We start from the raw sequence: 110,621 nt of genomic DNA, 5'->3' as shown, positions 1-110,621 counted from the left end.
TACGGCGTCGCGTTCGGGGTGGTCGCGGCCGTGCAGTCCGCGCTCGCAGTCGCGCTCAGCGTCGGCTTCCTGGGCCTCGACGTGCAGGGCCCGGTCTGGCTGCTCACCGTCGTCGCCGTCGTCGACGCGGTGCTCGGCTCCGCGCTCGGGCTGTTCGTGAGTGCGTTCGCCCAGACCGAGTTCCAGGCGGTCCAGTTCATGCCGGCGCTGGTGATCCCGCAGATCCTGCTCTGCGGGCTGTTCATCCCCCGCGACCAGCTGCCCGCCACCCTGGAGGCGGTCAGCAACGTGCTGCCGCTCAGCTACGCGGTCGACGCGATGCAGACCCTCACCAGCACCACCGCCACCGCGGACGTCTGGCAGGACCTCGCGGTGGTGGCGGGGTTCGCCCTGGCCGGCCTCGCGCTGGGGGCGGCCACGCTGCGCCGGCGTACCCCCTGAAATCGGAGGTTCGGACCCTCCCGTCGTAGCCTGAGGGACATGTCGCTCCTCCGTCAGCCGCTCCTCCTCCTGGCCCGCAGCGCCGCGGTCAAGAAGGCGGTCAGCACCATGCCGGTCTCGGCCGGGATCGTCCGCAGCTACGTCCCCGGCGAGACCACCGCCACCGCCGTCGACGCCACCGCCGACCTGGTCGACGACGGGCTCCGGGTCACCCTGGACTTCCTCGGTGAGGACACCCTGGACGCCGAGCAGGCGGAGGCCACGGTGGCGGCGTACGTCGACCTCCTCGAGCAGCTCGCCGTCCGCGGGCTGACCCGGAGCGCCGAGGTGTCGGTCAAGCTCAGCGCCGTCGGGCAGGCCCTTCCCGACAACGGTCACAAGATCGCGCTCGAGAACGCCCGCACCATCTGTCGCGCAGCCCGCAACGCCGGCACGACGGTGACGCTGGACATGGAGGACCACACCACCACCGACTCGACGCTGGCGATCCTGCACGAGCTGCGCAAGGACTTCCCCGAGACCGGCGCGGTGCTGCAGGCGGCGCTGCGGAGGACCGAGGCCGACTGCCGCGCGCTGGCCCACGAGGGCTCACGGGTCCGGCTGTGCAAGGGTGCGTACCTCGAGCCCGAGCACGCCGCGTTCGTCGACAAGCTCGAGATCGACCGGTCCTACGTGCGCTGCCTCAAGGTGCTGCTCGCCGGCGAGGGCTACCCGATGATCGCCACCCACGACCCGCGGATGGTCCGGATCGCCTCGTCGCTGGCCAGCCGCTACGGCCGCACCCCGGGGACCTACGAGTTCCAGATGCTCTACGGCATCCGCCCCGAGGAGCAGCGGCGCCTGGCGAAGGACGGCGAGACCGTCCGGGTCTACGTCCCCTACGGCCTCGAGTGGTACGGCTACCTGATGAGAAGGCTCGCCGAGCGCCCGCAGAACCTGACATTCTTCCTGAGGTCCCTGATCTCCAAGAAGTAGGTACGACATGGCGCAGACCGCGATCCTCGGAGCCGGCGTGATGGGGGAGACCCTGCTGTCCGGGCTGGTCCGCGCCGGCCGCCGCGTCGACCACCTCCTGGTCGGCGAGAAGCGGGCCGACCGCGCCCGCGAGCTCGAGGAGCGGTACGGCGTCGCGGTGGTCGGCAACGCCGAGGCGGCCCGCAAGGCGGACACCCTCGCGCTCGTGGTCAAGCCGCAGGACATGGCGGACCTGCTCGACGAGATCGCCGGCGAGCTGCGCCCCGGCCAGCTCGTCGTCTCGCTCGCCGCCGGGATCACGACGGCGTTCATCGAGTCCCGGGTGCCCGAGGGCGTCGCTGTCGTCCGGGTCATGCCGAACACGCCGGCCCTGGTCGACGAGGGCATGGCCGCGGTCTCGCCCGGCTCGCACTGCTCCGAGGAGCACCTCGCCGAGGCCGAGTCGCTGATGGCCTCGGTCGGGCGGGTCGTCCGGATCCCCGAGCGCCAGCAGGACGCGGTCACCGCGATCTCCGGCTCCGGCCCGGCCTACATCTTCTTCGTCGTGGAGTCGATGATCGAGGCCGGCGTCCACCTCGGCCTGCCGCGCGCGACCGCGACGGAGCTCGTCGTCCAGACCGTGGTGGGCTCCGCGAAGATGCTCCGCGAGACCGGCACCCACCCCGTCGTGCTGCGCGAGCAGGTCACCTCGCCCGGCGGGACCACGGCCGCCGCGCTGCGCGAGCTCGAGGTGCACAAGGTCCGCGCGGCGTTCCTCGCCGCCATGGAGGCCGCCCGCGACCGCTCGCGGTCGCTCGCCGACGGCAGCTGACGGCGACACGCCGGCGGGTTTCTCCGGCTGACCGGAGAAACCCGACCGACACGCCGCGCTGCCCCGGCGTGTCCGTCGGGTTCCACCCGACAAGGTCGGCAAGTGCGTGGTCTGTCGGGCATCGCGCGGGCGCGTGCCCGCAGCGCGGCGACACGCCGGCGGGTTTCTCCGGCTGACCGGAGAAACCCGACCGACACGCCGCGCTGCCCCGGCGTGTCCGTCGGGTTCCACCCGACAAGTCCGACCAGCGCGTGGTCTGTCGGGCATCGCGAGGCGTGTCCCCGCGGCGCGGCGCCTGGCTACGGCCGGCCGCCGGCCGCCGGCCGTGAGCGGGCACGCCGAGACCGGGTGAGCAGCCAGTGCGCGACGAGCACGTTCGTGATCGCCGCGGCGGTCAGCATGAACACCCCGATGGCGTCCGTGGTGATCTGGAACCACGAGGCGAGGTCCCCGCTGGACGACGACTCACAGGCCCCGGCCGCGTTGCACGACCCGCTCCCGCTGCTCGCGTCGGGGTTCGCGCCGGGCACCAGTGCCAGGAGGCCGTACGCCGCGTAGAAGGCGACCAGGCCCGCGAGGCCGGAGGGGAGCGCGAGTGCTGTCGCGGACAGGATCGCCACCGTGGAGTCGCCGGCGAAACCGGCACCCGCGAGCCCGGCCACCGCCCCGACGTACGCCATCGCGACGAGGCGGCCGATCATGACCGCAGGTCCCTGACCAGCCCGAGGACGTCGTCGACCAGCCCGCGAGCGACGGGCAGCCGGGCGAGCTTCACGAGCCGGTCCACGATAGGCACCAGGCTGGCGACCAGCCGCCGGCTGCGCTCCTGGCGCGGGCTGTCGTCGTACACCCAGAACAGCACCACGCCCATCTGCAGCAGCCACAGGAGCTCGGGCAGCTCGGCGCGGAGGTCCGCGGACGCCTTGACGTTCGAGCCGGTCACCAGCGTGCGGAAGACCCCGATGGAGGCGTCCCGGGCCGGGGCGGACTCGGGGCTGAACGGCGACAGGGGGCTGTGCGGGTCCGCGGCGTTGCGGAAGAACTCACCGGCGAACTCGTGGTGCGGCTCGGCGACGTCCAGCCACGCGTCCAGCACGCCGCGCAGCCGCTGGTCGAACCGGCTGTCCCGCCCGAGGACCCGCTCCGCCACCGCCTCGTGCTCGACCTGGAGCTGGTCGTAGAACGCCTGGATCAGGTGCTCCTTGGAGCCGAAGTAGTAATAGGCGTTCCCGAGGGAGACCCCGGCCTCGGTCGCGATCGCGCGCATCGTCGTCCGCCCGTAGCCGTCGCGGCTGAACAGCCGCATCGCAGCGTCCACGATGGTCTGCCTGGTCTGCTCAGCCTTGGGGGAGCGGGCGGCAGGGTCCGGCACAGTCATCAGCGTAGTCACCCCCCGACGTGCCCCTGGAGCCCAACAGGTGACGGAGCCCGGCGGCGCCGTACGTCGCGGCGCGGGCCGTCGGCAGCAGCCGCGGGCTGGACAGCCGCTCGGCCAGCCCGCGGTAGGACCGGGTCGCCCACAGGCACATCACCCACGCCCGGTCGTGGACCCACATCGCACCGTCCCCGCCGATCACGGTGACCTCCTCGAGGGTGCGCGCGTGGTCGAGGTCCGGGAACCGGCGCTGCGCCTCGAGCGAGCCGGCCGCGACCACGTCGAGCGGGACCAGCATCGGCTGCCCGGCCAGCCACCCCGCGAATCCCCGGCACAGCGGGCAGTCCGGGTCGGTGAGCACCGTCAGGCGCTCGACGGCCCCCGCGGTCATGCGGGGTACGCCGGCTGCGTCGGCGGGAGGAAGCCCTGCGGCGGGAGCGGCGCGGTCCGGGTCCGCTCCAGGCGGCTCCGGCGGCGGATCGCGTTGAACGCGTAGACGTTGACGAAGTGCAGGACGCCGAGCGTCAGCGTGACGACCCCGACCTTCACGCTGAGGGTGTCGAACATGCCGCGCAGGTCGGCGACCGGCTCGCTGATCCGCAGGAAGAGCATCACGAAGCCCAGGTTCAGCAGGTAGAAGCCGACGACGAGCAGCCGGTTCACGGCGTGCGCGAGCCGCTCGTCCCCGGCGAACACGTCCTCCAGGAAGACCCGGCCGTTGCGCGACAGGGTGCTGGCGACCCAGATGGTGAGGGGGACGGTGATGAGCAGGTAGACGACGTAGGTGCCGACGGTCCAGGTCACGGTGCTCTCGCTTTCTTGAACGTGTTCAAAACTTCCGATGGAGCGACCGTACGCCCGTTTTTGAACATGTTCAAGATCAGAGTCCGAGTGCGGTCTGGGCCGCGGCGACCACCGGCGCCGTCACCTCCCGGCAGCGGGCCGCGCCGGCGGCGAACACCGACGCCACGTGGCCCGGGTCCGCGGCGAGCTCGGCGTACCGCTTCTGCACCGGCTCGAGCTCCGCGACCACCGCGTCGGTCACCGCCCGCTTGAGGGCGCCGTACGTCGTGATCCCGTCGGCCGAGCCCCCGCACGCGGCCAGGATGTCCAGCAGGTTGGTGACGCCGGGCTTGGTCTCCCGCTCGGCCCGGACCGCATCGGGCCCCGTATCGGAGTCGGTCACGGCCCGGGCGACCTTGCGGCGTACGACGTCGGGCGGGTCGAGCAGGTACACCGAACCGGCCGCGTCGGCGGACTTCGACATCTTGCGGGTCGGGTGCAGCAGGTCCATGACCCGGGCGGTGCCGTCCGTGGCGGTGACGACCTCGGGGACCGTGAACACCTCGCCGTACCGGCGGTTGAAGCGCAGTGCGAGGTCCCGGGTGAGCTCGACGTGCTGGTTCTGGTCGGCGCCCACGGGGACCTGGGCCGGCCGGTACAGGAGGATGTCGGCCGCCATCAGCGCCGGGTAGGTGAACAGCGAGACGCGCGTCGAGTCGACACCTCGGCCCTTCTCCTTGAACTGGATCATCCGGTTCAGCTCACCGGTCGTGGCGACGCACTCGAGCAGGTAGGCCAGCTGCGCGTGCGCGGGCACGTGGCTCTGCCGGAACAGCGTCGCCCGGTCCAGCCCGGTGGCGAGGAACAGCGCGGCCGTCTCGTCGGCGTACGCGCGCAGCAGCCGCGGATCGTGCTCGGTCGTCATCGCGTGCAGGTCGGAGACGCCGTAGAAGGCGTCCTCCTGGCGTCGCGACATGGGACGGAGGGCCCCGAGGTAGCTGCCGAGCGTGAGCCGCCCGGACGGGGTGAGGAGGGAGAGGGTGCGGGTCATGGTGAGCTCCTGTGAGAGCCCACGGGTCGGCGCCGGACACGACAACGGCCGCCCGTGGGCGGCCGGTGGGTGACGTGGGTGCGCGTCGAGAGGTGGTCCGCCCTCAGGCGGGCCACCACAACATGGGACGCGTCAGCACGCCCCCAGAGTACCGGTACCGTCGCCGGCATGCCTCCGGCGTCGACGATGTGTCCCGGGCCCGCGGTGGTGGTCTTCGACCAGAGCCTCACCGAGTACGACTTCGGTGCGTCCCACCCGATGTCACCGGTGCGCGTGGACCTCACCATGCGGCTCGCCGAGAGCCTCGGCGTGGTCGGGGCGGCCGGTGCCCGGCTGGTGCGCGTCCCGGCGCCGGTCGCGACCGAGGACCAGATCGCGCGGGTGCACGACGTCGCGCTGATCGAGGCGGTGATGAAGGCCGAGTACGACGAGGCCCGCGGTCTCGGGACCGACGACAACCCGGTCTTCCCGGGGATGCACCGCGCGGCGGCGCACATCGTCGGCGCCAGCGTGGAGGCGTTCCGCCGGGTCTGGTCGCGCGAGTCCCTGCACGCGGTGAACATCGCCGGTGGCCTGCACCACGCGATGCGCGGCCGGGCCAGCGGGTTCTGCATCTACAACGACGTCGCCGTCGGCATCCAGCAGCTCCTCGGCCAGGGCGCCGAACGGGTCGCGTACGTCGACGTCGACGTGCACCACGGCGACGGGGTGGAGCGGATCTTCTGGAACGACCCACGGGTCCTGACGATCTCGCTGCACGAGACCGGGCAGATCCTGTTCCCCGGCACCGGGTTCCCGAACGACCTGGGTGGGCCGGACGCCCTCGGGACGGCGGTGAACGTCGCGCTCCCGCCGGGCACCGGCGACGGCGGCTGGCTGCGCGCCTTCCACGCGGTCGTGCCGGACCTGCTCCGCGAGTTCCGTCCCGACGTGCTGGTCACCCAGCACGGCTGTGACTCCCACGTCGAGGACCCGCTCGCGCACCTGAGCCTGACCGTGGACGGCCAGCGCGCGGCGTACCTCGCCCTCCACGATCTCGCCCACGAGGTCTGCGAGGGGCGCTGGGTGGCGACGGGAGGGGGCGGCTACGCCCTGGTCGAGGTGGTGCCGCGCGCCTGGACCCACCTGCTCGCGATCGTGGGCGGCAGCCCGCTCGACCCGCTCACCGACACCCCCGACGTGTGGCGGGACCACGTGCGCACGGCCCTGGGCCGGGTCGCGCCGTACCGGATGACCGACGGGCGGACCCCGGCCTACCGGGACTGGCGTGAGGGGTACGACCCCGAGGCCTGGCTGGACCGGGCCATCCACGCGACCCGGATGGCGGCGTTCCCGCTGCACGGACTGGACCCGCTGCCCTAGACATCTGCAGGCCGGATGCAAGCGGACACGCCGCGTCCCGCGGGCTACTTTGGTGAACCCCTTCCCCACGAGTCACATCAGGCTCTATTCTCACGCTTGCGTGACGCGTGCACTCACCGGTGGGGAAGCCGGTGGCGCGTCAGACAGAAAGTATCGGTGCACGATGGCTACCAACTCCGGGGACATCTCCGACTCGAAGTTCCTCACCGTTGCCGAGGTGGCCGCGATGATGCGGGTCTCCAAGATGACCGTGTACCGCCTGGTCCACAACGGCGAGCTCCCGGCCGTGCGGGTCGGCCGGTCGTTCCGCGTCCTCGAGAAGGACGTCGACGAGTACCTGCGCAAGAGCTTCTACAGCGCCGGCTGACGGGCCGATTCTGCCGCGGGCGACCACGCCGGATAGGCTTGGCCGGTCCCGCGGGCCGACCGGGGACCGCAATAGTGCGTTGAAAGGTTTCCCTGTGGGTTCTGTCATCAAGAAGCGGCGCAAGCGCATGGCCAAGAAGAAGCATCGCAAGCTGCTGAAGAAGACGCGCGTCCAGCGTCGCAAGCTCGGCAAGTAGGCACGCGCACGCCGCATGGGCAGCGCCGGCAGGGTCGTCCTGGTCACCGGGGTCTCGCGCGACCTCGGCCGCCGATTCGCGCGTGCGGTGGCTGCCGAGCCCGGCGTCGCCCGGGTGATCGGCGTGGACGCGGTGCCGCCTCGCGGCGACATCGGTGACGTCTCCTTCGTGCGTGCGGACATCCGCAACCCGGTCATCGCCAAGGTGATCGTCAAGGAGGACGTCGACACCGTCGTCCACATGAGCGTCATCGCCACCCCCGGCTCCGCCGGCGGGCGGAACACGATGAAGGAGCTCAACGTCATCGGGACGATGCAGCTGCTGGCCGCCTGCCAGAAGGCGCCGGGGCTGCGCTCCCTGGTGGTCAAGTCGTCCACCACCATCTACGGCGCGAGCAGCCGCGACCCGGCCATGTTCACCGAGGCCATGGAGCCGCGCCGCGCGCCGCGGGCCGGGTACGCCAAGGACCTCGCCGAGGTCGAGGGGTACGTCCGTGGGTTCGCCCGCCGCCGCCCGGACGTCCGCGTGACGACGATCCGCGCCGCCAACGTCATCGGACCCCACGTCGTCAGCCCGCTGACGGCATACCTCCGCCTGCCGGTCGTCCCGACCGTGCTCGGCTTCGACCCCCGCTTCCAGCTGCTGCACGAGCAGGACCTCGTCGACGTGCTGCGGCACGCGGCGACCACGGAGGCCGCCGGCACCTTCAACGTCGCGGGTGACGGTGTCCTCACGCTCTCGCAGGTCCTGCGCCGTCTGGGGCGGGCCTCGGTCGCGCTGCCGTCGTTCGCCGTCGGCGGGGTCGGCTCCGCGCTCCGCTCCGCCCGGGTCACCGACCTCTCGCCGGAGCTGCTCGCGCTGATCACCTACGGCCGCGGCGTCGACACGACCCGGATGCGGCGCGAGCTCGGCTTCGAGCCGGCGTTCTCCACCGCGGCCGCCGTCGCCGACTTCGCCGAGCCCCTCACGCCCACCGGCGGCCGGGCCGAGCGGGTGCTCGCCCGGGTCGCCGCCGGCCTGCCCGAGCCCGACGGAGGAGTCGTCCATGGGTGACGCCGAGATCATCCCGATCGGGACCCGCGGCCGACCCGGCCGCGGCACCGGCAGCACGCAGCCGTCCTCGGCCGCCCGCGGCCTGTCGGCCAAGCCGCCGGCCACCAAGGCCCCGGCGAAGAAGGCTGCGGTGAAGAAGGCCGCGGCGAAGAAGGCGCCGGCGAAGAAGGCTCCGCCGCCGAAGAGGACGGCCGCCCAGCCGGACCCGGTGGCCGAGCGCGCGCCCGTCACGGCCGTCGATCGCGTGCCCGCAGGTGGCATCCCCGTCTCGGACTGGCAGACCGCCCTGCGCGGGGCGGCGACCGAGGTGTTCGGCGATCAGTGGGAGCCGCAGCTGGCCCGGTTCCTCGCGTTCCTGCGCCGCCGTCTGACCGGCGCCTTCGAGGTCGACGAGTACGGCTTCGACCCGGAGGTCACCGAGCGCTTCCTGATGGCGACGCTGCGGCCGATCGCGGAGAAGTGGTTCCGGGTCGAGGTCCGCGGGGTGGAGAACATCCCCACCGAGGGCGGGGCGCTGGTCGTCTCCAACCACTCCGGGACGATCCCGGTCGACGGGCTGATGACGATGGTCTCGATCCACGACGCCACCGGCCGGTTCCTGCGCCCGCTCGGCGCCGACCTGGTGTTCCGGCTGCCGTTCGTCAGCACCATGGCACGACGCAGCGGCGCGACGCTGGCCTGCAACGAGGACGCCGAGCGGATGCTGCGCGGCGGCGAGCTGGTCGGCGTGTGGCCGGAGGGGTTCAAGGGCATCGGCAAGCCGTACTCCCAGCGCTACAAGCTCCAGCGCTTCGGCCGGGGCGGCTTCGTGTCGGCCGCCCTCCGCGCCGGCGTGCCGATCGTGCCGCTCTCCGTGGTGGGCGCCGAGGAGATCTACCCACTGGTCGGGAACGTCCCGTCGCTGGCCCGCCTCCTCGGGCTGCCGTACATCCCGATCACGCCGTTCTTCCCGCTGCTCGGCCCGCTGGGCCTGGTGCCGCTGCCGTCCAAGTGGCTGCTGGAGTTCGGCGAGCCGATCCGCACCGACGAGTTCGACCAGGGCGCGGCCGACGACCCGATGCTGGTCTTCAACGTGACCGACCAGGTGCGGGAGACGATCCAGCAGACGTTGTACTCCCTCCTGATGCAGCGGGAGTCCGTGTTCCGCTGACCGGTGCCCGGACGGGCTACGGCGAGGGGGTCTGCCCGGTCAGCCCGCCGACGGCACCCTCGAGGATGCCGGTGACGCCGTCCACGACGTCGTCCACCGACGGCAGCGACGAGCCGCCGCTCGACGGGGTGCCGTGCGAGTTGCCGCCGCCGCTGAGGCTGTCGGTGATCGCCTGGATCGGGTCCGAGCCGGAGCCGTCGCCCGAGCCCTGACCGGGGTCGGAGACGCTGCCGGGCCCGAGGTCGCCGGGTTGGACGTGGGGCAGGTTCGGGCGGCCGCCGTCGCCGTGCCGGTGCTGCTTGCCGCCGGTGCCGGAGCCCGGCGCGCCGGTGTCGCGCGGCGCGAGGGGCACGAAGACGTTCTCCTGTGCCGCGGTGAGGAGCGGCGGGATCGACGCGATCGGCGTACCCCCGCAGTCCGGGCAGCGCTGGCCCGCTTCCGAGTCGATGGCCTCCATGGCCCGGGCCGCGCGGATCAGCTCGTCGCGGGCGTCGGCCGGGATGAGCGGCTCGAGCGCCTCGAGCTGGTCGAGGCTGGAGGAGGCGAAGTCGCGCAGCTGCGCGATCGAGGCCGCGTCGCCGGTGTGCGCGTAGTCGGCGAGCAGCAGGTCGGAGGCCTGCGTCGCCTGGTCGGTGAAGGTGTTGAGCGTGTCGGCGATGCGCAGGTCGTCGCCGAGGTTGTCCTGGTGCGTCAGCGCGTCGACCTCCGTGAGGCGGTCGGAGGCGTTCCCGAGCATCGTGGCGCCCTTGCCGCCCTCGCCGACGGACAGGCCGGTGTGGGCACTCTCGATGACGCGCTTGATCGGGTAGAGGGAGTCGCCGGGCAGCGCGCCCTGCGACGCGACCGCGACCCCGGTGGTGACACCGACGACCGCGATGCCGCCGATCACGGCGGCGAGCCGCCGCTCGCGGGTCGGGCGGCGGTCGGGGAGCCGGAGCCTGGAGGTGTCCGCGGGGACGAGGGCCGTGGCGGCCTCCGCCATCAGCTGCATCCGCAGGTCGGCGACGAACTCGGGCCGCGCGGTCACCTGGGGGACGGTCCGGAGGGCGCCGACCAGCTCGAGGAGATCGGCGTCCCGGGTCGCCGGTTCACCAGCCGAGGGGGCCTCGACCAGGTCGTGGAACGCGTCGGCGCGACGTTGCGCCGTGAAGCCCCATGTCATGTCGAACCCAACGACGCGCGGGGCGGCGAGGTTACGCGGCGGGGATCCGCTACGTAAACGATTTCGTGGAGCCGCGTCATCAGTCCCGGATCCCTTCCGGCATCAGCTTCGCGAGGTTGCGCACCCCGCGCAGCTGGAGCTGCTTGACGGCGCCGTCGGAGCGGCCGAGGACCTCGGCCGTCTCGGCGATGCTCATGCCCTGGAGGAACCTCATCACCAGGCAGTCGCGCTGCTCGGGCGGCAGCTCGGTGAGGGCCTTGAGGAGGATCTCGTTGGTGAGACCGGCGAGCACCGACGACTCGGGCCCCTCGGTGGCGTCGTCGTGCAGCGCCATGTCCTCGGTCGTCAGCTCGAGGCGGGTCCGGCCGGCCTTGAAGTGGTCGGTGGCGAGGTTCCTGGCGATCGTCATCAGCCAGGCCCCGAAGTCCTTGCCCTGCCACCGGAAGTTGTTCATGCTCCGCAGCGCGCGGAAGAACGTCTCCGAGGTGAGGTCCTCGGCCAGCGTGCTGGAGCGGGTCCGGTAGAAGAGGAACCGGTAGACGGAGGCCTGATAGTGGTCGTAGAGCATGCCGAACGCGTCTGCGTCGCCCTTGCGGGCCAGCTCGACCAGCGCGATCAGCCGGGTCCGCTCGGCGGCGTCCTCCTCCGAGGAGGCGGCCAGGTCGGCGTCGTCGTACCCACCGCCGCCACCGGTGCCGGCCCCGGCGCGGTCGCTCGCGATTGCCTCGGTGAGGAGCATCCCGGGCGCGCCGACCAGCGCGGGGCGCCCGCTCAGCAGCGCCTGGGCGACGAGCCGGCGCAGGGCGTCCAGCCCGTGCACGACGTCGCTGTCCTCCGACGACATGGATCGATCCTCCCAGAAAGCTTCCCCCGAAGCCTTCCCCATCGTAAACGCGAGTTACGGTTCTGGGAACCGTCTCGCGTGCCGGGATGGTTACGGACGATCAGTGACGCTTGCTCCTGAGTGCGACGCCCGCCGCGACCGCACCCGAGACCGCGCCGGCGACGGCTCCGACGACGAGTCCACCGCGCACCGCCTTGCGCCCGGTCCGGTAGTCGTGGATCCGCCAGCCCTGCTCGCGGGCGTGCGCGCGCAGCCTGGCGTCCGGGTTGATCGCGCAGGGGTCGCCGACCAGGGACAGCATCGGCAGGTCGTTGGCCGAGTCGGAGTACGCCGAGCAGCGGCGCAGGTCGAGTCCCTCGCGCTCGGCCAGCGCGCGCACCGCCTCGGCCTTGGCCGGGCCGTGCAGCAGGTCCCCGACCAGCCGGCCCGTGTAGACGCCGTCCTGGTGCTCGGCGACCGTGCCCATCGCCCCGGTGAGCCCGAGCCGGCGCGCGATGATCTGGGCGATCTCGATCGGCGCCGCGGTGACCAGCCAGACCCGCTGGCCCTCGTCGAGGTGCATCTGCGCGAGGGCGCGGGTGCCCGGCCAGATCCGGTCGGCCATCGCCTCCTCGAAGATCTCCTCACCCAGCTCCTGGAGCTCGGTGACGGTGTGCCCGGCGATGAATCCGAGCGCGGAGGCGCGGGCGTCGGCGACGTGCTCGGGGTCCTCGACCCCGACGACGCGGAAGTAGGCCTGCTTCCAGGCCGCGCCGAGGATCTCGCGGGTCGTGAAGAACTTCCGCCGGTGCAGGCCGCGGGCGAGGTGGAAGATGCTGGCGCCCTGCATCACGGTGTTGTCGACGTCGAAGAACGCGGCCGCATCGGGATCGGTCGGCGGCGTGAGCGCGGACTCGACCTCCGCGGCGGCCGCGGCGGCCTCGCCCGCGAGCACGGAGCGGAGCTGGAGGTTGCGTGGCCTCGCGCGCTTCTCGGACACAGTCGGAGCCTAGTGCTCGGCGGCGGTGGGCACGGACGCTGTGGAAGGATCGGCCCATGTCCGGAGTGCGCGACGTCGCGGAGCTGGTCGCCACCGCTGCCGCCGAGCAGCCCGACCACCTCGCGGTGGTGGAGTCCGGCGGCCGGTCGCTGACCTGGGGCGGCCTCGAGGACGAGGTCGGGCGGATCGCCACCGGCCTCGGCGCCGCTGGGGTCGTAGGCGGGCAACGGGTGATGATCGCCTCCGGCAACCGCCTCGAGTTCGTCGCGACCTACCTCGGCGTGCTGCGGGCGCAGGCGGTCGCGGTGCCGGTCAACCCCAGGTCCACGGTCGGCGAGCTGGCGCGGATGCTCGAGGACTCGGGCTCGCGCGTGGTGGTCGCCGACGAGGCCTCCGCCGGCACCGTGCGCGAGGCCGTCGCGACGCTCGAGCCGGCGCCCCGCGTGGTGGTCATCGGCGAGCCGTCGTACGACGAGCTGCGGGCCGCCCCGGCGCGCCCGGTACCGCCGCTCCAGGACCCCGAGAAGCTCGCCGCCCTCCTGTACACCAGCGGTACCTCGGGTCGCCCGCGCGCCGCGATGCTCACCCACCGGGCGCTGCTCGCGAACCTCCAGCAGGTCGCCGAGGTCGACCCGCCGATGATGCACGGCGACGACGTGGTGCTCGGGGTGCTCCCGCTGTTCCACGTCTACGGCCTGAACGCCGTGCTCGGCGGCGTGCTGTGCCACCGGGCGAAGCTGGTGCTCGTGGAGCGCTTCGACCCGCACGAGACGCTCGGCCTCATCGACGACGAGGCGTGCAGCGTCGTACCCCTCGCCCCGCCGGTGTTCGCGTACTGGGAGGACGAGCCCGACCTGGCCGAGCACCTCGGGCCGGTGCGGCTGATCCTGTCGGGCTCGGCTCCGCTGGCGGCCGAGGTCGTCGAGCGGTTCACCGCGCGCACCAGGATCCCGGTCCACCAGGGCTACGGGCTCACCGAGGCCGCGCCGGTCGTCACCAGCACGCTGTGCAGCGCCCGGCCCAAGGTCGGCTCGGTCGGGGCGGCGCTGCCGGGGGTGGAGCTGCGCCTGGTCGACGAGACCGGCCGGCCGCCCGAGGGCGAGGACCCCGGCGAGATCCAGGTCCGCGGCGCGAACCTGTTCAGCGGCTACTGGCCCGACGGCGACTCCGGCCCGGACGACCAGGGCTGGTGGTCGACCGGCGATGTCGGCTTCCTCGACGAGGACGGCGACCTGTTCCTGGTCGACCGGCTCAAGGAGCTGGTGATCGTCAGCGGCTTCAACGTCTACCCGACCGAGGTCGAGGACGTGGTCGAGGAGGTCCCCGGAGTGCTCGACGTCGCGGTGATCGGCGTCGAGGACCCGCACACCGGCGAGGCCGTGGTCGCCTACGTCCGCGCGCCCGGCAGCGACCCCGACGCGATCGTCGCGGCGGTGCGGGAGCACTGCGCGGTCCGGCTGGCCCGGTTCAAGCGGCCCTCCCGGATCGAGGTCGTCGACGAGCTGCCGAAGACCGTCACCGGGAAGGTGCAGAAGGGCCGGCTGCGCGGGATCGAGCGACGGCGCAGCGTCGGGCTCCTCGAGTGACCCGATGACCGCGCGCGTCACGCTGTACTCACGCCCGGGCTGCCACCTCTGCGACGACGCCCGGGAGGTGGTCGCGCGGGTCTGCGCCGAGCTCGGCGAGGAGTACGACGAGGTGTCGATCGACGACGACCCGGACCTGGCCGAGAGGTACGGCGAGGAGATCCCGGTGACGTTCGTGGACGGCCGCCAGCACGACTTCTGGCGGGTCGACGAGCAGCGGCTCCGAACGGCTCTGCGCGCCTAGTCCGACCCCGCGGGAGTGGCTCATGTCACATGTGCTAAGCCCAACGCCCGCAGGGTGCCGTCCCGGTTTGTTCTCCCGTTCACAAACTCCTACAGTGAAGGCGCCGCCGGGTGCGCAGCGGGCCTCGAAATGAGCGTCGTTCGCCATGCCCGACGACGGCCCAGTCACCTGGTGATGGAAAGAGCTGCAGTGACCGCACGGACCTCCCCCGAGAGTGCCCGGGACATCCCCGAGGCGACGGTCGCGCGACTGCCCGTCTACCTCCGGGCCCTCACCACGCTCTCCGAGCAGGGCACCGGCACCTGCTCGAGCGAGGAGCTCGCGGGCGCGGCCGGGGTGAACAGCGCGAAGCTGCGCAAGGACCTCTCCTACCTCGGCAGCTACGGCACGCGCGGGGTCGGGTACGACGTCGACTACCTGCGCTACCAGATCGCCCGTGAGATCGGGGTCACCCAGGACTGGCCGGTCGTCATCGTCGGCATCGGCAACCTCGGCCAGGCGCTCGCGAACTACTCCGGCTTCCGCAGCCGCGGCTTCCGCGTGGTCGCGCTGCTCGACGCCGACCCTGCCCGCCGCGACGAGGTCGTCGCCGGGATCGAGGTTCGCCCCTTCGACGACCTGGAGGGGATCGTCCGCGAGCACTCCGTCGCGATCGGCGTGATCGCCACGCCGGCGCTGTCGGCGCAGGACGTCGCCGACCGGATGGTCGCCTGCGGCATCACCAGCATCCTGAACTTCGCGCCGTTCCCGCTGAACGTGCCCGACCAGGTCGACGTGCGCAAGGTCGACCTCTCGATCGAGCTGCAGATCCTGGCCTACCACGAGCAGCGCAAGACCGGTCAGGGGGCGCCCGCGTGAGCGTTCTCGTGGTGGGGATGTCCCACAAGTCCGCGCCCGTCTCGCTGCTGGAGCGGGTCGCGCTCGACGGTGACGGCGTGCACAAGCTCATCGACGACGTCGCCGCCTGCGAGCACGTCACCGAGGCGACCGTCATCGCGACCTGCAACCGGCTCGAGATCTACGCCGAGGTGGACCGCTTCCACGGCTCCGTCGAGGAGGTGTCGCGGCTGCTCGTCGAGCGCGCCGGCGAGTCCACCGAGGCGATGCTGCCGTACCTCTACGTGCACTACGACGACGGCGCGGTCTCGCACCTGTTCCAGGTCGTCGCCGGCCTCGAGTCGATGGCCGTCGGCGAAGGGCAGATCCTCGGCCAGACCCGCGACGCGCTGAGCTCGGGCCAGGAGATCGGCACCGTCGGCCCGGCCCTGAACCTGCTGTTCCAGCAGGCGCTCCGGGTCGGCAAGCGGGCCCGCGCCGAGACCGACATCGACCGCGCCGCACCCTCGCTGGTGAGCGCCGCCCTGGACCGCACCCACGCCGCCGTCGGTGGCCTCTCCGGCAAGCGGGTGCTGGTGCTCGGTGCCGGTGCGATGGCGGGACTCGCGACCGCCACCGTCGCCCGCCGCGGCGCGGGCAGCGTCACCGTCGCCAACCGCACCACCGGCAACGCCGACCGGCTCGCGGCCGAGTACGGCGCCCGCGCGGCCGCCCTCGCCGACCTCGAGGCCGAGCTCGCGCTCGCCGACGTCCTGGTCTCCTGCACCGGCTCGACCGGACTCGTCGTCAGCCGCGAGGTCGTCGCCGCGGCGACCGCCGATGGCCGCGAGCTCGCGATCATCGACCTGGCGCTCCCGCACGACGTCGACCCGACGGTCGCCGAGCTGCCCGGCGTCACGCTGATCAACCTGGCCGAGCTCGCGGAGGAGCTGCGCGACTCCGACGCCGGCCGCGAGGTCCTCGAGGTGCGCCGGATCGTCGCCCAGGAGGTCTCCGCGTTCCTCGGCGCCCGCCGCCAGGCGAGCGTCACGCCGACCGTCGTCGCGCTCCGCTCGATGGCGACCTCGGTCGTCGACGCCGAGATGGAGCGGCTCGCCGGCCGGCTCCCCGACCTCGACGACGCCACCCGCGCGGAGGTGCTGCACACCGTGCGCCGGGTCGCCGACAAGCTGCTCCACCAGCCGACGGTCCGGGTCAAGGAGCTCGCGAACGAGACCGGCGCCGTGTCGTACGCCGCCGCCCTGGCCGAGCTGTTCGCGCTCGACCCCGAGGCCGTGGACGCCGTGACCCGGGCGGAGGGTCTCTCATGACCCGGACGATCCGGATCGGCACCCGGGCCTCGGCCCTCGCGACGACCCAGTCCCGGCTGGTCGCCGACCAGCTGTCGCAGCGTCTCGGCCGCGAGGTCGAGCTCGTCGACATCAGCACCGAGGGCGACCGGACCCAGGCCGCCGGCACCCCGCTCGCGGGCACGGCGTCGACGGGCGTGTTCGTCTCCGCGCTGCGCGACGCCCTCCTGGACGGCCGCGTGGATGTCGCCGTGCACTCGCTCAAGGACCTGCCGACCTATGCCGCCGAGGGGATCGCCCTGGTCGCCGTACCCGCCCGTGAGGACCCGCGCGACGTCGTCGCGGCCCGCGACGGGCTGACGCTCGGCGAGCTGCCGGTCGGCAGCAGGGTCGGCACCGGCTCCCCGCGCCGGGTCGCGCAGCTGCACGCCCTCGGCCTCGGTTTGGACGTGGTCGGCGTTCGTGGGAACGTCGACACCCGGATCGGCAAGGTCCGCTCCGGTGAGTACGACGCCGTCGTGCTCGCGCGAGCGGGTCTGGCCCGGCTCGGCCGCCTCGACGAGGCGACCGAGGTGCTCGACCCGTTGCAGATGCTGCCCGCTCCCGGGCAGGGGGCGCTGGCGGTCGAGTGCCGGGCGGACGACGAGCTGGGTGACCAGATCGCCGCCGTCCTCGACGATCCGCACGCCCGGGCGGCGGTCACGGCCGAGCGCGCGGTCCTCGCCACCCTCGAGGGCGGGTGCTCCGCGCCGATCGGGGCCCTGGCGGAGGTCGTCGAGGGCGACGACGGCGAAGAGCTCTGGGTGCGGGCGGTTGCGCTCTCACCCGACGGGGCGCTCTCGGTGCGGATGTCCGCGACGGGGAAGCCCAACGACGCACACGGCGTCGGAACCCGGTTGGCGGACGAGATGCTCGCCGACGGGGCAGCAGGACTGACATCACCCGCAGCAGACAAGAGGCAGGACGCATGACGCGAGGCAAGACCACCACCACCGGCACGGGGTCCACCCGCGGCTGGGTGTCGTTCGTCGGCAGCGGTCCGGGCGACCCGGGCCTGCTGACGGTGCGCGCCGTGGACCTGTTGCAGCAGGCCGACGTCGTGATCACCGAGGTGCCCGAGCACACCGAGCTGGTCCGGGTCCTGCGGGGCGCGACCGAGGACGGGCCGGAGCTCGTCGACGGCGGCTTCGGGGAGGACGGGCAGCCGCTCACCCACGCCGCTCGGGCGAAGGTCGTCGTGCGGCAGGCGAAGCGCGGGCTGCGCGTCGTCCGCCTGATGTCCGGCGACCCGTTCCTGTACGCGTCCGGCCCCGAGGAGGCGCAGGCCTGCGTGAAGGCGGGCATCGCGTTCGAGGTCGTCCCCGGCGTCTCGTCGGTCACCGCGGTCCCGGCGTACGCCGGCGTCCCGCTGACCACGAAGGACCACCGCGAGGTCGCCGTCGTGACGTGCGGTGACAAGGTCGACTGGGCGCAGTACGCCGACAAGCGCACGCTCGTGCTGCTCTCGGCGGTCGGCCAGATCGGCGACATCGCCAGGGCGCTGGTCGCCGCGGGCCGCTCACCGCAGACGCCCGTGGCCATGACCCGCGTCGGCACCACCACCGAGCAGTCGACGGTCACCTCCACCCTGGAGCGGATCGCCGCGGACGCCCGGAACGCCCGGATGTCCCCGCCGGCGGTCACCGTCGTCGGTGACGTGGTCGACCTGCGCGAGTCCCTGTCCTGGTTCGAGACCAAGCCGCTGTTCGGCTGGCGTGTCCTGGTGCCCCGCACCAAGGAGCAGGCCGGTTCGGTCTCGCAGCGGCTCCGCGGCTACGGCGCCGTGCCCGACGAGGTGCCGACCATCTCGGTCGAGCCGCCGCGCAACCCGCAGCAGATGGACAAGGCCGTGCGCGGCCTGGTCGAGGGCCGCTACGAGTGGATCGCGTTCACCTCGGTCAACGCGGTCCGCGCGGTCCGCGAGAAGTTCGAGGAGTACGGCCTCGACGCGCGCGCCTTCTCGGGCCTGAAGATCGCCGCGGTCGGCGACAAGACCGCGCAGGCGATCGCCGCATGGGGCCTGCGCGCCGACCTGGTGCCGTCCGGTGAGCAGTCCGCGGCCGGCCTCCTCGAGGACTGGCCCGAGTACGACGAGCTGCTCGACCCGATCAACCGGGTCTTCCTGCCGCGCGCCGACATCGCCACCGAGAACCTCGTCGCCGGCCTCATCGACCTCGGCTGGGAGTGCGACGACGTGACGGCGTACCGGACGGTCCGGGCCGCACCGCCGCCGGCGCCGACCCGCGACGCGATCAAGACCGGGAAGTTCGACGCGGTCGTGTTCACCTCGTCCTCCACGGTGCGCAACCTGGTCGGCATCGCCGGCAAGCCGCACCCGTCGACGGTGATCGCCGTGATCGGGCCCGCGACCGCGAAGACCGCCGAGGAGCACGGCCTGCGGGTCGACGTGCTGGCCGCCAGGCCGGACGTCGACGAGCTGGTCGACGCGCTCGCCGACTTCGGTGCCGCCCGCCGGATCGCGATGGTCGAGGCCGGCCAGCCGGTCACCCGCCCGTCCGACCGCAAGCCGTCGGCGCGCCGGAAGGCCAGCACCTCCCGATGAGCCACCTCGGTCCCGTCGTCCGGCCGCGGCGCCTGCGGACCACCGCGGCGCTGCGCCGGATGGTGGCCGAGACCTCCCTCGAGGCGCGGCAGCTGATCCTGCCCGTCTTCGTGCGCGAGGACATCTCCGAGCCGCAGCCGATCTCGTCGATGCCGGGCGTCGTGCAGCACACCCGCTCGTCCCTGCTCGCAGCGGTGTCGGAGGCGGCGTCGCTGGGGCTCGGCGGTGTGATGCTGTTCGGCATCCCGGCCTCGAAGGACGCGACCGGGTCGGGTGCGCTCGACCCGGCCGGGATCCTCAACGTCGCGATCGCCGACGTCGTCGCCGAGGTCGGCGACGCGATCACGGTGATGAGCGACCTGTGTCTCGACGAGTTCACCGACCACGGCCACTGCGGCGTCCTCACCCCCGACGGCCGGGTCGACAACGACCGCACCCTGGAGCTGTACGCCGAGATGGCGCTCGCCCATGCAGCCGCCGGCGTCGACATGGTCGGGCCGAGCGGGATGATGGACGGCCAGGTCGGCGCGATCCGCGAGGCCCTCGACGGTGCCGGGCACACGGACATCTCGATCCTGGCGTACTCCGCGAAGTACGCCTCCGCCTTCTTCGGCCCGTTCCGCGAGGCGGTCGGGTCCTCGCTCGAGGGCGACCGGCGGACCTACCAGCAGGACTCCGCGAACGCCGTGGAAGGCGTCCGGGAGGCGCTCCTCGACGTCGACGAGGGTGCGGACATCGTCATGGTGAAGCCCGCCCTCGCCTACCTCGACGTGATCCGCCGGGTGCGCGACGCGGTCGACGTCCCGGTCGCGGCGTACAACGTCTCCGGCGAGTACGCCATGCTCGAGGCGGCCGCGGCGAACGGGTGGATCGACCGCGAGCCGGCCATCCTCGAGACGCTGCTCTCGATCCGGCGGGCCGGCGCGGACGTCGTGCTCACCTACTGGGCCGCCGAGGCCGCCCGGTTGCTCGCGCGCTGACGCTCGTTGGTTCGTCGCGGCGGAGTGGGTTAGGCCGCGCTGCGGGCTTGTTTCGTTGGTCGAGTAGCCGTCGCGGGGAACGAGCGGCGGCGTATCGAGACCTCTCTTGCGGCATCAGCGGGTCTCGATACGCTCGCTGGCGCTCGCTACTCGACCACCGAGGGGTTGGCAGGGCCTCGTTGGCGCTCGCTACTCGACCACCGAGCGGTTGGCCGGGCCTCGTTGGCGCTCGCTACTCGACCACCGAGCGGTTGGCCGGGCCTCGTTGGCGCTCGCTACTCGACCACCGAGCGGTTGGCCGGGCCTCGTTGGCGCTCGCTACTCGACCACCGAGCGGTTGGCAGGGCCTCGTTGGCGCTCGCTACTCGACCACCGGTTTCGCCGGGGCGGTCAGTTGTGCGTGTAGTCGTACACGCACTGGTCGAACGGGTCGTCGTCGCGCAGGATGTTGTCGACGAACCCGTCGAGCGTGCACTGGACGACGGCCTGGGCGTGGGTGAGCAGGTCGTCCACCGGCGGGATCGAGGTCGAGGGCAGCGGCGGGACGCTCGGGGTGGGCACCTGGACGCCACCGCCACCGGTGCCGCCCGTGCCGCCGCCGGTGCCCGGTGCGGCGGGCGTGGTCGGCTGCTCGCTCGGCTGCTCGGCCGGGGTGCTGCTCGGGCCGGACCCGCCGTTCTGCTGGCCGTGCGCGTGGCTGGTGTGGTGGTGCTTCTTCGGGCCGTGCGCGGCCGGCTGGTGCTCGGCCGGGACCAGGTAGCCCGCGGAGGTGGTGCCGTTGGGGACCGACGTGAACTCGCCCTGCAGGTAGGCGTTAGTGATCGAGAGGACCAGGTCGACGTACGACGTCGAGTGGTTGTAGCGGTAGACCGCGGAGTGCTGCCCGGCCGCGCTCGACAGGTCGTCGTCGCCGGAGCACAGGTAGACCGCCGTGGCGAGCGCCGCGTCGTCGATGTCCTGCGGGTTGCGCTGGCCGTCGCCGTCGGCGTCCACGCCGACCACGGACCAGGTCGAGGGGATGAACTGCATCGGTCCGATCGCGCGGTCGAACTTCGCGTCGTCGTCGTACTGCCCGGCGTCGGTGTCGGCGATCCGGGTGGTGCCGTCGGTGCCGTCGAGCGCGGGGCCGTAGATGCCCGGCTGGGCGACGCCGTCCGCGTCGAGGCTGTTGCCGTTGGTCCGGCCGTGGTCGGACTCGACCCGGCCGATCGCCGCGATCAGCTGCCAGGAGAGGTGGCAGCTCTTGTCCGCGGAGTTGATGACGGTCTCGGCGCGCTGGTACGCCGCCAGCGCTGCGGCCGGGATGCCCGAGGTCGATGCCGTCGCGACGACGGTGCCGGGGTCGCCGTGCACGCCGGGTGCCACGCCGCCGGAGGTGGAGACGCTCGCGGGTGCCTTGATCGCCTGGGTCGGGACGGTCGAGCCGTCCGGCAGGCGGAGCTCGGGCTGGGTGTCGGCGCTCGCGGTGCTCGCACCCACACCGGCGATGCTCGCCGTCCAGGCGGCTGACAGCACGGCCAGCGGCACCAGGGCCATGGCCTTCTGGCCGCGACCGAATCGCGCATTCGACATCGTTGCTCTCCCTGTTCCCACGACGAACGCATGTCCCTCGGCACGCGCTGCCCGATCCAACGAACGTGTTACCCACCGGTTACGGTTCGGTGCGCGTCGATGTCTCGGGCCCTCGTTCACGGGACGACCATTCCCGCAGGTCATGACGGTGAAACTCGTTCTCCTCCGGTCTGGACGTGGTCCCGGCCACGTTCGACGAGCGCGGGCGGCACCCTCGGGTCGGGCCGGTTGGGCCGCTCGGGGACAATGACCCGGTGACCGCTCCGTCGTCCGCAGGGCCCGCCCGCTCCGCCGCGCTGTTCGAGCGCGCCCGCGCGGTCACGCCCGGAGGGGTGAACTCACCGGTCCGCGCCTTCAACGCGGTCGGCGGCACACCCCGGTTCATCCGCTCCGCTCAGGGCGCCTGGCTGACCGACGTGGACGGCAACGAGTACGTCGACCTGATCTGCTCGTGGGGTCCGATGCTGCTGGGCCACGCGCACCCGGAGGTGCAGTCCGCGGTGCTGGAGGCGGTCCGGCGCGGGACGTCGTACGGCACGCCCACGGAGCCCGAGGTCGAGCTCGCCGAGGAGATCGTGTCCCGAGCGCCCGTCGAGCGGGTCCGGTTCGTGTCCAGCGGCACCGAGGCGACCATGTCGGCGATCCGTCTCGCGCGCGGCTTCACCGGCCGCGACGTGGTCGTGAAGTTCGCCGGCTGCTACCACGGGCACGTGGACTCGCTGCTCGCCGCCGCCGGCTCCGGGGTCGCCACCTTCGCGCTCCCCGGGACGCCCGGTGTCCCGGAGTCCTCCACCGCGCTGACGCTGGTGCTGCCCTACAACGACCGGTCGGCGGTCGAGAAGGCCTTCGCCGAGCACGGCGACCGGATCGCGTGCCTGATCACCGAGGCCGCGCCCGGCAACATGGGCGTGGTCCCTCCCGAGCCCGGCTTCAATCAGTTCCTGGCGGAGACCTGCCGCGCGCACGGCGCGCTGTTCGTCAGTGACGAGGTGATGACCGGGTTCCGCGCCTCGCGCCTGGGCCAGTGGGGTCTGGACGGCGCCGTCGAGGGCTGGCGGCCCGACCTGGTGACCTTCGGCAAGGTGATGGGCGGCGGCTTCCCGGCCGCGGCGTTCGGCGGCCGCGCCGACGTGATGTCGCGGCTGGCGCCTGACGGCCCCGTCTACCAGGCCGGCACCCTGTCCGGGAACCCGATCGCCACCACCGCCGGCCTCGCCACGCTGCGCCTCGCGACCGACGAGGTGTACGCCCACATCGGCTCCGTCGCCGACACCGTGAAGACGGCGGCGTCGGACGAGCTGACCAGGGCCGGGGTCCCGCACGTCGTCCAGGCCACCGGCACCATGTTCTCGGTGTTCCTGGCCGACGGCGCCGTCCGCGACTTCGACGACGCGTCGCGGACCGACCAGGCGGCGTACGCCGCGTTCTTCCACGCGATGCTCGACCGCGGTGTCTACCTGCCGCCGTCGGCGTACGAGGCGTGGTTCCTGTCCTCCGCGCACGACGACCGCGCCGTGCAGACCGTCCTCGATGCCCTGCCCCACGCCGCGCGCGCCGCGGCCGAAGCCCAGGAGACCCCGGGAGCCCAGCAGTGAGCCAGACGCCCGACACCATCGTCCACCTGCTGCGCCACGGCGAGGTGCACAACCCCGACGGCGTCCTCTACGGCCGTCGCGACGGCTTCCACCTCTCCGACCTCGGCCGCCAGATGGCTGAGAAGGTCGCGGACTCGATCAAGGACCGGGACATCACCCACCTGCGGGTCTCGCCGCTCGAGCGGGCCCAGGAGACCGCACAGCCGTTGGCGACCGCCCGCGGGCTGGACATGGTCACCGACGACCGGGTCATCGAGTCGACCAACATCTTCGAGGGCAAGCGGTTCGCCGGTGGCGAGAACGCGCTGCGCGACCCGCGCACCTGGCGACACCTCTGGAACCCGGTCAAGCCGTCCTGGGGTGAGCCGTACAAGCAGGTGGTGAAGCGGATGATGGCCGCGGTGCACGACGCCCGCGAGGCCGCCGCCGGTCACGAGGCCGTGATCGTGTCGCACCAGCTGCCGATCTGGATCACGCGGTTGCACGTGGAGCACCGGTCGTTCCTCCACGACCCGCGCAAGCGCCAGTGCACCCTCTGCTCGCTGACCTCGTTCCACTTCGTCGGGGACCGGCTGACCCAGGTCAGCTACTCCGAGCCCGCCGGCGACCTGATCCCGGTGAAGGATAAGAAGGCGCCGTTCTCGGCCGGCAACGCGCCCGAGGAGAAGAGGCCCTGATCTTGCGCTCCCTCCCGGCAGCCGTCCTCGGCTGCCTGCTCCTCGCCGTCGGGGCCACCGGGTGCTCGTCGCTCTCCGGCTCCGGGGACAAGGGCTTCTACACCGGGCCCGGCGACGTGAACGTCGTCGAGGCCGGGAGCCGTGGCGACCCCGTCGACCTCCAGGGCGAGGATCTCGACGGCAAGCCGATCGACCTCGCCGACTACCGCGGTGAGCCCGTCGTCGTCGTGGTGTGGGGCTCGTGGTGCGGGCCGTGCCGCGGTGAGGCGCCGGACGTGGTGGCCGCCGCGAACCAGGTGGGCGACCGGGCGCAGTTCGTCGGCATCAACCTGCGCGACGCCTCCACCTCCACCGGTCAGGCGTTCGTGCGGCGCTTCGACGTGCCGTACCCGTCGGTGTTCTCGCCCGACGGCAAGGCGATGCTGCAGTTCCGCGGCACGCTGAGCCCGAACTCCATCCCGTCGTTCGTCGTCCTCGACGACGAGGGCCGGGTCGCCGCCAGCATCCTCGGGGCGCTGCCGTCGACGCGGACCCTGGTCGACCTCGTGGACGACACCGCGAGCGAGTCCACGGACGCCGTCGATGGGTGAGTGGTTCCACGACCAGGCCGCCTCCGGGTCGCTCGTCCTCGCCGTCCCGGTCGCGCTGGTCGCCGGCCTGGTCTCGTTCTTCTCCCCGTGCGTGATCCCGCTGCTGCCCGGCTACCTCTCGTACGCCACCGGGCTGTCCGGCGCCGACCTGGCGAACGGCGTGGCCGGCTCGCGGCGTGGCCGGATGTTCCTGGGGTCCCTGCTGTTCGTGCTCGGCTTCACGGTCGTCTTCGTGATCCTCGGTACGGCGTCCGGCGCGCTCGGCGCCTGGCTGGTGACCTGGAGCCGCCAGCTCGCCGTCACCCTGGGCATCCTGATGATCGTGCTCGGCCTGGCCTTCGGCGGCTGGCTGCCGTTCCTGAACCGCGAGTGGCGCGTGCACACCGTCCCGGCGGTCGGGCTCGCGGCCGCGCCCGTCCTGGGCTTCCTGTTCGGGCTCGGCTGGACGCCGTGCATCGGACCGACCCTGGCCGCGATCAGCACCCTCGCGATCAGCGAGGGCACCGCCGCGCGCGGCGCGTTCCTCTCGGCGGTCTATGCGCTCGGGCTCGGCCTGCCGTTCATCGCTGCCGGCCTGGCCTACGAGAAGGCGCTCTCCGCGATCGGCTGGGTCCGCCGGCACCAGGTGTGGGTGATGCGGGCCGGCGGGCTGATGCTGGTCGCGGTCGGCATCCTGCTGATCACGGGCTGGTGGGCCGAGGCGGTGAGCTGGGTGCAGGTCAGGCTCGTGCAGGACTCGGGGACGGTCGTATGAGCGCCCCGCCGCAGACGTCGCTGAGCACCCGTCCGCCGGAGGACGACCGCCGCCCCGGCGAGCTGGGCGTGCGCGAGCTGCTGCGTTGGACCTGGCGACAGGTCACGTCGATGCGGACGGCGCTGATCCTGCTGCTGCTGCTGGCGCTCGCCGCGATCCCGGGCTCGATCATCCCGCAGGAGGGCGTCGACTCCCTCAAGACCTCGAACTGGCAGTCGGCCCACCCGCAGCTGACGCCGGTCTACGAGCGGCTCGGGCTGTTCTCCGTCTACGACTCGCCCTGGTTCTCGGCGATCTACATCCTGCTGATGCTCTCGCTGGTCGGCTGCATCGTGCCGCGCACGTTCCACTACTGGCGCGGGCTGCGGGCGAAGCCGCCGGCGGCACCGCGCAACCTGACGCGGCTGCCGGAGCACGCGACGTACGTGACCTCCGAGCCGCCGGACGAGCTCCTCGAGCGGGCCCGGCGCGCGCTGAGGAAGCGCCGGTACCGCCTGACCCTCGACGGCGACGCGGTCTCCGCCGAGCGTGGCTACCTCCGGGAGGCCGGGAACCTGGTCTTCCACCTGTCCGTGCTGGTGGTGCTGGTCGGCTTCGCGCTCGGCAGCCTGTTCGGCTACAAGGGTGGCGTGATCCTGCTGGTCGGAGACCAGTACGGCTTCTCCAACAACCTCACCCAGTACGACGACTTCGACCCCGGCAGCCTCTTCCGCGCCGAGGACATGGAGCCGTTCTCGTTCAAGATCGACGACTTCGACGTCGACTGGCTGACGACCGGCCCGCGGGCGGGCATGGCCCGCGGCTTCAAGTCGCACCTGACCTACCAGGAGTCACCCGACGCGCCGGAGAAGACCTACGACCTCCAGGTGAACCACCCGCTGAGCATCGGGAACACCGAGGTGTTCCTCATCGGGCACGGGTACGCGCCGGTCATCACCATCACCGACGCCGACGGTCACCGCTCCGGGGGCCCCGCGGTCTTCCTGCCCGTGAACGAGAGCTTCCAGTCGATCGGCGTGGTGAAGGCTCCGGACGCCGAGCCCACCCAGATCGGGCTGGAGGGCGAGTTCTACCCGACCGTGGCGTTCTCCAAGCAGACCGGCAGCTACTTCTCGCTGCTCGGCAAGCCGCTGGACCCGATGATCTCGATGCTCGTCTACACCGGCGACCTGGGCATGGACACGGGGCAGCCGCAGTCGGTGTACGCGCTCGACAAGTCGCACACCACGATGCTGACCAAGAAGAACGGCGCGCCGTACCGCGTCGACCTGCGGCCGGGCCAGTCCGTCAAGCTGCCGAACGGCCTCGGCACCGTCTCCTTCCAGGGGCTGAAGGAGTGGAACAAGATCCAGATCAGCCAGACGCCCGGCAAGTGGATCGCCCTGAGCGGCGTCGTGCTGGCCCTGCTCGGGCTGCTCGGCTCGCTGTTCATCCGGCCGCGAAGGGTCTGGGTTCGCGCCCGGCGCGAGGGTGACGGCACACTGGTCGAGGTGGCCGCGCTCGACCGGTCCGGCGGCGGCGACATGGCCGCGGTCGTGGACGAGGTCGTGGCTGTGCTCCAGGACCATCGAGAGGGCAACCGAGAGGACGAGTCGTGACCGACGCCGCATGGGAGAGTCTCAGCAACCAGGCCGTGGCGGCCTGCGGGCTGGTGTACTTCCTGGCCCTGCTCGCGCACCTCGTGGAGTGGGCCTCGTTGCGCAACGTGCCGGTGACCGCGGCCGCGGCGAACGCCTCGTCCGGCGGGGTCGCCGTGGCGACCGGCCCCGGTGAGTCGGTCGCGGACGAGTCGGCCGCCCGGCGTACCGCACTCTTCGGGCGGCTCGGATTCCTGCTCACCTGCCTCGCGGTCGCGATCCACTTCGTCGGCCTGGTGGCGCGCGGCATGGCCGCGGACCCGAACCGGGTGCCCTGGGGCAACATGTACGAGTTCACGCTGACCGGCACCTTCGTGGTCGCGTTCCTGTACGTCGCGCTCCGCGGCCGCCTCAAGCTCGCCTGGATGGCGCCGATCGTGCTGGCGTTCGTGCTGACCGTGCTGATGGTGGCGGTGACCTGGCTCTACGCGCCGGTCGCGCCGCTGACCGAGGCGCTGTCGTCGTACTGGCTGGTCATCCACGTCGTGTCGGCGATCATCGCCACCGGTGCGTTCACCCTCGGCGGCATCACCTCGGCGCTGTACCTGGTGAAGGCGCGCGGGCTCAGCAGACAGGGGCAGCGGACGACCGGCTACGTCGCCCGGCTCCCGAAGCCCGAGGTCCTCGACCGGGTGTCCTACCGGCTGCACGCCTTCGGGTTCCCGGTGTGGACGTTCGCCGTGCTGATCACCGGCCCGATCTGGGCGCACCAGGCCTGGTCGTCGTACTGGAACTGGGACCCGAAGGAGGTGTGGGCCTTCATCACCTGGGTCGTCTACGCGGCGTACCTGCACGCCCGCACCACTGCGGGCTGGAAGGGCCGCAACGCCGCGATCCTGGCGCTCGTGGGCGTGGCCACGCTGTGGTTCAACTTCATCGGGATCAACTACTTCTCGACCACGTCGCAGCACTCGTACGCCGGCGGCGCGCCTGCGCTGGTGACGGCTGAGCGTCCGACGGTGCCGTCCGGCGGGAACGGCGGCTAGGCCTCGGGATCCTCGGGGTGCCGGCGCTTCCGGTCCAGGTCGCGCAGGAAGTCCGGGTCGTCGTCCGGACCGACCACGCGGGGCGGCCGCTGCGTCGGTCGCGGGCGGCGCGGGGTCGGCAGGTCGCCGCGGCGCTGGATCGCCCGCGTCGCCAGGTAGACGGCGACCGCGATCAGGATCACGACCAGCAGGAACTTCAGCACACCCCCAGAGTAGGCACCCCGTGGTCACGCCTACCCTGAATCCGTGAAGGAGTTCTGGATCTACACCGCCCTGCGCCTGGTGCTGTTCGCCGCGTCCTTCGGGATCGTCGTCGGACTGTGGTTCGTGTTCACCGACTCGGTGCCGATCCTGTGGGCCCTCGTGATCGCGCTCGTCGTCAGCGGCGTGGGCTCCTACGTCGTGCTCAACCGGCAGCGCGAGGCGCTGGCGCGGCGGGTGCAGGTCCGCGCGGAGGCGATGACCGCGAAGATCGAGGAGATGAAGGCCAAGGAGGACGCCGAGGACGACACCTCGGCCCCGCCCTCGGCCTCGTCCTAGTCCTTGCGCCGGTCGAGCTGGCGGCGTACCCGCGCCTGGTCCTGCCCGAGCACCTTCGCGAGCAGCGGGACGCGGAACCGGTAGGCGAGCACGCCCACCACCACGACCAGCAGGATGATCCACAGCATGCGGTGAGCCTACGTCGCCGCTGGCTGGTGGCCGGTCGGGCGCCGCCTCCGCTTTACATGGGGTCAGCGGCCGACGACCAGGCCGACGGCGACGAGGACCGCCCAGACGAGCTCGGCGAGGCCGGTGGACTGGAGGACGGGGATCAGGCCGGGCCCGACGGCTCCGGAGACGACGGTGCGGGCGGCGGGCGCGGCCAGCACCAGGAAGCCGATGCCGATCAGCACCCACCACGACGTGGCCAGGGCGACCAGCAGGACCGCGAGCGCGGCGACCGCGACCAGCGCGACGTACAGCAGCCGGGTCCGCCGGTCCCCCAGCAGTACGGCGAGGGTGCGCTTGCCGGCGAGCGTGTCGGTGGGGATGTCGCGCAGGTTGTTCGCGACCAGGATCGCGCAGGCGAGCGACCCGACGCCGATCGCGGCCCCCAGCGCCGCCCACTCCCACGTCTCGGTCTGGACGTACGTCGTGCCGATCACGGCGACCAGCCCGAAGAAGACGAACACCATCACCTCGCCCAGCCCGAGGTAGCCGTACGGGCGCGAGCCGCCGGTGTAGAACCAGGCGGCGAGCGCCGAGACCAGGCCGACGAGCACCAGCCACCAGGCCGTCGTCGCGGCCAGCGCGAGCCCGGCCACGCCGGCGACGCCGAACGCCAGGAAGGCCGCGCGCTTCACCGCGCCCGCGGACGCCGCACCGGACCCGACCAGCCGCATCGGGCCGACCCGGTCGGCGTCGGTGCCGCGGATGCCGTCGGAGTAGTCGTTCGCGTAGTTGACCGCGACCTGGAGCGCCAGCGCGACCACGAGCGCGAGCAGCGCCTTCCACCAGATGAAGGAGTCCTCGTACGCCGCGACGCCGGTGCCGGCGACCACGGGCGAGACGGCGGCCGGGAGGGTGCGCGGCCGGGCGCCGGCCAGCCACTGTGCGGGAGTTGCCACGAGGGGAGATTCAAGCAGTCACGGGTCGTCGGGCGCGCGCCAGGTACCGCTCGGCCGCCCGCGAGGTGGGTCCCATGGCGATGACGGCGAGCACGACGATCCCGGCGATGGTCACCCAGCCGGCCGCGCCCCAGGACAGCGCGAGGAAGGTGTACGCCGCGGGTGCCCAGACGTTGCCGAGCGTGTCGCCGAGCTGGGCGACGCCCTGGTACTCCCCGCGCCGGTCCGGGTCGGACAGCTCGGCGAGGAAGCCCCACCGGCCTGCGGACTGGAACAGCTCCGCGCCGGTGACGGTGACGTGGCCGAGCCAGACCAGCAGGATCGTGGTCCACCCGAGGGTGTCGTGGGTGACCAGGACGATGCAGCACGACAGCACGAAGAACGCCGCGCTGATCCGGGCCGCGCGCAGCGACGTGCGCACCGAGTTCACGCCGCGGGCGGCCGGGACCTGGAGCAGCACCGCCATCACCGTGTTGGTGCCGAAGAGCCATGCCAGCAGCACCCGCGGGGCGTCGGTCTCCTGCACGAGCCACAGCGGGATCACGATGTTGAGGAGCACCTGGTTGGTGCTCAGCACCCCGTCGAAGACGTTCAGCAGCAGGAAGCCGCGGTTCCGCAGGGCGCTCCCGCCGAGCGCCTTCTCGGCCGGCAGCTCGTCGACCTTGTCGTGGGTCGCGTCCGGGAGCCGGGTGATGAAGAGCGCGTTCACGAACAGGATCGCCGACGTCAGCCACGGCACGACGCGGACGACGTCGTTGTTGTCGAACGCCAGCGCGATGCCGCCGATCGCCGCCCCGACGGTGAACCCGATGTTGAGCGCCGCCCGCATGAACGCCATCGACCGGACCCGCTCCTCGCGGGGGAACACGTCGATCGTGTACGCGCCCCGGCCGGACCAGCCGGCGTTCGCCACGAGCTGGAGCACCACCACCATCGCGACGTACGCCGGGAAGCTTTCGATGAACGGCCACACCAGGTAGAGCGCGGCGCTCAGGAACGCGCCCGCCGCCCACTGCCGCTTGGGGCCGACCCGGTCCGCGAGCCTGCCGAGGGGGACGGCGAACGAGAACGCGAACACGCCCGCGACCGTCAGGCCGACACCGACCTGGGCGGCGGTCAGGCCGACCACCTGGGTGAAGAACACCGCCGAGCCGGTCATGAACGCGCCCTCGCCGGTCGCGAACATCACCGACTGCAGCGACAACCGTCGCGCCAGCGGGGTCGGCGGCAGGAACCGGTCGAGGCGGGAGGGCACGGAGGGATCCCATCACGCGCCACTAGGGTCGGTCGCGTGAATTCCGTGGTCCGCGAGCTCGACGCCTGGCTGGCCGCCGACGACCCCGACCCGTGGGTCGTCGAGACCTCGGGCTCGACCGGGACGCCGAAGCGGGTCCTGCTGTCCAGGCCCGCGGTCCTCGCGTCCGTGCGCGCCTCGGCGCGCCGGGTCGGCGGCTCGGGCCGCTGGCTGCTCGCGCTGCCGCCGACGTACGTCGCCGGGCTCCAGGTCGTGTGCCGCTCCCTGGTCGCCGGTCACGAGCCGGTGGTGCTCGAGGACGACTTCGGGGCCGCGACCGAGGCCCTCGGCGAGGTGGACCGCTTCGTCTCGCTGGTGCCGACGCAGCTGCACCGGCTGCTCGACACCGACGCGGACGCGCTGCGGACGTTCCACACCGTGCTGCTCGGCGGCGGCCCGATCGACGCCGCGCTTCGGCGCCGCGCGGCCGACGCCGGCGTGCGGATCGTCGGGACCTACGGCTCGGCGGAGACCGCCGGCGGCTGCGTCTACGACGGGCTGCCCCTCGACGGCGTCGGCGTCGCGATCGGGGACGACGGCCGGGTGCGGATCGGGGGGCCGGTGCTCTTCGACGGGTACGACGCCGACCCGGCGCGCACCGCCGAGGTACTCGTGGACGGCTGGTTCCTCACGTCCGACGCCGGTCGGCTCGACGAGGACGGCCGGCTCCAGGTGCTCGGGCGCCTCGACGACATGGTCGTGAGCGGCGGGGTGAACGTGCCCGCGGCCGCGGTCGCGGCCCGGCTGCGCGAGCACCCGGACGTCCGGGCGGCCGAGGTGCTCGGCGTACCCGACGAGGAGTGGGGCAACCGGGTCGTCGCGTTCGTCGTCGGCGAGCTGAGCGCAGCGGCGGCGCGCGCCTGGGTGGCGGAGACGCACCCGCGCTCCTGGGCGCCGCGGCAGCTGGTCCGGCTCGACGCGATCCCGCTGCTCGACAACGGCAAGTCCGACCGGCTACGGCTCCGGGGCCTCGCGTGAACGTCTTCAGCCTTCCGATGCGGACCCGCTTCCGCGGCATCACCGTGCGTGAGGGCGTGCTGCTCCGGGGCGCCGCCGGCTGGGGCGAGTGGAGCCCGTTCCTGGAGTACGACGCGGTCGTCGCCGAGCCGTGGCTGCGCTGCGCCGAGGAGGCGGCCGCGGGCGACTGGCCGGCGCCCGTGCGGTCCCGCGTGCCCGTCAACGTCACCGTGCCCGCGGTCGGGGCCGAGCACGCGCGCCGGATCGTCGCCGACGGGGGCTGCCGCACCGCCAAGGTCAAAGTCGCCGAGCCGGGCCAGTCGCTGGCCGACGACCAGGCGCGGCTGGAGGCGGTGCGTGACGCCCTCGGCCCCGACGGGCGGGTGCGGATCGACGCCAACGGCGGCTGGGACGTGGACACCGCGGTCGCGGCGATCCGGCTACTGGACCGCGCGGCCGGTGGTCTGGAGTACGTCGAGCAGCCCTGCGCGAGCGTCGAGGAGCTCGCCGCCGTACGACGCGCGGTCGACGTGCCGGTCGCGGCCGACGAGTCGATCCGCCGGGCCGCCGATCCCTACCGCGTCCGCGAGCTCGACGCGGCGGACGTCGCCGTGCTCAAGGTGCAGCCGCTGGGCGGCGTGCGCGCGTGCCTGCGGATCGCCGAGGACATCGGGCTGCCGGTCGTCGTGTCGTCGGCACTGGAGACCAGCGTCGGGATCGCCGCCGGCGTGGCGCTGGCGGCGGCCCTGCCCGAGCTGCCCTACGCGTGCGGGCTCGCGACCGTGCAGCTGCTCGAGCGCGACGTCGTCACGGACCCGCTGCTGCCGGTCGACGGTGAGCTGCCCGTGCGGGTGCCGATCGTCGACGAGGCGCGGCCGGCGGCGGCGCCCGACCGGGTCGCGCACTGGGAGGCCCGGCTCGCCGAGGTCCGCGCGGTGCGGCAGGATCGACGCCCGTGACCTCCACCGAGCTCGCACGGTCCGTGATCGCCCGTCTCGTCGAGGCGGGCGTGACCGAGATCGTGGTCGCGCCCGGGTCGCGGAACGCGCCGCTCTCGTTCGCGGCCTACGACGCTGCCGCCGCCGGGCTGGTGCGGCTGCACACCCGGATCGACGAGCGCACGGCGGGGTTCCTCGGCCTCGGGCTGTCTCGCAACCACCGTCGCGCGGCGGTGGTCTGCACCTCCGGCACCGGTGTCGCGAACCTGCACCCCGCCGTCCTCGAGGCCGCCCATTCGGGCGTGGACGTGGTCGTCGTGACGGCGGACCGGCCGGCCCGGCTTCGCGGCACCAGCGCCAACCAGACGACCGACCAGGTCGGCATCTTCGGCCCGCTCGTGGCGACCCAGGACGCGACCGGCGACTACGACCTGCTCGTCGCGGGCCCCGTGCACCTGAACGTGCCGCTCGAGGAGCCGCTGGTGCCGGCGGACCGGTGGGTGCCCGAGGTGACGCCGGGCCCGCCCGTGCAGCGCGCCCGTCCGATGATCCACCTGACGATCCCGACCGGCCCGCGCACGGTGGTCGTGGCCGGCGACGACGCCGGCCCGCCCGCGCGGGGCCTCGCCGAGAGCGCCGGCTGGCCGCTGCTCGCCGAGCCCTCGAGCGGATCACGCACCGGCGACAACGCGATCCGCACCTACCGGCTGCTGCTCGGCTCGGACCTCGGCGACCGGATCGAGCGGGTGGTGGTCTGCGGCCACCCGACGCTGTCTCGCCCGGTCAGCCGGCTGCTCGCGCGCCCGGAGGTCCGGGTGGTCGACACCCCGGCGTACGGCGTATGGACCGATCGACCGTTCCCGGTCGACGAGCGACTGGTCGTGGTGCCAGCGGTCGCCGAGCCGGACGACCCCTCCTGGCTCGCGGAGTGGCGCGCGGCGGACCGCGACGTGGCCCGGCAGCTCGACGCGTTGCTCGCCGCCGAGCCCGAGCTGATGCCGCACGAGGTCGCCGGCGCGGTCGCCCGGCACCTGCCCGAGGGCGGCCTGCTCGTCGTCGGGGCGTCGAGTCCGATCCGCGACCTCGACCTGATGGTGCCCCGCTACGACGTCGGCCGGCGGCGCAAGGTGCTCGCCAACCGCGGCCTGTCCGGCATCGACGGCACCGTGTCGACGGCCATCGGCGCCGCGCTCGCGCGGCCCTCGAGCACCCGCGCGCTGGCGCTGATGGGCGACGTGACCTTCCTGCACGACGCCAACGGCCTGGTGATCGGGCCCGGCGAGCCGGTCCCCGACCTGACGATCGTGGTCGTCAACGACGACGGCGGCTCGATCTTCACGATGCTGGAGCAGGGGGCGGGGGAGTACGCCGAGCAGTACGAGCGGCTCTTCGGCACCCCGCACGGCGTCGACCTCGCGAGCCTCTGTGCCGCGACCCGCACCCCGCACCTGCGGGTCACCAGCCTGCCGGAGCTCGAGCAGGCGCTCGCCAGCCCGAACGGCGGGATCGAGGTGGTCGAGGTCGCCGTACGACGCGACAACCGCCGCGAGCTCGACGCGCGGATCCGGGCCCTGCGTCCACAGTCCTGATCCCGCGGGCGCCAGCGGGGCGACCCAAGACCTGGGCGGCACAGCCCGTCTGACCGCTGATCGGGAAGGATGGGTGCGTGGACGTCGCCCTCTTCCTGGTCGCGCTCGCCGTCGGCGTGCTGGCGGGGGTCGTGGTCGCGCGCTGGCTCGGCGTGCCCGCGCCCCTCCTGCTCGTGGTCGCCGGCGCCGGCGCGTCGTTCCTGCCGTTCGTGCCGCAGGTGCACCTCGAGTCCGAGGTGGTGCTCCTCGGACTGCTCCCGCCGCTGCTCTACTCGGCCGCCGTCAGCTCCTCGCTCGTGGACTTCAACGCCCACCGGCGGGCGATCCTGACCCTGTCGGTGGGTGCGGTGCTCGTCACGACCGCCGGCGTCGGCTGGATCGTGCACATGATGGTGCCGGACGTCTCGTGGGCCATCGCCTTCGCCCTCGGCGCTGTCGTCGCCCCGCCCGACGCCGTCGCCGCGACGGCCATCGGTCGCAACATCGGCCTGCCGCGGCGGATCGTCACGATCCTCGAGGGCGAGTCGCTGTTCAACGACGCCACGGCGCTGGTCTCCCTGCGGACGGCGATCGCGGCCGCCGGGGTCGGCGTCGAGCTGTGGCGGGTCGGCGTCGACTTCCTCGTCGCCTCGGTCGGTGGCGTGCTGCTCGGCATCGCCGTCTTCATGCTCGTCGCCAAGCTGCGGCGGCGGATCACCGACCCGGTGCTCGACGTCGGCCTCTCGTTCGTGATCCCGTTCGCCTGCTTCCTGGCGGCCGAGGAGCTGCACTCCTCGGGAGTGGTGGCCGTCGTGGTCGCCGGCCTGCTGCTCGGCCACAAGGCGCCGATCCTCCAGACGGCGCAGTCGCGGATCGCCGAGCGGATCAACTGGCGCACGATCGCCTTCCTGCTGGAGAACGCGGTGTTCGGCCTGATCGGCCTGCAGGCGCAGTGGATCTTCCAGGACCTCGCGGACAGCTCGCTGTCCGCCGTCCGCATCGTCGCCGTGTGCGCCGCCACGCTCGCGGCGTGCATCGTGCTCCGCCTGGTCTGCGTCCTCGCCTCGCGGTGGACGCTGGTCCGTCCCGGGCCGGATCCGCTGACGGGGCAGCGACAGCCGCTGGGCCAGACCTTCCTGGTCGGCTGGGCAGGCATGCGCGGCGTCGTCACCCTCGCGGCGGCGTTCCTGATCCCGAAGGACACCGAGCACCGCGAGGTGCTGCTCGTCGCCGCCTTCACCGTCGTGGCCGGGACGCTGCTGATCCAGGGCCTGTCGCTGCCGTGGTTCGCGCGCCGGCTGCACGTGCCATCGCCGGATCCCCTCGACGACGCACTCGCCCGCGCGACCCTGCTGCAGCAGGCGTCCAAGGCCGCGCTCGACGAGCTCGAGCAGATCGAGCAGGAGGACCAGGCGGGCGTGTACGACCTGATCCGCCAGCGGCTCGACCAGCGCAACTTCGCCGCCTGGGAGCGGCTGGCCACGACGGCCGACCAGGAGTCGCCGGCCGCCACGTACTACCGGGTCCGCACCCAGCTGATCGACGCCGAACGGCGCCGGATCCTCGACATCCGCAAGTCCGGCACCGTGCCGTCCGAGGTGATCGCCGACGTGCTGGCGAGCCTCGACGTGGAGGAGTCGATGCTCGACAGCGCCGAGCAGGAGCGCGACGACACCGCCCAGTACGCGCGCCGCCGCTGGGCGGTCGGCGAGGCCTGCGCGGACCTCGAGCACTACCCGACCGTGGCCGCAGAGCCCGCCACCTTCTGCCAGGCCTGCATCGACGAGGGCACGTACTGGGTGGCCCTGCGCCGGTGCCTCGAGTGCGGCAACGTCGCCTGCTGCGACTCCTCGCCGCGGCAGCACGCGACCCGGCACTTCCACGACTCGCAGCACCCGGTCATGCAGTCGGGCGAGCCCGTCGAGGACTGGCGGTGGTGCTACGTGCACCACCTGACGGCCTAGCGACCGCGCACCATCCTGATCTCCGACGCGTCCAGCCCGCCATAGTGCTCGCGGGCCCCGTCGGGCTCGAAGCCGTTGCGCCGGTAGAAGCCCTGGGCGCGCGCGTTGGCCTCCAGGACCCACAGCGAGCAGGGCTCGTCCGGGCGTACGGCGTCCCAGAGCAGCTGCCCGAGGCCGGTGCCCCAGTACGCGGCGCGGGTGTAGATCGCGTAGAGCTCCGTGGGCGTGGCCGCGTCCTCGTCACGGGTCGGGCCGACGACCGAGAAGCCGATCAGGTCGCCGCCCGCCTCGGCGAGCACCCGGGGCGGGCCGTCGACCAGGTGCCGGGTCCACGCCGCGACCCAGCGGGCGGTGTCGGCCAGCCGCTCCTCGAGCAGCGCGGCGTCGACGTACGGCCCGTAGGCCTCGCGCCAGCAGGCCGCGTGCATGGTCGCGCCCGCGACCGCATCGGCCGGCACGGCGGTCCTGAGCCTGAGGTCGGACAAGGGATCGGTCACGCGAGCATCGTAGAAAGGGCGGGCTACCGTGAGGCGCATGCGGATCACGAAGTTCGGCCACGCCTGCGTCCGGGTCGAGCACGACGGCACGACCGTGGTCCTCGACCCGGGAGTGTTCACCGATCCGTCGGCCGTCGACGGCGCCGATGCCGTGCTGATCACCCACGAGCACGCCGACCACTACCTGCCCGACCACCTGCTCGCCGCGGGGGCGCCGGTGTTCACGATCGAGGCGGTCGCGGCGAAGATCCGGGAGGAGGCCCCGGCCGTCGCCGAGCGGCTCACGGTCGTGGCCCCCGGCTCGACGTTCGACGTCGGGGTCCCGGTGCGCGCGGTGGGCGAGCTGCACGCCGTGATCCACCCGGAGTTCCCGCGGATCACCAACAGCGGCTACGTCCTGACGCTCGGGGACGCGAAGGTCTACCACCCCGGTGACGCGCTCACCGAGCCCGGCGAGGCGGTCGACGTGCTCCTGGTGCCGTCGTCGGCGCCGTGGCTGAAGGCGTCCGAGGCGGTGGAGTTCGCGCGCGCCGTCAAGGCACCCCGGAACCTCGCCATCCACGACCGCATCTACACCGAGGCCGCACACGGCATCCTCGAGCAGCACATGAACGCGTTCCTGCCGAACGAAGGGCTGGAGTACGTGCGCCGCGCCGACGGCGAGGACCTGTAGGCCGCGCCAGCCGGACACTAGTCCGCGGTGAGCGCGTCCCTGACCGGCACGAACTTCGCCTGTGCCTCGGCCAGCTCGGCCTCGGGGTCGGACGACGCCACGATGCCGCAGCCCGCGAACAGCCGCACGGTCGAGCCGGAGACGCGTGCCGAGCGGAGCGCGATGCCCCACTCACCGTCGCCGGCGGCGTCCATCCAGCCGACCGGCCCGGCGTACCGGTCCCGGTCCATGCCCTCGATCCGGGCGATCAGGTCGGTGGCGACCGCGGTCGGGGTGCCGCCCACGGCGGCGGAAGGATGCAGCGCCGCCGCGAGCTGGAGGGACGAGACGGTGGCCGCGTCGTGCACCACTCCCGCGACGTCGGTCGCGAGGTGCATGACGTTCGGCAGGTGCAGGACGAACGGCGCCTCGGGCACGTTCATCGAGGAGCAGTGCGGCTCGAGCGCGTCGGCGACCGAGCGCACGGCGTACTCGTGCTCCTCGAGGTCCTTGGACGAGCGGGCCAGGGTGGCGGCGAGCGCCAGGTCGCGCTCGTCGTCCCCGGTACGCCGGATGGTGCCGGCCAGCACCCGCGAGGTGACCAGGCCGCGCTCGCGGCGCACCAGCATCTCGGGCGTCGCGCCGAACATGCCGTCGACGTGGAACGTCCAGCACATCGGGTAGACCTCGGCCAGCCGTCCCAGCGGCCAGCGAACGTCGATCGGCTCGTCGGCGGTGGCGACCAGGTCCCGGGCCAGGACGACCTTCTCGAGGTCTCCGCGCCCGATCCGCGCGACGGCGTCGGCGACCACCGACATCCACTGCTCGCCGTTGAGGGCTCCGTCGGCGAAGCTCACGCCCGACGGCGCCGCCGGCGGCTCGGTCGCCACGAGCTCCGGCGCCGGCTCGTCCACGGTGGTCAGCCAGGCGACGTCGCCCCGGCGGCCGACGACCACGCGGGGCACGACCAGCACCGAGTCGCCCGGCTCGTCTGCGAACGCGAACGTCCCGAACGACACCAGCCCGGACCCGGGCTCGTTGACGTCGTCGCGCACGACGGCACGGGCGGTCAGCTCGCTCCACCACTTGCCGGCGTCCGCGAACCGGGTGTCCCCGTGCGTGCGCACCTCGGCGGCCACGCCCCAGCCCACGAGGCCGTCGCCACGCCGCAACCAGGTCACCGGACGGTCGGCCGGGACCAGGTCGAGGAGTCGCGTGGCCTCCTCGAGGTCGAGGCGGACGGTGCGGACGGTCATCGTCACGCAGCCGAGAGTACTCACGGACCCGGCCTCGGACCCCGTCGGGCGTGCGGGTAGCGTCGCAGGACGTGAGCGCCAGCACTTCGAACAGCCGCACGTCCACCTGGGTCGGCATCGCCGTCGGCCTCGTCCTCCTCGGCCTGGTGGCGGCGTTCGCGATCGGCCTGCCCAAGGCGTCCGGTGCGGACGAGCCCGAGGCCGCGCCCGCGATCGACATCGTGCTGCCCGCGACGCTCCCGGGCGGCTACGCCGCCGCCGACGACCCCGACTCCTTCGCCGACGGCCAGCTCGCCCAGCAGGCCGACCAGATCGCGCAGCAGCAGGCGGCCAGCACCAAGTACGGCAACGAGGTCCTGCCCGCCGTGCTCGGGACCCCTGCCGCGACGCGCAGCTACGTCGTCGACGGCACCAAGGCCGTGTTCATCCAGGTCTTCCAGGCCCGGGGTGGCGCCTTCGCGCCGACCGTGCTCACCGATCCGGCGACGACCAACGGCGCCGGCGGCACCACGATGGACAACGTCGGGGACGGCGTCTGCATCCTCACCTACGGCCAGAGCCAGGACGGTTCGACGGGGGACCCGTCCGCCGTGCAGTGCCAGGTCTCCCACGGCGAGCTCACCGCCCAGATCCAGTCGTCGACGGTGCCGGCCGAGGATCTGGTCAAGGTCGCCGACGCGCTGCTCGACGACCTGCAGGACACCGGTCAGGACCAGTAGACGACCACGGCGTCGCCGACGCGCACCTGGCCGAAGAGCTTCGCCAGCCCGTCGTAGTCGCGCACGTTGACGCAGCCGTGCGACGCCCCGGCGTACCCGACGGTGGCGAAGTCCGACGAGTAGTGGACCGCCTGGCCCCCGGAGAAGAACATCGAGAGCGGCATCGACGAGCCGTACAGGTGCGACACGTGGTCGGCGTCCTTGAGGTACACGTGGAAGACGCCCTCGCGCGTCGGCGTCGTGGACGCACCGAACCGCACGTCGAGCGTCTGCAGCACCGTGCCGTCGACGACCCAGCGCAGGGTGCTGCTGGTCTTGTCGACGCACAGCACCCGGCCGGTGCGGCAGCGCGGGTCCAGTGCGCCGGGCTGGTTCGCTCGGTTGTGCAGCTCCGCCACGGTCGGCTCCGAGGTCATCGCGAGCAGCCGGTCGAGAGTGCGCCGGTCGACGTCGCCGGTGACGGGGATCTGCCGCTTGCCCTGGAACCCGCGCACGGCTTCGGTCGTCACGTCGCCGTACACGCCGGTGACGTCGGCGGCGAACCAGTAGATCTGCTTCAGCCGGGCCTGGAGCTCGCGGACCCGGGGGCCCTCGTCGCCGGGACCGAGCAGCGGTACGCCGGCCGTGGCGCTCGGCCGCGGCGTCTCGACGCTGACCGGCGCGGTGGTCGGGGCGGCAGTCGGCGGTGGCGTGCGGGTCGGCGTGCGGGTCGGCGTGGGTGCCTGCGTGGGGGCCTCGACGGCGCCCGTGCCGGCGGCGGTCGGGCTCGCCGCCGGGCCGTCGTCGGTGGTGTAGCCCGCCAGGAAGGCACCCGCGACCAGCACGGCCGCGACGGCGAGGACGGACAGCAGACGACGCATGAGCTCTCCCGGGGAAGTGAAGTGAGCCGGACACGAGGGTGACGCCTGGAGCGCCCGATCGGTTGCACGTCGACCGGCGAGCCCCGCCGCCGTGACCAACCTGTGACCGGAAGTAGTCTTCGCCGCGTGGTCCGCGCAGAGCTCGACAAGCAGCCGTCCGACGTCCGCACCATGTTCGACGCGGTCGCCCGCCGGTACGACGTCACCAACGACGTGCTGTCGCTCGGCCAGGACCGCCAGTGGCGCCGTGCGGTGCTCGCTGCCGTCGATCCCCGGCCGGGCGAGCGGATCCTCGACCTCGCGGCGGGCACCGGGACGTCGAGCCAGCCGTTCGCCGAGCGCGGCGCGCGCGTCGTCCCGTGCGACTTCTCGCTCGGCATGCTCCAGGTCGGCAAGGCCGCGCGGCCGCAGCTGCCCTTCACCGCCGGCGACGGGACCCGGCTGCCGTTCGCGGACGACACCTTCGACGCGGTGACGATCTCGTTCGGCCTGCGCAACATCGTCGACCCCCGCGCCGGGCTGGCGGAGATGCGCCGCGTCACGCGCCCCGGTGGCCGGCTCGTGGTGTGCGAGTTCAGCCACCCCACCTGGGCGCCGTTCCGCACGGTCTACCTCGAGTACCTGATGCGCGCGCTGCCGCCGATCGCCCGCGCGGTCTCGTCCTCCCCGGACGCCTACGTGTACCTGGCGGAGTCCATCCGGGCCTGGCCCGACCAGCGCGGCCTCGCGGCGCTGATCGCGGAGGCCGGCTGGCACGCACCGCAGTGGCGGAACCTCTCCGGGGGGATCGTCGCCCTGCACCGCGCCACCGGCTGAGAATTAGGGCACGATCCTGTTCCGTAATTCCGCAGGTCAGGCTGGTTCTCGGGTCGGTCGCGGGGCGTCGCGGGGAGTTGCCGACCCCCGGGTGCGAGGGCGTTTCCCGAGTGGTTAGATGTGTCTCAGCCCACTTCGTGATTCAGTTCACAAAGTCACAAGGCGGCTCTGCGAAACGGCTCGGCAGCGAGTCCGGAAGAGAGGCGAGACATGGAGCTCTACACGCCGGTCCTGGCCCTGGCGGCCCTGGCCGCGGCGTTCGCGGTGTTCTCCGTGATCATGAGCACCGCCGTCGGCCCGCGGCGCTACAACCGGGCCCGTCTGGACTCCTACGAGTGCGGGATCGAGCCGACCCCGCAGCCGGTCGGCGGTGGCCGGTTCCCGGTGAAGTACTACATCACCGCGATGCTGTTCATCGTCTTCGACATCGAGACCATCTTCCTGTACCCGTGGGCGGTCTACTTCGACTCGCTCAAGATGTTCGGGCTCGCCGAGATGGTCGTGTTCATCGCCACCGTGTTCATCGCGTACGCCTACGTGTGGCGACGCGGCGGCCTGGAATGGGATTGAGAAGCGAGGACTGACGTGGGTATCGAGGAGAAGCTCCCCAGCGGCGTCCTGCTGACGACCGTCGAGGGCGTCGCCGGCTACATGCGCAAGGCGTCCTTCTGGCCGGCCACGTTCGGCCTCGCGTGCTGCGCCATCGAGATGATGACGACCGGCGGTCCGAAGTACGACCTGGCCCGGTTCGGCATGGAGGTGTTCCGTGCCAGCCCGCGCCAGGCCGACCTGATGATCGTCGCCGGCCGGGTCAGCCAGAAGATGGCGCCGGTGCTGCGCCAGATCTACGACCAGATGCCGAACCCCAAGTGGGTGCTGGCGATGGGCGTCTGCGCGAGCAGCGGCGGCATGTTCAACAACTACGCCGTCGTCCAGGGAGTCGACCACGTCGTGCCCGTCGACATGTACCTCCCCGGCTGCCCGCCGCGCCCGGAGATGCTCATCGACGCGATCCTCAAGCTGCACGACCAGGTCCAGCACGCGAAGCTCGGCAGCAACCGCGCGAACGAGATCGTCGAGCTCGAGTCCGCGGCGCTCACCGCGCTCCCGACGTCGCAGATGAAGGGACAGCTGCGATGACGGAGCGCGACCACACGGACCGGACGCCGGAGAACGTCCCGGCTCCCGCCGGCGAGGTGCACCAGGTCGGCGTCCGGCACGGCATGTTCGGCACCCACGGCACCGGCGACACCAGCGGGTACGGCGGCCTGGTCCAGGCGATCGCCTTCCCCGGTGACGCCCAGCGCCCGTACGGCGGCTGGTACGACGAGGTGGCGGACGCCCTCGAGTCCGGGCTGGTCGAGAGCCGGGCGGGCGACGCCGCCGTCGAGATCGCCGTACCCCGGGTCGTCATCCACCGCGGCGAGATCACGTTCCACGTGCGCCGGGAGGACCTGGTGGCCGTGGCGCAGGTGCTCCGCGACGACGAGCGGCTGCGCTTCGAGTTCTGCTCGGGCGTCAGCGGGGTGCACTACCCCGAGGACACCGGGCGCGAGCTGCACGCCGTGTACCACCTGCTCTCGATGACCCACAACCGGCGGATCCGCCTCGAGGTGACCGCGCCCGACGCCGACCCGCACATCCCGTCGATCGTCTCGGTGTACCCCACCAACGACTGGCACGAGCGCGAGACCTTCGACATGTTCGGCATCGTGTTCGATGGCCACCCGGCCCTCACGCGCATCCTGATGCCGGACGACTGGCCCGGCCATCCGCAGCGCAAGGACTACCCGCTGGGCGGCATCCCCGTCGAGTACAAGGGCGCCACCGTCCCGCCGCCCGACCAGCGCAGGAGCTACAACTGATGAGCCAGGACATGTACGCCGGAGCCAGCGAGACCACCGAGGGCAGGGTCTTCACCGTCAGCGGCCAGGACTGGGACTCCATCGTCGACGGCCTCGGCGGGGAGGCGGACGAGCGGGTCGTCGTCAACATGGGCCCGCAGCACCCGTCGACCCACGGCGTGCTCAGGCTGATCCTCGAGCTCGAGGGCGAGACCGTGACCGAGGCCCGCTGCGGCATCGGCTACCTGCACACCGGCATCGAGAAGAACATGGAGTTCCGCTCCTGGACGCAGGGGGTCACGTTCTGCACCCGGATGGACTACCTCTCGCCGTTCTACAACGAGATGACCTACGTGCTCGGCGTCGAGCGACTCCTCGACATCGAGGACGACGTGCCCGAGAAGGCCCAGGTCATGCGGGTCCTGCTCATGGAGCTGAACCGGATCTCCTCGCACCTGGTCTGCATCGCGACCGGCGGCATGGAGATCGGCGCGCTCACCGTCATGACCGTCGGCTTCCGCGAGCGGGAGCTGGTGCTGGACCTGTTCGAGCTGATCACCGGCCTGCGGATGAACCACGCGTTCATCCGGCCGGGCGGGGTCGCGCAGGACCTGCCGCCGGGTGCGCTCGACGAGATCCGCGGCTTCATCGCCCTGATGCGCAAGCGTCTCAAGGAGTACGCCGACCTCTGCAACGCGAACCCGATCTTCAAGGCCAGGCTGGAGGGCGTCGGCCACCTCGACCTCGCCGGCTGCCTCGCGCTCGGGCTGTCCGGTCCGGTGCTGCGCAGCACCGGCTACCCGTGGGACCTCCGCAAGACCCAGCCGTACTCGGGCTACGAGACCTACGACTTCGACGTGCAGACCTGGGACACCGCCGACTCCTACGGCCGGTTCCGGGTCCGTCTCAACGAGATGTGGGAGTCCCTGCGCATCGTCGAGCAGGCCGCCGACCGGCTGGCGAGGCTGGACGGCGCGCCGGTCATGGTCGCGGACAAGAAGATCGCCTGGCCGAGCCAGCTCGCGATCGGCAGCGACGGCATGGGCAACTCCCTCGACCACATCCGGCACATCATGGGTGAGTCGATGGAGGCCCTGATCCACCACTTCAAGCTGGTCACCGAGGGCTTCCGGGTCCCGCCCGGCCAGGCCTACGTGCCGATCGAGTCGCCGCGCGGCGAGCTCGGTGCGCACGTCGTCTCCGACGGCGGCACGCGCCCGTTCCGGGCGCACTTCCGCGACCCGTCGTTCACGAACCTCCAGGCCACGAGCGTGATGAGCGAGGGCGGCATGGTCGCCGACGTCATCGTCGCGATCGCGTCCATCGACCCGGTGATGGGAGGCGTCGACCGCTGATGCTCGACGACAAGACGTACGGCGAGCTGCGCGAGATCGCGGCCCGCTACCCGGAGCCGCGCTCGGGGCTGCTGCCGATGCTGCACCTCGTGCAGTCGGTCGAGGGCCGGGTGACCCCCGAGGGCATCGAGGCCTGCGCCGAGATCCTGGACATCTCGGCCGCCGACGTCAGCGGCGTCGCGACGTTCTACACGATGTACAAGCGCCGCCCGGTGGGCGACTACCACGTCGGCGTCTGCACCAACACGCTGTGCGCGGTGATGGGCGGCGACCTGATCTTCGAGCGGCTCAAGGGCCACCTGGACGTCGGCAACGACGAGACCACCGAGGACGGCAAGATCACCCTCGAGCACGTCGAGTGCAACGCGGCCTGCGACTACGCGCCGGTGATGATGGTCAACTGGGAGTTCATGGACAACATGACCCCGGAGTCCGCGGTCCAGCTCGTCGACGACCTCCGCGCCGGGGCCGAGGTCACCTCGACCCGCGGTCCGCGGGTCGTCACCTGGCGGGAGGCCGAGCGCGTGCTCGCGGGCTTCCCCGACGACCTCGCCGACGCCGGCCCGGCCGCCGGCCCGGCGTCCCTGGTCGGCCTCGGCATCGCCCGCGACCGCGGCTGGAGCGCCCCGCACCCGGAGAGCGACGCCGGCGACAGCAGCACCGCCGGCTCGAAGACCGAGGCGGTCGAGCAGGCCGATACGTCGCGTGCCGAAACGGAGACCAAGCAGGAGGAGGGCAAGGAATGACGGACACCCTCACCCCCGTCCTCACGGACAACTGGGGCGACGACCGCGCGTGGACGCTCGCGGCGTACGCAGCACGCGGCGGCTACCGGGCGCTCGACAAGGCGTTCGCGATGGCGCCCGACGCCGTGATCGAGGAGGTCAAGGAGTCCGGCCTGCGCGGCCGCGGCGGCGCCGGCTTCCCGACCGGCATGAAGTGGGGCTTCATCCCGCAGGACAACCCGAAGCCGAAGTACCTCGTCGTCAACGCCGACGAGTCCGAGCCGGGCACCTGCAAGGACATCCCGCTGATGATGGCCAGCCCGCACACGCTCGTCGAGGGCGTCATCATCAGCAGTTACGCGATCCGCGCCAACAAGGCGTTCATCTACATCCGCGGTGAGGTCCTGCACGTGGTCCGCCGGGTGCAGCGCGCCGTGGAGGAGGCCTACGCGGCCGGCCACCTCGGCACGGACATCCACGGCTCCGGGTTCGACCTCGACGTCGTCGTGCACGCCGGAGCCGGCGCCTACATCTGCGGTGAGGAGACGGCTCTCCTGGAGGGCCTCGAGGGACGCCGCGGGCAGCCGCGGCTGCGTCCCCCGTTCCCGGCGGTCGCCGGCCTGTACGCCAGCCCGACGGTCATCAACAACGTCGAGTCGATCGCCTCGGTGCCGAGCATCATCGAGCACGGCCACGGCTGGTTCGGCTCGATGGGCACCGAGAAGTCCAAGGGCTTCGGCATCTTCTCGCTGTCCGGGCACGTGCAGCGGCCGGGGCAGTACGAAGCGCCGCTCGGCATCACGCTGCGCACGCTCATCGACCTCGCGGGCGGCGTCCGCGAGGGCCACGAGCTGAAGTTCTGGACGCCCGGCGGGTCCAGCACGCCGCTGCTCACCGCCGAGCACCTCGACGTACCCCTCGACTTCGAGGGCGTCGGCGCCGCGGGCTCGATGCTCGGCACCCGTGCGCTGCAGATCTTCGACGACACCACGTGCGTGGTGCGCGCGACGCTGCGGTGGACGGAGTTCTACAAGCACGAGTCCTGCGGCAAGTGCACGCCCTGCCGCGAGGGCACCTGGTGGCTCGTGCAGACCCTCTCCGCGCTGGAGAAGGGCCAGGGCAGCGAGGCCGACCTCGACCTCCTGCTCGACCAGTGCGACAACATCCTCGGTCGCTCGTTCTGCGCGCTCGCCGACGGTGCGGTCAGCCCGATCCAGAGCTCGATCCAGTACTTCCGCGACGAGTACCTCGCGCACCTGAGCAACGGCGGGTGCCCGTTCGACCCGGCCGCTGCCACCCTCTTCGCGCCCGAGGGAGCACACGCATGAGCACCCCACGAAGTTCTTCGCTTCCCCCGCTTCGCTCCTCCATCGAACAACTTCGCGAGGACCCCGCATGACGACCACCCCGGAGAAGACCGACCTGGTCAGCGTGACCATCGACGGCATCCAGGTCAGCGTCCCCAAGGACACGCTCGTGATCCGCGCCGCCGAGCAGGTCGGCGTGCAGGTGCCGCGGTTCTGCGACCACCCGCTGCTCGCGCCGGTCGGCGCCTGCCGCCAGTGCCTGGTCGACGTCCCCGATGCCGGCAACGGCCGCGGCTTCCCGAAGCCGCAGGCCTCCTGCACGCTGCCGGTCGCCGAGGGCATGGTCGTGAACACCCAGGCCACCAGCGAGGTCGCCGACAAGGCCCAGCAGGGGATCATGGAGTTCCTGCTGATCAACCACCCGCTGGACTGCCCGGTCTGCGACAAGGGCGGCGAGTGCCCGCTGCAGAACCAGGCGATGTCCAACGGCCGCGGCGAGTCCCGCTTCCACGGCCTGAAGCGGACCTACCCGAAGCCGATCAACATCTCCGCCCAGGTGCTGCTCGACCGCGAGCGCTGCGTGCTCTGCGCGCGCTGCACCAGGTTCTCCGAGCAGATCGCCGGCGACCCCTTCATCGCCCTCATCGAGCGCGGTGCCCTGCAGCAGGTCGGCATCTACGAGCGCGAGCCGTTCGACTCGTACTTCTCCGGCAACACCATCCAGATCTGCCCGGTGGGTGCGCTGACCAGCGCCGACTACCGCTTCCGCTCCCGCCCGTTCGACCTCGTCTCCACTCCGAGCGTCGCCGAGCACGACGCCTGCGGTGCCGCGATCCGCGTCGACCACCGCCGGGGGAAGGTGATGCGCCGCCTGGCCGGCAACGACCCCGAGGTCAACGAGGAGTGGATCACCGACAAGGACCGGTTCGCGTTCCACTACGCGACCGAGGCCGACCGGCTGGCCTACCCGCAGGTCCGCGACGAGGACGGCTCCCTGCGACCGGCGTCGTGGCCGGAGGCCTTCGCCGTCGCGGCCCGCGGGCTGCAGGCGGCGGGTCCGTCGGCCGTGCTCACCGGCGGCCGGGTCACCGCCGAGGACGCCTACGCGTACAGCAAGTTCGCGCGCGTCGCGCTCGGCACCAACGACATCGACTTCCGGGCGCGCCCGCACTCGGCCGAGGAGGCGGCGTTCCTCGCGAGCGAGGTCGTCCTCCGCAGCACCGTCACGTACGCCGACCTGGAGTCGGCCTCGACGGTGCTGCTCGCGGGCCTCGAGCCCGAGGACGAGGCGGCCACGATCTTCCTGCGCCTGCGCAAGGCGTCGAGCCCCGGCCGCCCCGGTGGCGGGACCCGGGTGGTCTCGATCGCGCCGTACGCCTCCCGTGGCCTGGCCAAGATGCACGGCCACCTGGTCCGCACCGCGCCCGGTGCCGAGGCCGCGGCTCTCGACGCGATGGTCGAGCACGCCGAGCACGGCATCGACAAGCGGTCCGTGATCCTGGTCGGCGAGCGGTTGGCGACCGTCCCCGGCGCCCTGACCGCCGCGGCCGGCCTGTCCGCCAGGACCGGCGCCCGGCTGGCCTGGGTGCCCCGCCGCGCCGGCGACCGCGGGGCCGTCGAGACCGGCTGCCTCCCGAACCTGCTCCCCGGCGGGCGTCCCGTCACCGACCCGGCCGCCCGCGTCGACGCGGCGACCGCGTGGGGCGTCGACCGGCTGCCGGAGGCACCCGGCCGGGACGCCGACGCCATCGTCGCGGCGCTCGCCTCGGGTGAGCTCCGCGGCCTGGTCGTCGGCGGCGTCGACCCCGACGACACCAGCGACCCGGCCGCCACGCGCGCGGCGATCGAGGCGGCGTCGTTCGTCGTCGCCCTCGAGCTCCGCGAGACCGAGGTGACCCGGGCCGCCGACGTGGTCTTCCCCGTCGCGCCGGTCGTGGACAAGGCCGGCATGTTCGTCACCTGGGAGGGCCGCCCGCGGACCTTCGAGGCCGTGTTCTCCAGCCCGACCTCGCTGCCCGACCTGCGCATCCTGGCCGGCATCGCCGAGGAGCTCGACACGCCGCTGGGCTTCCGGACGGTCGCCGAGGCCCGTGCGCAGATGGAGGACATGGGGCCGTGGGACGGCGAGCGCGCCGGTCTCGACGGGTCGCCTCGTTCCTCGGCCGCGACTCGGCCAGCGACCGGGGACTTCGCCCTGGCGACCTGGAAGCTGCTGGTCGACAACGGTTCCATGCAGGACGGCGACAAGGCCTACCGCGCCACCGGCCGGGCTCCGGTCGCGCGGCTCAGCCGGGCGGCGTACGACGCGCACGGCCCGACGGTCACCCTCACCGGTGACCGCGGCTCGGTCACGCTGCCGGCCGAGGTGGCCGACCTCGACGACGACGTCGTGTGGGTCCCGGCCAACTCGTTCGGCAACGGCGTGCTGGCCGACCTGGCCTCGCCCGGCAGCCGCGTGACCGTCACGAAGGGAGCTGACCAGTGATCGTCATGGCCGACGACCTGTCGATGTTCGGGCAGGACGCGTGGTGGGTGATCGGGCTCAAGGCCGTGTTCATCTTCCTGATCCTGGTGCTGCTGACGCTCTTCAACATCTGGTGGGAGCGCCGCGTCGTGGCCCGGATGCAGCACCGCATCGGCCCGAACGTGCACGGCCCGTTCGGACTGCTGCAGTCGCTGGCCGACGGCGTGAAGCTGGCGCTGAAGGAGGACATCGTCCCGAAGGCCGCGGACAAGGTGGTCTTCGTCCTGGCGCCGGTGATCTCCGCGACGGCCGCGTTCGTGACGTTCGCGGTGATCCCGTTCGGCCCGGTGGTGAACTTCTTCGGCCAGGAGACGCCGCTCCAGCTGACCGACATGCCGGTGGCGGTGCTGTTCGTGCTGGCGATCGCCTCGGTCGGCATCTACGGCATCGTCCTCGGCGGCTGGTCCAGTGGCTCGACGTACTCCCTGCTCGGCGGCCTGCGCTCGAGCGCCCAGATGATCTCCTACGAGGTCGCGATGGGCCTCGCGCTGGTGGCGGTCTTCCTGTACGCCGGCTCGATGTCGACCTCCGAGATCGTGGCGGCCCAGGACGACCTGTGGTTCGGCCTGATCCTGGTGCCGTCGTTCGTGATCTACATGATCGCCATGGTCGGCGAGACCAACCGGGCGCCGTTCGACCTCCCGGAGGCCGAGGGCGAGCTGGTCGGCGGCTTCCACACCGAGTACAGCTCGCTGAAGTTCGCCCTGTTCTTCCTTGCCGAGTACATCAACATGGCGACGGTCTCCGCGCTCGCGACGACGCTGTTCCTCGGCGGCTGGCACGCGCCGTTCTGGATCGACCACGCGTGGGCGGGCGCCAACGAGGGCTACTGGCCGCTGTTGTGGTTCTTCGGCAAGATCATGTTCTTCATCTTCCTGTTCATCTGGCTCCGCGGCTCGCTGCCGCGGCTCCGGTACGACCAGTTCATGGCGTTCGGCTGGAAGCGGCTGATCCCGATCGCGCTGGTCTGGATCGTCGCGGTGGCGACCATCCGGGCGATCTCGCTCGACGGCGGTCTCGACCGGCGCTACCTGATGATCGGCATCGGCATCCTCGCGGTGTTCTTCCTGGTCCTGTTCTTCATCGGCGACCGGGCCGAGGCCGAGGACACCACTGAGCCGGCAGCGGCCACCCCGGGTGGGTTCCCGGTCCCGCCGATGCCGACCGGCGGCCCGGTCCGCGGCGCTGCGCAGCCGCTCACGTTCCGCACGAGCTCCACCGTCACGGGAGGCGACGCCTGATGGCCGACGAATCGTCCAAGAGCCTCAAGGAGCAGTTCTGGGATCCGGTCGCCGGCTTCGGCGTCACGTTCCGGACCATGTTCAAGAAGGTCGTCACCGAGCAGTACCCGTTCGAGAAGACGCCGACCGCGCCACGCTTCCACGGCCGGCACCAGCTCAACCGCTGGCCCGACGGCCTCGAGAAGTGCATCGGCTGCGAGCTGTGCGCGTGGGCCTGCCCGGCGGACGCGATCTACGTGGAGGGCGCCTCGAACACCGACGACCCCGACGGTCGGTTCAGCCCTGGTGAGCGGTACGGCCGCGTCTACCAGATCAACTACCTGCGCTGCATCCTGTGCGGCCTGTGCATCGAGGCCTGCCCCACCCGCGCGCTGACGATGACCAACGAGTACGAGCTCGCCGACGACAACCGCGCGGACCTCATCTACGAGAAGCAGGACCTCCTCGCCCCGCTGCTGCCAGGGATGGAGCAGCCGCCGCACCCGATGCGGCTCGGTGACGACGAGGGCGCGTACTACCGCGGCGAGTTCGCGGCGCCGGCGCCGACCGGACGGGAGGCGGGCAAGTGATCGCCTTCTGGATCCTCGCGCCGATCATGACGATCGCGGCGCTGGGCATCCTGTTCGTCCGCAAGGCCGTGCACGCGGCCCTGCTGCTGGCCGTGGTGATGATCAGCCTCGCGATCCTGTACGCCGCGCTCGACGCGCCGTTCCTGTTCGCGGTGCAGATCATCGTCTACACCGGCGCGATCCTGATGCTGTTCCTGTTCGTGCTGATGCTGGTCGGCGTCGACGCCTCGGACTCGGTGGTGGAGACGATCCGCGGCCAGCGGGTGGCGGCGATGATCGGCGGCCTGCTGCTCGGGCTGGTGCTCGTGATCGGTCTCGGCCAGATCTCGCTGGGCACTGCGGTCGGCCTCGACGAGGCGAACGACGCCGGCAACATCCAGGCGCTCGCGAACATCCTGTTCTCCCACTACGTCTTCGGCTTCGAGGTGACCAGCGCCCTGCTGATCACGGCGGCGGTCGGGGCGATGGTGCTCGCCCACCGCGAGCGCTTGACGCCCAAGTCGACGCAGACCAGCCTGGCGGCGCAGCGCGTCCGCGACTACGCCGAGAAGGGCACCCACCTCGGCCCGCTGCCGACTCCGGGCGTCTACGCCCGCCACAACGCGGTCGACACCCCGGCGCTGCTCCCGGACGGCACCCCGTCCGAGGCGTCGATCTCCCGGGTGCTCGTCGCCCGGGGCACGGTGCGGTCCGCGCCGGCGCTGGCCGACGACATCACCGTCATCGAGGGCCAGATCGGCGGCGCCCCCCACGCCGGCCGCCAGAGCGAGGCACCCGCGACGACGACCGAGACCACGCCCGCGACCGGAGGTGACCACCAGTGAACATCACGGCGTACGTCGTCCTCTCCGGGATCCTGTTCACGATCGGCTGCGTGGGCGTGCTGACGCGGCGCAACGCGATCGTCGTATTCATGTGCATCGAGCTGATGCTCAACGCCACGAACCTCGCACTCGTCGCCTTCGCCAAGCAGCACGGCAACCTCGACGGCCAGATCGCCGCCTTCTTCGTGATGGTGGTGGCCGCGGCCGAGGTCGTCGTCGGGCTCGCGATCATCATGACCATCTTCCGCACCCGTCGCTCGGCCTCCGTCGACGACGCCAGCCTCCTGAAGTACTGAGAGGTACGCCCAGATGTACGCACTCCAAGGAGGCGAGTCGATCCCGGTCGTCGACCCGTCGTCGGCCGACGGGGTCTTCGCGCTGCTCTGGCTGGTGGTCGCGCTGCCGCTCGCCGGCGCCGCGATCCTGCTGGTCGGCGGGAAGTACACCGACAGGTGGGGTCACCTGCTCGCCACCCTGCTGCCGATCGGCTCGTTCGTGATCTCGCTGGTCATGTTCATCTCGGTCCTCGGCCGGAACGACAGCGACCGCCAGGTGATGCAGCACCTCTACACCTGGATCGAGGCCGGCCACCTGAACGTCGGGATGGACCTGCTCTACGACCCCTTGTCGGCGCTGTTCCTGCTGCTGATCACCGGTGTCGGCTCGCTGATCCACATCTACTCGATCGGCTACATGGCGCACGACCCGCGCCGGCGCCGCTTCTTCGGGTACCTCAACCTGTTCGTCGCGGCGATGCTGATGCTGGTGCTGTCCGAGAACTACCTCGGGCTGTTCCTCGGCTGGGAGGGCGTCGGCCTGGCGTCGTACCTCCTGATCGGCTTCTGGCAGCACAAGCCGTCCGCCGCCGCCGCGGCCAAGAAGGCGTTCGTGATCAACCGCGTGGGCGACATGGGCCTCTCGCTGGCGATCATGATGTTCTTCGTCCTCTTCGGCTCGACGAGCTTCTCGGTCATCAGCTCGGCCGCCGGCAACGCGTCCGAGACCCAGATGACGGTCCTCGGCCTGCTGCTCCTGCTGGCCGCGTGCGGCAAGTCGGCGCAGTTCCCGCTGCAGGCCTGGCTGCTCGACGCGATGGAGGGCCCCACGCCGGTCTCGGCGCTCATCCACGCGGCGACCATGGTGACCGCCGGCGTCTACCTGATCGTCCGGTCGAACTTCGTCTTCGAGCTCGCACCGAACGCCCAGACGGTGGTCATCGTGATCGCGGGGATCTCGATCCTCTGGGGTGCCTGGATCGGCTGCGCGAAGGATGACATCAAGAAGGCGCTGGCCGGCTCCACGATGAGCCAGATCGGCTACATGATGCTCGGCGCTGGCCTCGGCGTCGCCGGCTACGCGTTCGCGATCTTCCACCTGCTGACCCACGGCTTCTTCAAGGCCAACATGTTCCTCGGCGCCGGCTCGGTCATGCACGGCATGGACGACGACGTCGACATGCGCCACTACGGGGCGATCCGCAAGGCCATGCCGATCACGTTCCTCACCTTTGCGATGGGCTACCTCGCGATCATCGGCTTCCCCGGCTTCTCCGGGTTCTGGTCGAAGGACAAGATCATCGAGGTCGCGCTCACCCAGAACATCGTGGTCGGCCTGGTCGCCCTGCTCGGTGCCGGCGTCACGGGCTTCTACATGACGCGGCTGATGCTGATGACGTTCTTCACCGAGAAGCGCTGGTCCAAGGGCGTCCACCCGCACGAGTCGCCCGCGGTGATGACCGGTCCGCTCGTCGTGCTCGCGGCCCTCTCGGTCCTCGGCGGCATCATGCTGGCCGGCGAGTGGATCGTGGACTTCCTCCAGCCCGTCACCGGTGTCTCCGAGCACGAGGACCCACCGATCCCCGTGCTCGCGGTCAGCGCCATCGCGGTCGTCGTGGTCGCGATCGGGGTCGCCGTCGCCTGGTTCGTCTTCGGCCGGCACGCGGTGCCGCGCGAGGCCCCGCAGGACGTCTCCTTCGTGACCCGCGCGGGCCGCGAGGAGGTCTACGGCAACCAGATCAACGACACCCTTGTCGTGAACCCGAGCCGGCGCCTGACCTCGGGGCTGCTCGTCACCGACAGCCGGGTCGTCGACGGTGCCCTCACCGGCGGCCCGGTCGCGATCGGCGCGATCGCGACGATCGCCCGGCGCGCGCAGAACGGCTTCGTCCGCTCCTACGCCCTGTCCCTCCTCGGCGGCGCGCTGATCGTCGTCCTGGCCCTCCTGGCGGTGAACCTCACATGAGCGACTTCCCCTGGCTCACCGTCCTCTGGGCGGTGCCGTTCGTCGGCGCGGTCGTGACGGCGTTCGTGCCGCGGACGCGCGGCGAGCTGCTGCCCAAGCAGGTCGGGCTCGCGGTCTCGGTGCTGACGCTCGCCGTCGGTGTCGCGATCGCGGTGCAGTACGACGCCGGTGCCGGCATGCAGATGACCGAGACCCACGACTGGATCTCGGCGTTCGGCGTGCACTACGCGCTCGGTGTCGACGGCCTCGGCCTGCTGCTGATCCTGCTGACCGTCGCGCTCGTCCCGGTCGTGTTCGTCGCGTCCTGGCACGAGGCCGACGGCCGCGACCCGGCGTCGTTCTTCGCCTGGGCACTCGCGCTCGAGGCGTTCGCGCTCGTGGTCTTCGCCGCCACTGACGTGTTCCTCTTCTACGTCGTCTTCGAGGCCACGCTGATCCCGGCGTACTTCCTCATCGGCCGCTTCGGCCGCGAGGGCCGGGCTTTCGCGGCGCTGAAGTTCCTGATGTACCAGCTCGGCGGCGGCCTGGTCCTGCTGGCCGCGGTGATCGGGCTGTACGTCGTGTCCGCTCAGGCCGGCAGCCCGTCGTACCTGCTCTCGGACCTCCAGAACGTCGACATGAGCCAGACCTGGGAGCGATGGCTGTTCGTCGGCTTCATGATCGCGTTCGCCGTGAAGGCGCCGCTGTTCCCGCTGCACACCTGGCTCGCCGACACAACCGAGAAGGCCACCCCCGGCACGTCGGTGCTGCTGGTCTGCATCCTCGACAAGATCGGCACCTTCGGGATGCTGCGGTTCTGCCTCGGCCTGTTCCCGGAGGCCTCGCAGTGGGCGACACCGGTGGTGGTGACGCTCGCGCTGATCTCGATCGTGTACGGCGCGTTCATGGCGATCGGGCAGGACGACATCCTGCGCCTGATCGGACTGACCTCGCTGAGCCACTTCGGCTTCATCACGCTCGGCATCTTCGCGCTCACCACGCAGGGCGGGTCCGGCTCGATCCTGTACATGGTCAACCACGGTGTCGGCACGGCCGCGCTGTTCCTGATCGCCGGCTTCCTGATCCGGCGCAAGGGCACGTCCCTCATCAGCGAGATCACCGGCGTCGAGAGCAGGGCGCCCGTGCTCGCCGGGCTGTTCCTGGTGGCGGGCCTGGCGACGCTCGGCCTGCCCGGCCTGAGCCAGTTCGTCTCCGAGATCATGGTGATGATCGCCGCGTTCGACTACCACTGGTGGGTGGGCGCCGTCTCGGTCACCGGCACCGTGCTGGCGGCGGTGTACGTGCTCTGGCTCTACCAGCGCACGATGACCGGTCCGCCCACGCCGGGTGACGCCGTGATGACCGACCTGAACCGGCGCGAGCTGGTCGCCGTCGTACCCCTGGTCGCCGCGCTGGTCCTCTTCGGCTTCTACCCGATGCCGCTGCTGAACGCCGCGAACCCGACCGTCGAGTCCCTGCTGCATCACGTCGGCGTCTCCGACGACGACCCGATGGTTCCGGTCAACGCCGAGGAAGGTGCTCACTGATGGACTTCGTGAAGCCCACCATCGAGTACAGCCAGCTCTGGCCGATGCTGGTCGTGTACGGCGTCGCGTGCGCCGGTGTGGTGATCGAGGCGTTCGTGCCGCGTGCGCTGCGGTTCGGGGTGCAGACCGTGCTGGCCGCGCTGGGCCTGGTGGTCGCTCTGGGCGGCACCATCTGGGTCGGCAGCAACCTCGACGAGCTCGGCGGCGGGGTGGCCCGCGGCGCGATCGACGTCGAGGGCACGATCGTCGTCGACGGCCCGACCGTCTTCCTCTGGGGCATCATCCTGGTCTTCGCGATCGGCGGCGTGCTGCTCTTCGCGGAGCGCCGGCTCGAGGGCGGGGTGTCGGCGTTCGCCGGCCAGGCCGCCGCGCTGCCCGGCACCGAGGCCGAGCGCCTGGCGTCGACCCGCGGCCTCGAGCACACCGAGGTCTACCCGCTGATGATGTTCGCGGTCGGCGGCATGATGCTGTTCCCCGCCGCGAACGACCTGCTGACGCTGTTCGTGGCCCTCGAGGTCCTCTCGCTGCCGCTCTACCTCCTCTGCGGCCTGGCGCGCCGGCGCCGGCTGCTCAGCCAGGAGGCCGCCCTCAAGTACTTCCTGCTCGGTGCATTCTCCTCGGCCTTCTTCGCCTACGGCGTCGCGCTGGTCTACGGCTTCGCGGGCTCGATGGGCTTCGCCGAGATCAACGAGGCGGTGCGCAACGACACCGACAACGGCGTCCTGCTGCTGATCGGCCTCGGGATGGTCTCGGTCGGCCTGCTCTTCAAGGTCGGCGCGGCGCCGTTCCACAGCTGGACGCCCGACGTCTACCAGGGCGCCCCGACCCCGGTCACGGCGTTCATGGCGGCCGGCACCAAGATCGCGGCGTTCGGCGCGATGCTGCGGCTCTACTACGTGGCCTTCGGGTCGGACCGCTGGTCGTGGCAGCCGATGCTCTGGGTGATCGCGATCCTGACGATGGTCGTGGGCGCCGTACTGGCGGTCGTGCAGACCGACATGAAGCGGCTGCTGGCGTACTCGTCGGTGGCGCACACCGGCTTCCTGCTCACCGGCGTCCTCGGCGTCCAGCAGGCTTCGGAGCTCTCGGACGGGCAGGTCACCTCGCTGCAGGCGGTGCTGTTCTACCTGGCGACGTACGGCTTCGCGATCATCGGCGCGTTCGCGGTGGTCACGCTCGTGCGCGACTCGGGCGGCGAGGCGACGACGTTCGCCCGCTGGCAGGGCCTCGGCCGGCGGTCACCGCTGGTCGCCGGCCTGTTCGCGTTCTTCCTGCTCTCGATGGCGGGCATCCCGCTGACGGCCGGGTTCGTCGGCAAGTGGGCGGTCTTCACCGTCGCCCTGTCGGCCGGCGCGTGGCCGGTCGTGATCGCCGCGATCGTGTGCAGCATCATCGCGGTGTTCTTCTACGTGCGGGTGATCGTGCTGATGTTCTTCGTGGACGGCGACGCCGCTGACGGCGAGCTCGCGGTCGTCACCAGGCCGTCCCTGCTGACGTCCGGCACCATCCTCGTCGGCGTCGCCGCGACGCTGGTCCTGGGCATCGTTCCCGGCCCGGTGCTCGATCTCGCGGCGAATGCGGGACAATTCGTCAGGTGACCACGAGTTCAGCTGCTCTGGCCCTGCCCGTCGCGGACGAGGCGCTCGCCCTACGCCTGCGGGAGCGGATGGCGGAGGTCGAGGCGGCGCTGGCCGGTCACGTGCGCAGCCGGGCCGGTTTCGTAAGCGAGACCGCGAGCCACCTGATGGAGGCCGGCGGGAAGCGGTTCCGGCCGCTGCTGGTGCTGCTCGCCGCGGAGGCGGGCGACCGGCCCGACTCCCACGAGGTCGTCACCGCGGCCTGCGTGGTGGAGCTGACCCACCTCGCGTCGCTGTACCACGACGACGTCATGGACGAGGCCGAGCTGCGCCGTGGCGCCGACACGGCGCACTCACGCTGGGGCAACCACGTCGCGATCCTCACCGGGGACTTCCTGTTCTCGAAGTCCTCGGAGCTGACCGCCGAGCTCGGCGCGGAGGCCGTCCGCATCCAGGCGAAGACCTTCACCCGGCTCGTCGAGGGCCAGATCCTCGAGACGGTCGCGCCGCAGGAGGGCGAGGACCCGCTCGCCCACTACCTCGACGTCGTCGCGGGCAAGACCGGGTCGCTGATCGCGACGTCGGCCAGGTACGGCGCGCGCTTCGGCGGTGCCACGCAGGAGGTCGAGGAGGCGCTCACGTCGTACGGCGAGATCGTCGGCTCGGCGTTCCAGCTCTCCGACGACATCCTCGACATCGCCTCCGACTCCGGGGAGTCCGGCAAGACGCCCGGCACCGACCTGCGCGAGGGCGTCCCCACGCTGCCGGTCCTGATGGCTCGGGCGGCGAACGACCCCGCCGACGCCCGCCTCATCGAGCTGCTCGACGGGGACCTCACCGACGACGACCGGCACGCGGAGGCGCTGGACCTGCTCCGCAAGCACCCCGCCCTCGACGAGGCCCGCGCCTACGTCGTGGCCCGCGCCCGGGAGGCCAAGGACCACCTCGCCGTCGTACCGCACGGCCCCGTGCGCGACGCCCTCGAGGCCTTCGCCGACATCGTCGCCGTCCGCTCCACCTAGCCGTCGAGTCGGAGCTCCCGATTCCACCCGGGGGACGACCGCATGCGCGACACCCCCTGGGGGTACTGGCGGGGTGTCGGTCGGGCGAAAGGGGTCGTGATGGTGGCGGTGTCGTTCAACGCGCGGGAGAGGCGCTTGGTCGTCGACGGGCCGTGCTGGGCCACGGACGCCGGTGCGGTGGCGGATGCGATCCGCAGCTCCGCCGAGCCGATGCGCGGCCTCGTGATCGACCTCACCCGGCTCGCCGGGCTCCCCGACGAGGTGGCCGCCGCGGTCCACCGCGCCCGGTGTGCCGCCGAGGCGGCCGGCTGCGGGATCACCGTGTGGACGCTGCCGGGCAGCGCCACCGAGAGCGACCTCGGCGCCGCGGCTCGCGGGCCGTCGCTGAGCTCCGCCTCCTGAGCACTCACCGCAGCAGCGGCAGCAGCTCCCTGCCCTGGCGCTCGATCTCGCGCAGGTACGGCGTGTCCGACAGGACGAAGTGCGTGATCCCGAGGTCCGCGTAGCGCCGCAGCGACTTCGCGACGTCCTGCGCCGAGCCGACCAGCCACGTGGTGCCGGCCCCGCCACCGCCGTACCTGCCGGGAGCGGTGTAGAGGTTGTCGTCCAGGACGTCCCCCCGGGCCGCGAGGTCGAGCAGGCGCTGCTGGCCGACCGCGGTGCCGCGGTGCCGGTCGGCGAAGAAGTCCGCGCGCCCGGCCGCCATCTCGGCGACCTTCGCCTCCGCGTCCGCCCAGGCCTGCTCGGTGGTGTCGCGGACGAAGGTCGTGATCCGCAGCCCGAACTCCAGCGGCGCGTGCTCCCGGCCCAGCTCCTCGGTCAGCGACCTGAGCCGGGCGATCCGCTCCGCGACGCCGTCCAGGGGCTCGCCCCAGAACAGCTGCACGTCCGCCTCGGCGGCGGCGACGCGCTCGGCAGCGGCGGACGCACCGCCGAAGTAGAGCCGCGGGGGAGTGTCGATCCGCGGGAGGACGGTCGAGCCCGTCACCGAGAAGTGCTCGCCGGCGTACGTCACGTCCTCCTCGGTCCAGAGCCGCCGCACGAGCTGCATGAACTCCCGGGTCCGGGCGTAGCGGTGCGTCTGGTCGCCCTCGGCGTCGCCGTACGCCGCGAGGTCGTCCTTGCCGGACACGATGTTCACCAGCAGCCGTCCGCCGGTCAGGTGCTGCAGCGTCGCCGCCGAGGACGCGAAGTGCGCCGGGCGCCAGTAGCCGGGCCGGATCGCGACCAGCGGCCGGAACCTCGACGTGCGGGCCGCGAGCGCGGTGGCCACGGTGAACGTGTCGGGGCGGCCCCAGCCGGTGCCCAGCAGTGCGCCGTCCCAGCCGTGGTCCTCGAGGAGGCGGGCGTGCTCCGTCAGCGCGTCCAGGCTGTTGTGGCCGGGAGAGGTGTCGTCGTCGCCGCGGTGCCCGGCGCGGACCTGGTTCGGGATGTACCAGAGAAGCTCCATGACCTGAAGATAACAAAGACTACTGAATTATGTGACTATCTCAGGCCGCGGTCGTCGCCTCGACCGTGAGCCGGAGCTGGCGGCGCTGGTGGTTGCCCGCCTCGACGGTGAAGATCGCCAGCGCGGACCAGACCAGCACGAAGCCGGCCCAGCGCCCGGCGGTCATGTCCTCGTGGAAGTACAGGACGCCGAGCGCGAACTGCAGGATCGGCGCCAGGTACTGCAGCAGCCCGAGCGTCACCATCGACACCCGGGTCGCGGCCGCGCCGAAGCAGATCAGCGGTACGGCGGTCACGAGGCCGGTGGACACGAACAGCAGTGCATGGTCCGCGCCGTGACTCGCGAAGTTGGAGCCGCCGGTGAGGCCCAGCCAGGCCAGGTACGCCGCCGCGAACGGCGCGGTCACCGCCGTCTCGTACGCCAGGCTCTCGGTCGCCCCGACGTTCGCCGTCTTCTTGCAGAGTCCGTAGCTGCCGAACGAGAACGCCAGCGCCAGCGCCACCCACGGCAGGCGCCCGTAGTCGACGGTCAGGACCACCACGGCTGCCGAGGCGATCCCCAGGGCGACCCACTGCAGCGGGCGCAGGTGCTCGTCGAGGATCAGCACCCCCATGAGGACGGTGACCAGCGGGTTGATGAAGTAGCCCAGCGACGTCTCGAGCACGTGGCCGTTGTTGACACCCCAGATGAAGGTCGTCCAGTTGATCGCGATCGCGACCGCGGCCAGGGTCAGGATCACCCGTACCCGTCGGTCCCGGACGATGGCCCGGAACTGGCCGCTGCGCCGCAGCGCGAGGACCAGGACGCCCATCGTCAGGCACGACCAGAGGGCTCGGTGGGCGAGGATCTCGACCGCCCCGGCCGGCTCGAGGAGTGGCCAGTACAGCGGGAACGCGCCCCACATGACGTAGGCCGCTACACCCAGCAGCAGTCCTCGTCGGGCGTCCGGCACCGGCACAGTCTAGGTGGGCCCGCGAGCGGGTCTCACCGGAGAACGGCGTGGGGATGGTCCGACGCGACGGGCGCCGCAGCGGGCTCCTGCGTTCTCGGAGGGAGACCGGAGCGTCCGCACGTCTGGAAGACGGACGTGACCCGCTGCTAGACCACGGTCCAGGTGTCGCCGCCCCCGATGAGCGCCGCCAGACGGTCCGACCGCTCGCCGGGTGCGGCCTCCTGGGCGGTCGCCACCTGGGCCCGGGCCTGGTCGTCGTACGACGGGCGCTCGACCTGGCGGAAGATGCCGATCGGCGCCTGGTGCAGGTAGTCGGCCGCCGTGAGCCGCGAGATCGCGAACGCCGTGGTGGGGTCGGGGTTGTGGGCGTCGTGCACGAGGATCGAGTCCTCCCCGACGTCCGCGACCTCGACGACCTTCACGCCGCCGGTCTCGGAGTCCCGGATCAGGCCCTTCGTGCCCTGGCCCGAGCTGTCCGGGGAGCCGAACCGGATCGGCTCGCCGTGCACCAGCGGGATGATCGCGTCGGCCTTGGTGTCGTTGCTCTTGATCGCGTCGAACGCCCCGTCGTTGAAGATCGGGCAGTTCTGGTAGATCTCCACGAACGACGTGCCGCGGTGTGCGGCGGCCGCGGAGAGCACGGCGGTGAGGTGCTTGCGGTCGGAGTCGATGGTGCGCGCCACGAACGAGCCCTCGGCACCCAGCGCCAGCGAGACCGGGTTGAACGGGTGGTCGACCGAGCCCATCGGGGTGGACTTGGTGACCTTGCCCGTCTCGGACGTGGGGGAGTACTGGCCCTTGGTCAGGCCGTAGATCCGGTTGTTGAACAGCAGGATCGTCATGTTCACGTTGCGGCGCAGCGCGTGGATCAGGTGGTTGCCGCCGATCGAGAGGGCATCGCCGTCACCGGTGACGACCCACACCGAGAGGTCCTCACGGGCGGTGGCGAGCCCGGTCGCGATCGACGGCGCCCGGCCGTGGATCGAGTGCATGCCGTAGGTGTCCAGGTAGTACGGGAACCGCGACGAGCAGCCGATGCCGGAGACGAACACGATGTTCTCGCGGCGCAGGCCGAGGTCGGGCAGGAAGCCCTGCACGGCCTTGAGCACGGCGTAGTCACCGCAGCCGGGGCACCAGCGCACCTCCTGGTCGCTGGTGAAGTCCTTGCCGGTCTGCTGCTGGTCGGTCGTCGGGACGAGCTCGATACCGGAGTGGAGACCGGGGAACGGAAGCTCGGTGGTGCTCACTTGATCGCCTCCTCGGCGGGAGTGGTCAGGTCGACGTGGACGCCCTCGGCGTCGGCGACCAGGCCGCCGATGGCCTCGGCGAGCTCGGCCGCCTTCAGCGGCAGGCCGCGGACCTGGTTGTAGCCGACCGCGTCGACGAGATACTTGGCGCGGACCAGCAGCGAGAGCTGGCCGAGGTTCATCTCGGGTACGAGGACCTTGTCGTACCGGGCGAGGATCTCGCCGAGGTCCTTCGGGAACGGGTTGAGGTGGCGCAGGTGCACCTGCGCGACGTGGTAGCCGGCCTTGCGCACCCGGCGTACGCCGGCGCCGATCGGCCCGTACGTCGAGCCCCAGCCCAGCACGACCACCTTGGCCTCACCGGAGGGGTCGTCCACGTGCAGCGGCGGCAGCGACTCGGCGATCCGGTCGACCTTGGCCTGGCGGGTCCGCACCATGAAGTCGTGGTTGGCCGGGTCGTAGGAGATGTTGCCGGTGATGTCGGCCTTCTCCAGCCCGCCGATCCGGTGCTCGAGCCCCGCCACGCCCGGCGGCGCCCACGGGCGGGCGAGCGTCTCGGGGTCGCGGGCGTACGGCTCGAAGGTCGGAACGGCGCCGTCCGGTCCCGCGACCGGGGGCTTCGCGAAGTCGGGGTCGATGGTCGGCAGGTCCGCGATCTCCGGGATCCGCCAGGGCTCGGAGCCGTTGGCCAGGTAGCCGTCGGAGAGCAGCATCACCGGGGTCCGGTAGGTGACCGCGATCCGCACGGCCTCGATGGCGGCGTCGAAGCAGTCGCCCGGTGACTGCGGCGCGACGATCGGGACCGGCGCCTCGCCGTTGCGGCCGAACATCGCCTGCAGCAGGTCGGCCTGCTCGGTCTTGGTCGGCAGGCCGGTCGACGGGCCGCCGCGCTGCACGTCGACGACGATCAGGGGGAGCTCGGTCATCACCGCCAGGCCGATCGCCTCGGACTTCAATGCGATGCCGGGCCCGGACGTGGTGGTGACGCCGAGCGCGCCGCCGAAGGACGCGCCGATCGCCGCTCCGATGCCCGCGATCTCGTCCTCGGCCTGGAACGTCGTGACACCGAACGCCTTGTGCTTGCTCAGCTCGTGGAGGATGTCGGAGGCCGGCGTGATCGGGTAGGACCCGAGGAACACCGGCAGCCCGGACTGCACGCCGCCGGCGACCAGGCCGTAGGCGAGGGCGAGGTTGCCGGTGATGTTGCGGTAGGTGCCCGCCGCCATCGGGGCGGGCTTGATCTCGTACTGGACCACGAACGTCTCGGTGGTCTCGCCGAAGTTCCAGCCGGCCTTGAACGCCGTGATGTTCGCGTCGCGGATGTCGGCGACCTTCGCGAACCGCTTCTCGAGGAACGCGATCGTCGGGTCGGTCGGGCGGCCGTACATCCAGGACAGCAGGCCGAGGGCGAACATGTTCTTGGCCCGCGCCGCGTCCTTGCGGGACAGCCCGAACTCCTTGACCGCCTCGACCGTCATCCCGGTCAGGTCGACCGGCTGCACGTTGAACTCGCCGAGAGCGTCGTTCGCGTCGCCGAGCGAGTCGAGCGGGTTGGCGTCGTACCCGGCCTTGGTCAGGTTGCGGGCGGTGAAGTCGTGGGTGTCGACGATGATCGTGGCGCCGCGAGGGAGGTCGCCGAGGTTCGCCTTGAGGGCGGCGGGGTTCATCGCGACCAGGACGTCGGGCGCGTCGCCGGCGGTGAGGATGTCGTGGTCGGCGAAGTGGACCTGGAACGACGAGACGCCGGGCAGGGTCCCCTGGGGCGCCCTGATCTCGGCCGGGAAGTTCGGCAGCGTCACGAGGTCGTTGCCGAAGACCGCCGACTCCTGCGTGAACCGGTCGCCGGTGAGCTGCATGCCGTCACCGGAGTCGCCCGCGAACCGGATGATCACCCGGTCGAGCTGCTTGACCTGCTTCGACACCTCGCGCCCACTCCCTCGTCGTGTACTGCGGCACCGGAATCGTACTCGCGGTACGGCGGGAACTGGAACACGTTCCAGTTCGCCGGACCTCGGCACCGGCACGGTTGTCCACGATAGTCCGGCGGCCGGAAGGGCCGAAGGCGTCTCTCCTTGCGGATGTGTGAGCCGCGACACGAAGAATTTTGTGTATATATTGCGGATCGAGTGGGGTAAGTCGACTAGTCTGCTCGACACTACGAAGAAAGGCGCCTTCCAGCGGGGCAGGTGCGCGAACAGGAAGAGACACGATGAACAGGACGCTCAAGGTTGCGGCAGCCCTCTCGGCTGCCGGGGTGCTGGCCTTGACGGGGTGCTCCGGCGACTCGTCCGCGGACAGCGGTAACACCATCAACGTCGTCGGGTACTCGGTGCTCGAGCAGGCCAACGAGAACGTGATCAAGGCGTTCAACGACACCGACCCGGGCAAGGACGTCACGATCAAGGGCGCGTACGGCGCCTCCGGTGACCAGAGCCGCGCCGTGGCGGCCGGGCTCGACGCCGACGAGGTCCACCTGTCGCTCGAACCCGACGTGACCCGTCTGGTCGACGCGGGCCTGGTGGCCAAGGACTGGAAGGACAACGACACCGACGGCATCTGCACGCAGTCCGTGGTGGTGTTCGTCGTCAAGCCGGGCAACCCGAAGGGCATCGAGGACTGGTCCGACCTGGTCAAGCCCGGCGTCGGCATCGTCACCCCGAACCCGGCCTCGTCCGGCTCCGCGAAGTGGAACCTGCTCGCGGCGTACGGCTCGGTGATCTCCGGCGGTGGCGACGAGGCTGCCGCGAAGGACTACATGACCTCCTTCTTCGACAACGTCGTGGCGCTGCCCGACAGCGGCCGGGACGCGACCACCGCGTTCACCGGCGGCACCGGTGACGTGCTCCTCTCCTACGAGAACGAGGCGATCCTCGCCCGCCAGAGCGGCACCGACTTCGACTACATCGTCCCGGACACCACGCTCCGCATCGACAACCCGTGCGCGCTGACCGAGGGCGCCTCCGACGACGCGCAGGCGTTCCTGGACTTCCAGAAGAGCACCGACGGCCAGAAGCTGTACGCCGAGACGGGCTACCGCCCGCTCACCGACGTGGGCGACGTGACGGTCGAGGGTGCCAACGACCCGGGCAACGCGTTCCCGGAGCCGAAGACCCTCCTCAACATCGACGACGACTTCGAGGGCTGGGACGTCGCCAACGGGAAGTACTTCGGCGACGGCACCGACGGCGCGCCGATGGGCATCCTCACCCAGATCCAGGCCGACGCGGGCCAGTAGCGATGACCACCGCACCCGTTGCGGTCGACAGCCGGCCGGCGCGCAAGCGCCGGTCGGCGTCGTCGTCCCGGAGATCGGGAACCGCACTGACTCCCGCGTCCGGCCTCGGCCTGGGCGTCTCCATGATCTGGTTCAGCCTGCTGGTCCTGATCCCGCTGTCCGCGATCGTCGTCAAGGCGAGCGGGGGTGGCTGGTCGACGTACGAGGCGGTCCTGACCAGTGAGAACACCCGCGCCGCCCTGCAGCTGACCGTCGTCTCCGCCCTCCTGATCACGCTGGTCAACATGGTGATGGGCACGATCATCGCGTGGGTCCTGGTCCGCGACCGGTTCCACGGCAAGGCGATCCTCGACCTGGTCATCGACATCCCGTTCGCGATGCCGACGATCGTGGCGGGCCTGGTCCTGCTGTCGCTGTACGGGCCGCAGAGCCCGATCGGCGTCCAGGTGAACGGCACCCGCTGGTCGGTCCTGCTCGCGATGGCGTTCGTGACGCTGCCGTTCGTGGTCCGGACGGTCCAACCCGTGCTCGAGGAGCTCGACACCGACGTCGAGGACGCCGCGGCATCGCTCGGCTCAAGTCGGTTCACGACGTTCCGCCGGGTCGTGCTCCCGGCGCTGGTCCCCGCGATCTTCGCCGGCGCCGCGCTGGCGTTCGCACGCGGCATCAGCGAGTACGGCGCGCTCGTGCTGATCTCCGGCAACCTGCCGCGCAAGACCGAGGTCGTCTCCGTGCGGCTGTTCTCCTTCCTCGAGGGCGGCAACACCGAGGCCGCAGCGGCGGTGGCGACCATCATGCTGTTCGTCGCCCTGCTCGCGATCGTGGCGCTCGACATGATCCAGAGGCGGGTGGCGCGCCGTGGCTAGCACCAGCAGCACCGCGGTGGGCAACGGCTCGCCGGTCGTGAAGTGGGTGTTGCGCCTGCTGGTGGTCGGCTACCTCCTGATGCTGGTGATCTGGCCGACGGCGTACGTCGTCAGGCACACGTTCGCCGACGGGCTCACCGGCATCCAGGAGGCGCTCGCCGACCCCGATGTCGTGCACGCGCTGAAGCTGACCGTCGAGGTCGCGGTGATCTCGGTCCTGATCAACACCGTGTTCGGCGTGGGCATGTCCCTGCTGCTGGTGCGCTACACGTTCATCGGCAAGCGCGCGCTCTCCGTGCTGATCGACCTGCCGCTGTCGGTGTCGCCGGTCGTGGTAGGCCTCGCGCTGATCCTCGTCTACAACGGCCGGTTCGGCTGGTTCGGGCCCTGGCTCGAGGACCACGGCCTGCAGGTCGTGTTCGCGAGACCCGGGATGGTGATGGCCACCTGCTTCGTGATCCTGCCGCTGGTGATCCGCGAGATCGTGCCCGTGCTCGAGGAGCTGGGCGACGACCAGGAGCAGGCCGCGCGCAGCCTCGGCGCGAACGGGTGGCAGAGCTTCTGGCGGGTGACCCTGCCCGGCATCAAGTGGGCGGTCGTGTACGGCGTGGTGCTGAGCCTCGCCCGTGCGCTCGGCGAGTTCGGCGCGATCAAGGTCGTGGCCGGCAACGTCGGTGGGGACACCCAGGTCGCCACTGTCCTCGTCCAGCAGAAATATCAGAACTTCGAGCAGCAGACGGCGTACTCGGTGGCGTTCATGCTGGTCTTCGCGGCCGTGCTCTGCCTGGTCGTCGTCGCGCTGCTCCGCCCGAAGGAGGGCAAGGAAAGATGAGTATCGAGGTCAAGGGAGTCAGCAAGCGGTTCGGTGACTTCGTCGCGCTCGACGACGTCAACGTCTCGCTGCCGACCGGTCAGCTCACCGCGCTGCTCGGTCCGTCGGGCGGCGGGAAGTCCACGCTGCTGCGCATCATCGCGGGGCTCGACTCCGCCGACACCGGCACGGTCACGATCGCGGGGACCGAGGCGACCCACCTGCCCCCGCAGAAGCGCAACGTCGGCTTCGTGTTCCAGCACTACGCGGTCTTCAAGCACATGACGGTCGCCAAGAACGTCGCGTTCGGGCTGGAGATCCGCAAGCGCCCGAAGGCCGAGATCGCGGCGAAGGTCGATGAGCTGCTCAGGCTCGTGCACCTGTCGCAGTTCGCGCACCGGCTGCCCTCGCAGCTCTCCGGCGGCCAGCGGCAGCGGATGGCGCTGGCGCGCGCCCTCGCGGTCGAGCCGACCGTCCTCCTGCTCGACGAGCCGTTCGGCGCCCTCGACGCCAAGGTCCGCAAGGAGCTGCGTGAGTGGCTGCGCCGGCTGCACGACGAGGTGCACGTCACCACGGTGTTCGTGACCCACGACCAGGAGGAGGCCATGGAGGTCGCCGACGAGATCGTGGTGATCAACGAGGGTCGGGTCGAGCAGGTCGGTACGCCCGACGAGCTGTACGACGAGCCCGCCAACGACTTCGTCATGGGCTTCCTCGGCGACACCACCGTGCTGAACGGCGTCCGGCTGCGGCCGCACGACGTGCACCTCTCGCGCGCACCCGAGCTCGCCGGCGCCGCGGAGGGCGTGATCTCCCGGTTGCTGCGGGTCGGCTTCGAGGTGCGGGCGACCGTGCTCACCGACGACGGCGAGGAGGTGCACGTCGTCCTCACCAGGACGCACGCGCGCCAGCTCGAGCTCCGTGAGGGCGACCGGGTCTGGGTGACGCCCGCCTCCGGCGCCGCGAGCGTGCCGCCCATGGTGGCGACGGCGGGGTGAGTCAGCGCCAGGAGGCGGACCGAGTCGACGAACCGTCGTACGACGTCCGCCTCCTGGCGCCACATCCGTGGCGTCGATCTCCACCTCACCTGGAGGCCGTCGCGTGCCCGGGTGTGAGCCCCCGCGGCGCATCCGCTCATCGTCGATGAGCGGTCGATCTCCCGACTTCGCGATCCGGCCAGCTCGCGCTTGGCCCGGCTCGGCACGTGCTGCCCTACTGCTTCTTCCACGTTTCGGCGGTCAGCAGGGTGCTGGCCACGCGGTCGGGACACCCGGCCCTGACGGTTGATATTCGGAGGTCATGTCCCACCAGCGACCATGAGTACTCGCTGGACACGTAGGTGTAGGGGGCGGGACCGCTCGTTGAGGCGCATTCTTCGTGGCCCAGCATGAGGCGGTTTCCGTCGACTTCCAGGTCGGGCTCCTCCAGCGATCCGAGCTCGTCGTTGATGATCACCAAGGCGGGCCCGCCGCTCGGCCCACCCGACGAGAGAATCTTCATCGTCCAGTGCATGGCATGGTCGGTGAGCTCAGGCGGTGGCGACGGTGGGATGTCGGACGGCTTGAGGGACATCGTGTAGGTCCCGAGCAGGCTCGCGGGAATTGGAGGCGGCGCCGCCGCCGGCGTTGGCGAGGAGCCATCACTTCCCCCGCAGGACCCCATTCCAGCCGTCGCCGCGAGCGCCATCACCGCACCCCTCGAGCGTCGCCATCTGGCTGGTCGACTCGCCATGGCCCTCCCTCGTGGAACGGGGCATGTCGCGCATCATCTCCGTACCGACTCCGGCACTCTCGCACGTGAGAAACCTCCGAGGAAGGGCCGCCACGGCCACAGGGCCGAGTGCACCCGGAGTTCCGGCATCCTCCGAGCAGCTGATGAGCAAGCCCGCCGCACTCTCATGGCACCGCGATCCGCGGAGGATTCGCCCGCGAGGGGGCGCTCCCACGCTCAGATTGGCGGGAATCAGCGGTAGTTGGTGAACTGCACCGCGAAGTCGTAGTCCTGCGCCTTGACGAGGGCCTGGACGGCCTGCAGGTCGTCGCGCTTCTTGGAGGAGACGCGCAGCTCGTCGCCCTGGATCTGCGCCTTCACGCCCTTCGGCCCCTCGTCCCGGATCAGCTTGGAGACCTTCTTGGCGTCCTCGGAGCTGATGCCCTCCTTGAGGGTGATCGAGATCTTGCTCTGCTGGCCGGACTGGCGCGGCTCCGAGGCGTCCAGGATCTTGAGGCTCTGCTGGCGCTTGACCAGCTTGTCCTTGAAGACGTCGAGCACGGCGTTCGCCCGGTCGTCGGCCGACGCCGAGATCTCGATCGCGTGCTCGCCCTGCCACTCGATGGTCGCGCCGGTGCCCTTGAAGTCGAATCGCGTGGCGATCTCCCGGGCCGCCTGGCCGAGTGCGTTGTCGACCTCCTGGCGGTCGATCTTGCTGACGATGTCGAACGACGAGTCGGCCATCTTCACTCCTCAGGTCTGGTTTTCGCGTGCCGCGCGGGCTGCGCTATTCTTTCGCCTTGTTGTCGCGGGGCCAAACGGCCCCTGCTCAACGCCCCGGCAGGTTGCCCGAGCGGCCAATGGGAGCGGACTGTAAATCCGTCGGCTTTGCCTTCGAAGGTTCGAATCCTTCACCTGCCACACGGGACCGAAGGGCCCCTGACCTGCGGAAACGCAAGTCAGGGGCCTTTCGTATACCCGGGTGGGGTAGGTTCCGCGCTTGCTTCTGGCGCCCCGCCTCGGGCTGGCGTCGCAACGCTCTGACCTGCGGAAACGCTGATCGGATCGTTCGGCCGAGCTGTGGCTGTGTCGAATACGTGTCGAAGTTCGGTCGCGACTCGCGCTGCGAACGTGGTGCTCGATGTTCTGACCTGCGGCGACGGCGAGCCAGGGGGTATCGATCGCCGACGGATAGTGGGTCGGTCGCCATAAGCCCTGTCCACGTTGACGACTGCGCCATTGTTCTTGGCCACAACGGAGAAGTTCCGGGCCGGACCCACGAGCGCCATCCGGCACCTTGGCCACGAGCATCGTTCCTCAGCGGAGGACTCGGTGGATCGCTAGACGGTATGGAGTGACCCCTCAGGGCTGCTGAGGGTTGCGGGCCGGGTCCCCACTCACAAATGGTTGTGGGTTACCGAGTAGGCCGCCGGCCTGCCCGTCATCGCCTCGGGCTTCTTCCCGCGTGCGCGAGTTCATCCACAGCGGCCGCGAGGGCCTGCTCGCAGGAGACGACAGGAGCATGGTCGCCTCGATCGCGCGGTTGGTCACGGACGTCGTGCTTCGCGAGGCGACCGCGATCACAACGAGCGAACCCCGATCGAGCACGACTGGCCTGCTGCGCTTCGGAGAACCGCCCGGTTGTACGAGCGCGCCGCGGAGGTCGCAGCGGCGGCACGGCCCAGTCTCCTGACGGGACTACCTCAGCGCCGGCGCCCGCGGCTTGAGCAGGAACGCCAGGAGGTAGAGCGCGCCGACCACGACCAGCAGGTTGCGATAGCCGGTCAGCAGCGCGGCGTACTCCAGGCAGCCGCCGAGGATCGCACCGAGCAGGTTGACCCCGAACGCCGCCTGCGAGTTGTCCGACTCCGCGAATCTCTTCGCGAACGCGACGTTGGCCAGGAAGATCGGGAGGAACGCGATCGCGGTCGCCAGCAGGAACCGCGGCCAGAACGGCAGCTGCAGTAGCCACTCCGGCTTCACGACGTACGCCAGGGCGAGCGAGGCCGCGATGAGAGCGAACACCACCGGCAACGAGGGCGTCCGGAACCTCCTCGTCACCTCGACCGCGGCCAGCACGCTGAGGAGCACGCCGGTGAACACCATCGCGTTGACGACCCACGTGGTGCCGAAGAGGTTGGCGAAGGTCGCGATGTTCTTGGTCTCGAGCAGCAGGAACGCCGCGCCCATGCAGAACAGGTCGGCGTACGGACGCATCGACCGCAGCGGCCCGCCGATCGCCCGGACGAGGACCAGCGAGAGCAACAGGATGCCGCCCAGTGCCCACAGGTAGATTGCGGGCAGCATGCCACCGTCGTAGTAGAGGAACGGCGCGTCGTCGTGCACCGGTGCGGGGTACGACGCGGGCAGCGCGTGGTTGTCCGCCAAGCACCGCTGGTTGGCGGCATCGCGGGCGACCGAGATGACCGCGGTAGCGCCGGAGACGATGTCGATGCAGGGCGGGTGGCCGAAGGCCTCGGCCGCCGTACCGCCGAGACGATCCACGAGCCAGCTCTCGCGGTAGTAGTTGTACATCGCGAAGACGCCGTCCGCGGTGAGGTGGTCGCGCGCGGCGCGTAGCGCCTCCTCGGTGAACAGGAAGGACTCCAGGCGGATCTGCGAGGCGCCGCTGACCAGCGCGAGCGAGTCGGGCAGCGCGAACAGGATCAGGTCGTACTTCTCGTCGGTGTTCTCGAGGAACGCGCGGCCGTCGTCGATGTGCCGAGTGACCCCGGGATCCTGGTAGGCGTGGTCCGGGTTGCCGTCCACGCCGATCTGCACCAGTCGCGGGTCGATGTCGACTGCGTCGACGCGCTCGGCGCCCTCGCTGAGGGCGATCGCGACGTCCGAGCCCGAGCCGGCGCCGATGATCAGCACGTCGCGCAGCGGGGCGTCGGTGCGGTGGGCGTACGGCGCGCCGTAGATCGCCGAGGAGCGGCTCAACTTCCACGAGGCCGGCGACATCGACTGGTGCGGGACGCCGTTGACCGAGATGTACACGCGGGTGGCGCCCTGGTCGGTCTCGGTGCGGGTGGTGACCTTGTAGTAGGGCGACCACGAGACACCGGGGCTCAGGGTCTCGGAGAGCAGGGCGCCCACCACGACGACCGCAGCGCCGATCGCCACCCACCGAGCGCGGCCGCGGACCAGGACGACGAGGCCGATCGCGACCAGGATCCCCCACGCCACCGACGGCGCCCACAGGAACGACAGCACCGTGAACGTGCCGATGCCGAGCAGCGAGCCGATGAGGTCCCAGCGGTACGCCGTCAGCGGCTCCAGCTCCGCGAAGCACCGGCCCACGGCCTCGGCCGGGCCGGCCAGCACCGCCGCGGTCAGCAGGAACACCAGCGGCAGCACCAGCCAGGCCGGCGGGCCGGAGCTGTTCAGTGCCGTGAAGTAGATGAGGTCGGCTCCGGTCCGGTCGATGGTCACCGGGAACAGGTGCACGCCCAGCACCAGCAGGGCGAGCAGGACGGGCGTCCACGGCAGCACCGACCAGCTCTTGCGGGCGATGAGGAAGCCGAGTCCGACGCCCAGGAAGGACCCCAGCAGCACGAAGTTCGTGAAGTACGACAGGTGGACGATGTTCGCGCCCAGCCAGCGGATCAACGCCAGCTCGAGGAACAGCATCAAGAAGCTGCCCAGCACCAGCCGGGGCACGACGGTCCGCGGACGCGCAAGGAATCCCCGCGCGCGCCCCGCGCCTGCGGCCTCTCCTGTCGTGGCGTTCACCCGGCCTCCTCCAGCCATCGCGACGTGGCCGTGAGGCCACCTTGGCCCGCGACCGAGCCGGCTGTACAGACCCTCGCTCGACGACCCGGCGACGTTGCGTCGCGTCGCTTGGTCTGACTCGGACCGGTGGGTGGCGGCGCGCAGACGTCGACGATGGGCCCTCCGCTGGAGGACCCACCGTCGGGTGGTGCGGCGTCTCGGGCGCCGCAAGGGTGACGCCAGGAGCGGCCGGTCGTGTCACTCCTGGGGTTGGGAACCTCCCCGTCGCCGTCACCTTGGATGTCGGAGGCGTCCTGGTGGCCGCCGGCGCGGGAAAGATGCCGTTCCGCGAGGTCTCCGCGCGTTTGTCCGAGGAGAGACACGATCATCCGAGCTATTCCGAAGCACTCGATCACTTCCAGAGGGTTTGGGACCCGAACCGAGGTTGGATCCGCTCGCCGAGGTCGTAGCACGGAGGCCCGGTTGGTGGCGGCCACATGCGGTCGAGGGCGGGACGACCACGCAGTGTGGACTGTAAATCCGTCGGCTTTGCCTTCGAAGGTTCGAATCCTTCACCTGCCACACGGGACAGAAGGGCCCTGACCAGCGGAAGAGCGGCCGGGGGCCCTTCGCGCGTCGAGCCAGCCGACAGGCAGGCGTGCCTCAGGTCGTAGCGGCCGCGGGCGAAGCAGAGGCAGGCGAAGTAGGCGGAAAGCGCCCGGTGGTGACGGGGCATTCACGCGACCGTCGGTGTCTGGCCGTGGACCGAAGCCCTGCACCGAGAGGTGACTCAGCGCGTCCGCTGATCGGCTCGATGCAGCCGTGCACTCGGTGCGCCGACTGGCGGAGGGCGACGCACCTGCGTCGACAGGGCCTCGCCCGGTAACGGTAGAAGATCAGGCCGGGACGGAGATTGCCTGCAGCCAGGCCTGCCAAGCCGGCTGTTCGCGCCGCACGTAGTCCGCGGCGTCGGCGGAGAACAGGTACGCCCGGACGCCCGCCGTCGCCTTGCCATCGCCCTCGTCCCACGTGAAGACGCTGAGCATTCCGGGCACCGGCGCGGTGAGCCGCACGAGTGTCTGCCGCTCGCCGACGCGCTCGACCGTACCGGTGGCGCCACGCACCTCGACCGTGGCGCCCTCGTCGCCCAGCCCGAGCGCGTCGTGCAGGATCGACCAGAGCGTCTCCGCGTCGCCGGGGTGGGAGGCGCTGGCCTCCAGGTGTGTGGCCTCCTGGCCGGGGAAGTACGACAGGTAGAGGCGCAGGTTGTCGAAGAACGGCATCCAGCCCGGACCCATGGTGTCCCAGAACTCCGACTCCCAGGCGGCGCCGGTCCCGAAGCCGCTGCTGGTGACGCGCACGATGCAGGTCCCGCCGGACTGTGCCTCGACGAGGAACTCCGACGTCAGCGGGCTGAGAGCATCGGGGTCCTTGCCCATGAGGGAGGCCCAGTCCTCCTCATAGACGAGGCGGCGCGGCGGCTCCCATGCGGTGACCTGGCCGTCCGAGCCCATCTCGGGGCCCATGGTGAAGTGAAGGGAGCCGCCCTCGCGCTCCTCCATCTCGGTCGGCGTGAACCAGGCGCTCATGCCCTTCGCGGTCGCGATGGCCTGCCAGACCTGCTCGGCGGTGCCCGGAACCTCGACGCTGAACTCCAGGCGGTACGGGACGTTCGGGGTGGTGCTCATGGGTTCTCCTCAGGGAGGGGGTGGGCGGCGACGAGGAGCCGGTGCGGGCGCCCGTCGTCGTGGTGGTAGCGAGCTGCCAGGTCGACCACTGCAGCGGTCAGGTCGTCGGCGAAGGCCGCCCGGTCGGCGGCCGACCGGAAGCCGATCTGCGTGTCGATGGTCAGCGTCGGCAGGCGCTTGCCGGACGCGCCGGCCCGGCGCGCCAGGGCGCCGACCTCGCGCACCAGCCGACCGGCCAGCGCGACGAGGTACCCGGCCGACAGGTGGTCAGCGTTGGCGGCCGGGTCGGCCGCGGACGCGCTGACCGCAGCCGGCGACACGACGTACGACGCCGCTGAGGCCTGCAGCACCCGCTCGGTGATGCCCCCGTGCCGCCGCTCGTCGGACAACTCCACCAGGCCGTGCGCCTCGAGCGCCTTGAGGTGGTAGTTGACCTTCTGGCGCGCGATCCCGACTCGAGCGGCGAGCCCGGCCGCGGAGGCTGGTCGGGCCAGCTCGGCGAGCAGCCGGGCCCGGACCGGATCCAGCGCGGCGGCGGCTGCCTCCGCGCTCTCGATGACCTCGACATCCTGCATCGCCCCACGATCGCCTTGACAATAAAACTTGTCAAGAGATGTGTGCGCTCGACATGGTGCCGAGGAGGTGCGGGAGGGCGCACCTACCGCTGCGGGCCACGACTCACGCAGCGAGCATCAACGATCTCGGCACTCCTCGATACCAGTGCTCTACAGGGGCGATGTGACACGGCTTGTTGAAGCCCGACGGGGTACGCGGTCGGACGCGTGACCCCCGGCATTGCTCTCGGGCAGCTCCGCCATCACCGTCAGCGGCGGCCGGTTGCGGTCGATCCACACTCGTGTGGCACCTGCTTCGAAGAGCGTCGACTCCAGGGCGTCGAGTATCAGGCCGAGGAGTCGCATCTCGAGGTGCACTGGCAGGGTTGCCACCGGCACGCCGTGCGGCGGGATGTCGTGACCTGCGGGCTTGACCATGCCGTACTCCCGGGTGCGTCGTCTTTGCTTCGGGTACGGCGCGTCTCGTCCGGAAGCCGACTACTTCAGCTTCAGTTCGCAGGATGGCACACGAGCGCGGGTTTCGCCACGGTTCAGGAAGTGACATGGCAGCGCGGAGCCGTTGGCTCAGTGCGGTTCCGCACAGGTCTTCCGGACGCCGGCCTCCTGGGTGTATGCCAGTCCTACGAGAAATCGATTTGGGCGCATGAGGCCCGTCGCGGTTCTCTCGTCGCCGGCCGGTCAACGGGGACCGGCGCGGTACTCGCGCCGCTGGCGCGGTCATCTCGGGAAGGGACAGGCCATGGCAACTGTCGGATCGACACGAAGGTCATTCCTCATCGGCAGCGGGATCGGGGCAGTTGCCGTGCTCGGCGGAAGCGCATCGACTTTCCTGGGCATGGCGCCGGCCGCCGCGGCGCCCGGCGGTTCGCTGTACCAGGCGGCGCTGGCCAAGGGCATCCGGTACGGGTCGTCGGCAGCGACCTGGCAGGTCCAGCCCGACGCGGCCTATGCCGCCTTGTACGCCCGTGAGAGCGGCTTCCTGCTGACCGAGGACGACCTGCTCTGGTACCGGCTCAAGCCGACCAAGGATTCGCCGCTCGACTTCACCTACGGCGACCAGATCGTCTCGTTCGCCACGAGCAACGCCCAACCCGTGCTGGCCGCCCACCTGGTGTGGGACGAGGGCCTCGGGGACGGGTGGGAGCAGGACGCGCTCTACAACCTCAGTACGCAGGAGGCGCGCGATCTGCTGTTCCCGACGATCCAACAGGAAGTCGCCCACTACCGGGGCCAGGTCAAGGCGTGGGTGGTGGCCAACGAGGTGACCGACGGCCGGCGCAAGGACGCGCACGGCTTCTGGACGGTGAACCCCTGGTACCAGACCATCGGGCCGACCTACGTCGAGGAGGCCTTCAACCTGGCCCACCAGCAAGACCCCAACGCGCTGCTCCTCATCAACGACTTCGGCTTCGAGACCGGCTCGGACGCCGCCTCCCGCCGGACGTCGATGCTGGCGGCGATCGACTACCTGAAGAGCAAGAACGTCCCCGTGCATGCCGTCGGCATCCAGGCGCACCTCAACGCCAACGGGTTCGCGCGCAGCTTCGATACCACCGCGTACCGGACCTTCCTGGCCAACATCGCGGCGCGCGGCCTGTCCATCTTCATCACCGAGCTGGACGTCCAGGACGACGGGCTCAAGGCTGACGTCGCGTCCAGGGACGCGGGCGTCGCCGACGTCTACACGAGGTACCTGTCCGTTGCGCTCCAGGAGCCCGCGGTGAAGGTCGTGCTGAACTTCGGGCTCTCGGACCGCTACACCTGGCTCCAGGAGGACTACCCGCGCAAGGACGGCGCCGCGCGCCGGCCACTGCCCTTCGACGAGAACCTGCAACCCAAGCCGGCGTACAACGCCATCCTGCAGGCCTTCCAGGGGGCGCCGACGCGCACTCCCATCTAGACCTCTCCTCATGTCTGCGCTGGTCAGTGGGGGCAGGCAAGACGCGACATCGACCGGCTGGTCATGCTGAGCCGAGGTCCCGCAGGTCTGGAGGGCTGCAACGAGGCGGAGGCGGCGTTCACCGTCGACCGTGCTCCCCGCCTTGCGGTCCTGACGTGCTGGCGCTACCGGTTGCTGGTGTTCGTGCGGTTGTCGTAGACGTCGAAGCACCCGTCGAAGCCGACCTTCGGGTCCGGGAGCTGCGCCCCTGTGGAGGCGTCGGTGATCATGGCGTTGCGGTTGTCGGTGTTCGACGCCTGGTAGCAGCCGAGCTGGTCGATGAGGACGAGGAGTGAGACGTCCTTCTTCTTCCCGTCGACGGTGTAGGAGAGGTCGCAGCCCCACGAGCCCGGTTGCGAGTCCTGCTTGGTGTTGACCGAGCTGTGGCACTCGGTGCTCGTGACGTCCGGGGTCACCGGACGGTGCCCCTGGAGCTGCTCGCTGAGGGCGTAGGCGTGCGCGAACGTCACTGGCACGTCGTTCTCGACGCGTCCGCGAGTGGTGTCCGGCGTGCAGGCGCTGGCGCCGACGACGACCGCGCCGAGAGCGACGGTCGTGGCAAGGACCTTTCTCAGGTGCCGCATGGATCAGCCCTCCTGGATGTCTCGGCGGTGGAACACGACGTAGGCGATCGTCAGCGCGACCGCCGTGTAGGTCGCTGAGACCACGAGGCCCCGCAGGAACGGCTCGGCGTACGACGGATCGTCGAGCAGGCCGCGCCACGCGTTCATGGGCCAGTTGAGCAAGGCGTGCCGCACCGTGTCCCACGCGTTGAGGAACATGTACATCTGGAAGACCAGGCCGATCACGACCGGTACGACGACGCCGAGCACGCTGTTGCGGGTCAGCACGGACACGCACATGGCGATCGAGGCGAACCCGATCAGGGGCGGCAGCACGCTCAGCCAGCTCTCGGCCACCATTCCGATCGCGTGGGCGGTGGACGGGACCTCGAGGTTGCCGACCGTGATGAACGGCTGGTCGCCGACCGCCACGAGCCCGGCGATCAGCGCGCTCGCGCCGATGGCGATCACGAGGCCGACGGTCGCGACGAGAGCTGCGGTCACCTTCCCCCAGAACACTGCTCGTCTGCTGACCGAGCGGGTCAAGATCGTCTTGTAGGTCCCGTAGTTGTCCTCGGAGGAGAAGATGTCGCCGGAGATGAACGCGGCGATCAGGGGGAACAGCCACTGGGTCGCGGTCACGAGGACAACCATCGGAGTCGCGAACCCGGTGGTCTTGAGGTACCGGCCGTACAGGGTCTCGAGAGGGAGCCGGTCCTGGTGGAGCACCAGCAGGATGAAGATCCACGGTGCCACCAGCAGGACGGTCGCCACGACCCTGGTCCTCGTCTGGCCGAGCAGCTTGCGCAGCTCGACGCCGAACACCGTGCCGGCGCCGGCCGTCGTCCTGGCGGTCGTGATGGGTGTCCTGGTGGTCGCGGCGCTCGTCGTCGTCATGCCGCCGCCTCCTCGTCGGTCGGCGTGCCGGTGCCGCCCTCGGTCAGGCGGAAGAACAGGGTCTCCAGTGCCGAGGTGGGGGCGTGCAGTCGGTGGATGCCGAGGCCGGCGTGCACGAGCTCGCGCGAGAGCCGTTCGACGGTCGCCTCGTCCGCGTCGAAGACGATCTGCGGCCCGTCGAGCTGGACGTGCTCGACGCCGGCGAAGCCACGGCACACCTCCACCGCGACGTGGTTGTCGGTGGTGTCCAGGTGCCGGGTCGCCCGCCCGGCCTGTGCACGCAGCTCGGTGATCGGCCCGTCGTACGCGAGACGTCCCCTGCGCATGATGGCGACGCGCGTGCAGATCTCGTCGACCTCGACCATGTGGTGGCTCGAGAGCAGGATGGTCAGCCCGGTGTCGACCAGCCGATGGATCAGGTTCCGCATGTCGCGGATCCCCGCCGGGTCCAGCCCGTTGGTCGGCTCGTCGAGCACGAGCAGGCGCGGGTCCCGCATCAGCGCTGCGGCCACCCCGAGTCGCTGCACCATCCCGTAGGAGTACTCGCGGACCCGGCTGTCGCGTCGGTCGAACAGGTCCACGACCTCCAGGACCTCGTTGATCCGTTGGGGCCGCAGACCGCCGTCGAGGCGACCGAGCAGCTCGAGGTTCTTGCGACCCGACAGGTAGGGGTAGAAGCGCGGCGCCTCGACGAACCCAGCCACCTCGGCGAGCGCGCGCCGGGGCTCGGGCTGCACCGGGACTCCGGAGACCGAGATCTCCCCGCTGTCGGGACGGATCAGGCCGAACAGCATCCGCATGAATGTCGTCTTGCCAGCCCCGTTGGGACCGAGGAGGCCGTAGACGTCGCCCGCGCCCACCTCCAGGTCGACGTGGTCGACCGCGCTCAGCGCGCCGTACGTCTTCGTCAGGCCCTGAGCCGATACGACGGGCTCTCCTTCACGTGCTCCGGTCATGCTCGCGACCGTAGGGAAGGCCCATGAAGGCGAGATGAAGTGCGGCGGCCTCTCGGCGGTGCGACCGCGGGGATCCCCCGGAGTCCGTTCGCGCCCGCGCCGACTGCCGGATGCCGTCATGGACCGCTGGGCGCAGGTTCCTCACAGGTTCACCGGGGTACAGATTGCGCATGCTGCAGGGCGCGCTGGATGCGATCCGATCCGTTCCCGCCGCGCTCGCCTACGCCATCATCGCCCTGCTCGTCTTCGCCGAGGCCGCCGTCTTCGTCGGGTTCGTCCTTCCTGGCGAGACCGCCGTGCTGCTCGGTGGCTTCATGGCGAGCCAGGGCCACCTCGACATCGTCACCTTGATCGTGGTCGTCGTGGTCAGCGCGATCCTCGGCGACACCGTCGGCTACGAGGTCGGCAAGCATCTCGGACCACGGGTGTTGCAGTTCGGCGTCCTGCGCAAGCACCAGCCGCGGCTCGCGAAGGCTCAGGAGATGCTCCGCCGGCGCGGAGGACCGGCGATCTTCCTCGGCAGATGGACCGCCTTCTTCCGAGCCGTCATGCCAGGGATCGCCGGCCTCAGTCAGATGCGCTACCGGACCTTTCTGCTCTGGAACGCCCTCGGGGGCGTCACGTGGGGCGTCGCCATGTGCCTGGTCGGCTACTTCGCCGGCGCCTCCTACGAGAAGGTCGCCTCGGCCATCGGCGAGGGGACCGCCGTCGTCATCGCCGTACTGGTGGTCACGGCGCTGGTGGTCGGGCACGTCCGACGGAGACGGCGAGAGGAGTCAGGGGAAGCGGGGCACGTCACAACGTCGCACGACCCTGGGGAGGGCGAGGCGGACGTTCCGGAGTGAGCGGGGTTGCTGGCGAAGCGACCAAGCAGAGGGTGGGCGTCTCACCCTGCGCCTGGCGTTCGACTTCCAACCTCAGCCACGGCGTGCGTGGGCCACATCGGTCGCACGTCCGCCGAACGGGCCAGCATTTCACCGGGCGGGTTCGCAGCCGAGGCGGCAGTGCCCTGACGGTTGGGGCTGCGATGTGGAGTGAAGCACGACAGCGGCTGATGAAGCCCCTCGGTAACCGGCTGGTAGCGGTCGGGCCGTGGCATGCCAGCGTTCATGCTCTGGCCCGCGTGACGTGCTCAACCTGCCCGAGCGGCCCTCCTGTGTCCGTGGCTTTCTGGCCGTGGGTGATTCCGACCGAAAGGCAGCTACGGCAACGGTGGGTGGGTGGGTGGTCGTCGCCGGCTCCCGGCTTGCGGGTCGCGGGTGCCGCGCGCGCCTGTGGAAACGCGCTTGGAATCGTGACCTGTTCGTTACCCAGACCCCTGTGGAACAAGGGGTTCTGGGCCTCTCAGTGTCGGTGGCCGGTGCTTGAGTAGAGCCATGACAGCGATGGCCACACCTCGACACCGAGTCTCGGTGGCCGTCGCCCACGCCCACACCGAGATCGATGCGGTCGCGGACGCCTCGGTGTGGTCCATGGAGCCCGCCGAGACCACCGCGACGCTCGTGGAGATCAGCAAGCTCAAGGCGAAGGTCGCCGAGCTCGAGGCCCGGGTCGCCGAGCACGCCGACGACGAGACCGTGGACGCGTGGGCGCACCGGACCCGGCAGACCAAGCCCGCGGTGCTCGGCCAGGTGAAGCTCGGCCAGGCCCTGGTCACCCGCGGCCAGGTCCGGGACGCGCTCGCCGCCGGTGACCTGGTCGTCGAGCAGGCCAAGGTCATCGTCACCGCACTCGCCCAGCTGCCCGGCGACCTCGACACGGCCTTGGTGGAGAACGCGGAGCGGCACCTGGTCGCCGCCGGCCGCGAGCACACCGCCCCGACCCTGCGGATCCTCGGCAAGCGGCTGATGGACGTGGTCGCCCCCGACCTGGCCGATGAGTACGAGGCGCGGCAGCTCGCCCGCGAGGAACGCGACGCGCTGCTGGCCACCAAGCTGGTCATGGTCGACGACGGCCACGGCAAGTGCCACGGCAGGTTCACGGTGCCGACCTTGCACGGTGTCGCGCTGAAGAAGATGCTGCTCGCGATCGCCGCCCCCAAGCACCGCATCGCCACCGACGGCCCCGCCGCCCCCGGCGCCGGTGTGGTGCCCCGGCCCGGTCGGGAACGGCTGGGGCGGGCGTTCTGCGAGCTCCTCGAGCGCTACCCGGCCGACCAGCTCCCGCAGACCGGCGGAGTCGCCGCGACCGTCGTGGTGACCATGACCTTGGACAGCCTGCTCGGGAAGCTCGAGCAGGCCGCGCTGCTGGACACTGGGGAGCGGATCTCAGCTTCGACGGCCCGCCGGCTGGCCTGCGAGGCCGGGATCATCCCCGCCGTGCTCGGCGGCAACTCCGAGGTCCTCGACCTCGGCCGCACCCGCCGGTTCCACACCAAGGCCCAGCGGACCGCGATCGCGATCCGGGACCAGCACTGCACCGAACCCGGCTGCGACTGGCCCCCGGCGATGTGCCACGTCCATCACGACATCCCGTGGAGCCGCGGCGGACCCACCGACGTGCAACACGGCCGGCTCCTCTGCCCCAAACACCACACCAGATTCCACCGACAGACCTAGGCCGACCGGCCCGACGAAGCTCCACCACAGAACGGCCGATCCGCGCGGTCCTGCCTGACGAACCCCAACGCCGCGAACCGCGCGGAATGCGGCAGATGCGAGCATTTCAGTAGGCGACACCAACGCCGTCAGGCACCCCGATGCCCACGATGCGCGAGCCCGGTGCCACCTACGTCTGCATCTGACTCGCCGCGCGCCGCCGGGGACCCCCCGTATGTCCAGGTGAGGAGCTTGGGCGGCAGTTGCTCAGATGACGGAGCGAGCCTTTTGACGGAACCGCACCGCCGCACCTGCCGGATCAACAGCCGCTGCGGTGCACGGCGCGGGCGTCGGCCTTGGTCTTCTTGAACTTGGTGATGCGCTTCCCTGCCAGCGGGGCGTACTTCGTACCGCTGGAACTGTTCCAAGCGAGCCCGAACCATGCCTCGGGTGTGGACAGGATCGCCTCCCCGGCGACCTTGATCGCAGCCGCGGTGAAGCCGTTGTACTCTCCGAGACCGATCGGCTTGTGGCCGAAGCCCCGGCGTTGCATCCACCGGGCGAGCAACGGGACGGCGCGCGCGGGGAGCAGGTCGCCGGGTGCGCTGAAGGTGCCCGACTGATAGGAGTCGACGGCGACGAAGTCCCAACGGCGGAGCAGCGACCTGCTGGTGAAGCTGGCGAAGGCGGGGACCTTGTTGTCCAGCAGCCACCCGTTGAGGATCGGGCCGACCTTCACCTTGGGCGTCTTGCCGGTCTTGAAGATGTCGAGGAGCTTCCGTGATCCGGCGCGGAACTTGGCCGGCGCCATATTGCCGTAGGGCTCGTGCCAGAACGTCGCGGTCACCGGTACGCCGAAGTGCGCGAGGTAGCGGTGGGTGGCCCGGAGCCAGGAGTCGTAGCCGCCGTGGATGAGCATGTCGACGCTGGGGACCTTGTAGGAGACCACCGGCATCTGGTGGACCGCGACCGCCTGGCCGATGACGCTGGCCTGCGCCCGGCCGTCAGGCCGCAGCGAGGCGAAGATGCGACGGGCCGAGATGCCGCAGGCGCCGACCTCATGGGTCCGCTTGCCCCACAAGTCCGCGGGCGCGGACATGCCGATGATCTTCTTCGCCGCGACCTTGCCGGCCGCGCCGGCGTTCGCGGCGGCGGACGTGCTCGCGGCGGTGCGCGAGTGCCCGGTCACGGCGTTGGCGGACGGGGCGGCGACGGTGGTGGACAGCACGGCGGCTGCAGCAGCAAGGCCGGTCAGCATCGAGACGGGGGCGCGCTTCAAACGAGTCACTCCTTGGGGGAAGGTGGTGGGGGGCGAAACTCACACGTCGCAGGACCGCCGGAGCCCGGCGCGAAGCGCCATCAGGCCAGCTGCGGCAAGTCAATCCGGGCGGCTCGAACCCGAGGGTCATCTCCTAGTTGGTCACGCATGCGACGACTCCTTCGGTGGTGGATCCGCCTGCGGCCGTACACCATGAGGCTTCCGTTCCGGCTGCCCGCTTCGCATCCGCTACCGCACAGTGGTCTTGGATGCTGGCGTGCCCAGGAGATTGAGCGCGACGACGGTCACCCAGCTCCGCGGAGGTTCCGACCCGCCGGCACCCAGTGCAGCACCGGGGCTGGTGTGGCCGCCTGATCAGGGCAGGCGCCCGGCCGCCTGCAGGAAAGACCGGCACTGGTGGGTGCGAGGGGTCGCCCATGCCTCGACGCGGATGCCATGACCGCTCCCGTTATGCCCGATGCGCGTTCGGTGGCGTTGGCTGGCGTCCGGTCCGCAGGTGCTGGGAGCGGACGAGGTTGATCCGGGCGGGCATCAATCGCGGCAGATCCGGAAGTTTGCCGATGCCGCCCCTCAGAGCGTCGGGGCAGTGCTGAGAGCCGAGGGTTCTTGCGGCTCGTTTCGTCGTCGTAACCCATCGCACTCGAAGGATGCAACAAGCTGCGACCCCCGCCAGGCGAATCGGGGTCACGCGTTCTTCGGATCCAGCACGGGGCAGATGACGACGTCGATCACCTGCGGCACCCAAGCGGGAGCGCCGCTGCGCGACGACGCGAACCACCCCTTCGTGCCATGGATATCGGGGCGCACCAGTGCTGCTCTGGAACGAGGTCCACTCGGGATCGGATCGAGGTGCCGCCATGCTCCCCATCTCTCCTCGGCGAGCCACCCGGCTCACCGCTCTCGTCGGCTCGGCCGTCCTCGCGGTCGGCCTGCTGGGCCGCGCCCCCGCCGCCGCGGCTGCCGTCGACCCCGAGGTCCCCCCGGTGCTCGCAGGCGACACCTGGCTGCAGCACCACCGGGACGACCTGATGCCGTACTGGCTGGTTCCCGACGCGCTGGGCGAGCCGCTCGGCAACTTCCCGTCGTTCCGCGGGCCCGACGGCGAACTGCTCCCGGACCAGCCGGATCGCGGGACGTCGACCCTGGGTCGCGGGGTGTTCGGCTACTCCCTCGCGTTCCTGCTGACCGGTCAGGAGCGGTTCCTGACCTACGCACGCGCAGGGATCGCCTGGATCGAGGCGCACGCCGAGGACCACGTGCACGGCGGCTACTTCGGCGAGCTGGACGCCGCAGGCCGCCCGGTCGACCCGCTGGCGAACAAGGACGTCTTCGACGCGGCGTCGGTGGGCCTCGGCTACGCGATGTACTTCGCCGTCACCCACGACCCCGCTGCCGAGGCCAAGCTGCTCGCGGTCCGCGACCTGGTGTTCGGGCCGTACTACGACGCGGCCGGGCAGCGCATCAAGGACTCGCTGACCTACGACCTCACCACCGAGGTCGACACCGGCGGGATGGGCGCGGGCAACGGCGGCGACATCACGAACTACCTCGTCCCGGGGACCGCGTTCCTGCTCCCGTCCATCGGGATCCTCAGCGACCCGGCTCGCAACGACCAGTTCCGCGCGGATCTGCGCGTCGTCACGCAGGCGCTGATCGACCGGCACAAGAACAGCGCGGCGGCGGCCGCGAACCGCTGGATGTTCTGGGGCCGGACCGGTCGCTTCGGCACGTTCAACGCCCCCGAGACGGACTTCGGGCACAACATCCAGAGCTACGCGATGATCCACCTCGCGAACCAGCTGTTCGCGGACCGACCCTGGTCGGGCCTGGCCGCCGACCGCAGCCGGATGCTGGACCGCGCGTGGGACGACGGGGCCGGCCGGTGGAACGAGCGGCTCCGCAGCTTCCAGGCAGGCAACGTCGAGCCGGACAGCCAGTGGTGGTCGCACGACGAGGCCGACCAGCTGCTGGCGGCGCTCGACCTGACCGACGGGTTCACGAACACCGATCGCCTCGCCCGGAGCGCGCAGACCTTCCTCGACGTGTACGTCGACCACACGTCACCCGTCCGCGAGACCTTCGCCCGGGTGTCGCGGAACGAGGCCGACAACGACCTGCGCAAGTCGTTCTTCGGCAAGAACATGCTCCACAACATGGAGCACGCGCTGGTCCTCTACCTGCACGGGCGCCCGCTCGAGGGCCGCCCGGCGCGGCTGCACTTCGCGCTGCCCCACGACCAGGCCCTGACGGCCGAGACCCGGCCCTACTGGTTCGACGCGACCGGCCAGGAGCGGAAGGACCTGGGCCCGCTGGCGGCGCTGCCCGGCCACGACCTGGTGACCGTCGACTTCACCGGCATCGGTCAGGTGCCGCGGCCGCCGTACCCGCCACCCGACGACACGACGCCACCGACCACCGTGGTCTCCGTCGACCCCGGGCCGAACGCGGCGGGGTGGCACCGGAGCGACGTGACCGTCGGGCTCACCGCCACCGACGACCTCGTCGGCGTGAAGGAGATCCGGGCCCGCCACGACGACACGTCGTTCATCCGCCCCGGCGGGGCGACCACGACCACCCTCACCGACGAGGGCGTGCACGACGTGACGTTCCACGCGGTGGATCTCCTCGGGAACGCCGAGGCCGACCGGACCGTGCGGATCCGGATCGACCGGACGCCGCCGGCGCTGGACGGGCTGCCTGCTGCCGGGTGCCGCCTCTGGCCGCCCAACCACCGCTACGTGGAGATTGCCGACGTCCGGGCCACGGACGCCCTCTCGGGCCTCGCCGACCTCGACGTGGACGCCAGCTCGAGCGACGGTGGGTTCCTCGACGTGATCGTGGTCGGCGGTCACGTGCTGGCCCGCGCCGAGCTCGGGCACCGAGGCGCCGAGCGCATCTACACCGTGGAGGCGACTGCCACCGACGAGGCGGGCAACACGGCGAGTGACACCGGCACCTGCACCGTCAGCCGCCCGTCGGCGGGTCGATGAAGCTGTCGATGACCTGACGCGCCCACTCGAGCAGGACGATCCCGACGATCGGCTTGCCTCCGACGACGACGGCGGTTGCGGCCGCGGCACGAGGATCGTCCAAACCGGCGCTTTCACGATCGACTTCGGGTACATCCGGTTGAGGCGTACGACGCGGGAGTCCGGCAGCTCGACCGGCGCGAAGCGCGTTCTTGCCAGCCTCTATTGCGGGCAGGACGATCTTGCGGGTGGCGTCGGTCAGGCCGATCACTCGAACGATGCCAAGGCTCCACGCTCGCACGATCCTCACATCGGCTGCAAGATCCGGCAGCTCGGCCTACGCCGACAGGCGGCGGAATGGGTCACCTTGGCGGTGAAGGCATCCGTGTTGTTGAAGACGCCCATGGCTGTACGTCGACCGTGCCTGTCGTCGGATTCCAGGCTGCCGTCTCCGAACGTTGACGAGCCCGGGTCATTGGCCCCTAGCCCGGTTGTCCGCGGCTCGACGGGTGGTCGCCGAGAAGTGCTGGAAGTCGGGCTCGGTCCAGGATCCGCCCCACTCCCAGCCGATCGCCGCGAAGGCCCGGACCACCACGTCATCGGACCTGATCACCCCGTCGGGAACGCGTGCCCCTGCGGACCGGTCCAGGGTTGCGAAGCGCCGTGAGCCGGGCGGGGCGATCCTGGATCCGGTCAAGAAGGGGTTCTGCACCGGGTTGAGGTCGATCGCGGCGCCGAAGGCGTGGTCGGACCACCTGCCACTTCCCTCGACCTTGCGGCAGTTGGCCGCGGAGGTGTTGTCGGCCGCCATGGAGCGGTCGTCGTCTCCTCCGTAGGCATCGACCAGTCGGATCCGCCGGATGGGCCAACGGGCGTCGTACAGCTTTCGGAAGACGCCGACGACGTCGTGGGCATAGGGCGCCGCGACGACCATCTCGCCGGTGTGGGGTCGGCCATCGAAGCCGACGTAACTCAGTTTCAGGTAGCGCATTGCTCGCCACGGCACGGGGCAGCCCGGGTGATGACTGGTGCGCATCCGCTGACGGAGAACCGGCGTGATCGGGTCGACCGACGCGTGATACGTCGCCGGGCCGGGCTGCGTCGGTCCCGAGGCGAGTCCCGCGCATCCGCGTCGCACCTGCCAGTCGGTGACCGCCCGCTGCCGCGATGTGCCCGAAAGGGGCAGCGGAGCTCCACCCAAGGGTCCGATGCGTGCGGGCGTCCACTGGTCGGAGACGACCTTGCCGTCCTCCAGTCTCAGCTGCAGAACCCCCGAGTCCGAGGGATGGTTGTGGTACCAGACGAAGTTCCCGAGGCCGTAGTTGACGTACGTGTCTCCCTGCCACCCGGAGCCGAGCTGAACGTGGGCGTGGCTGCCGACGAGGACGTCCGCCCCGGCCGCGGCGAGGGCGTGGGCGGTCGTGCGCTGCCTCAGGGTGGGGCAGGTCTGCATGTCCCGGCCCCAGTGCAGGTAGACCACCACCACGTCGGCGTCGCGGTCCGCCCGGCGCACGGCGCGGAGAAGCACTCGCGGTCGGGGGCCGCGCGCGGCGGCCAACCCCGGCGTACGGCGTCCGGCGGTCCAGATGGGGCTGGTGCTCTCGAGCGGTGTCGTGTCCGCGGCCAGGAAGGCAAGGTCGGTCCCGCGCACCCGGACCCGGTACGGCGTGAAGGCGTGCGCGCGGTCCTCGCCCACGCCGACGACCGCCAGCGGAGCGTGCCTGGCCGCCAGCAGGGTGTCGTGCAACCCGGCCGCACCGAGGTCGGCGCCGTGGTTGTTGGCCACCGTCACCACGTCGACGCCGGCGTCGGCGAGGACGTCGAGCGCCCTGGGCGGGGCACGGAACCAGTAGCGGTCCCGTGGTCTCTCGAGGGACTTGGGGTCCCAGCTGTCGCGCTCGGTGATCGCACTCTCCAGGTTGACCATGGTCAGGTCGGCGTCGGCCAGGGCCCGGCTGATCGGGCCGAATCCGCGGGGGTCGTCCAGGAGGGCGGCCACCTGGATCTGGAAGTGGATGTCGCCGGCGAACGCGAGGGACACCACGTGGTGTGGATGGTGGTCGCGGTGGGGCTCGTCGGTAGCCAGCACCTGACGGTGGATCGGAGGCGAGGAGGTCGGGTGCGGCGCAGTCGAGCAGGCGACCAGCAGGACCGCAAGACCCAACCCGACGAGGATCCTGCTCGACCTGGGGATCATGAGTCCTTCCTCCTGTGTGATGCGTGTCCCGCTCGGGTCCTTCCCTACACACGAGCCCTGAGGCTCGACGCTCGTTCCCTGGCGCCAGCGACGTGGGTCAGCCGATGGACTCGCTCTTCCCGAAGTCGGGTGCGACGATCCCGGTCGGTGCGGACGCCCCGACCCCGCACGTCTTGGTCTCGAGGTGGCAGACGATCAGGTCGGTCCTCTGCGGCAGAGGACTGAGCACCACGACCGTCTGGTCGTCGAGCCACTGGACGAGCCAGGCGACGCCGGTCTTGTCGGGATAGTCCTGGGGCGGTTCGAACGCGAAGGTCCGCCCGCTGACGTCCTCGGCGCGCATGTCGCCCGATCCAACCGGCGCGACCCCGTCCACGCCCGCGACGCCGTTCCTCAGGTTCAAGGCCATCTGCTGGCCCATCCCGTCGGAGTAGTGGAACGCGTCCGACGAGTCCCACCTGCCGTCACCCTTCAACCGGATCGAGCGCACCGCGGCGTCGGCGTCGAGGTCCCTGATCAGGTCCTGCTCGGTGATGCGTGTCTGCTCGCCCGTTGCCGGGTCGTAGCGCACCAAGGCCTGGTCTTCGGGCATCTCCTCGGGATTCGGGTCCTTGATCAGGTAGACGAACCTGTCCGAGAGCAGCGCGGGCACGGCGGTGTGACCCGGCTGCAGCGCCACGGTGTCGCGGGCGACCTCCTGCCCGGTGTCGGTGTCGTAGACGACGACCTCGGGCTCGCCGGGCGCCGGGAACTCGAACCACACCAGACGAGAGCCGGCATTGGGCGAGAGCAGCCAGCCCGGGCGGCTCGTCAGCGGCCAGGTGTCGCCGTATCCGGGACCGGTCTCGCCGAGCGCCCCGAGCTGGTCGGTGGTGGACCCGTCGGTGAACCAGATCCGACCGTCGTCGGTACGGAATCCAACGCCATCGTCGGTGACGTCCAGCTCCACGACGGGCGCGTCGGCCTCGACCGTGCGCTCGCCGAAGTGGATGGTGCTTGCGTCGGCATAGGTCAGGAGTCGCACAGTCGGAGCCGGCGCCGGCTCGATCCGGCGATCGGAGTCCCGCCCGAGGTACGCGGTCGTGGCAGCTGTCGCCACCACGATCGCGGCGACGGCAAGGCTCGTGGCCACCCTGGCGCGCCGGTCTCGCCGACGCGCCGTCTCGCGCAACGCCTCGAGGGGAGGAGGAACGATCTGGTCGCCGATGCGACGGAGCACGTCCAGCTCAGACATGGCGCAGCTCCTCTTTGTCGTCCCCGGTGTCGTCCAGCAGGTCGGCGAGTCGGTCCCGTGCCCGAGCCAGCCGCGACTTCACCGTGCCCTCCGGGACCCCGAGCTGGGCGGCGACGTCGGCAACAGCGAGGTCGGCGAGGTAGTGCAGGACCACCGCCTCGCGCTGCCCGGCGTCGAGCTCCTCCAAAGCGGCCACGATCGCGACGTGCTCCGGGCCGACGTCCACCGATCCCTGCGGACCGGGCACCTTGGCCTGGTAGCGACGCACCACAGAGGCGTGCCGCCACCCGTGTCGTACGCCGTTGAGCGCCACGGTGCGCACCCATGCCTCAGGGTTGCTGACCCGGGCGAACTGGGACTCCTTGCGCAAGGCGGTCACGAAGGCGTCCTGAACGGCGTCCTCCGCCGCGGCCAGGTCGCCGCAGATCGCGTAGATCTGGACGACCAGGCGGCGGTACGACGCGTGATACAGCTCGTCGAGGTCCATTGCCGTCGGCATCGGTCACCTCCTCCCGCTTGCCCAGCGTCACCGATCGCGTCCGAGATTGTCGATGGGACGATCCGCCAGCAGACCTCGAGGTTCCCGAGCCGCTGGTTTCGGGCGGCATGCGCAAGAAGTCGGGCGTCGACGCTATCGGCGTCGACCGGACGACAGCCGGCAGCCGGGGCAGGTCGAGCTCGACGGGTCTCATCGGGAACCTGCGGAGCCTTTCGGACCTCGTTGCAGCAGAGGCACGACGTCGACAGGAGACCGCCATGACCCGATACCCAGCCCGAGGGCTGCTCCTCCTGGTGGCGGCGCTGTCGCTCCAGCTCACCGGATGCAGCGACGACTCGCCCCAAGCCGCCGACAAGAATGCCAACAGTCCGTCGGCCGCCGAGTCGGCTGTCTCGGAGCCGACCGCCACCGAGGCAACGACCTCCGGGCCGTTCTCACTCAGGGAGTACGACGGACCGATCGACCCGGGTCGGCACCGTGTGCCGCTGATCAGCTGGGAGCGGACGTACCCTGTCGACGCGCTGGTGCGGGTGCCCGACGGGTTCATCACTCCTGGTGGCTGGGTCATCGAGAACGGTCTGGACGGGACCGCGTACGGCGACCTGATGTTCTTCGGCGACGTGGACCTCGTCGACACCGACCCGTGCGGAGCCGGACAGGCCATCAAGCCCGGACCGACGGTCCGTGACCTGGCCGAGGCCCTGACCGGCCAGTTCCCCGACCGGGCCACGGCCCCCAGACCGATCACGGTCGGGGGTCACCGCGGCCTGTACGTCGAGATGCGGGTGCCACGCAACCTCAGCCGGTGCGAGTCCGGGAAGTTCACCGTCCTCGCCGTCCATCAGGCCGAGAACCCTTGGTACTCCGCTGGTCCGGGCCGAGTCCTCCGCTTCTGGATCGTCGAGGTCGACGGCCAGCGGGTCATGGTCGCGGTCAATGTGGTCCCCGGTCGCACCACCCACGCCGCCGAGCTGGTGCACATGGCCAAGACCGCTGAGTTCGTCGAGAACGTGGACGGGTGACGCGCGTCAGCCGCGTCTGCCGCCTGGGTAGTGATCCCGGGCCACGACCCAGCCCACCATGGACCATGATCGCCTCAAGCCCCGCACCCGCGCCTTCGGCCAGGAGGACTGCGACTGGTTCCCAACGGACCAGCAGGCACGTCTGATCAAGCGCAGTTCGTGGGCTCGTCGCTGGACGCGTCGGCGTACGCAGCCGGCGTGGCTGGGGCCTTCCCGATCGCGTCGAACCGGGAGCATGCTGACGCCATGACCACTCTGGGCGTGCGGTTCGCCACCGCGCTCGCTGCCAAGGACGAGGCTGCGGTGCGGGCCGTCATCGCCGACGATCTCGACTTCAAGGCGCTGACGCCACGCAAGTTCTGGGAGGGCGACTCGTCAGATGAGCTCGTCGAGGTGCTCGGCGTGTGGTTCGGATCGGATGACCACATCGACGAGTTGGAACAAGCCGTCGACGGTGATGACGTCGCCGACACCATGCACGTCTCCTACCGGCTCCGGATCACCACGCCGGACGGGCCACATGCCGTCGAGCAGCAGGCCTACTACCGCGCCGACGGCGACAGGATCAGCTTCTTGCGGGTGATGTGCTCGGGTTACCGTCCCATCAGCTGACGCGGTCCGCGTCGGACCAGGCTGAGGTGGCGCACTCGTGGCGGTAAGTCGCACCTTCGCCGATGCGCTGATCGCGACAGTTGTGCGCGCGCTGCCTACGGATGGGGAGCAAGTCGCAGCCGCCCGAACGTAGAGGAGACCGAACGGCGTCGCTCGCTGATGCTCTGAGCCGTCAACTCGTTCAACGACCTCGCTCGGGAGCGCTTCGATCAGGCCCTCGCATGGGGCCTCCCAGCGCCGGAATGTTGACCACTAATGGGAGGCGCGGCCATTCCGCCCCGTGTTCCACTGTGTCGCACGCAAGCGACGGAGCCGCGAGTTGACGGAGGTGATCCCGGTGGCGGGCTATGGGGCGCTGTCCGAGGCGTATGAGTGGTTGATCCGGGACGACCTGGTGACGCCGGCCGGCGCGGCCGCGAGGTTCGATGGCCTCGTGACGTCTCTGCCGCCTGGGGCGCGTGTCCTCGACTGCGCCTGCGGCACCGGCCAGCTCGCAGTTGGCCTGGCCGGTTTCGGCTTGGACGTCGTGGCAACGGATGCGAGCCTCGGAATGGTCCGCCGGACGGAGGAACTCGCTGCCGAGCATGGCGTCTCGATCCAAGCGCACCAGGTCACTTGGGAGGAGCTGTCCGACCATCTCGATGCCGCGAGCTTCGACGTGGTGTTCTGTGTGGGCAACTCGCTCGGTCACGCTGAGGGCGCGGCCGGGCGGCAGGCCGCGCTGGCCGCGATGGCACGACTATTGCGTCCGGGTGGGCGCCTCGTACTCACCTCTCGCAAGTGGGAGGCCGTGCGCGCTCGAGGCTCGCGGATGGACGTCCGCGATCGACTGGTTCGCCGCAACGGTCGGGACGCGGTCGTCATCTACTACACCCAGATCGCGCACGACTGGGAGCAGGAGCACCATTGGGAGATCGCCGTTGCGCAGGTGGAGCCGGACGGGTCCCTCCGCACCTGCTCCGAGCGGTTGTCCTTCTGGCCGTTCCGCTACGAGGAACTCACGGCACAGTTGCAGAGCGTCGGACTCACGGTAGAGACCACCACGTTCGAGCCCGATGACGGTGGGTACCTGTTGGTCGCTGGAAACGAATGAGTGGCGATCACACCACTCGAGCGGTCCACTGACGGGACGGTCCGGTAACCGTCGAACCCGCGTTCGTCTGGCGCCGCGCCGGGTGCGCCGCTTCTCAGGGGGACCGGACATCAGGATCTGCCCCGATGATGTGCCGTGACGCGTCTGCGGTCGCTTCGGCAGAAGCGACCTGCTCGACCTGTCAGGGCTGGGTGGCGACGAGGCGTTCCCTGCGCGGTAGCACCACGAGGTCGGCGGCGGCTGCGTTCGCCTCCCGGACTGCTTCGAGGAGTGGCCTCCCGGTGCTGAGCTCGGCGGCGAGTGCGCCGGTGAACTCGTCACCGGCACCGGTCGTGTCGACGGCCGCGGCCCGCCGACCCGGGACGTGGACGACCGGTGTCGTTGCGTCCGCGACGTAGGCACCGTTGCCTCCGTCGGTCACGACCACTGAACGAGCGAGCGTCGCGAGCTCGTGAGTCAGCGCTGGAAGTGACCCGTTCTCGGGCGTCAGGGCGCCGCCACTGCTGATGATTGCGCTGGCCTCGATTGCGTTCACGACGATCGGGTCGCACGTCTGCAGCAGGTCCGATCGAAGTGATTGCATCGGGCTGGGATTCAGCATGAAGCGAACACGGTGCTCACCAGGCGTTGGCCTACCTCGGCCTGTTGGCCGGCTACGAGTACGTCCACGAGGCGTGCGCGGACCCGCTCCTCGTCCGGATGCTGTCCGCGTACCTGAGCGCGGAAGCCACGCCCTCACTACGGCCGGTGCCGGGCATGGACCTGGCCGAGTACCAGCGGCAAGTCGTGGAGCGCTTCGCGAACCCGGCGGTCCGCGACACCCTCGCCCGGTTGGCAGTGGACAGCTCGGACCGCATGCCCAAGTTCGTCCTGCCGGTCATCCGCGAGAACTTGGCCGCAGGCCGCCCGATCCGGATCGGAGCACTCATCGTCGCGAGCTGGGCAAGATTCGCCGAGGGCGTCGACGACCTCGGGCGACCCCTCGCCCTCGTCGATCGAAGGTCGCGTGAGCTCCAGGATCGTGCTGCCCGTCAGGCCGGCGCCTCATCGGGTTTCGTCGAGCTCCGGGACCTGTTCGGCGACCTCGGCGCTGACCGCCGGTTCGTCGACGCCTACTCGCAGGCGCTCGACTCGCTGCGCACCCTGGGTGCGAGGGCGACTATGGAACGGTGGACCTGACGCGGAGGTAGGCGGACCTGGCTCAGGGGAGTCCTTGCGGACCGTGGCTCGTTGCCGACGACAAACACCGCCTACTTCGACGATTCCAGGTGGCTGCACTCCGGGACCGCGAGGTCTCTTCGCGTTGACCCGGAGGAGATCCGCGATCATGGGAGCCGTTCCGTTGCCCTCGGTCTCCAGGGGCTGGTGGACGATCTAGTGGACGATCTCGTCGACGTAGGCGTGGGCGGGCTCCTCGAGCAGCTCCTTGAGCTCGAAGAACGTCCGCGACGCCTCCTCGCCCCGCCACGAGGCGGGCAGCAGTGCCGTCGGGAGGCCCGGGTCGAGGTAGGGGAGCCGCCGCCACATGGTGAGCGCGCGCACGTAGTCGGCGAAGCTGGCCTCCGGAGCCCGGACCTCGGTCGTTCGCCAGCGTTCGAGCATCGGCACCGCCCGCTCGAGGAAGGCGCGGTACTGGACGTCCAGGGCGTCGAGGTCCCACCACTCGGCGACCTTGGTGGCCGGATCGCCGAAGGCGAGGTACTCCGCGCGGAAGAGGTCGACGTACGGCGAGAGGTCGTTCGCCTCGATCACCCGGCGGGCGTCGGGGAGCAGGTGTCCGGGACCGACCCAGACGCCGGAGGACACGGTGCCGAAGCCCAGCCAGGTCAGCCGGGTGCGGAGCGTGTGGCGCTTCTGACGCTCGTCCTCGGGCACGGAGAACACGACCAGCGCCCACTGGTCGAGCTCGTGGTCGCCGCGGGCGAAGATCCGCTCGTCGCCGATCTCGAGCACGCCACGGGCATAGGCGGAGAGCGCGTAGCCCGCCGCTCCGTCCCGCCGCTCGGCCACCAGCAGGCCGCGACGCTTGAGCCGCGAGACCGAGGAGCGGACGGCCTGGTCGTCGACGTCGACCGTGGCCAGCAGGCGGATCAGGGTGCGCACGCTGACCCAGCCGCCGGCCTCGCGGACGTAGAGCCCGAGCACGGTGAGGATCAGCGCCCGAGGGGGTTGGCCGAGGTCCTCGCCCGTCACGTCGGCGCTCAGGCGTCGGTCGCCGGCGGCCGCAGCCGCTCGTCCGGGATGACCGCGATGCCGACGATCTCGATCAGCGCCTCCGGCTGCCAGAGAGCGGTGGTGCCGATCCCGGCCATCGCCGGGTACACGCGCCCGGCCAGCTCCCGCCAGACGCGACCGATCTCCGCGCCGTGGGCCTGGTAGTCCGGGATGTCGGTGAGGTAGATCGTGATGCTGACGAGGTCCTCCGGCTGGCCGCCGGCCTCGGCCAGCGTCGCGAGCACGTTGCCGAACGCCTGCCGGAACTGCTCGACGATGCCGCCCGGCACGATCCGCATGTCGGCGTCGAGCGCCGTCTGGCCGCCCAGGTAGAGCGTGTTCCCGGCCAGGGTGCCGTGGCTGTAGCCGCTCGGCGTGGGGAGCGACGCTGGGTTGACGGGGACTGGGCTCACCGGGGCACCTTCCGGGCGGGATCGCTGCTGACGGTTCCCAACCCTAGCAGTGACATGTAACGTTGACGACGGTCGTAACGAAAGCGCTATATGCCACGTACGTCGAGGAGGTCTCGGTGCGACTCGCCACCGTCCGCGTGACCGACGCGCCCACGAGCGAGACCGTGGCCGCCGTGCACACAGGAGAGGGATGGCGACGCCTGGGGGTGCCCGACCTCTCCGCGTTCCTGGCCGGAGGCGGCGTGCCCGAGGCCGACGGCGACGTGCTCGCGTCCGCACGGCCGGTGCTGCCGCTGCCGCATCCCGGGAAGGTCGTCTGCTGCGGCCTCAACTACGCGGACCACATCGCCGAGACCGGACGCGAGCAGCCGGCGTACCCGACCCTCTTCGCCAAGTACGCCGACACGCTGGTCGGTCCGGACGACGACATCCGGGTGCCGTGCACCGCGCAGGTGGACTGGGAGGCCGAGCTCGCGGTCGTCGTGGGCCACCACCTCCGGCACGCGGACCGCGAGACCGCCGGGCGGGCGATCGCCGGCTACACGGTCGCGAACGACATCTCGCTCCGCGACTGGCAGTACCGCACCGGGCAGTGGTTCCAGGGCAAGGCCTGGGACCGCACCACCCCGGTCGGACCGGTCGTCGTCACGCCCGACGAGGTCGACCCGATCGCCGGCCTCGACATCAGCTGCCGGGTCAACGGGGAGCTCGTCCAGCACGCGAGCACCAGGACCCTGGTCTTCGACGCGGCCGCGCTGCTCGCCTACGTCTCCACCTTCACCGCGCTCCGGCCGGGCGACCTCGTCCTGACCGGGACGCCCGGTGGCGTCGGCGTCGCCCGCGAGCCGCAGGTCTTCCTCGGTGACGGCGACGTCGTCGAGACCGAGATCGCCGGCATCGGCACGCTCCACAACACGATCCGCACCGACCCCGCGCCGAGCCCGTCACGAGAGGGATGAATCCATGGAGCCAGATCTGAGCAAGTACGAGCTCGAGGGCGACAACGCCACGTACGCCGGGCCCTCGGGCCTCGTCGTGCCCGTCGTCACCCGGGCCGGCCTCGAGGTCGGCGACACCGGCCAGTCCGACGGCGCCTCGCGGGTCTCCGGGGTGAGCATCCAGCACACCCCGGCCACCAGGCTGTGGTTCGGCAAGGTCCGCAACGAGGGCGGCTACCGGTCGGTGCCGCACCACCACGGCGAGGCGGAGACCGGCGGCTACGTGCTCTCCGGCCGGGCCCGGATCTACTTCGGGGAGAAGTTCGAGGACTACCTCGACATGGCCGAGGGGGACTGGGTCTTCGTGCCGCCGTTCATGCCGCACGTCGAGTGCAACCTGGACCGGAACAACCCGCTCACCTGGATGACCACGCGCACGCCCGAGAACATCGTGGTCAACCTGCCCCAGGTCGCGGACGAGCAGCTGCGGGACTGGACGGACCGCCCGTGACCACGGCCCCTGTCCACGGCACGTCGGCCGTCGTCACCGACGCACTGGCCCTCACCGAGGTCGAGCCGGAGCACTTCGACGTGGCCTTCACCGCCACCACCCAGCCGTGCCCGTGGCCGAAGGCGTACGGCGGTGACATGGTCGCCCAAGCCGCCGCAGCCGCGATGCGCACGGTCACCGACGGCAAGACGCTGCACTCGATGCACAGCTACTTCCTGCGCCCCCTCGACATCGGCGCCGAGGCCCGCTACGAGGTGGAGCTGCTGCGCGACGGCCGGGGCTACTCGACCCGGCAGGTGCGGGGCTACCAGAACGGCAAGCCCGTCTACGTGTGCCTTGGCGGGTTCGCGGCCGGCGATCCGGACGCCGACGAGTTCGCCCCCGACGCGCCCCTCGACGTACCGGACCCGGAGTCGCTGCCGAGCTCGGCGTCCTACCTCGAGCCGGTGCCGCCCGGTGGGGAGACGATGATGACCGAGGAGTCGAAGGCCTACTGGAGCGGTGGGCGCAGCTTCGACATGCGGCACGTCCCGGGACCGGTCTACGTCCGTGTCGAGGGCGAGCGGGTCCCGCACCAGGCGCTGTGGGTCAAGCCGTTCGACCCGCTCCGCCCGGTCGCCGGACTGGCCGACGAGCAGCGCGACCTCGCGGCGCTCGCCTACGTCTGCGACTACACGATCCTGGAGCCGGTGCTGCGGGTGCTCGACCTGCCGTGGGCACAGCACGGGCTGGTGACCGCCAGCCTCGACCACGCGATGTGGTTCCACCGCGCGCCGGGGAGGGCGCTGGACGGCTGGCTGCTCTACACCCAGGAGGCGGAGTCGGCAGGGTCGGGCCGTGGGCTCGGACGCGGCCGCTTCTTCACCCCGGACGGCCGGCACCTCGCCACCGTCCTCCAGGAGGGCATGATCCGCCCCGACCGGGGAGCACACTGATGGACCTCTCGCCCAGCGCCCACGTCGACACCTTCACGCGCGACCACCTGCCGGAGCCCGCCCTGTGGCCGACGCTCGAGTTCACCACGGACGCCCTGCAGTACCCCGAGCGGCTCAACGCCGGCGTCGAGCTCGTCGACGTGCCCGCGCTGCGCGTCGGCGACGACGCGCCCGCGCTCCGCACCCCCGACGGCTCGGTGTGGACGTACGGCGAGCTGCGCCGTCGCTCCGACCAGGTCGCGCAGGTCCTGACCGAGGACCTCGGGCTGGTGCCGGGCAACCGGGTGCTGCTCCGCTCGCCCAACAACCCGTGGACGGTCGCCGCCTGGCTGGGCGTGCTCAAGGCCGGCGGTGTGGTCGTCACCACGATGGCCGCGCTGCGGACCCGCGAGATCGAGCCGATCGTGGCGAGGACCCGGCCCGTCATCGCACTGGTCGACCACCGCTTCGCCGACGACGTGCTCGCCCTCGGAGGCGACCTGGTCGTCGTGACCTACGGCGGCGACGGTGCCGACGACCTGGTCCGGCGGGCCGCGGCCAAGTCCGGGGAGCTGACACCGGTGGACACCGCGGCCGACGACGTCGCCCTGCTCGGACCGACGTCCGGCAGCACCGGCGTCCCGAAGATCACCATGCACTTCCACCGCGACGTGCTGGCCATCGACGACACGTTCGGCCGCACCCTCCAGCTCGGACCGGGCGACGTGGTCGCCTGCACGGCGCCGCTCGCCTTCACCTTCGGGCTGGGGATGCTGGTGGTCTTCGCGCTCCGCGCCGGCGCCTGCGCCCTGCTCACCGAGCAGGCGACGCCGGTCCAGCTCGCCGACCTGGTCGCCGAGCACGACGTGACCGTGCTGGCCACCGCGCCCACGGCGTACAAGCAGATCCTGAGGTCCGGGCGGATCGACCGGCTGCAGCACCTGCGCGCCGCCGTGAGCGCGGGCGAGCACATCTCGCTCGGGGTGTGGGAGCAGATCCGGGACACGATCGGGCTGGAGATCGTCGACGGCATCGGTGCTACCGAGATGCTGCACATCTTCATCTCCAACGTCGGCCACCCGATCCGGCCCGGCGCGACGGGGAAGCCGCTGCCGGGCTACCGCGCGACCGTCCTCGGCGACGACGGGGAGCCCGTGGGGATAGACGAGGAGGGACGCCTCGCCGTGATCGGCCCGGTCGGGTGCCGCTACCTCGACGACGACCGCCAGCGTGGCTACGTCGTCAACGGCTGGAACGTCACCGGTGACACGTTCAAGGTCGACGCGGACGGCTACTTCCACTACTGCGCCCGGACGGACAACATGATCGTCTCGTCGGGCTACAACATCGGCGGGCCCGAGGTCGAGGCCGCCATCGACGACCACCCGGACGTGGTCGAGTGCGCCGTGGTCGCCGAGTCCGACGCCGAGCGTGGAGCGATCGTGTGCGCGTTCGTCGTCCTCAGGGACGGCGTCGTCGGGGACGAGGCGGAGGCCAAGCAGATCCAGGACTTCGTGAAGAGCCAGATCGCGCCGTACAAGTACCCCCGCGACGTGCGCTTCGTCGAGGCACTCCCACGCAATGCGAGCGGCAAGCTGCAGCACTTCCGGCTGCGTGAGGAACTGGAGGCGGCCCGATGAGGATCGCGATCGCCGGCGGCGGCCCCGGCGGGCTCTACCTCGCCGCACTCATGAAGCAGCTCGACCCGCGGCACGAGATCACCGTGTGGGAGCGCAACGCACCCGACGACACCTTCGGGTTCGGCGTCGTCTTCTCCGACGAGACCCTCGGTGCGGTCGCGACCGCGGACACCGTGATCCACGACCAGATGGCCAGCCGTTTCGCGCGCTGGACCGACATCGACGTCGATGTCGACGGGCACGCCTTCACCGTGGGCGGGCAGGGGTTCGCCGCGATGGGCCGCAAGGACCTGCTGCGCATCCTGCAGGAGCGCGTCGCGGCCCTCGGCGTCACGGTCCACTACCGCACCGAGGCTCCCGACCCCGATCGGCTGCGCGCCGACCACGACCTCGTGGTCGCCTCCGACGGTCTCAACTCGATGATCCGGACCAGGTACGCCGACGTCTTCGGACCGAGCCTCGACCGGCGCCGGAACAAGTACATCTGGTTCGGCACCGACCTGGTCTTCGAGGCGTTCCAGTTCTTCGTCAAGCAGACGGAGTGGGGCACCATGCAGATCCACGGGTACCCCTACTCCGACCAGGGCTCGACGTTCATCGTCGAGATGCACGAGGACGTCTGGAGACGCGCCGGCCTCGACCGCACCGAGGACGTCGTCCTCCCGCCGGGGGCATCCGACGAGTACGCCGTGGAGCGGATCGCGGAGATCTTCGCCGACGAGCTGCAGGGCCACCGGATCCTCACCAACAACTCCAAGTGGCTGAGCTTCCACACGGTGCGCAACGAGCGGTGGTACGACGGCAACGTCGTGCTGCTCGGCGACGCGGCCCACACCGCGCACTTCTCGATCGGGTCCGGCACCAAGCTCGCGATGGAGGACGCGCTCGCGCTGGCGGCCTGCCTCCACGAGCAGCCGACCGTCGAGGCCGCGCTCGCGGCATACCAGGCGGAGCGCAAGCCGGTGGTCGAGTCGACGCAGCGTGCCGCCCAGGCGTCGCTGGAGTGGTTCGAGAACATCGGGATGTACGCCGGGCAGGACCCGGCGCAGTTCGTGTTCAACCTGATCACGCGCTCGCGCCGCATCACCTTCGAGAACCTCAAGGAGCGCGACCCTGAGTTCGCGGACCGGATGGAGGCCGAGTTCGCGCGCCACCAGGGAGCCGACGAGGTCGCGCCGGCCATGTTCCAGCCGACCACGATCGGCAACCTGCGGCTGAAGAACCGGATCATCGTGTCCTCGATGGACATGTACGTCGCCGAGGAGGGCGTCCCGACCGACTTCCACCTGGTCCACCTCGGTTCGAAGGCCCTGGGCGGGGCCGGCCTGGTGATGACCGAGATGACCTGCGTGTCCCCGGAGGCGCGGATCACGCCGGGCTGCCCCGGCCTCTGGACCGACGAGCAGCGCGACGCCTGGCAGCGGGTCGTCGACTTCGTGCACCGCGAGAGCACCGCCCGGATCGGCCTGCAGCTCGGGCACTCGGGCCGCAAGGGGTCGACGAAGCTGATGTGGGAGGGTATGGACGAGCCGCTCGCCGCGGACAACTGGGAGGTCGTCGGCCCCTCACCCGTCCCGTACGGCGCCGGCTGCCACGTGCCGAGGAAGGCCACCGAGGAGGACCTCGAGCTCATCGTCGAGCAGTTCGCCCAGGCGGCACGCCGCGGCGTCGAGGCCGGCTTCGACCTCGTCGAGGTGCACGCCGCGCACGGCTACCTGCTCTCGTCGTTCCTCTCGCCCGTCTCCAACCACCGCACCGACCAGTACGGCGGCTCGCTGGAGAACCGGCTGCGCTTCCCGCTGCGGGTCTTCGACGCGGTCCGCGCCGTCGTGCCGGCCGAGGTCCCGGTCACCGTCCGGATCTCCGCCACCGACTGGATGCCGGACGGCAACACCGAGGACGATGCCGTCGAGATCGCGCGGGCGTTCATCGCCCACGGGGCCGCCGCCATCGACGTCTCCTCGGGGCAGGTCTCGCAGGACGAGAAGCCCGCCTTCGGCCGCTCGTACCAGACCCCGTTCGCGGACCGGATCCGGCATCAAGTCGCCGAGTCGGCCGGCGTCGCGGTGATCGCGGTCGGGGCCATCTCGTCCTACGACGACGTGAACTCCATCCTGCTCGCGGGCCGCGCCGACCTGTGCGCCCTGGCACGCACGCACCTGTACGACCCGCAGTGGACGCTGCACGCGGCGGCCGAGCAGGACTACCGGGGACCGGGTGCGGACTGGCCGCTGCCCTGGGAGGCGGGCCGTCGGCGGCCGCCGACGTCCCGGACCGACAAGGTCCCACCGCGGCTGTCGATGCTCCGCGACGAGGCGGAGGGCCCGATCCACGTGCGGTGGCGGCCGGCCCGGGACCAGGTGGCCGTGTCCTGATGGCCGAGCAGCACGAGGGGGCCTCGATCACGCTGCGGACCCGCGTCGAGTGGATCGACACCGACGCGGCCGGGATCTACCACAACAGCAGCGTGCTCCGGTTCGTGGAGGCCGCCGAGGCCGAGCTGATGCGCGAGCTGGGCATCGAGGGCTACTTCCCGGTGGCACCCCGCGTCCGGCTCGAGGTGGACTTCGAGGCGCCGCTGTTCTTCGGCCAGGAGGTCACGGTGGACCTGGTGGTCGACCGGGTCGGTTCGAGCTCCCTCACCTTCCGCTTCGAGGTGTGGGGCGAGCAGCACCTCGGCGCTCCGCGGAGCCGGGCCGCGGCGGGCAGCTACGTGACGGTCCACGTCGAGGGCGACCACTCGACGGGGACGCGCAGCGTGCCGTGGCCCCCGGAGTGGAGCGAGCGGTGGCGCCGTCCGGCGGCGTACGGCGCGGCTCGGGAGTGAACTCGCACGGCGAGGGCGTGCGGGACCGGCTACACCAGCGTCACCCGCGCCTCGGATCCGGTCCTGATCGGCTGACTCAGACCGGGAGCTCGTCGCCCCGGGCGTCCACCAGGGCGACCGGGGCGGTGAGCCGCCACGCCTCGAAGGTCAGCTCGGCGAGCTCGTCTCGGTCGATCCGCTCGAGGTGGACCACGACCCAGCCGAACGGTCCCGAGGTGAACTGCACCTCGAACACGTCGGGCCGCTCGGCGACCAGCGCGAGCTGCTCGGCGAGCTCCTGCTTGAGCCCGACCGTGCTGGTGCGGGGCCACAGGTAGCCGAACGCGCGGCCGGAGGCCTCGAACCGGCTCCACCTGTCCCGGTCGTGCCGCGTGACCTCGGGCAGCTGGCCGACCAGCTCGACGAAGTCAGGGATCGCGCACGGCATGGCGCGATCATCGCAGGGGACCGCTAGTGTCCGGCCGTGGGCATGAGACGGGTCCTGAACGCCGGGGTGCTGGCCGGCTGGCGCTGGTTGGACAAGGCCGGCGAGATCACGGCCGGCACACGCGCGGCCGCGCAGTTCGGCAGCTTCGGGGCGGACACGACGATCGGCTTCCCCGCGGCGACGCTGATGGGCACCCGGTCGATCCACCTCGGGACGGGCACCATCGTCGGCCGGCAGGCCACGCTCGCCGTCGGCTACGGGCCGGACGACCCGAACCTCCCCGAGCGCGGGCTCGTGGTCGGTGATCGCTGCGTCCTCGGCGCGCGGGTCACGGTCGTGGCCCACACCTCGATCGCGATCGGCGACGACGTGTGGTTCGGCCAGGACGTCTTCGTGTCCGACTCCGGGCACGGGTACCAGGACCCGGAGCTGCCGATCGGCGTGCAGTTCGGCGGTCACGATCCGGTCGTCATCGGCTCCGGGTCGTGGCTCGGCCACGGCTCGATCGTGCTGCCGGGCGCCCGGATCGGCCGCAACGTCGTCGTCGCCGCCGGCTCCGTGGTGCGCGGCGTGGTGCCCGACCACAGTGTCATCGGGGGGGCGCCCGCGAAGGTGCTGCGCCGCTACGAGCCCGGGGTCGGCTGGGTCGGCGCGCGCGGCGACGTCCGGCCCGTCGTCATCGGGCCGTTCGGGGAGGGCGTCACTGCAGCACGGTGAGGATGCCGGCGGCCAGGAAGCCGATCACGGTCAGGAGACCGGTGAGCCGGCCGCCGTGCCGGTAGGACTCGGGGACCATCGAGTCCGCGAGCATCATCAGCACCGCACCGCCGGCGAAGGCGCTCGCGTAGGTGCCGAGGTCGCTCAGGTGGTCGGCCATCAGGTAGCCGAGCCCCGACGCGAGGCCGCAGGCGACCGTGAGCAGGCACCACATGACCGCGATCCGGCGGTCCGGCGTACCGGCCTCCTGGAGGGACGTGGTGCCGGCCAGGCCCTGGGGCACGTTGGACACGAAGATCGCGGCCAGGAAGGCGAGGCTGATCTGGCCGCCCAGGGCGAGCCCGAGGCCGAGGATGAACGCCTCCGGGATGCCGTCGAGCAGCGCGCCCAGGAACATCGCCATCCCGGAGCCGCCCTGGGCACGCCCGGACGCGACCGCCAGCCGTGCCTCGCCGCCGCTGCTGTCGATGACCCGGTCACCGACGTAGTAGACGAGCGCGCCGACCAGTGCCCAGGCGATGATCTGCCAGCCGTCGGTGATGTTCCCGGCCGGGATGAGCTCGTAGGCGACAGCGGCGAGCAGGGTGCCGCCACCGAAGCCCATCATCAGGCCGATCGCGCGCTCCGACCTGCCCAACGGCTTCGCCAGCCACTGGCCGAGGAAGAGTGCGGCGGGAGGAGAACAGTCCCCAGAAGAGTGCCTCGGTCATGGCGTGCTCATACACGTCCCGGGACCGGGATCCCGCCGGTGTAGATCGGCGAGTCCTTGCGCGAGAGCAGCTCGCGCCGCTCCTCCGGGGTGAGCGCCTCCACCTGGGCGCGGACGTCGGACGGGAAACCGCTCACCTCCGGTGCCTCCTCGACCGGCACGATCGTGTGCACGACCCGGTCGTCGTACAGGTGCACCATCGTCATCGCCTGGTGGCCGTCGACGCCGGAGACGAACCGCTCCAGCGGGGCGGGGTCGGAGGTGTAGCAGGTCGCCGACGCGACCGAGACCGGGATGCCCGCGAACGTCGAGTACGTCGAGTAGTGGAGGTGCCCGCCGAGGATGCAGCGCACGTCGGTCCCGGCCAGCACGTCCGCGAGCCGGTCCTGGCCGTAGAGCTCGATGACCTCCGCCGCGCGCATCATCGGGATCGGGACCGGCGGGTGGTGCAGCGCGAGCAGCGTGCCGTGCGGCGCGGGCGTGCCCAGCACGCCGGCCAGCCACTCGAGCTGGGCGTCGCCGAGCTCGCCGTGGTGGTAGCCGGGCACGCTGGTGTCGAGGGAGACGATCCGCAGCCCCGCGACGTCGTGGACCCGGTCCTGGGGCCGGTCGTCGTCGGTGTCGAACAGCCCGCGCGCGTACGCCGACCGCTCGTCGTGGTTGCCCATCACCCAGACGACCTCGGCGCCCATCGCCGCCGCCACCGGCTCGACGATCTCGCGCAGTCGCTGGTACGCCGCCGGCTCGGCCCTGTCGGCCAGGTCGCCGGTGAACACCAGCGCCTGCGGGACCGGCTCCAGCCGGGACAGGCGCGCGAGGGCGAGCTCGAGGCCGGCCTCGGTGTCGATGACGCCGTACTGCTTCCGCCCGCCGGCGAGCAGGTGCGGGTCGCTCAGGTGCGCGACGACGTGACGAGGGTCGGGGTACTGGCCCAGCTGTTGCCGCTGCACGGGCTCAGGCTAGCGACGAGTCAGCTCGAAGACCGGGATCAGCCGGTCCGTCCGCTCCTCGTACTTCGCGAAGCTCGGCCAGGTCCGCAGCAGCACCTGCCAGCGGTCCGCCCGCTCGTCGCCCTCCATCTCCTTCGCGTCGACGGCGATCCGAAGCCGTTTCCAGGTATCGTGGCCTCGCCGGACGCGCGGATGTTGTGCACCCAGACCGGCATCTCGGGCCCGCCGAAGTACGAGCCGGCGATCAGCCAGCGCTCGCCGTGGGGGACGCACAGCAGGGGAGTGCTGCGCGGGATGCCGCTCCTGCGGCCGACCACGGTGAGTACCAGGTTCGGCAGGCCGGCGATGTCCAGGATGGTCACCCGCCCGCGGGTCACCCTCTGCAGCATCCGGTCGCACCAGACGATCTGCGGGAGCAGCTTCGGCATCCACGGGATCGCGCCGATCCGGATCGCGACAGGTGTCATCAGGCCCATGGCTCGCAGTCTGTCCGCACCGCGGGGTTTCCACGCACGTGACGCGGGTCACCGTCTCTGGAAGGCTCAGCCACGGAGGTGGACACACACATGCCAGACGGAGTCGAGATCACCGGGCCGATGCATGCCCGGTACGACGAGATCCTCACCGACCGGGCCCTCGAGCTGGTCGCTCTCCTGCACCGTGAGCTGGACGGCCGGCGACGCGAGCTGCTCGCCAGGCGCGCGGAGCGGGTCCGCGCGATCGCCGACGGCGGCGGGCTCGCATTCCTCGAGGAGACCCGCGCGATCCGGGAGGACGACTCCTGGCGGGTCGCCGAGGCCGCCCCTGGGCTCGTCGACCGCCGGGTCGAGATCACCGGGCCGACCGACCGGAAGATGACGATCAACGCGCTCAACTCCGGCGCGAAGGTGTGGCTCGCGGACCAGGAGGACGCGAACACGCCGCTGTGGGAGAACGTCGTGGGCGGACAGCTGAACCTGCGCGACGCGATCACCGGGCAGATCGACTTCACCAGCCCGGAGGGCAAGGAGTACCGGCTGGACGACGGCGAGCTGGCGACCATCGTCGTACGCCCGCGTGGCTGGCACCTGCCGGAGAAGCACATCGAGGTCGACGGTGAGCGGACGTCGGGCAGCCTCGTCGACTTCGCGCTCTACCTGGCGACCAGCGGGCAGCTCCAGCTGGACCGGGGGCAGGGCCCCTACTACTACCTGCCGAAGATGGAGTCGCACCTCGAGGCCCGGCTGTGGAACGACGCGTTCGACCTGGCCCAGGACTTCCTCGGCATGCCGCGCGGCACGATCCGCGCGACGGTGCTGATCGAGACCTACCCGGCGGCGTTCGAGATGGAGGAGATCCTCTACGAGCTGCGCGACCACTCGGCCGGCCTGAACGCCGGTCGCTGGGACTACATGTTCAGCGTCATCAAGTGCTTCCGCACCCGGGGCGACGACTGGGTGCTGCCGGATCGCAACTCGGTGACGATGACGGTGCCGTTCATGCGCGCCTACACCGAGCTGCTGGTGCGCACCTGCCACAAGCGGGGCGCGCACGCGATCGGCGGGATGGCGGCGTTCATCCCCAGCAAGGACGAGGAGCAGAACGCCTTCGCGTTCCAGAAGCTCACCGAGGACAAGACCCGGGAGGCGAACGACGGCTTCGACGGCTCCTGGGTCGCGCACCCCGGCATGGTGGCGGCCTGCCGGGAGGCCTTCGACAAGGTCCTCGGCGACAAGCCGAACCAGCGCGACCGGCTGCGCGAGGAGGTCGCCGTCACCGCCGACGACCTGCTGGACGTCCGGTCCACACCGGGCGACGCCACCGAGAACGGGCTGCGCAACAACGTCGCCGTGGGGATCCGCTACCTCGAGTCGTGGCTGCGCGGGTCCGGTGCCGTCGGCATCTTCAACCTGATGGAGGATGCCGCGACCGCCGAGATCTCCCGGAGCCAGGTCTGGCAGTGGCTGCACAACGGCGAGGTGCTCGCAGGCGGGGAGAAGGTCACCCGCGAGCTGGTCGAGACGATGATCGAGGAGGAGCTGCAGAAGGCGCGCGACGAGGCCGTCGGCCGGGCGTCCGCACCGGGTCGCCGGTGGGACGACGCCCGTGCGCTGTACGCCGAGCTCGCGCTCTCCGAGGAGTACGCCGACTTCCTCACCCTCGCCGCCTACGAGCAGATGCCGTGACCCCGGGCGTCCGGGCCGTCGCGACCCGCGCCCGGGAGCTGCTCGCTCCGGACGCGGTGATCGACGACCGCGCCCGGCTGCGCACCTACGAGTGCGACGGGCTCACGCACTACCGGGTCGTGCCGGCGCTCGTGGTGATCCCGGAGGACGCGGACCAGCTGGCCGGTGTCGTGCGGGCCTGCGCCGAGCACGGCGTGCCGTTCGTTGCGCGGGGGTCGGGCACCGGCCTCTCGGGTGGCGCGCTCCCGCACGCCGAGGGTGTGCTGGTCGTGACGTCGCGGATGCGTGCGATCACCGACGTACGTCCCGAGGACCAGCGCGCCGTCGTGCAACCGGGTGTCGTCAACCTCGACGTCACCCGGGCCGCCACACCGCACGGCTACTACTACGCGCCCGACCCGAGCAGCCAGCAGATCTGCTCGATCGGCGGCAACGTCGCGGAGAACTCCGGCGGCGCGCACTGCCTCAAGTACGGCTTCACGACCAACCACGTGGTCGGCGCGGACTTCGTGACGGCCGGCGGCGAGGTCGTGCCGCTCGGCGCGATGGCGCCCGACGCACCCGGCTACGACCTGCTGGGCGCGGTCGTCGGCTCCGAGGGCACGCTCGGCATCGTCACCTCGGTGACGGTCCGGCTGGTGCGGCTGCCGGAGGAGGTCCGCACGATCCTCGTCGGGTTCCACTCCACCGACGCTGCCGGCGCCGCCGTCTCCGCGATCATCGCGGCCGGCATCGTGCCCGCCGCGATCGAGATGATGGACGCGCTCGCGATCGAGGCCGCGGAGGAGGCCGTGCACTGCAACTACCCCGCAGGGGCGGGCGCCGTCCTCGTGATCGAGCTGGACGGCCCGGCCGCGGAGGTCGCGGCGGAGTACGACGAGGTCGAGCGGCTCTGCGAGGTCAACGGAGCGTTCGAGCAGCGGCTGGCCACCGATCCGTTCGACCGGGCGCTGATCTGGAAGGGCCGGAAGTCGGCGTTCGCCGCCGTCGGCCGGATCAGCCCCGACTACATCGTGCAGGACGGCGTGATCCCGCGGACCGCACTGCCGGAGGTGCTGCGTGCGATGGGTGAGCTGTCGGCGCAGCGCGGCGTCCGGATCGCGAACGTCTTCCACGCCGGCGACGGCAACCTGCACCCGCTGGTGCTCTTCGACGAGTCGAAGGCCGGCGAGGCGGAGGCGGCCGAGGAGGTCAGCGGCGCGATCCTCGACCTGTGCATCCGGCACGGCGGCTCGATCACCGGCGAGCACGGCGTCGGCGTGGACAAGGCTCGGTACCTGCCGCGGATGTACACCGAGGAGGACCTCGACACGATGCAGCTGGTCCGCTGCGCCTTCGACCCCGACGGGATCTCCAACCCCGGCAAGGTGTTCCCGACGCCCCGGCTGTGCGGTGAGGTGCCTGGCAGGCACAAGGGCGCACACCCCGCCCAGGAGGCCGGGTTGGCGGAGGTCTTCTGATGGGTGTGGTCGTGCGTCCGACGTCCACCGCCGAGGTGGCGGACGTGCTGCGCGACGCGGCCGCCCGGGGTCTCGCCGTGGTGGCGCAGGGGCGAGGCACCAAGCAGGGCTGGGGTCTGCCGGTCTCGGTTGACCTCGTCGTCGACCTCAGCGGCATGGACCGCGTGCTCGACCACCAGGCCGGTGACCTGATCGTCGAGGTCCAGGCCGGCGCCCGGCTCGCCGAGGTGCAGGCCCGGGTCGGCACGGAGGGCCAGCGGCTCGCGCTCGACGAGACCGTCCCCGGCGCGAGCATCGGGGGGACCCTCGCGACCAACGCGTCCGGGCCGCAACGGCTCGTCGCGGGTACGGCGCGCGACCTGCTGATCGGCGTCACCGTCGTCCGCGCGGACGGGGTGGTCGCCAAGGCCGGCGGGCGGGTCGTCAAGAACGTCGCCGGCTACGACCTCGGCAAGCTCGTCGTGGGCTCGTACGGCACCCTCGCGATCGTCACCGAGGCGGTGTTCCGGCTGCACCCCGAGCCGGAGGTGCGCCGGTGGGTGAGCGTCGCGGCGGACGACGTGCACGACCTGGTCCACGCCGTCGTGCACTCGCAGGCGGTGCCGTGGGCCGTCGAGGTCGACGGCACCACGCTGTCGGTGATGGTGGGCGGCCGGCCGGACGGGGTCGCCGCCAGGGTCGGGACGATCCGGGGCCTGATCGGCGGGTCGGTGTCGGACACCGCCCCGGAGGGCTGGGGCACCTACCCGTGGCAGCCCGGGGAGACCGGGCTCAAGGTCACCTTCGTGCTGTCCGGGCTGCGCGACGTCCTGGCCGCCCTGGCCGAGGCCGGCGCCCGGGTGCGCGGGTCGGCCGGCGCCGGGGTCGTGTACGCCGCGCTCGCCGTACCCGATGCGCTGCCGCGGCTGCGCGAGGTGGCCGCGGCGCACCACGGCAGCGTGGTCGTCGTCGACGCCCCGGACGAGGTGAAGGCGTCGGTGGACGTGTGGGGCCCGGTACCGGCGCTGGAGCTGATGCGGCGCGTGAAGGACCAGTTCGACCCGGACCACCGGCTCGCGCCCGGTCGCTTCGTGGGAGGGATCTGACGTGGACCCGGAGCTGCTCGACGACTGCGTGCACTGCGGCTTCTGCCTGCCGACCTGCCCGACCTACGTGCTCTGGGGCGAGGAGATGGACAGCCCGCGCGGCCGGATCCAGCTGATGCTGCAGGCCACCGAGGGCGAGGTGATCACCGACGCGATGGTCGGCCACTGGGACGCCTGCCTGGGCTGCATGGCGTGCGTGACCGCGTGCCCGTCGGGCGTGCAGTACGACCGCCTCATCGAGGAGACCCGGGCCGAGGTCGAGCGCGTGCACCGGCGGTCGGCGTCGGACCGCGCGCTGCGCGGCCTGATCTTCGCGGTCTTCCCGCACCCGAGGCGGCTGCGCCTGCTGCGCGGCCCCCTGCGCGGCGTGCAGCGGACCGGGCTCGACCGGGCTCTCCGTCGTACCGGCCTGCTCGACCGGCTCGCTCCGTCGCTCGCGGCGATGGAGCGCCTGGCGCCGCGGCTCTCCAGGCCGGAGCGGCTGCCCGAGCGGCTGCCGGCGAACGGTCCGCGCCGGATGGTGGTGGGGCTCTTGACCGGCTGCGTGCAGGGCGCGTTCTTCCCGGCGGTGAACGCCGCGACGGCGCGCGTGCTGCAGGCCGAGGGGTGCGAGGTCGTCGTTCCGCCCGACCAGGGCTGCTGCGGTGCGCTGTCGGTGCACAACGGCCGGTCCGAGGAGGCGAAGGCCTACGCGCGGAAGCTGGTCGGTGTCTTCGAAGCCGCCGGGGTCGAGCGGGTCGTGGTGAACGCTGCGGGCTGCGGCTCGTCGATGAAGGAGTACGTCGCGCTCCTCGGCGAGGAGGCGCGCGACTTCCAGGACAAGGTGCGCGACATCAGTGAGGTCCTCGACGAGCTCGGCCCGGTCGCCGTCCGCCACCCTCTGGAGGTGACCGTCGCATACCACGACGCCTGCCACCTCGGGCACGCCCAGGGCGTGCGGGTGCCGCCGCGCCGGCTGCTCGAGGCCATCCCCGGCCTCGACCTGCGCGAGGTCGCCGAGGCGGAGCTGTGCTGCGGCTCGGCCGGCATCTACAACGTGCTCAACCCCGAGCCCGCGCGCGAGCTCGGCGACCGCAAGGCCGCGAACATCGTGGCCACCGGCGCCGACGTGCTGGTGACCGCGAACCCCGGCTGCCTGATGCAGGTGGCTGCCGCGATCGAGCGCTCGGGACACCCGATGAAGCTCGCGCACACCGTCGAGGTCCTCGACGCGTCCATCCGCGGCCGGCCCCTGTAGGTCCTGCCGCAGAGTCGGCTAGAACATCATCGACGCGGCCGGCGGCACGTCGGTGTGCAGCGCCCGCCCGAGCTCGCGGGCCGCCCCGGGCCGGGCCTCGGCGACCAGTCCGGCGCGGACCAGGCCGACCAGGTTGCCGCCGCCGAGGTACGCCGCACCGAGCGCGTCGATCGACAGCCTCAGGTCGGCGTCCGCGTCGGTCCGCTCCGCGGCCGCCGTACCGGACTCGTCGGCGTGGATCCGCCAGGTGCCCGCGTTCCACGGGGCGTGGTCGTCGGTGACCTCGACGACGACATCGCACGGGGCGCTCCAGGTGCGCGCCGCGAGCGCTTCGGGCAGGTCCACGAGCCGCACCCAGAGGCTGTCGTAGGTCTCGATCTTCGAGACCGACCGCGGCCCGCCCGTCCAGGCGAGCACGGGATCCTCGACGCCGGCGGTCCACAGCTGGACGCTGCCCATCAGGTCGAAGTCGACCAGCCGGCGGACCAGGGCGAGCCGGGTCGGCGGATCGCCGACGACCAGGAGCGCAACGACGCGGCCGGCCGGGCGGGCGTCGTCCCACTTCGGCTCGCGCCGGAACATCGCGAA

General features: G+C 71.3%; 110 protein-coding genes, 1 tRNA gene, 2 pseudogenes and 1 riboswitch (2 of these 114 only partly in view). Of the genes and pseudogenes, 69 read left to right on the top strand and 44 right to left on the bottom strand.

Annotation, left to right across the window (positions count from 1 at the left end; all coding sequences use genetic code 11):
* The 3 genes in view from ACVW2K_RS01130 to proC are tightly spaced (at most 39 nt apart) and all read left to right on the top strand, a layout consistent with a single transcriptional unit that may run on beyond the window.
* Positions 1 to 441 carry the 3' portion of an ABC transporter permease gene (locus tag ACVW2K_RS01130; protein WP_457201220.1) on the top strand. Its footprint begins 291 nt before the window's first position, so the window shows 441 of its 732 coding nt (coding positions 292-732); the start codon falls outside the window, past its left edge; it ends in the stop codon at positions 439 to 441.
* A gap of 39 nt (positions 442 to 480) precedes the next feature.
* Positions 481 to 1,416: a proline dehydrogenase family protein gene (locus ACVW2K_RS01125; RefSeq protein WP_028638800.1), complete on the top strand. Its 936-nt coding sequence runs from the start codon at positions 481 to 483 to the stop codon at positions 1,414 to 1,416.
* 7 nt (positions 1,417 to 1,423) lie between these two features.
* Positions 1,424 to 2,227 (top strand): pyrroline-5-carboxylate reductase, encoded by an 804-nt coding sequence (proC, locus tag ACVW2K_RS01120; RefSeq protein ID WP_028638801.1) that lies wholly within the window; start codon positions 1,424 to 1,426, stop codon positions 2,225 to 2,227.
* A gap of 299 nt (positions 2,228 to 2,526) precedes the next feature.
* Here the strand turns inward: proC and ACVW2K_RS01115 are convergent, their stop codons facing one another.
* The 5 genes from ACVW2K_RS01115 to trpS all read right to left on the bottom strand — a co-directional run bounded on the left by ACVW2K_RS01115 (position 2,527) and on the right by trpS (position 5,436).
* Entirely contained in the window at positions 2,527 to 2,928 is a 402-nt protein-coding gene (locus ACVW2K_RS01115) for a hypothetical protein (RefSeq protein WP_457201219.1), read from the bottom strand.
* Positions 2,925 to 3,599: a TetR family transcriptional regulator gene (locus tag ACVW2K_RS01110; protein ID WP_457201218.1), complete on the bottom strand. Its 675-nt coding sequence runs from the start codon at positions 3,597 to 3,599 to the stop codon at positions 2,925 to 2,927. Before ACVW2K_RS01110 ends, ACVW2K_RS01115 begins: the two co-directional genes overlap by 4 nt.
* Positions 3,565 to 3,993 (bottom strand): hypothetical protein, encoded by a 429-nt coding sequence (locus tag ACVW2K_RS01105; RefSeq protein WP_457201217.1) that lies wholly within the window; start codon positions 3,991 to 3,993, stop codon positions 3,565 to 3,567. Before ACVW2K_RS01105 ends, ACVW2K_RS01110 begins: the two co-directional genes overlap by 35 nt.
* Positions 3,990 to 4,406: a hypothetical protein gene (locus ACVW2K_RS01100; RefSeq protein WP_028638805.1), complete on the bottom strand. Its 417-nt coding sequence runs from the start codon at positions 4,404 to 4,406 to the stop codon at positions 3,990 to 3,992. Before ACVW2K_RS01100 ends, ACVW2K_RS01105 begins: the two co-directional genes overlap by 4 nt.
* Positions 4,407 to 4,482: 76 nt before the next feature.
* Positions 4,483 to 5,436: a tryptophan--tRNA ligase gene (gene trpS / locus ACVW2K_RS01095; protein WP_457201216.1), complete on the bottom strand. Its 954-nt coding sequence runs from the start codon at positions 5,434 to 5,436 to the stop codon at positions 4,483 to 4,485.
* A gap of 168 nt (positions 5,437 to 5,604) precedes the next feature.
* On the opposite strand from trpS, the gene ACVW2K_RS01090 reads away from it, so the two are divergent.
* The 5 genes from ACVW2K_RS01090 (at position 5,605) to ACVW2K_RS01070 (ending at position 9,564) form a co-directional block, all read left to right on the top strand.
* A complete protein-coding gene (locus ACVW2K_RS01090) occupies positions 5,605 to 6,798 on the top strand; it encodes an acetoin utilization protein AcuC (protein ID WP_457201215.1) in 1,194 nt (397 codons plus the stop codon).
* Positions 6,799 to 6,961: 163 nt separating this feature from the next.
* A complete protein-coding gene (locus tag ACVW2K_RS01085) occupies positions 6,962 to 7,165 on the top strand; it encodes a helix-turn-helix domain-containing protein (protein ID WP_028638808.1) in 204 nt (67 codons plus the stop codon).
* A 94-nt stretch (positions 7,166 to 7,259) separates the two neighbouring features.
* Entirely contained in the window at positions 7,260 to 7,361 is a 102-nt protein-coding gene (locus tag ACVW2K_RS01080) for a 30S ribosomal protein bS22 (protein ID WP_008356322.1), read from the top strand.
* Between the two features lie 15 nt (positions 7,362 to 7,376).
* A complete protein-coding gene (locus ACVW2K_RS01075) occupies positions 7,377 to 8,414 on the top strand; it encodes an NAD-dependent epimerase/dehydratase family protein (RefSeq protein WP_457201214.1) in 1,038 nt (345 codons plus the stop codon).
* Positions 8,407 to 9,564, top strand: coding sequence for a lysophospholipid acyltransferase family protein (locus ACVW2K_RS01070; RefSeq protein ID WP_457201213.1), 1,158 nt, complete (start codon positions 8,407 to 8,409; stop codon positions 9,562 to 9,564). The genes ACVW2K_RS01075 and ACVW2K_RS01070 overlap by 8 nt, the downstream gene beginning before the upstream one ends.
* A 16-nt stretch (positions 9,565 to 9,580) precedes the next feature.
* Here ACVW2K_RS01070 and ACVW2K_RS01065 read toward each other — a convergent pair whose 3' ends face one another.
* From ACVW2K_RS01065 to ACVW2K_RS01055, 3 genes are all read right to left on the bottom strand, one after another.
* Positions 9,581 to 10,726 (bottom strand): DUF5667 domain-containing protein, encoded by a 1,146-nt coding sequence (locus tag ACVW2K_RS01065; protein WP_457201212.1) that lies wholly within the window; start codon positions 10,724 to 10,726, stop codon positions 9,581 to 9,583.
* A 79-nt stretch (positions 10,727 to 10,805) separates the two neighbouring features.
* Positions 10,806 to 11,570, bottom strand: a complete 765-nt coding sequence (locus ACVW2K_RS01060; RefSeq protein WP_028638812.1) for a sigma-70 family RNA polymerase sigma factor — start codon at positions 11,568 to 11,570, stop codon at positions 10,806 to 10,808.
* A 100-nt stretch (positions 11,571 to 11,670) separates the two neighbouring features.
* Positions 11,671 to 12,549, bottom strand: a complete 879-nt coding sequence (locus tag ACVW2K_RS01055) for an HAD family hydrolase (protein ID WP_028638813.1) — start codon at positions 12,547 to 12,549, stop codon at positions 11,671 to 11,673.
* Between the two features lie 56 nt (positions 12,550 to 12,605).
* Here ACVW2K_RS01055 and ACVW2K_RS01050 point away from each other — a divergent pair, with 56 nt between their 5' ends.
* The 7 genes from ACVW2K_RS01050 to hemB all read left to right on the top strand — a co-directional run bounded on the left by ACVW2K_RS01050 (position 12,606) and on the right by hemB (position 20,087).
* Positions 12,606 to 14,135, top strand: coding sequence for a class I adenylate-forming enzyme family protein (locus ACVW2K_RS01050; RefSeq protein WP_457201211.1), 1,530 nt, complete (start codon positions 12,606 to 12,608; stop codon positions 14,133 to 14,135).
* Positions 14,136 to 14,139: 4 nt separating this feature from the next.
* A complete protein-coding gene (locus tag ACVW2K_RS01045; RefSeq protein WP_028638815.1) occupies positions 14,140 to 14,379 on the top strand; it encodes a glutaredoxin family protein in 240 nt (79 codons plus the stop codon).
* Between the two features lie 174 nt (positions 14,380 to 14,553).
* Positions 14,554 to 15,237 carry a redox-sensing transcriptional repressor Rex gene (locus tag ACVW2K_RS01040; protein ID WP_457201210.1) on the top strand — a complete coding sequence of 228 codons (684 nt, stop codon included), beginning with the start codon at positions 14,554 to 14,556 and terminating at the stop codon, positions 15,235 to 15,237.
* Complete coding sequence (locus tag ACVW2K_RS01035) at positions 15,234 to 16,526, top strand: glutamyl-tRNA reductase (protein WP_457201209.1); 1,293 nt, start codon at positions 15,234 to 15,236, stop codon at positions 16,524 to 16,526. The genes ACVW2K_RS01040 and ACVW2K_RS01035 overlap by 4 nt, the downstream gene beginning before the upstream one ends.
* Positions 16,523 to 17,476, top strand: a complete 954-nt coding sequence (gene hemC, locus ACVW2K_RS01030) for a hydroxymethylbilane synthase (protein WP_457201208.1) — start codon at positions 16,523 to 16,525, stop codon at positions 17,474 to 17,476. Before ACVW2K_RS01035 ends, hemC begins: the two co-directional genes overlap by 4 nt.
* Positions 17,473 to 19,107 (top strand): uroporphyrinogen-III synthase, encoded by a 1,635-nt coding sequence (locus ACVW2K_RS01025; RefSeq protein ID WP_457201207.1) that lies wholly within the window; start codon positions 17,473 to 17,475, stop codon positions 19,105 to 19,107. The genes hemC and ACVW2K_RS01025 overlap by 4 nt, the downstream gene beginning before the upstream one ends.
* Positions 19,104 to 20,087, top strand: a complete 984-nt coding sequence (hemB, locus tag ACVW2K_RS01020) for a porphobilinogen synthase (RefSeq protein WP_457201206.1) — start codon at positions 19,104 to 19,106, stop codon at positions 20,085 to 20,087. Before ACVW2K_RS01025 ends, hemB begins: the two co-directional genes overlap by 4 nt.
* A gap of 390 nt (positions 20,088 to 20,477) precedes the next feature.
* On the opposite strand, the gene ACVW2K_RS01015 is transcribed toward hemB, so the two are convergent.
* Entirely contained in the window at positions 20,478 to 21,659 is a 1,182-nt protein-coding gene (locus ACVW2K_RS01015) for a lytic transglycosylase domain-containing protein (RefSeq protein WP_457201205.1), read from the bottom strand.
* 254 nt (positions 21,660 to 21,913) lie between these two features.
* Between ACVW2K_RS01015 and hemL the strand changes: the two genes are divergently transcribed.
* From hemL to ccsB, 6 genes are read left to right on the top strand one after another with little or no spacing between them, the layout of a single operon-like run.
* Complete coding sequence (gene hemL, locus ACVW2K_RS01010; protein WP_457201204.1) at positions 21,914 to 23,254, top strand: glutamate-1-semialdehyde 2,1-aminomutase; 1,341 nt, start codon at positions 21,914 to 21,916, stop codon at positions 23,252 to 23,254.
* Positions 23,251 to 23,931 (top strand): histidine phosphatase family protein, encoded by a 681-nt coding sequence (locus tag ACVW2K_RS01005; protein WP_457201203.1) that lies wholly within the window; start codon positions 23,251 to 23,253, stop codon positions 23,929 to 23,931. Before hemL ends, ACVW2K_RS01005 begins: the two co-directional genes overlap by 4 nt.
* 2 nt (positions 23,932 to 23,933) lie before the next feature.
* Positions 23,934 to 24,521 carry a TlpA family protein disulfide reductase gene (locus tag ACVW2K_RS01000; protein ID WP_036571397.1) on the top strand — a complete coding sequence of 196 codons (588 nt, stop codon included), beginning with the start codon at positions 23,934 to 23,936 and terminating at the stop codon, positions 24,519 to 24,521.
* The gene (locus ACVW2K_RS00995) at positions 24,514 to 25,275 is read left to right on the top strand and encodes a cytochrome c biogenesis CcdA family protein (RefSeq protein ID WP_028638824.1); all 762 of its coding nucleotides are present in this window, start codon (positions 24,514 to 24,516) and stop codon (positions 25,273 to 25,275) included. Before ACVW2K_RS01000 ends, ACVW2K_RS00995 begins: the two co-directional genes overlap by 8 nt.
* Entirely contained in the window at positions 25,272 to 26,873 is a 1,602-nt protein-coding gene (gene resB / locus ACVW2K_RS00990) for a cytochrome c biogenesis protein ResB (protein ID WP_457201202.1), read from the top strand. Before ACVW2K_RS00995 ends, resB begins: the two co-directional genes overlap by 4 nt.
* Positions 26,870 to 27,898 carry a c-type cytochrome biogenesis protein CcsB gene (gene ccsB / locus ACVW2K_RS00985; RefSeq protein ID WP_457201201.1) on the top strand — a complete coding sequence of 343 codons (1,029 nt, stop codon included), beginning with the start codon at positions 26,870 to 26,872 and terminating at the stop codon, positions 27,896 to 27,898. Before resB ends, ccsB begins: the two co-directional genes overlap by 4 nt.
* Here ccsB and ACVW2K_RS00980 read toward each other — a convergent pair.
* Entirely contained in the window at positions 27,895 to 28,101 is a 207-nt protein-coding gene (locus ACVW2K_RS00980; protein ID WP_155992290.1) for a hypothetical protein, read from the bottom strand. The genes ccsB and ACVW2K_RS00980 overlap by 4 nt on opposite strands.
* 43 nt (positions 28,102 to 28,144) lie before the next feature.
* On the opposite strand from ACVW2K_RS00980, the gene ACVW2K_RS00975 reads away from it, so the two are divergent.
* On the top strand, positions 28,145 to 28,438 hold the full coding sequence (locus ACVW2K_RS00975) for a DUF4229 domain-containing protein (protein WP_028638827.1): 294 nt from the start codon (positions 28,145 to 28,147) through the stop codon (positions 28,436 to 28,438).
* Here the strand turns inward: ACVW2K_RS00975 and ACVW2K_RS00970 are convergent.
* From ACVW2K_RS00970 to ACVW2K_RS00960, 3 genes are all read right to left on the bottom strand, one after another.
* Positions 28,435 to 28,566 (bottom strand): hypothetical protein, encoded by a 132-nt coding sequence (locus ACVW2K_RS00970; protein ID WP_457201200.1) that lies wholly within the window; start codon positions 28,564 to 28,566, stop codon positions 28,435 to 28,437. The genes ACVW2K_RS00975 and ACVW2K_RS00970 overlap by 4 nt on opposite strands.
* Positions 28,567 to 28,629: 63 nt before the next feature.
* A complete protein-coding gene (locus ACVW2K_RS00965) occupies positions 28,630 to 29,505 on the bottom strand; it encodes a 1,4-dihydroxy-2-naphthoate polyprenyltransferase (RefSeq protein ID WP_457201199.1) in 876 nt (291 codons plus the stop codon).
* 10 nt (positions 29,506 to 29,515) lie between these two features.
* Positions 29,516 to 30,760, bottom strand: coding sequence for an MFS transporter (locus tag ACVW2K_RS00960; protein WP_457201198.1), 1,245 nt, complete (start codon positions 30,758 to 30,760; stop codon positions 29,516 to 29,518).
* Between the two features lie 36 nt (positions 30,761 to 30,796).
* On the opposite strand from ACVW2K_RS00960, the gene ACVW2K_RS00955 reads away from it, so the two are divergent.
* The 4 genes from ACVW2K_RS00955 (at position 30,797) to ACVW2K_RS00940 (ending at position 36,226) form a co-directional block, all read left to right on the top strand.
* Positions 30,797 to 31,777 carry an AMP-binding protein gene (locus ACVW2K_RS00955; protein WP_457201197.1) on the top strand — a complete coding sequence of 327 codons (981 nt, stop codon included), beginning with the start codon at positions 30,797 to 30,799 and terminating at the stop codon, positions 31,775 to 31,777.
* Positions 31,774 to 32,715, top strand: a complete 942-nt coding sequence (locus tag ACVW2K_RS00950; protein ID WP_028638831.1) for an o-succinylbenzoate synthase — start codon at positions 31,774 to 31,776, stop codon at positions 32,713 to 32,715. Before ACVW2K_RS00955 ends, ACVW2K_RS00950 begins: the two co-directional genes overlap by 4 nt.
* Positions 32,712 to 34,283, top strand: a complete 1,572-nt coding sequence (gene menD / locus ACVW2K_RS00945) for a 2-succinyl-5-enolpyruvyl-6-hydroxy-3-cyclohexene-1-carboxylate synthase (protein WP_457201196.1) — start codon at positions 32,712 to 32,714, stop codon at positions 34,281 to 34,283. The genes ACVW2K_RS00950 and menD overlap by 4 nt, the downstream gene beginning before the upstream one ends.
* A gap of 77 nt (positions 34,284 to 34,360) precedes the next feature.
* A complete protein-coding gene (locus ACVW2K_RS00940) occupies positions 34,361 to 36,226 on the top strand; it encodes a Na+/H+ antiporter (protein WP_028638833.1) in 1,866 nt (621 codons plus the stop codon).
* Here the strand turns inward: ACVW2K_RS00940 and ACVW2K_RS00935 are convergent.
* On the bottom strand, positions 36,223 to 36,723 hold the full coding sequence (locus ACVW2K_RS00935) for an N-acetyltransferase family protein (RefSeq protein WP_457201195.1): 501 nt from the start codon (positions 36,721 to 36,723) through the stop codon (positions 36,223 to 36,225). The two genes, ACVW2K_RS00940 and ACVW2K_RS00935, sit on opposite strands and share 4 nt — an antisense overlap.
* 37 nt (positions 36,724 to 36,760) lie before the next feature.
* On the opposite strand from ACVW2K_RS00935, the gene ACVW2K_RS00930 reads away from it, so the two are divergent.
* Positions 36,761 to 37,396 carry an MBL fold metallo-hydrolase gene (locus ACVW2K_RS00930; RefSeq protein WP_457201194.1) on the top strand — a complete coding sequence of 212 codons (636 nt, stop codon included), beginning with the start codon at positions 36,761 to 36,763 and terminating at the stop codon, positions 37,394 to 37,396.
* A gap of 17 nt (positions 37,397 to 37,413) precedes the next feature.
* Here ACVW2K_RS00930 and ACVW2K_RS00925 read toward each other — a convergent pair whose 3' ends face one another.
* A complete protein-coding gene (locus ACVW2K_RS00925) occupies positions 37,414 to 38,631 on the bottom strand; it encodes an isochorismate synthase (RefSeq protein ID WP_457204034.1) in 1,218 nt (405 codons plus the stop codon).
* A gap of 71 nt (positions 38,632 to 38,702) precedes the next feature.
* Between ACVW2K_RS00925 and ACVW2K_RS00920 the strand changes: the two genes are divergently transcribed.
* Positions 38,703 to 39,350, top strand: coding sequence for a hypothetical protein (locus ACVW2K_RS00920; protein WP_457201193.1), 648 nt, complete (start codon positions 38,703 to 38,705; stop codon positions 39,348 to 39,350).
* Here the strand turns inward: ACVW2K_RS00920 and ACVW2K_RS00915 are convergent.
* Positions 39,338 to 40,210 (bottom strand): L,D-transpeptidase family protein, encoded by an 873-nt coding sequence (locus tag ACVW2K_RS00915; RefSeq protein WP_457201192.1) that lies wholly within the window; start codon positions 40,208 to 40,210, stop codon positions 39,338 to 39,340. The genes ACVW2K_RS00920 and ACVW2K_RS00915 overlap by 13 nt on opposite strands.
* 126 nt (positions 40,211 to 40,336) lie before the next feature.
* On the opposite strand from ACVW2K_RS00915, the gene ACVW2K_RS00910 reads away from it, so the two are divergent.
* The 17 genes from ACVW2K_RS00910 to ACVW2K_RS00830 all read left to right on the top strand — a co-directional run bounded on the left by ACVW2K_RS00910 (position 40,337) and on the right by ACVW2K_RS00830 (position 58,183).
* Entirely contained in the window at positions 40,337 to 41,026 is a 690-nt protein-coding gene (locus ACVW2K_RS00910; protein WP_457201191.1) for a demethylmenaquinone methyltransferase, read from the top strand.
* A gap of 210 nt (positions 41,027 to 41,236) precedes the next feature.
* Positions 41,237 to 41,596, top strand: coding sequence for an NADH-quinone oxidoreductase subunit A (locus ACVW2K_RS00905; protein ID WP_028638839.1), 360 nt, complete (start codon positions 41,237 to 41,239; stop codon positions 41,594 to 41,596).
* Positions 41,597 to 41,611: 15 nt separating this feature from the next.
* Entirely contained in the window at positions 41,612 to 42,166 is a 555-nt protein-coding gene (locus ACVW2K_RS00900; RefSeq protein ID WP_457201190.1) for a NuoB/complex I 20 kDa subunit family protein, read from the top strand.
* Positions 42,163 to 42,891 carry an NADH-quinone oxidoreductase subunit C gene (locus ACVW2K_RS00895; RefSeq protein ID WP_457201189.1) on the top strand — a complete coding sequence of 243 codons (729 nt, stop codon included), beginning with the start codon at positions 42,163 to 42,165 and terminating at the stop codon, positions 42,889 to 42,891. Before ACVW2K_RS00900 ends, ACVW2K_RS00895 begins: the two co-directional genes overlap by 4 nt.
* Positions 42,891 to 44,225, top strand: coding sequence for an NADH-quinone oxidoreductase subunit D (locus ACVW2K_RS00890; RefSeq protein ID WP_457201188.1), 1,335 nt, complete (start codon positions 42,891 to 42,893; stop codon positions 44,223 to 44,225). Before ACVW2K_RS00895 ends, ACVW2K_RS00890 begins: the two co-directional genes overlap by 1 nt.
* Positions 44,225 to 44,971 carry an NADH-quinone oxidoreductase subunit NuoE gene (gene nuoE, locus ACVW2K_RS00885; protein ID WP_036571407.1) on the top strand — a complete coding sequence of 249 codons (747 nt, stop codon included), beginning with the start codon at positions 44,225 to 44,227 and terminating at the stop codon, positions 44,969 to 44,971. The genes ACVW2K_RS00890 and nuoE overlap by 1 nt, the downstream gene beginning before the upstream one ends.
* Positions 44,968 to 46,278, top strand: a complete 1,311-nt coding sequence (gene nuoF, locus ACVW2K_RS00880; RefSeq protein ID WP_457201187.1) for an NADH-quinone oxidoreductase subunit NuoF — start codon at positions 44,968 to 44,970, stop codon at positions 46,276 to 46,278. Before nuoE ends, nuoF begins: the two co-directional genes overlap by 4 nt.
* Before the next feature lie 67 nt (positions 46,279 to 46,345).
* Positions 46,346 to 48,742 carry an NADH-quinone oxidoreductase subunit G gene (locus ACVW2K_RS00875; RefSeq protein ID WP_457201186.1) on the top strand — a complete coding sequence of 799 codons (2,397 nt, stop codon included), beginning with the start codon at positions 46,346 to 46,348 and terminating at the stop codon, positions 48,740 to 48,742.
* 5 nt (positions 48,743 to 48,747) lie between these two features.
* Positions 48,748 to 50,022, top strand: coding sequence for an NADH-quinone oxidoreductase subunit NuoH (gene nuoH / locus ACVW2K_RS00870; protein ID WP_051549512.1), 1,275 nt, complete (start codon positions 48,748 to 48,750; stop codon positions 50,020 to 50,022).
* Positions 50,022 to 50,591: an NADH-quinone oxidoreductase subunit NuoI gene (gene nuoI / locus ACVW2K_RS00865; protein WP_028638845.1), complete on the top strand. Its 570-nt coding sequence runs from the start codon at positions 50,022 to 50,024 to the stop codon at positions 50,589 to 50,591. Before nuoH ends, nuoI begins: the two co-directional genes overlap by 1 nt.
* On the top strand, positions 50,588 to 51,415 hold the full coding sequence (locus ACVW2K_RS00860) for an NADH-quinone oxidoreductase subunit J (protein WP_036571409.1): 828 nt from the start codon (positions 50,588 to 50,590) through the stop codon (positions 51,413 to 51,415). The genes nuoI and ACVW2K_RS00860 overlap by 4 nt, the downstream gene beginning before the upstream one ends.
* Positions 51,412 to 51,711, top strand: coding sequence for an NADH-quinone oxidoreductase subunit NuoK (nuoK, locus tag ACVW2K_RS00855; RefSeq protein ID WP_028638846.1), 300 nt, complete (start codon positions 51,412 to 51,414; stop codon positions 51,709 to 51,711). The genes ACVW2K_RS00860 and nuoK overlap by 4 nt, the downstream gene beginning before the upstream one ends.
* Before the next feature lie 13 nt (positions 51,712 to 51,724).
* The gene (nuoL, locus tag ACVW2K_RS00850; protein WP_457201185.1) at positions 51,725 to 53,656 is read left to right on the top strand and encodes an NADH-quinone oxidoreductase subunit L; all 1,932 of its coding nucleotides are present in this window, start codon (positions 51,725 to 51,727) and stop codon (positions 53,654 to 53,656) included.
* A complete protein-coding gene (locus tag ACVW2K_RS00845; protein ID WP_457201184.1) occupies positions 53,653 to 55,182 on the top strand; it encodes an NADH-quinone oxidoreductase subunit M in 1,530 nt (509 codons plus the stop codon). Before nuoL ends, ACVW2K_RS00845 begins: the two co-directional genes overlap by 4 nt.
* Positions 55,182 to 56,780 carry an NADH-quinone oxidoreductase subunit NuoN gene (gene nuoN / locus ACVW2K_RS00840; protein ID WP_028638849.1) on the top strand — a complete coding sequence of 533 codons (1,599 nt, stop codon included), beginning with the start codon at positions 55,182 to 55,184 and terminating at the stop codon, positions 56,778 to 56,780. The genes ACVW2K_RS00845 and nuoN overlap by 1 nt, the downstream gene beginning before the upstream one ends.
* Before the next feature lie 68 nt (positions 56,781 to 56,848).
* Entirely contained in the window at positions 56,849 to 57,781 is a 933-nt protein-coding gene (locus ACVW2K_RS00835; RefSeq protein ID WP_081790606.1) for a polyprenyl synthetase family protein, read from the top strand.
* Between the two features lie 42 nt (positions 57,782 to 57,823).
* Complete coding sequence (locus ACVW2K_RS00830; RefSeq protein ID WP_457201183.1) at positions 57,824 to 58,183, top strand: hypothetical protein; 360 nt, start codon at positions 57,824 to 57,826, stop codon at positions 58,181 to 58,183.
* A 4-nt stretch (positions 58,184 to 58,187) separates the two neighbouring features.
* Here ACVW2K_RS00830 and ACVW2K_RS00825 read toward each other — a convergent pair whose 3' ends face one another.
* From ACVW2K_RS00825 to ACVW2K_RS00810, 4 genes are all read right to left on the bottom strand, one after another.
* Complete coding sequence (locus tag ACVW2K_RS00825) at positions 58,188 to 59,231, bottom strand: LLM class flavin-dependent oxidoreductase (protein ID WP_457201182.1); 1,044 nt, start codon at positions 59,229 to 59,231, stop codon at positions 58,188 to 58,190.
* A gap of 40 nt (positions 59,232 to 59,271) precedes the next feature.
* Complete coding sequence (gene rarD, locus ACVW2K_RS00820; protein ID WP_457201181.1) at positions 59,272 to 60,183, bottom strand: EamA family transporter RarD; 912 nt, start codon at positions 60,181 to 60,183, stop codon at positions 59,272 to 59,274.
* 146 nt (positions 60,184 to 60,329) lie between these two features.
* Positions 60,330 to 61,430 carry a 2-oxoacid:ferredoxin oxidoreductase subunit beta gene (locus ACVW2K_RS00815; protein ID WP_028638853.1) on the bottom strand — a complete coding sequence of 367 codons (1,101 nt, stop codon included), beginning with the start codon at positions 61,428 to 61,430 and terminating at the stop codon, positions 60,330 to 60,332.
* Complete coding sequence (locus tag ACVW2K_RS00810) at positions 61,427 to 63,352, bottom strand: 2-oxoacid:acceptor oxidoreductase subunit alpha (protein ID WP_028638854.1); 1,926 nt, start codon at positions 63,350 to 63,352, stop codon at positions 61,427 to 61,429. The genes ACVW2K_RS00815 and ACVW2K_RS00810 overlap by 4 nt, the downstream gene beginning before the upstream one ends.
* A 287-nt stretch (positions 63,353 to 63,639) precedes the next feature.
* On the opposite strand from ACVW2K_RS00810, the gene ACVW2K_RS00805 reads away from it, so the two are divergent.
* Genes ACVW2K_RS00805 through ACVW2K_RS00790 form a run of 4 tightly spaced genes read left to right on the top strand, consistent with a single transcriptional unit; the run spans position 63,640 to position 67,340 of the window.
* Complete coding sequence (locus ACVW2K_RS00805) at positions 63,640 to 64,665, top strand: sulfate ABC transporter substrate-binding protein (protein ID WP_457201180.1); 1,026 nt, start codon at positions 63,640 to 63,642, stop codon at positions 64,663 to 64,665.
* 2 nt (positions 64,666 to 64,667) lie between these two features.
* On the top strand, positions 64,668 to 65,531 hold the full coding sequence (gene cysT / locus ACVW2K_RS00800) for a sulfate ABC transporter permease subunit CysT (RefSeq protein ID WP_028638856.1): 864 nt from the start codon (positions 64,668 to 64,670) through the stop codon (positions 65,529 to 65,531).
* Complete coding sequence (locus ACVW2K_RS00795; RefSeq protein WP_231496282.1) at positions 65,524 to 66,363, top strand: sulfate ABC transporter permease; 840 nt, start codon at positions 65,524 to 65,526, stop codon at positions 66,361 to 66,363. Before cysT ends, ACVW2K_RS00795 begins: the two co-directional genes overlap by 8 nt.
* Positions 66,360 to 67,340: a sulfate/molybdate ABC transporter ATP-binding protein gene (locus ACVW2K_RS00790; protein WP_028638858.1), complete on the top strand. Its 981-nt coding sequence runs from the start codon at positions 66,360 to 66,362 to the stop codon at positions 67,338 to 67,340. Before ACVW2K_RS00795 ends, ACVW2K_RS00790 begins: the two co-directional genes overlap by 4 nt.
* 214 nt (positions 67,341 to 67,554) lie before the next feature.
* Here the strand turns inward: ACVW2K_RS00790 and ACVW2K_RS00785 are convergent, their stop codons facing one another.
* A complete protein-coding gene (locus tag ACVW2K_RS00785; RefSeq protein ID WP_155992294.1) occupies positions 67,555 to 68,028 on the bottom strand; it encodes a hypothetical protein in 474 nt (157 codons plus the stop codon).
* A 276-nt stretch (positions 68,029 to 68,304) separates the two neighbouring features.
* Positions 68,305 to 68,796, bottom strand: a complete 492-nt coding sequence (locus ACVW2K_RS00780; protein ID WP_028638860.1) for a YajQ family cyclic di-GMP-binding protein — start codon at positions 68,794 to 68,796, stop codon at positions 68,305 to 68,307.
* Positions 68,797 to 68,891: 95 nt separating this feature from the next.
* Between ACVW2K_RS00780 and ACVW2K_RS00775 the strand changes: the two genes are divergently transcribed.
* A tRNA-Tyr gene (locus ACVW2K_RS00775) sits at positions 68,892 to 68,973 on the top strand.
* Positions 68,974 to 69,750: 777 nt separating this feature from the next.
* Here the strand turns inward: ACVW2K_RS00775 and ACVW2K_RS00770 are convergent.
* The 4 genes from ACVW2K_RS00770 to ACVW2K_RS00755 form a co-directional block, all read right to left on the bottom strand.
* Entirely contained in the window at positions 69,751 to 71,787 is a 2,037-nt protein-coding gene (locus ACVW2K_RS00770; RefSeq protein ID WP_457201179.1) for a spermidine synthase, read from the bottom strand.
* A gap of 875 nt (positions 71,788 to 72,662) precedes the next feature.
* Positions 72,663 to 73,454 carry an SRPBCC family protein gene (locus ACVW2K_RS00765; protein ID WP_028638912.1) on the bottom strand — a complete coding sequence of 264 codons (792 nt, stop codon included), beginning with the start codon at positions 73,452 to 73,454 and terminating at the stop codon, positions 72,663 to 72,665.
* On the bottom strand, positions 73,451 to 74,029 hold the full coding sequence (locus ACVW2K_RS00760; RefSeq protein WP_028638913.1) for an ArsR/SmtB family transcription factor: 579 nt from the start codon (positions 74,027 to 74,029) through the stop codon (positions 73,451 to 73,453). Before ACVW2K_RS00760 ends, ACVW2K_RS00765 begins: the two co-directional genes overlap by 4 nt.
* 150 nt (positions 74,030 to 74,179) lie before the next feature.
* Positions 74,180 to 74,446, bottom strand: a complete 267-nt coding sequence (locus ACVW2K_RS00755; RefSeq protein ID WP_155992350.1) for a hypothetical protein — start codon at positions 74,444 to 74,446, stop codon at positions 74,180 to 74,182.
* Between the two features lie 12 nt (positions 74,447 to 74,458).
* A riboswitch (guanidine-III (ykkC-III) riboswitch) is annotated at positions 74,459 to 74,521 on the bottom strand.
* 343 nt (positions 74,522 to 74,864) lie between these two features.
* On the opposite strand from ACVW2K_RS00755, the gene ACVW2K_RS00750 reads away from it, so the two are divergent.
* The gene (locus ACVW2K_RS00750; RefSeq protein WP_457201178.1) at positions 74,865 to 75,929 is read left to right on the top strand and encodes an endo-1,4-beta-xylanase; all 1,065 of its coding nucleotides are present in this window, start codon (positions 74,865 to 74,867) and stop codon (positions 75,927 to 75,929) included.
* A 164-nt stretch (positions 75,930 to 76,093) separates the two neighbouring features.
* On the opposite strand, the gene ACVW2K_RS00745 is transcribed toward ACVW2K_RS00750, so the two are convergent.
* The 3 genes from ACVW2K_RS00745 to ACVW2K_RS00735 are packed head-to-tail and all read right to left on the bottom strand — an operon-like array spanning position 76,094 to position 78,384.
* Positions 76,094 to 76,552, bottom strand: coding sequence for a hypothetical protein (locus ACVW2K_RS00745; RefSeq protein WP_457201177.1), 459 nt, complete (start codon positions 76,550 to 76,552; stop codon positions 76,094 to 76,096).
* A 3-nt stretch (positions 76,553 to 76,555) separates the two neighbouring features.
* Positions 76,556 to 77,428 (bottom strand): ABC transporter permease, encoded by an 873-nt coding sequence (locus ACVW2K_RS00740; RefSeq protein ID WP_457201176.1) that lies wholly within the window; start codon positions 77,426 to 77,428, stop codon positions 76,556 to 76,558.
* A complete protein-coding gene (locus ACVW2K_RS00735; protein WP_028638916.1) occupies positions 77,425 to 78,384 on the bottom strand; it encodes an ABC transporter ATP-binding protein in 960 nt (319 codons plus the stop codon). Before ACVW2K_RS00735 ends, ACVW2K_RS00740 begins: the two co-directional genes overlap by 4 nt.
* Positions 78,385 to 78,554: 170 nt before the next feature.
* On the opposite strand from ACVW2K_RS00735, the gene ACVW2K_RS00730 reads away from it, so the two are divergent.
* Entirely contained in the window at positions 78,555 to 79,229 is a 675-nt protein-coding gene (locus ACVW2K_RS00730; protein ID WP_051549496.1) for a DedA family protein, read from the top strand.
* Positions 79,230 to 79,760: 531 nt separating this feature from the next.
* Positions 79,761 to 80,942 (top strand): DUF222 domain-containing protein, encoded by a 1,182-nt coding sequence (locus tag ACVW2K_RS00725; RefSeq protein ID WP_457201175.1) that lies wholly within the window; start codon positions 79,761 to 79,763, stop codon positions 80,940 to 80,942.
* Positions 80,943 to 81,240: 298 nt separating this feature from the next.
* Here the strand turns inward: ACVW2K_RS00725 and ACVW2K_RS00720 are convergent, their stop codons facing one another.
* Together ACVW2K_RS00720 and ACVW2K_RS00715 are read right to left on the bottom strand one after the other, a co-directional pair.
* Entirely contained in the window at positions 81,241 to 82,200 is a 960-nt protein-coding gene (locus ACVW2K_RS00720) for a hypothetical protein (RefSeq protein WP_457201174.1), read from the bottom strand.
* A gap of 684 nt (positions 82,201 to 82,884) precedes the next feature.
* The gene (locus ACVW2K_RS00715) at positions 82,885 to 83,007 is read right to left on the bottom strand and encodes a hypothetical protein (protein ID WP_269320326.1); all 123 of its coding nucleotides are present in this window, start codon (positions 83,005 to 83,007) and stop codon (positions 82,885 to 82,887) included.
* A gap of 50 nt (positions 83,008 to 83,057) precedes the next feature.
* Here ACVW2K_RS00715 and ACVW2K_RS00710 point away from each other — a divergent pair, with 50 nt between their 5' ends.
* Positions 83,058 to 85,190, top strand: coding sequence for an OmpL47-type beta-barrel domain-containing protein (locus ACVW2K_RS00710; protein WP_457201173.1), 2,133 nt, complete (start codon positions 83,058 to 83,060; stop codon positions 85,188 to 85,190).
* Here the strand turns inward: ACVW2K_RS00710 and ACVW2K_RS00705 are convergent.
* The 4 genes from ACVW2K_RS00705 to ACVW2K_RS00690 all read right to left on the bottom strand — a co-directional run bounded on the left by ACVW2K_RS00705 (position 85,165) and on the right by ACVW2K_RS00690 (position 89,099).
* Positions 85,165 to 85,440: a hypothetical protein gene (locus ACVW2K_RS00705; RefSeq protein WP_457201172.1), complete on the bottom strand. Its 276-nt coding sequence runs from the start codon at positions 85,438 to 85,440 to the stop codon at positions 85,165 to 85,167. The genes ACVW2K_RS00710 and ACVW2K_RS00705 overlap by 26 nt on opposite strands.
* Before the next feature lie 201 nt (positions 85,441 to 85,641).
* The gene (locus tag ACVW2K_RS00700) at positions 85,642 to 87,366 is read right to left on the bottom strand and encodes a CapA family protein (protein WP_457201171.1); all 1,725 of its coding nucleotides are present in this window, start codon (positions 87,364 to 87,366) and stop codon (positions 85,642 to 85,644) included.
* 97 nt (positions 87,367 to 87,463) lie between these two features.
* Entirely contained in the window at positions 87,464 to 88,600 is a 1,137-nt protein-coding gene (locus ACVW2K_RS00695) for a hypothetical protein (RefSeq protein ID WP_457201170.1), read from the bottom strand.
* Entirely contained in the window at positions 88,593 to 89,099 is a 507-nt protein-coding gene (locus tag ACVW2K_RS00690) for an RNA polymerase sigma factor (protein ID WP_036570137.1), read from the bottom strand. The genes ACVW2K_RS00695 and ACVW2K_RS00690 overlap by 8 nt, the downstream gene beginning before the upstream one ends.
* A 257-nt stretch (positions 89,100 to 89,356) precedes the next feature.
* Between ACVW2K_RS00690 and ACVW2K_RS00685 the strand changes: the two genes are divergently transcribed.
* The 3 genes from ACVW2K_RS00685 (at position 89,357) to ACVW2K_RS00675 (ending at position 91,826) form a co-directional block, all read left to right on the top strand.
* Positions 89,357 to 90,121, top strand: coding sequence for a hypothetical protein (locus ACVW2K_RS00685; RefSeq protein WP_457201169.1), 765 nt, complete (start codon positions 89,357 to 89,359; stop codon positions 90,119 to 90,121).
* A gap of 159 nt (positions 90,122 to 90,280) precedes the next feature.
* Positions 90,281 to 90,733 carry a hypothetical protein gene (locus tag ACVW2K_RS00680; protein WP_457201168.1) on the top strand — a complete coding sequence of 151 codons (453 nt, stop codon included), beginning with the start codon at positions 90,281 to 90,283 and terminating at the stop codon, positions 90,731 to 90,733.
* 328 nt (positions 90,734 to 91,061) lie between these two features.
* On the top strand, positions 91,062 to 91,826 hold the full coding sequence (locus ACVW2K_RS00675) for a class I SAM-dependent methyltransferase (protein ID WP_457204033.1): 765 nt from the start codon (positions 91,062 to 91,064) through the stop codon (positions 91,824 to 91,826).
* Positions 91,827 to 92,007: 181 nt separating this feature from the next.
* Here the strand turns inward: ACVW2K_RS00675 and ACVW2K_RS00670 are convergent, their stop codons facing one another.
* Positions 92,008 to 92,427, bottom strand: a complete 420-nt coding sequence (locus ACVW2K_RS00670) for a PfkB family carbohydrate kinase (protein WP_457201167.1) — start codon at positions 92,425 to 92,427, stop codon at positions 92,008 to 92,010.
* A gap of 23 nt (positions 92,428 to 92,450) precedes the next feature.
* Here ACVW2K_RS00670 and ACVW2K_RS00665 point away from each other — a divergent pair.
* A pseudogene (locus ACVW2K_RS00665) lies at positions 92,451 to 93,005 on the top strand (mannitol dehydrogenase family protein); the annotation flags it as partial.
* Between the two features lie 195 nt (positions 93,006 to 93,200).
* Here ACVW2K_RS00665 and ACVW2K_RS00660 read toward each other — a convergent pair.
* Both ACVW2K_RS00660 and ACVW2K_RS00655 read right to left on the bottom strand, forming a co-directional pair.
* Positions 93,201 to 94,019: a PaaX family transcriptional regulator gene (locus ACVW2K_RS00660; RefSeq protein ID WP_457201166.1), complete on the bottom strand. Its 819-nt coding sequence runs from the start codon at positions 94,017 to 94,019 to the stop codon at positions 93,201 to 93,203.
* An 8-nt stretch (positions 94,020 to 94,027) separates the two neighbouring features.
* The gene (locus ACVW2K_RS00655) at positions 94,028 to 94,453 is read right to left on the bottom strand and encodes a RidA family protein (RefSeq protein ID WP_028637269.1); all 426 of its coding nucleotides are present in this window, start codon (positions 94,451 to 94,453) and stop codon (positions 94,028 to 94,030) included.
* A gap of 116 nt (positions 94,454 to 94,569) precedes the next feature.
* Here ACVW2K_RS00655 and ACVW2K_RS00650 point away from each other — a divergent pair, with 116 nt between their 5' ends.
* From ACVW2K_RS00650 to ACVW2K_RS00625, 6 genes are read left to right on the top strand one after another with little or no spacing between them, the layout of a single operon-like run.
* Positions 94,570 to 95,412, top strand: coding sequence for a fumarylacetoacetate hydrolase family protein (locus tag ACVW2K_RS00650; RefSeq protein WP_457201165.1), 843 nt, complete (start codon positions 94,570 to 94,572; stop codon positions 95,410 to 95,412).
* 4 nt (positions 95,413 to 95,416) lie between these two features.
* Complete coding sequence (locus tag ACVW2K_RS00645; RefSeq protein WP_028637271.1) at positions 95,417 to 95,902, top strand: cupin domain-containing protein; 486 nt, start codon at positions 95,417 to 95,419, stop codon at positions 95,900 to 95,902.
* Complete coding sequence (locus ACVW2K_RS00640) at positions 95,899 to 96,837, top strand: acyl-CoA thioesterase (RefSeq protein WP_457201164.1); 939 nt, start codon at positions 95,899 to 95,901, stop codon at positions 96,835 to 96,837. Before ACVW2K_RS00645 ends, ACVW2K_RS00640 begins: the two co-directional genes overlap by 4 nt.
* Entirely contained in the window at positions 96,837 to 98,456 is a 1,620-nt protein-coding gene (locus ACVW2K_RS00635; protein WP_457201163.1) for an AMP-binding protein, read from the top strand. Before ACVW2K_RS00640 ends, ACVW2K_RS00635 begins: the two co-directional genes overlap by 1 nt.
* Entirely contained in the window at positions 98,453 to 100,831 is a 2,379-nt protein-coding gene (locus ACVW2K_RS00630) for a bifunctional salicylyl-CoA 5-hydroxylase/oxidoreductase (RefSeq protein WP_457201162.1), read from the top strand. Before ACVW2K_RS00635 ends, ACVW2K_RS00630 begins: the two co-directional genes overlap by 4 nt.
* The gene (locus tag ACVW2K_RS00625; RefSeq protein WP_457201161.1) at positions 100,831 to 101,283 is read left to right on the top strand and encodes an acyl-CoA thioesterase; all 453 of its coding nucleotides are present in this window, start codon (positions 100,831 to 100,833) and stop codon (positions 101,281 to 101,283) included. The genes ACVW2K_RS00630 and ACVW2K_RS00625 overlap by 1 nt, the downstream gene beginning before the upstream one ends.
* 76 nt (positions 101,284 to 101,359) lie before the next feature.
* Here ACVW2K_RS00625 and ACVW2K_RS00620 read toward each other — a convergent pair whose 3' ends face one another.
* Complete coding sequence (locus ACVW2K_RS00620; protein WP_028637275.1) at positions 101,360 to 101,710, bottom strand: MmcQ/YjbR family DNA-binding protein; 351 nt, start codon at positions 101,708 to 101,710, stop codon at positions 101,360 to 101,362.
* 42 nt (positions 101,711 to 101,752) lie between these two features.
* Here ACVW2K_RS00620 and ACVW2K_RS00615 point away from each other — a divergent pair, with 42 nt between their 5' ends.
* The gene (locus ACVW2K_RS00615) at positions 101,753 to 102,427 is read left to right on the top strand and encodes an acyltransferase (protein ID WP_457204032.1); all 675 of its coding nucleotides are present in this window, start codon (positions 101,753 to 101,755) and stop codon (positions 102,425 to 102,427) included.
* On the opposite strand, the gene ACVW2K_RS00610 is transcribed toward ACVW2K_RS00615, so the two are convergent.
* The 4 genes and pseudogenes from ACVW2K_RS00610 to ACVW2K_RS00595 all read right to left on the bottom strand — a co-directional run.
* Positions 102,411 to 103,064 carry a ZIP family metal transporter gene (locus tag ACVW2K_RS00610; RefSeq protein WP_457201160.1) on the bottom strand — a complete coding sequence of 218 codons (654 nt, stop codon included), beginning with the start codon at positions 103,062 to 103,064 and terminating at the stop codon, positions 102,411 to 102,413. The two genes, ACVW2K_RS00615 and ACVW2K_RS00610, sit on opposite strands and share 17 nt — an antisense overlap.
* Before the next feature lie 80 nt (positions 103,065 to 103,144).
* Positions 103,145 to 104,086, bottom strand: coding sequence for a phosphodiesterase (locus tag ACVW2K_RS00605; RefSeq protein WP_457201159.1), 942 nt, complete (start codon positions 104,084 to 104,086; stop codon positions 103,145 to 103,147).
* 9 nt (positions 104,087 to 104,095) lie between these two features.
* Positions 104,096 to 104,359 (bottom strand): nitroreductase/quinone reductase family protein, encoded by a 264-nt coding sequence (locus tag ACVW2K_RS00600; RefSeq protein ID WP_457204031.1) that lies wholly within the window; start codon positions 104,357 to 104,359, stop codon positions 104,096 to 104,098.
* Positions 104,266 to 104,475: pseudogene (locus tag ACVW2K_RS00595) on the bottom strand (nitroreductase/quinone reductase family protein); the annotation flags it as partial. The gene ACVW2K_RS00600 and the pseudogene ACVW2K_RS00595, both read right to left, overlap by 94 nt.
* Before the next feature lie 177 nt (positions 104,476 to 104,652).
* Between ACVW2K_RS00595 and aceB the strand changes: the two are divergent.
* From aceB to ACVW2K_RS00575, 4 genes are read left to right on the top strand one after another with little or no spacing between them, the layout of a single operon-like run.
* A complete protein-coding gene (gene aceB / locus ACVW2K_RS00590) occupies positions 104,653 to 106,251 on the top strand; it encodes a malate synthase A (RefSeq protein WP_457201158.1) in 1,599 nt (532 codons plus the stop codon).
* Complete coding sequence (locus ACVW2K_RS00585) at positions 106,248 to 107,711, top strand: FAD-linked oxidase C-terminal domain-containing protein (protein WP_457201157.1); 1,464 nt, start codon at positions 106,248 to 106,250, stop codon at positions 107,709 to 107,711. Before aceB ends, ACVW2K_RS00585 begins: the two co-directional genes overlap by 4 nt.
* Positions 107,712 to 107,722: 11 nt before the next feature.
* The gene (locus tag ACVW2K_RS00580; protein WP_457201156.1) at positions 107,723 to 108,796 is read left to right on the top strand and encodes an FAD-binding oxidoreductase; all 1,074 of its coding nucleotides are present in this window, start codon (positions 107,723 to 107,725) and stop codon (positions 108,794 to 108,796) included.
* Position 108,797: 1 nt separating this feature from the next.
* A complete protein-coding gene (locus ACVW2K_RS00575; RefSeq protein WP_457201155.1) occupies positions 108,798 to 110,033 on the top strand; it encodes a (Fe-S)-binding protein in 1,236 nt (411 codons plus the stop codon).
* Positions 110,034 to 110,051: 18 nt separating this feature from the next.
* Here the strand turns inward: ACVW2K_RS00575 and ACVW2K_RS00570 are convergent, their stop codons facing one another.
* Positions 110,052 to 110,621, bottom strand: partial view of a GNAT family N-acetyltransferase gene (locus ACVW2K_RS00570; RefSeq protein ID WP_457201154.1) — the end only. 690 nt of this gene lie beyond the right edge of the window; 570 of the gene's 1,260 nt are visible here — the last part of the coding sequence; its start codon lies off the right edge, out of view — the gene reads right to left on this strand; its stop codon occupies positions 110,052 to 110,054.

The sequence above is a fragment of the Nocardioides sp. HB32 genome (assembly GCF_054058995.1).
Note: the sequence above shows the minus strand (reverse complement) of the source record. Positions and strands in the feature narration are given on the sequence as shown.

Excerpts from the sequence above, each read along its gene's own strand:
- ACVW2K_RS01125 (WP_028638800.1), top strand. The coding sequence starts at position 481 with ATGTCGCTCCTCCGTCAGCCGCTCCTCCTCCTGGCCCGCAGCGCCGCG.
- proC (WP_028638801.1), top strand. The coding sequence starts at position 1,424 with ATGGCGCAGACCGCGATCCTCGGAGCCGGCGTGATGGGGGAGACCCTG.
- ACVW2K_RS01115 (WP_457201219.1), bottom strand. The coding sequence starts at position 2,928 with ATGATCGGCCGCCTCGTCGCGATGGCGTACGTCGGGGCGGTGGCCGGG.
- ACVW2K_RS01105 (WP_457201217.1), bottom strand. The coding sequence starts at position 3,993 with ATGACCGCGGGGGCCGTCGAGCGCCTGACGGTGCTCACCGACCCGGAC.
- trpS (WP_457201216.1), bottom strand. The coding sequence starts at position 5,436 with ATGACCCGCACCCTCTCCCTCCTCACCCCGTCCGGGCGGCTCACGCTC.
- ACVW2K_RS01090 (WP_457201215.1), top strand. The coding sequence starts at position 5,605 with ATGCCTCCGGCGTCGACGATGTGTCCCGGGCCCGCGGTGGTGGTCTTC.
- ACVW2K_RS01085 (WP_028638808.1), top strand. The coding sequence starts at position 6,962 with ATGGCTACCAACTCCGGGGACATCTCCGACTCGAAGTTCCTCACCGTT.
- ACVW2K_RS01075 (WP_457201214.1), top strand. The coding sequence starts at position 7,377 with ATGGGCAGCGCCGGCAGGGTCGTCCTGGTCACCGGGGTCTCGCGCGAC.
- ACVW2K_RS01070 (WP_457201213.1), top strand. The coding sequence starts at position 8,407 with ATGGGTGACGCCGAGATCATCCCGATCGGGACCCGCGGCCGACCCGGC.
- ACVW2K_RS01065 (WP_457201212.1), bottom strand. The coding sequence starts at position 10,726 with ATGACATGGGGCTTCACGGCGCAACGTCGCGCCGACGCGTTCCACGAC.
- ACVW2K_RS01060 (WP_028638812.1), bottom strand. The coding sequence starts at position 11,570 with ATGTCGTCGGAGGACAGCGACGTCGTGCACGGGCTGGACGCCCTGCGC.
- ACVW2K_RS01050 (WP_457201211.1), top strand. The coding sequence starts at position 12,606 with ATGTCCGGAGTGCGCGACGTCGCGGAGCTGGTCGCCACCGCTGCCGCC.
- ACVW2K_RS01045 (WP_028638815.1), top strand. The coding sequence starts at position 14,140 with ATGACCGCGCGCGTCACGCTGTACTCACGCCCGGGCTGCCACCTCTGC.
- ACVW2K_RS01040 (WP_457201210.1), top strand. The coding sequence starts at position 14,554 with ATGGAAAGAGCTGCAGTGACCGCACGGACCTCCCCCGAGAGTGCCCGG.
- hemC (WP_457201208.1), top strand. The coding sequence starts at position 16,523 with ATGACCCGGACGATCCGGATCGGCACCCGGGCCTCGGCCCTCGCGACG.
- ACVW2K_RS01025 (WP_457201207.1), top strand. The coding sequence starts at position 17,473 with ATGACGCGAGGCAAGACCACCACCACCGGCACGGGGTCCACCCGCGGC.
- hemB (WP_457201206.1), top strand. The coding sequence starts at position 19,104 with ATGAGCCACCTCGGTCCCGTCGTCCGGCCGCGGCGCCTGCGGACCACC.
- ACVW2K_RS01015 (WP_457201205.1), bottom strand. The coding sequence starts at position 21,659 with ATGTCGAATGCGCGATTCGGTCGCGGCCAGAAGGCCATGGCCCTGGTG.
- ACVW2K_RS00995 (WP_028638824.1), top strand. The coding sequence starts at position 24,514 with ATGGGTGAGTGGTTCCACGACCAGGCCGCCTCCGGGTCGCTCGTCCTC.
- resB (WP_457201202.1), top strand. The coding sequence starts at position 25,272 with ATGAGCGCCCCGCCGCAGACGTCGCTGAGCACCCGTCCGCCGGAGGAC.
- ACVW2K_RS00970 (WP_457201200.1), bottom strand. The coding sequence starts at position 28,566 with ATGCTGTGGATCATCCTGCTGGTCGTGGTGGTGGGCGTGCTCGCCTAC.
- ACVW2K_RS00930 (WP_457201194.1), top strand. The coding sequence starts at position 36,761 with ATGCGGATCACGAAGTTCGGCCACGCCTGCGTCCGGGTCGAGCACGAC.
- ACVW2K_RS00925 (WP_457204034.1), bottom strand. The coding sequence starts at position 38,631 with ATGACCGTCCGCACCGTCCGCCTCGACCTCGAGGAGGCCACGCGACTC.
- ACVW2K_RS00915 (WP_457201192.1), bottom strand. The coding sequence starts at position 40,210 with ATGCGTCGTCTGCTGTCCGTCCTCGCCGTCGCGGCCGTGCTGGTCGCG.
- ACVW2K_RS00905 (WP_028638839.1), top strand. The coding sequence starts at position 41,237 with ATGGAGCTCTACACGCCGGTCCTGGCCCTGGCGGCCCTGGCCGCGGCG.
- ACVW2K_RS00895 (WP_457201189.1), top strand. The coding sequence starts at position 42,163 with ATGACGGAGCGCGACCACACGGACCGGACGCCGGAGAACGTCCCGGCT.
- ACVW2K_RS00890 (WP_457201188.1), top strand. The coding sequence starts at position 42,891 with ATGAGCCAGGACATGTACGCCGGAGCCAGCGAGACCACCGAGGGCAGG.
- nuoE (WP_036571407.1), top strand. The coding sequence starts at position 44,225 with ATGCTCGACGACAAGACGTACGGCGAGCTGCGCGAGATCGCGGCCCGC.
- nuoF (WP_457201187.1), top strand. The coding sequence starts at position 44,968 with ATGACGGACACCCTCACCCCCGTCCTCACGGACAACTGGGGCGACGAC.
- ACVW2K_RS00875 (WP_457201186.1), top strand. The coding sequence starts at position 46,346 with ATGACGACCACCCCGGAGAAGACCGACCTGGTCAGCGTGACCATCGAC.
- nuoH (WP_051549512.1), top strand. The coding sequence starts at position 48,748 with ATGGCCGACGACCTGTCGATGTTCGGGCAGGACGCGTGGTGGGTGATC.
- nuoI (WP_028638845.1), top strand. The coding sequence starts at position 50,022 with ATGGCCGACGAATCGTCCAAGAGCCTCAAGGAGCAGTTCTGGGATCCG.
- nuoL (WP_457201185.1), top strand. The coding sequence starts at position 51,725 with ATGTACGCACTCCAAGGAGGCGAGTCGATCCCGGTCGTCGACCCGTCG.
- ACVW2K_RS00845 (WP_457201184.1), top strand. The coding sequence starts at position 53,653 with ATGAGCGACTTCCCCTGGCTCACCGTCCTCTGGGCGGTGCCGTTCGTC.
- nuoN (WP_028638849.1), top strand. The coding sequence starts at position 55,182 with ATGGACTTCGTGAAGCCCACCATCGAGTACAGCCAGCTCTGGCCGATG.
- ACVW2K_RS00835 (WP_081790606.1), top strand. The coding sequence starts at position 56,849 with ATGGCGGAGGTCGAGGCGGCGCTGGCCGGTCACGTGCGCAGCCGGGCC.
- ACVW2K_RS00830 (WP_457201183.1), top strand. The coding sequence starts at position 57,824 with ATGCGCGACACCCCCTGGGGGTACTGGCGGGGTGTCGGTCGGGCGAAA.
- ACVW2K_RS00825 (WP_457201182.1), bottom strand. The coding sequence starts at position 59,231 with ATGGAGCTTCTCTGGTACATCCCGAACCAGGTCCGCGCCGGGCACCGC.
- ACVW2K_RS00805 (WP_457201180.1), top strand. The coding sequence starts at position 63,640 with ATGAACAGGACGCTCAAGGTTGCGGCAGCCCTCTCGGCTGCCGGGGTG.
- cysT (WP_028638856.1), top strand. The coding sequence starts at position 64,668 with ATGACCACCGCACCCGTTGCGGTCGACAGCCGGCCGGCGCGCAAGCGC.
- ACVW2K_RS00790 (WP_028638858.1), top strand. The coding sequence starts at position 66,360 with ATGAGTATCGAGGTCAAGGGAGTCAGCAAGCGGTTCGGTGACTTCGTC.
- ACVW2K_RS00785 (WP_155992294.1), bottom strand. The coding sequence starts at position 68,028 with ATGGCGCTCGCGGCGACGGCTGGAATGGGGTCCTGCGGGGGAAGTGAT.
- ACVW2K_RS00780 (WP_028638860.1), bottom strand. The coding sequence starts at position 68,796 with ATGGCCGACTCGTCGTTCGACATCGTCAGCAAGATCGACCGCCAGGAG.
- ACVW2K_RS00765 (WP_028638912.1), bottom strand. The coding sequence starts at position 73,454 with ATGAGCACCACCCCGAACGTCCCGTACCGCCTGGAGTTCAGCGTCGAG.
- ACVW2K_RS00760 (WP_028638913.1), bottom strand. The coding sequence starts at position 74,029 with ATGCAGGATGTCGAGGTCATCGAGAGCGCGGAGGCAGCCGCCGCCGCG.
- ACVW2K_RS00755 (WP_155992350.1), bottom strand. The coding sequence starts at position 74,446 with ATGGTCAAGCCCGCAGGTCACGACATCCCGCCGCACGGCGTGCCGGTG.
- ACVW2K_RS00750 (WP_457201178.1), top strand. The coding sequence starts at position 74,865 with ATGGCGCCGGCCGCCGCGGCGCCCGGCGGTTCGCTGTACCAGGCGGCG.
- ACVW2K_RS00745 (WP_457201177.1), bottom strand. The coding sequence starts at position 76,552 with ATGCGGCACCTGAGAAAGGTCCTTGCCACGACCGTCGCTCTCGGCGCG.
- ACVW2K_RS00740 (WP_457201176.1), bottom strand. The coding sequence starts at position 77,428 with ATGACGACGACGAGCGCCGCGACCACCAGGACACCCATCACGACCGCC.
- ACVW2K_RS00735 (WP_028638916.1), bottom strand. The coding sequence starts at position 78,384 with ATGACCGGAGCACGTGAAGGAGAGCCCGTCGTATCGGCTCAGGGCCTG.
- ACVW2K_RS00730 (WP_051549496.1), top strand. The coding sequence starts at position 78,555 with ATGCTGCAGGGCGCGCTGGATGCGATCCGATCCGTTCCCGCCGCGCTC.
- ACVW2K_RS00725 (WP_457201175.1), top strand. The coding sequence starts at position 79,761 with ATGACAGCGATGGCCACACCTCGACACCGAGTCTCGGTGGCCGTCGCC.
- ACVW2K_RS00710 (WP_457201173.1), top strand. The coding sequence starts at position 83,058 with ATGCTCCCCATCTCTCCTCGGCGAGCCACCCGGCTCACCGCTCTCGTC.
- ACVW2K_RS00700 (WP_457201171.1), bottom strand. The coding sequence starts at position 87,366 with ATGATCCCCAGGTCGAGCAGGATCCTCGTCGGGTTGGGTCTTGCGGTC.
- ACVW2K_RS00695 (WP_457201170.1), bottom strand. The coding sequence starts at position 88,600 with ATGTCTGAGCTGGACGTGCTCCGTCGCATCGGCGACCAGATCGTTCCT.
- ACVW2K_RS00690 (WP_036570137.1), bottom strand. The coding sequence starts at position 89,099 with ATGCCGACGGCAATGGACCTCGACGAGCTGTATCACGCGTCGTACCGC.
- ACVW2K_RS00685 (WP_457201169.1), top strand. The coding sequence starts at position 89,357 with ATGACCCGATACCCAGCCCGAGGGCTGCTCCTCCTGGTGGCGGCGCTG.
- ACVW2K_RS00670 (WP_457201167.1), bottom strand. The coding sequence starts at position 92,427 with ATGCTGAATCCCAGCCCGATGCAATCACTTCGATCGGACCTGCTGCAG.
- ACVW2K_RS00645 (WP_028637271.1), top strand. The coding sequence starts at position 95,417 with ATGGAGCCAGATCTGAGCAAGTACGAGCTCGAGGGCGACAACGCCACG.
- ACVW2K_RS00635 (WP_457201163.1), top strand. The coding sequence starts at position 96,837 with ATGGACCTCTCGCCCAGCGCCCACGTCGACACCTTCACGCGCGACCAC.
- ACVW2K_RS00630 (WP_457201162.1), top strand. The coding sequence starts at position 98,453 with ATGAGGATCGCGATCGCCGGCGGCGGCCCCGGCGGGCTCTACCTCGCC.
- ACVW2K_RS00625 (WP_457201161.1), top strand. The coding sequence starts at position 100,831 with ATGGCCGAGCAGCACGAGGGGGCCTCGATCACGCTGCGGACCCGCGTC.
- ACVW2K_RS00620 (WP_028637275.1), bottom strand. The coding sequence starts at position 101,710 with ATGCCGTGCGCGATCCCTGACTTCGTCGAGCTGGTCGGCCAGCTGCCC.
- ACVW2K_RS00615 (WP_457204032.1), top strand. The coding sequence starts at position 101,753 with ATGAGACGGGTCCTGAACGCCGGGGTGCTGGCCGGCTGGCGCTGGTTG.
- aceB (WP_457201158.1), top strand. The coding sequence starts at position 104,653 with ATGCCAGACGGAGTCGAGATCACCGGGCCGATGCATGCCCGGTACGAC.